This window comes from Marinoscillum sp., assembly GCF_040222955.1.
Taxonomy (GTDB): domain Bacteria; phylum Bacteroidota; class Bacteroidia; order Cytophagales; family Cyclobacteriaceae; genus Marinoscillum.
Genome location: NZ_JAVKCA010000008.1, coordinates 115,344 through 229,095, shown reverse-complemented (window position 1 = coordinate 229,095; position 113,752 = coordinate 115,344). Strand labels below are relative to the sequence as shown.

Here is a 113,752-nt window from a genome sequence, read left to right as displayed (position 1 = left end):
CAAAAGCAAGGTGATGAGCGGGATGAATTTAATCATCGTCATCCGAGGGCTCGTCATCCGAGATATAGTCGCTCATGTAGCTTACATCCGAGTATTTGCTCTCATAGTCATCCTTGATCTCGTCCTTCAGGTTGCCATCGTCATCAAAATCCTCATCGTCTTCAATGATGGCTTTGGCTTCTGCCACGGTCATACGCACCATGTAATACCTGTCGTCGGTTTCAAACGGCAAAGCCGACACCTTCTTACCGTCCTTGTTGTAGAAATGAATCAAAGAGTCATAAAACCCATAAGGGTAGGCAAGCTTGATCTGCTCCTGCAGATTCTCATCTAACTTTTCAAAATCTTTAATTACACGTGGTTTAGAAGGTTGCATTGTTCGAATTTTGGTCGAAAGGTAATAGACGTTTTATAAAATCAAAAGTTCCCTACTTCAACATTTTTGTTTTTTTGTAAAATAGGCCTCCTTCCATCTCAAATAAGCATTTTGTAACCTGCTCCATGCACGGTCAGAATGTGTTTGGGATCATTGGGGTTGAGTTCTGTTTTTTGCCTCAGCTTCAAAATAAAATTATCCACCGTACGCGTAGTGGGCTGGGTGTCATAGCCCCAGACATCCTCCAGAAGCTGGTATCTGCTTACAATCTCATTTTTGTGCTGATAAAGATATAGCAGTACCTCAAATTCCTTATGTGACATTTTCACTTTGCCCTGTGTGCTATGCTGAGCTTCATAGTGGGTGAAGTCCACCGTGAGACAACCGATCTGCAACTGCTCAGGCAATGCTTCTTTCTCCGGGATTGTCGCACCTGGTGCCCGGCGCAAAACCGCTTTTACCCTGGCGATTAATTCCCGGACACTGAAAGGTTTGGTGATGTAATCATCTGCACCCAGTTCCAGACCCAGCACTTTGTCTATTTCTTCACCCTTGGCAGTCAAAAATATGATTGGAGTGGTTACACCGTTTTTTCTGGCGGTCTTGCACACGTCAAAACCAGACATTTTGGGCATCATCACATCCAGCAGGATAAGATCAAACGTGTCTCCATCCAGGTGGTTCAATGCTTCCTGGCCATCCCTGGCCAATGCCACCTCAAATTGTTCATACTCCAGATTGTCCTTCAGGCCAATTCTGAGGTTGGGTTCGTCCTCAACTACTAATATTTTCGCCATGATTTTCAAGATAAAATACTAATCTAAACGTACTGCCTTTGCCGGGTGCACTCTCTACTTCAATGTCTCCCTGGTGCGCATCCATGATGTGGCTGACCAGTGCCAGCCCAAGCCCGGCACCCTGTGTGGTGTACACGTTGCCGTCCGTTACCCGGTAAAACTTCTCAAAGATCTGCTTCACTTTGTCCGCGGCTATTCCAATGCCCCGATCCTCCACCTCTAAATACACCGCCTGTCCCTTTTGTCCGGTTCTGAATACCAGGGTTTTTTCCTGGTCACTGTATTTGATGGCATTGTCCACCAGATTGACCATTGCCTCATAGAGGCCTTCCCGATCCACCAGAGGATGCGGAAGTAGCTCGGTGAGCTCACAACTATACGTAAATCCGTTCTTTTCGATGTGATAGGCATAGTCATGGATGACCTCCCGAAGCAGTTCATTGATGTCGGTACGGGTGGGTGTATAGATGCGTTTGTTGGCTTCTATCTGTGAGAAATTCAGAATCTTATTGACGATGTTGGTGAGGCGGTTGGTCTCCTTCAGGATAATTTCTTCGTATTCTTTACGCTTTTCTGGACTAGGTACCCGATCCAAAAACAATGTTTCGGCAAACATACTGATGAGCGAAAGGGGTGTTCTGAGCTCGTGTGAAACATTTGAGACAAAATCAGATTTGGTCTGAGCCAGATTCATTTCTCTTCTGAAGTTTCTGACCACCAGGGTGAAGCCAAAGATGAGCAGTGTGATGAGCAGGAGAGAGGAGCCCAGGTTATAGTACATGCGCTCCTCCACCAGCTGCTTGACCGTTTTGCTGCTGGAGCTAATTCCCACTTCCAGGTCAGGAAATAACCACATGGTTTTCCTTAAGATCACTTCATTGGAAAGGGAGTCTGTCAGATATACGAGCTGGTTGGTGGCTGCATAGCTCAAGGTAATGACCAACTCGCCCTCTGCTATTTGCTGGAGTTTTGGTGCAAGCACATTATTGGCGAATCCTTCGATGCTCAGCAGGCCAGTGAAGTGGATCTCACCCATTTTGGTATCCAGTATTGCTCTGATGATTTGTAGGTTTTCGCCATCCAGTGTGATGGTACCCCTGGGTTCTATTTTGCGATAGCCTCCGGCCTTGTACCTGAGGAGCTGCTCGCTCAGTTCAGGGTTGGCCGCCAGGAGGGAGTCTTGCAGTGCCAGCCAGTTTCTTCGTTTGAGCCGATCATTTAGTACCACCGCACTGGCCTGAGAGGAATCTGCCGCTTTGAAGAGTAAAACCTTAAAATTGCTGAATGCCAGGAAAGGCTCGGCTGCTGAGAGGGTGAGTGAGTCGCTCAGATTGTCTTCCAGCTTATTGAGAATACTGCTGAGATTGTCGTCAGAAAACTGATTCACAGAGAATATAATGGCATTGAGCTGGTCGTGGTATACTTTTTCAATGACCTCTTCATCTTCGGTGATGGATGAGATTTCATATACGGTGTACATGATGATAGGCAGCAGAATGGTGCCAATGACAGTGATGATGAGCCTGTTTGCAGCGGATTTCATGGGGTCTAAAGTGCCTAAGATATAAATGTATAACTCAATGGTTGGAAATAATTGCCCTTATCTTTAATTTCCTTAACGAACCAGATAACAAACCAATGGCAAACGACACTAAAGGACAAGTAGAGAAAATATTAGCCGAACTCGGCAAAAAGATTGATCAGCTCATTGTGGAAACCAAAAGTGCCAGTGGTGATGTGCGTGAGGATGTGGAGAAAAAAATCAAGGAGCTGAAGAAGAAAAAAGAGAAGTTGGAGGAGGATTTTGAGAGCTACAAAGGGAAGAATGAAGGCAAATGGCAGGATGCCAAGTCTCATTTGTCCAGCGCCGTTCAGGAATTGAAAAAAGCCATTGAGGCGATGTTCAAGGACAACTCCGCCAAGAAGTAGTTCTTAGATAGTTTCCAGCACCTTTTTGATCAGGGAATCCACCACTTTGTTGGGGTCTTTGGAGAACTTGTTTCTGATTCTGTTGGCAATGATGGCATTCATGCTGATCATTTCGTGACCCAGAAGTTTGGCCAGGGCGTAGTAGCCTGCTGTTTCCATTTCAAGGTTGGTTAGCCAGAAATTACCCACATGAAAATAGTTGAGTTTGTCCACCAGGTCAGGGTAACGGATAGGCAATCTGAGCGATCGACCTTGGGGGGCGTAAAACCCATGGCAGGTTACGGTGTTGCCCAGTATGGTTTTATCCCTGAATTGCTCGATCAGTTCGTCCGAACCACGCACACAATAGGGCATATAGGGCAGTCCGATTTCTTTCTGTAGACCCTGACTCACCTCCAATTCCAGGCCCTTCATTTCCAATTGATAGAAATGAACCATTGGATCCATGCCTATGCCATACTCACTCATGACGTGGCTGCCCAGGCGGATGTCATTCTGTATACTGGCCGATGTGCCAATCCGGATGATTTTCAGGCGAGTCGGGTTGGGTTTCGGCTCTCTGGTCTTCAGGTTAATATTGAATACAGCATCCAGCTCATTCATCAGGATCTCCACATTGTCCGTCCCCATTCCGGTACTGATGACGGTGAGTCTTTTGCCTTTATAGGTGCCCGTATGAGTGATGAACTCACGCTTGTTCATTTCAAACTCTATCTTATCGAAATGACGCGATACACGATGAACCCTGCTGGGGTCGCCCACCGTGATGATTTTATCAGAAACGTTCTCAGGCTTTAAGTTGAGGTGATAAATACTCCCATCCGGATTGATGATGAGGTCTGTTTCAGAAAATTTGGCCATAGGGAGTATTTTTCTATGATGTTATGAGCTGGTGTCTTTTTGGCGCTTTAGGCCCCGGTAGGGGTTATATCCATTCATTTCCTTTTGGTAAAACCCTGTGCCGTCATAAGGTCTCACATCCGGGTTTTTAGAACATTCCTCAGAGCAGCAGCCATTGTAAACAAGGGCGCCCTCTTCACTCATCGGTATGTGCTTGTTGCAGTGTGGATTGGCACAGTTGACCATTCGGTCACTCGGTACTCCGGTCACGTAGCATCTGGAAATGACTTTTGGATTCACCTTATTGAGGTCTTTGACGATGCGATTGTCAAAAACATAGCATTTCCCTTCGAAATCCTCCCCCTCAGCTTCGATACCATATTTGATGATGCCGCCATGGAGCTGATGCACGTCTTTAAAGCCCTGCTCCAGCAGGTAGGCACTGGCCTTCTCGCATTTGATACCACCGGTACAGTAGGTGATCACTTTTTTGTCTTTGAGCGATTCCAGTTCCTTGACCTTCTCAGGGAAGTCTCTGAAATTTTCAATGTCCAGCGTAATGGCATTTTTGAACTTGCCCACTTCGTGCTCATAGTTTGAGCGCACATCCAGAATGACTGTGTCCTGGGGCTGTTCTTTCAGGATTTTTCTGAATTCTTCAGGCTCCACATAGGCACCGGTTCGTTTGGTAGGGTCTATGTCCGGTAAGCTGGCATGCACGATCTCTGGTTTGACCCTTACATGAAGTTTGGTGAAAGTGTGGTCAGGCACGACCTCCACTTTGAATTCCACATGGCTAAACCGTGGATCTGATTGCACATCTTTCATGTACTGCTCACAATCCGCACGCAGGCCCGAAACGGTACCATTGAGTCCTTCTTCGGCCACAATGATTCGCCCCTTAAGGTTGAGTTCCAGGCATCTGAGGTGATGTTGCTCTCTGAATGATTCGGGATCCTCGATCCTCGAATAGCAATAGTAAAGTAGGTTTAAGTATTCTGCTTCCATAACTGAGCCTTGTTTCGGCAAGGTGTTTGAAAAAGGAATATTTTTTTAAAACAGCAAATTAAACGAATGAGCCACAAAAAGGCATTAAAAAAGATTATTTTGAGTCGATCACAGTTGCGGGGTTGCCAAAGACGGTTTTACCATCGGCAACATCTGCAATGACTACTGACCCGGCACCTATTCGTGCTTTTTTTCCGATTTTCACTCCGGCAACTATCAATGAGCCACTGCCAATAAAGGCCTCATTGGCGATCTCCACACCAGAGTTGATGGTGGTGCCCGCGCCCACTTGCACAAAATCACCCATTTTCACCTCATGCTCGATGATGGCCCCCGAGTGAATGAGGCAATGCTGGCCAATGACCGCATTGGCGCCAAGGGTAACCCGGGCGTTGATGAAGTTGCCGTGTCCAATGACTGCAGAATTAGAAATGATCGCAGCGTCATGAATGGCATTGGTAGGCATCACCTTGCGGGTGTCCATAAGCATTTTTACCTGACGTTTGCGCAGGGCATTGTCATCTGTGGCCACAAATGCCTCCGTTTTCTGCCCGATCAATTTGATAAAGCCATGATCGTCGGTTTTGCCCAATACGGTCACATCATCTATCTCCAGCCCGTGCATTTCAGCATCATCCTCCAGAAACCCATACACAACCACTCTGTTGCTTTTGAAAATCTCTAATGCGGCCTTGCCGATACCCTTTGCTCCGAAAATGATTACTGGTTTCTCCATAGTCCTGAAAATCAGGCTGCAAAGGTAGCGAAAAGCCTATTCTTAAGAAAGGAATCTCTTGCTGGGAATGATGAGCAAAATAAAAAGCAGAAATGGCTGATACGCCGCCTTGTAGCGTTCCAGTGATCCCAGGTTTGGAGATACCAGTGGTAGAAAGGTAGCCAGGATGGTAATGAAGCCAACTGTGATCAAAACCAATGTGGTGAATCGATAGCGATGGGCATGAAAGAGGCTGTAGAAAAACAGGAGTAGAAAAAAGAGATTTTGGAGGCCCCCCACGATCAACGGCCCATTGACTTCCCAAATGAACGGTCTGAACAGCCCGGCAATAAGTCCTTTGGGTAAATGCATGATCAAACTGGGATAGGTAGGCTCCAGGTCAGGAAAATGAAGTGTCTTGTCGGGTTCCGAATCATTGTAAATCACCTGGTGAGTGTTATACACTGATTCAGGTAATTGGTCAAAATGAAGATTTTTATTGACTTGTGTTACCAGCAACCCCATCAAAATAGCGCCGCCCAAAGTAAAGAGGAGCTTGAAAGTCTTTCGGGGTACCAGTGCATCCAGTACTTTGGCCCATGCCAAAATCCCCATAGCCATGGAGGTAACAGCCACCAGATAGAATTTTAAGTAAAAGAGTATCAACAACCCACCACCGACCAGGAAGTATTCTCTGAGTCTGTTGGCGGTGTGGTGCCAATAGCGGATACAGAACCCCGCCAGCATACACAGGGCTCCATTGATGAGGGGGTCTTTGAGTACACCGGAAGACCAAAACATGGCCGTGGGCAGGAAGAGAAATGAGGCGATGGCTGCTGTAACATATGCGGGATGGTACTGGTGAATGCGGGACACGAGATACCAGCTGCCGTAAAATCCAGCAAACGATAGGTAAAGCCCACTGATCCAGTAGTTCCCTCCGGTGATCAGGTATAAAATGCTGAGGATTTTAATAAAAAACTCATTTCTGGCCTCTCCCATATAGACCGGGTGCTGTGCGGTAAGGAGGGAATGAATGTATTCTGAAAAGGAATCACCGGAGAGCTGGAAAAGGGTGGTAGCCTGTTCGTGGAAATAGGTTGTGTCGCCAGCGCCCAAATGAATGAGATAGTACCACCCAAGTGCTAGTCCACAGAGCATTCTGAAGGCCAGACCACTCCAGTAAAACACCCGGAGCTCAGCGCCGGATCGCAGGAAATAGGCCAGACCAGCCAGAAACAGAAGACTCAGAAGCTGGATCATTTGGGTGGGTTAAGAATAGACATCCCAATATTACACCTTAGGCATTTCTTCTGGACACAAAACGATTGATATTGATAAATCAGCCCCTGAGTCTCGGCTCCATTGCCAGGGGTTACCCCCTTATCTATCCATTTTTTGATGACATGATTGGATTCCGGAGGCAGTTGCTCCAGGATGTGCTGGGCACGCTCCAAATAGACGACTTCATCCAGGTATTTAGAGTAGGCACCCAAAACGGGAGCGAGCGAATTAATGACGATGTTTTCAATGGATTTGGTGCCTATTCTCGGACTTTTGTTGGTGGTTTTTCCAAAGTCAAAATGTGATTTCCAGTAGTCTGGGAGGTTTTTTTGGAGAAAGCCAATTGCCTCTTTCAGCCCTGAAATATTCAGAAGGCTGGCCAGTAGTTGATTTTCCTGAGCGAGAAAGGCTGCAAACTGGCTCAATCTTACAGATGGAAAATTGGCAGGTCGCATTTTGGAATGCTTCCAATGGTGTCTGTCCAGCATTCGGTGGAGTTGAAATTTTTTGGACAGGAATTCAAACTCGTTCCTCAAATTTTCCTGATACTCATCCACAGGATCTTCCAGAAAACCGGCCATTCCAAAAACGAGAGCGTATACCTGCAATTCCTTGCCGGCATGCTTACGAATAATGTGGTAGGGGAGCGAGGACGCTAGTTTCTGAAAGGCATCTGCATTGGTTTTAAATCCAAAATCTCGAGCCAGTGTCTGGTAGGCCGTTTCTTCCCAGTCGCCCCCCTGTTGTTCAAGGGTCTCCAGCACGCGTATACTCTTCTCTTGCAGCCGTGAGGCAACCGCCCGATCGATCATTGCGCTGACTTGGATTTGAGGAATGTCGCTAAGGCCGGGACCACATCGGATCACCTCTGGCTGGTTGATATACCTGCGGTATTCCTGCTCCAGGTTGGCGGACACATACCGAGACATTTCCAGAGTGGGTATCGGTTCTTGGTCGATCAGAATTTCGCCATCGTTGATCCACACCACATGGAGGATGACATTCTCATAGGCTCTGTCAGTTTGATGGTTGTGCCTCTTCCAGTCAGAGGATTTGTAATGTATTTCCACAGAGCCTGACCAGGTGAGGTCATCTATTTTGATTTTGGCTTCCAGAAAATCAGGGCCAGAGTCGTGATTTTGATGGCCTGTCTGGAAAACGGTCAAACTGCTTCCATTGGAGAGAACCAGCTCTTTTGACGCGAATTTTTGAAATTTCCAGAGAAACTGCAGAAAGTATTCATCCATAGGCGGCGGTAATTGATGAACCCTAATATACTGTTATTGTGGTTTTTGTAAGCGCTTTTCAGCCAAAATGCTTCTGAAGTTCAGCGGCCATCTGAACCTGCACTTCTTTGGCGGCTGTAGCTGCCTGCTGCGCAAAATCCGCCCCGTTTCCCGCATAGATAATGCCCCGGGAGGAGTTTACAATCAGCCCGCACTGTCTGTTCATTCCGTACTTACAGACCTGTGAGAGACTGCCACCCTGGGCGCCTACGCCCGGTATCAGGAGGAAGTGATCGGGGACAAGTGCCCGCACGCCCACAAGTGATTCGGGCCTGGTAGCTCCTACTACGTACATCATGTTGTTGGGATTGCTCCAGGTGGCGCTTGTGCGGATGACCCTTTCGTAGAGTTTTTCGCTGGAGTTTTCAATGAGCACTTCCTGGAAGTCGAAAGAGCCACTGTTGGAAGTGGCTGCCAATAAGATGACCCACTTTCTGGAATAGTTGAGATAGGGAGTGACTGAGTCCTCGCCCATGTAGGGGGTTACCGTGACTGAGTCAAAATTCATGTTTTCGAAAAAGGCTTTGGCGTACATGTTGGAGGTATTCCCAATGTCACCACGTTTGGCATCTGCTATGGTAAATACATCCTCAGGCATATATTCCATGGTTTTCTCCAGGGAGGCCAGCCCTCTGCTGCCAAGGGCTTCATAAAACGCGAGGTTGGGCTTGTATGCAATGGCATACGGATAGGTGGCATCTATGATTTGCTTATTGAATTCAAAGATGGGATCTTCCAGGGAGTGTAGGTGTTTGGGGATTTTTTCCAGATCTGTGTCCAGTCCTACACACAGGAAAGATTCTTTTTCCTTGATCTTATCAAATAGTTGTTGCCGGGTCATGCCTTAGGAGAAAATTTAAGGCAATTTAAACATTATTGCGAGGGGTGAAAATGGAAATTGGCATGTATTTATGCCAATTTCCACTTCAGGTTCTTATCGGAAGTCAATGACTTCCACACCTGGATATTTACTTTCGTCGAAAGTGAAAATGGAGTCCTTTACATCATTTTTCACTTGAAATTTCTCAATGGTGTAGATGTATTTGTTTCCGGATCGCTCCATTACCGTGAATTTCTTGAGGTCATCGTTCTTGTCAATCTGCAGGCGGATCTTGTAGTAGCTTTTATCCTTGCTCACAGGGTCCAGTTCCACGATTCTGCTACCATCCTTATTTACAGACATGAGCACGTATTTGAATCCATCTTTGTACAGGTCATAAATATTGCCAAGTGTGATTTCTTCATCTTCGGGTTCGTAGGTATTCACTGTGACTTCCCCGAGCTCGGCACTGTAGCTGTATACATCAGTGCCATTGTTGTAAATTTCCTGACCGGCCACTTTCAGCACATACTTGTCATCTTTCACCAGGATGTTCCCGGATATTTTATCATTGATTTCAGCGCTTTCATTGATGAGCTCTTGCGAAAAGTCGGCAGAGTAAGCGCCTATTTTTTTGTACTTGGCACTCATGGCATTGAGCACGGCCAACGCATCAGGGTCATACTGTGCCTGTGTGTTGTAGGCGAAACAGACTGCCGCTATTAGATAAATCAATTTTCTCATGTCCTTTCTGTCTAATTATGCTTTCGCAATTTGGTTATTTTTAATGCTTTTGGTTGATGTCATTCAATAACTGTTCCAAAGCGTACTCATCCTGCACTAAAACTTCTCTGGCCTTGCTACCTTCAAAGGATCCCACGATCCCCGCAGCTTCCAATTGGTCGATCAGGCGGCCAGCCCTGTTATAGCCTAGTTTCATTTTCCGCTGAATGAGAGAGGTGCTCCCTTGCTGGTGCATGACGATTAGTCGGGCGGCATCATCAAACAGGGAATCACGCTCAGAAAGGTCCACAGAACCAATTTCGGATCCCTCATTGTCACCAACATATTCTGGCAGCAGATACGCATCATCATAGCCACGCTGATCACCCACAAACTCACAAATGCCATCCACTTCGGGGGTATCTACAAAGGCGCATTGCAGACGGATGAGGTCAGAGCCCATGGAAAGTAGCATATCCCCTTGTCCAATCAATTGATCGGCGCCACCTGTGTCCAGAATGGTTCTGGAGTCAATCTTGGAGGTTACTCTAAACGACAGACGTGCCGGGAAGTTGGCCTTGATGATACCGGTAATGACATTGACCGAAGGTCGCTGTGTGGCCACGATCAGGTGTATCCCAATGGCACGGGCCAGCTGCGCCAGGCGGGCAATAGGTGTTTCTATTTCTTTACCGGCAGTCATCATGAGGTCAGCCAGCTCATCGATCACCAGCACAATGTACGGCAGGTATCGGTGTCCTTTTTGCGGATTGAGTCGTCGGCCTACAAATTTCTTATTGTACTCTTTCAGGTTTCTGCAGCCGGCATCTTTCAGCAGGTCGTAACGGTGATCCATTTCCATGCAGAGGGAGTTCAGTGTATTCACCACCTTGGTCGTGTCGGTGATGATGGCCTCTTCACTGTCCGGAAGTTTGGCCAGGAAGTGGCGTTCCAGTTTGTTGAAAAGCGTGAGCTCCACTTTCTTGGGATCCACCATCACAAACTTAAGCTGAGAGGGATGCTTTTTGTAGATCAGCGAGGTAATGATCAGGTTGAGGCCGACAGATTTTCCCTGGCCCGTAGCTCCGGCCATAAGCAGGTGCGGCATTTTTGCCAGGTCAGTCACGAACACCTCGTTGGAAATGGTCTTGCCCAATACGATAGGCAAGTCCATGGAGCTCTTCATAAATTTCTCCGTGGTGATCACAGATTTTACATCCACCATCTCCCGGTTCTTGTTTGGCACCTCTATACCGATGGTTCCACGCCCGGGTATGGGTGCAATGATACGAATGCCAAGGGCCGCAAGGCTCAGAGCGATATCGTCTTCCAGGTTTTTGATCTTGGAGATTTTCACTCCCGCCTCAGGGACGATCTCATAGAGGGTGACGGTAGGCCCAATGGTTGCTTTGATGCTCGAAATCCCAATCTTGAAGTTGATCAGGGTCTCTACGATTTTGTCCTTGTTCTGCTCCAGTTCATCCTTAGACACCTGAACATCGCGCTGGGGATAATCGATGAGTAGCTCCGGTGTAGGGTATCTGTATTTGGGCAAGTCCAGGGTTGGATCATAGTTTTCGGTATGATCTACCCGCACCTCATGATCTTCAGGTATTTCTACTTCTATGCTAAATTCTTCTTCTTTTTTGGGCTTTTCGATGAGGTCTTCAGGAAGCTCAATGTGAAACTCTGGTTCTTCCTTAGGAGCTGTCTTTTTGGGTTTTGGCTTGTCTTCCAGCGTCCAGGTTTCCACTTCAGCCACTTCTTCATCTGCTGTTGCCTCCTCTTCAGGTTGCGGCAGAACTGGCTGTTGCGATTTTTCTTCTTTTTCTACTTCTTCTTTTACCTTTTTCAGGATGAAGTCAAGTGAGTTATCAGTTTCTTCTGATTCTTCATCCTCATCCTCTTCGCTTTCAGAGTCACTAGCATTGGATTCAGGTTTTCTGAAGATGCCAGCGGCTTTTTCTTTCAGGTTGAGCACCAGGTCATCCACTACAGGAATCTGAGTGATGTCGAAGAAGTACATATTGAATACCAGAAAGAGGAAGATCAGAAAAAGGAGCGACCCCCATCCCATGAGCCCGTCGAGAATGATGGCCAGCTCGAAACCGGTGCCCCCACTCAGAAAGCCCCATTCGCTCACCTCGTCTGAACTGAGCATGAAGTAGCCAATAAAGATACTTAACCATAGCAGGTAGAAAAGGGAAAAGGAAAATGCTTTGGTGAGGGAAATAATGCGTTTTCTCCAAATGATTCGATGGCCAACCAAAAACAGGAATGGCGGGATAAGCAGCGCGGATAGCCCAAACCATAAGAAAATGAAGAAATGTGCAGTAATGGCCCCTATGCTACCAAACCAGTTTTGTACTTCCTGACCTGAATCTTTAATGTTGGTATGTAGAAATGCTTCTACCACGCTCTGATCGGCCTTGCCTGTACTCAGGTATGAGATAAAGGAAATGAACAGAAAGAAAGCCGTGAGCAACAAAAAGAAGCCAACTGCAAGATGAAGTTTGCGGTCATTCAAAAAATCCAATTTGAAATTGAATGACTTGGAAGACGACTGGTTTTGTTTTTTATAGGTGTTTTGTGCCATGTGAATCGTACAAAAGTAATGGAGATTCCCCCCTTCATCAAGCATTTGCCAGGATTGCCTGATTGATTTCCTTGATGAGTGCAGGGCCTTTGTATACGAGTCCGCTGTATACCTGCACCAGATTGGCTCCAGCCGCAAGTTTTTCCAGGGCGTCAGCCCCACTTAAAATTCCCCCCACTGCAATGATAGGTATATCACGATTTTGTGCTCGCAGATATTGTATGATTTCTGTGGATCTTTTGAAAACAGGAGCACCACTCAGTCCACCAGCTCCTATGGCTTCCAGGTTCTCAGCAGATTCGCTGAGTCCGCTTCTGTCTATGGTGGTGTTGGTGGCGATGATACCATCGAGGTTGATGTTGCCGGCTATTTCTATAATATCATCCAGTTGTGAGTTGGTCAGGTCAGGGGCAATCTTCAAAAGAATAGGTTTTTGGTTGGGCTTTTTCCTGTTAGCTTTTTGTAATGCCCGCAGCAGTGCCTCCAGTGGCTCCTTGTCCTGGAGTTTGCGCAGGTCGGGGGTATTGGGTGAGCTCACATTCACCACAAAATAATCTACCTCCGGATAGAGTACATCAAAACACTTCAGGTAATCGTCAGTGGCCTGCTCGTTGGGGGTTACTTTATTTTTGCCAATGTTCCCACCAATAATGATGCCTTTCGGTTTGCTCCGGAGATTTTCTTTGGCGGCATACATGCCTTTATTGTTGAAGCCCATGCGGTTGATGAGTGCCTGATCTTCTGGCAGGCGAAAAAGGCGAGGCTCAGGGTTTCCCGCCTGGGCCAGGGGTGTCACTGTGCCGATTTCTATGAACCCAAAGCCCATGGCTGCAAACTCATGAATAAACTCGGCGTTTTTGTCGAATCCGGCTGCCAGTCCCACGGGATTTTTGAAAGTGAGTCCAAAAAGTTTCCGCTCCAGTTTGGGGTGTTCCAGTTGATAGATGGATTTGAAAATGGCTTTGACCAAAGGAATTTTGAAAGATGCCCGCAAGGTATTGGTGGTGAAATGGTGGGCCTTTTCGGCTGGCATGCTGAATAAAAACTTCTTGGCGAGTTGATACATTAGCTTCTCGGATGAAATTCGTTGATGATTTGTTTTAAATAATCCCGGTCCAGGTGGGTATAGATCTCTGTGGTGGTGATGGACTCATGTCCCAGCATCTCCTGCACAGCACGCAGGTCAGCGCCACCTTCTATCAGGTGCGTGGCGAATGAGTGCCTGAAGGTATGCGGACTAATACTTTTTTTGATTCCGGCTTTGAGTGCCAGGTCTTTGATGATGGTGAAAACGCTGATGCGTGAGATGTGTGACCCACGCATATTGAGAAAGAGGAAGTCTTCATGGCCTTTCTTGATGTCCAGATGAACCCGCACGTGGTCTTTATAAAGCCCAATGTGTTTGAGCGCCTCCCTGCCGATCGGTACCAGGCGTTCTTTGCTGCCTTTTCCGATAACCCGCACAAACCCCTCTTCTACGTAAATGTTTGAAATCCGAAGTTCGATCAGCTCCGTGACGCGCAGCCCTGAACTATACAGCGTCTCCAGCATGGCGCGGTTTCTTGTTCCCCCGTCTGTGGAAAGGTCTATTTGAGCAAGCAGAGCCTCTATTTCATGAAACTCCAGCGTGTCTGGCAACTTTCGTCCTATTTTGGGAGATTCCAGCAGCTCTGACGGGTCTTTGTCTATCAGCTGCTCATAGAGTAAAAACCGGAAGAATCCTTTTACCCCTGATAGCATTCTGGCCTGGGTGTAGGGGGACATGCCCAGCTCATTCAGAAACTCGATAAAATCCACCAAATTGGCCTGAGAAACTTTCAATGGGGAGACATCTAAGTTTTTGATTTCGAAAAACTCACGTAATTTCGTGATGTCTCGCACGTATGCATCAATGGAATTGCCGGCAAGCGACCGTTCCAATTTTAGATAATTACGAAATTGCTTGATATAAACGTCCCAACTCACCATGGCGAATTTAGTCTGAGAAACTGTGAACATGAAAATAATCATCATCAACGGACCCAATTTGAACCTACTGGGCAAGCGCGAGCCAGAGATTTATGGTAGCCGGAAGTTTGAAGAATACTTTGCTGACCTTAAATCTGCCTATCAGGAGATTACGCTGGAGTACTTTCAATCAAATCATGAAGGGGCACTGATCGATAAATTGCACGAGGTGGGATTTGACTATGACGGCATTATAGTGAACCTGGGTGGCTACACGCACACTTCTGTAGCTCTGGCAGATGCCATAGCTGCCATCAGCACACCTGTGGTGGAGGTACACATCAGTAATATCCACGCAAGGGAGGCTTTTCGAACGCATACTTACACTGGAGCAAATGCCAAGGGAATTGTTTCCGGGCTGGGCTTGAAAGGATATGACCTGGCGATTAAATATTTTCTGGAGCAATGAAGGTAGCGAATTTTTATCCCGGGCCTTCACGGGTCTACTCCAACATCACGGAATACATTTACGAGGCATACATGGACGGGATCATGTCTGTGAACCACCGAAGTGAAGAATTTATGAACCTGATGGAGCTCACCAAAAAGGAGCTGCGTGAAAAACTTCAGATTCCGGCAGACTACGAAATCGCTTTTATATCCTCAGCCACCGAGAACTGGGAGATCATTGCTCAGTCACTCACACAGAAGGCCAGCCAGCATTTTTACAATGGTGCCTTTGGTGAGAAATGGGCAAGTTATGCCAGTAAACTCACCAATACCATCAATACCCACTTCGGGATCAATGAAGCGCTGCCCACCGGGGACATTGCCAAAAAGGCAGATGTGCTCTGCGTGACGCAAAATGAAACCTCCAATGCCACTCAGGTATCCATGAAAAGCCTGAAAATGCTCCGGGTTGAAAATGAAGGGAAAATCATCGCCGTGGATGTCACCAGTTCTCTCGGTGGGATTAAGCTTGATTTTACACTGGCCGATGTGTGGTATGGCTCCGTGCAGAAATGCCTGGGCCTGCCGGCAGGCATGGGTATGATGATTCTTTCGCCTTTTGCGGTACAAACTGCAGAGAAAATTGGGGAGCGCGATCATTATAATAGCTTATTGAATATTCTGGAGAATAGCAGAAAGAATCAAACACAATATACCCCCAACGTGCTGGGCATTTACCTGCTTTATAAAACACAGCAAGCCACCAAGGGGATGGACTATATCGAAGGCAAGCTGGAAAAGCGGATGGAAGAGTACGTGGCTCTTGTCAATGCGCAGGAGGAGATCAACTTTTTGATCACCAATGAGAAAGTACGCTCCAAAACTGTGCTGGCGCTCGAAACCAGCAGGATGGAGGAGTTAAAATCCGGGGCCAGTGAGCGTAGCATCATCTTAGGAAACGGCTATGGTCCCTGGAAAGCTTCTACTTTCCGGATTGCCAATTTTCCTGCCATCAAAAACAAGGAGGTGGAGAAATTGATGGAGTATCTCAGGAGTTTTACTGGCGTCTCTGCAAGGTAACGGACTCGTTGATCCAGCAGTCCACGGTGATTTTGGAGCCCTCTTCCTTGCTCTCATTGAAAATGTCTTCTATAGACGGGAATTGTTCCCTGCAGGCATTCATTTGCTCGGTGTTGCCCGCTTTCTGGTACATTTCATAGGCAGCCAGGTACACTGCCCGATCCTTCACCTTGCTTTCCCCGCCTCTGCACTCATCAAAGCTGAGAAAATACAGATTGCCGATCAGGTTGAATGCTGCGCTGGCGCCGGGTTTTACACTCAGTGCTTCGTAGGCCACTGATCGTGCTTTTTTCTTATTGCCAAGCTTTACTTCGGTAGAGGCTTGCCCCATGAGGGCATCAAATTTTTGTTCATTGTCCTGTGCCAGGTCTTCCATCTGCTGGTAGTAGTACATGGCCTTGTCATATTTTGGAGCAAAGTAATACTTATCAGCCAGGGCCTTTGCCAGCGAGTAAGAGGGAGCCGATTGGAAGAAGACTTCTCCGGCAGAAATGAAATAGGGCTTATCTGTGCACCTGGCGGAGAGCGAATAGGAGAATATTTTTTTCGCCAGATTCAGGTCTTGAGGACTTGATTTAAACTTAGGAACCAGCTGCTCTTCAATAAACTCACAGCTGATGAGATCACCGAGCGAGCTCAAAAACGCATCGATCTTGTCCTGTTCTTTTTGTAGCTTTTCTCTATTGCCGCCTTGCAGGACCTTTTCATCGATCACCGCTGTGATTTTGCCATGAGTATCCAGAACATCCGTAGCGGAGAATTCTGCTGGCTTTTGCTTGTAGTAGTAAGTAGCCAGGGTCATGTAAGGTGTGAGATTGAAGTCTGAGATGTCTGCGGCATTCATGGTGTAGAGCTCTTTATACATCGCACTCAGCATGGGGTACTTGGTGGCGTTGCGATAATAGAGTTTGAAAGCAGTATAAGCCTTTCGGTCCAGAACGGAAGCCTTGTTATCAAAGTACTTCATTCGCATATCATATGTCCAGAGGAGGGAGTCCTCCAGGGCGGTCTGTCTGCTTTCTGAAAGGCCCGGGAGCTCCAGTAGCTCGTCTATGATCTTGGAGCCATCCTGGTAGATGGATTCATGGAGGTTTGGTGTGTTTTTATATAGCCATGTGACGGTGGCGAGGGCCTCCTGATACTTATCTGTTTGCATCAGTACTTTGTAGTAGGCCTGTTTCTCTTTGGTGGCGGCATTCAGGGTCTCGTCTTCTGGCCAGTTCCATCCGGCTTGTGAGAAGGCTGAAAAGCCGATACTGACATATGCCAGGAGGGTGATTATTTTTCGCATAGGAAGTCCATATTAATTTTTAACCAAATTGATAAAAAAAGTCTGTGTTCGTTGAAATCCAACTTAGCTTTGCCTGAAAATTTTAGTACGGATGTTCAATTTTAAGGAAATTATTTCTGTTTCGCTGATTCTTTTTTCGGTGATAGACATTCTGGGGAGTGTGCCGATCATCATAGACTTACGTAAAAAGGCCGGGCATGTTCAGTCCGAGAAGGCCACCATAGCCTCCGGAGCGTTGATGATTCTTTTCTTATTTCTGGGAGAGGGCATTCTTAACCTATTTGGTATTGACATAGGTTCATTTGCCATAGCAGGTGCGCTGATTATGTTTTTCATAGGACTGGAAATGGTGCTGGGAATTCACTTTTTCCGGTCAGATCACGAAGACTTGTCGTCTTCTTCTATTGTGCCTCTGGCCTTTCCACTTATAGCCGGCGCGGGTACATTGACTACTCTTATTTCACTCAAGGCCGTCTATGCCACTTCCAATATCCTGGTTGGTGTGGTTCTCAACCTCATTTTTGTATACATGGTGCTTAAGTCCTCCAATTGGCTGGAACGAAAGATTGGTGCGGGGGGCTTTAATATCCTCAGAAAGGTTTTTGGAATTATCTTGCTCTCTATTGCGATCAAAATATTCAAAACCCACCTATTGACTCTATGATTAAAATATTCACAGATGGAGCAGCCAAAGGCAATCCCGGACCAGGTGGGTATGGAGCCATACTGGACTTTCGGGGAAAGCGAAAGGAGCTGTCCGAGGGCTTCAGAATGACCACTAACAACCGGATGGAGCTTTTGGCGGTGATAGCTGCACTGGAGTCAATTAAAAAACCCGGCTGGGAAGTACTGATCATTTCTGACTCAAAATATGTGGTAGATGCAGTGGAGAAGGGTTGGGTTTTCGGATGGGAAAAGAAGGGCTATAAAGGAAAGAAGAATCCTGACCTTTGGCAGCGCTTTCTGAAGGTATACAGGCAGCACAAGGTGAAATTTCAGTGGGTAAAAGGCCATGCCGGGCACCCGGAGAATGAACGCTGCGACGAACTGGCGGTACAGGCAGCGGAAGGAGCTGGTCTGAAAGTGGATAAGTTTTTTGAGGACGAACAGAGTGCCTAATTCCTATTTCCAATTCAAACAATTTCGGATTGACCAGACAGCATCAGCTATGAAGGTAACCACCGAGGGCTGTTTGTTTGGTGCCTGGGTGGCTGCTGCATGCAAGGCTCCCCGAGCGGTTTTGGATATAGGTACCGGCACGGGTCTTTTGGCCCTTATGCTGGCTCAGACATTCCCTGCTGCGCTGATAGATGCCGTGGAGGTGGATGGCCCGGCGGCAGGAGAGGCTCGGGGAAACTTTGGCACGAGTCCATGGAGTGAGCGTCTTCGAATGACTCACGGCACTGTTCAGTCTTTTGATCCTCCAACAACATTTGATCTGATTATTTCCAATCCACCTTTTTACAATCAATCGCTGCGTTCTGCGTCTAGGTCCATCAACTGGGCGCGACATGATGGCGAACTATCGCAAGAGGACCTGCTGGATGCTATTTGCAGGCTGTTAGCCGACGATGGGGAGGTGTTTGTGCTATATCCGGTACCGGAGGCTGAGAGATTTGAAGGAATGGCTCAAGGTCGAGGGTTATCTCCACAACGAAAATTGAAGGTGTATGATGTCGCCGGGGCAGCCCCGATTCGGGTGATCGGTCAATATGCTAAAACTGTGACAGACACGGTAGAGGAGGATTTTTACATTAAAACCGGAGATGGTAATTACACCCCCGGTTTTGTGAAGTTGCTAAGAGATTATTATCTCCATTTGTGACTAAGAGACGGTTTCGCGTTCAGAAAACTCAAAGCCCATTTTTTCCAGCTCATCCAGGATAGGTTCGTAGATTTCCTGCTGTGTAGGGATGGATACCCCTGTCGTTTTGATTTTTCCCTGAAGGATCATTTTTGCGGCTATGCCCAGCGGCAACCCCACAGTCTTCGACATGGCTGTGTTTACCGGGTCATCACCCAGCGCGATCATGTGAGCCTGTATTTCTTTGGGCCTGCCATTGTCCAGATAGCTGAACTTGTGCCACATCACTATCATGTCTTTGTCTGTTTCGTCAAGCGTCCATTTCTTCTTGAGAATGTGCTCCAGTATTTGCGCCGGGGTTCCTTTATCCAGCCCCACAGGTTCTTCTGAGAGAATATTCAGCCAGTTGAGCTTATACATCTCGTCAGATTCCAGTCCGATGTTCAGGTAATGGGCCAGCTTCAACTCTACCGAATCATGGGGATTAAACATCAGGAAAGAGTTGATGAACTGTCTGTGGGTCATTTCAGAGACATTTTCCATTTCATAAGTATCGTCTGTAGCTCCCAGCTGCACAAAGATGTCCCAGGCTTTGCAAAATCCGGGTCTTCTCAGAGTGCCTCGGTAGAGGGTCTGAATGCCACGCAGTTTGTACAGGTCGAGGTACTTCAGGGAGTCACGGTTGGCATAGCCTTCGAAGTGGCCATACCCTGGTATATGGATGATCTCAGTTCGCTTAAAAAGTTTGTGATAGGGGATGTACTTAAAGCGGGATTCCTGAAGAAACTTCACGTTGCCGGTTCCGGCTAAAACGACATTTCGGGGGTTCCAGGTAAACTTATAGGCCCATGGGTTTTCCTTGAGTTTGTCCTCGGCAAGGAGCCCTCCCGTGAAGGTCTCAAAGGAGGTAAGGGTGTGTCCGGCAGCTTTGATGCGATCCAGCACCCTCATGGCAGACATGTGATCAATGCCCGGGTCCAGTCCCAGCTCCATGATGCATTGATTGCCGGAAGCTGCAAACTGATCTGAAAGGGCTTTGATCTCAGGAGAGATGTAAGAGGCAGTGAGCATGTCCCGGCCTATTTCTGCACAGATACCAGCCACGATGGGGTGTAGGCTGGCGGGTAACATGCTGATGACCAGATGGGCATTGGTGATTTGCTCTGTGGCCAGTGTTTTGTCATAAATATCAAATTCTATGACATCTGCTTCCTTAAATTTCTTTCTGGCAATGGAGGTATCTTTTTCGCCAATCACCACTTTCCAGTTGTTTTCTTTGGCGTTTTCCAGGAGGTAATTGATCAGTGAGGTAGAGGAGCGCCCGGCTCCCAGAACCAAAATATGCTTCATAAAAAATCAGGGTTTTAGGGTAATGTTGTTACCGCAAACCTAATGGAAGCGTGAGCCATTGCAAGGCGCTTTTAGTTTTTCTTATGCACCATAGTAGCCGAGGCCTGAGCACCGGCCAGTACAAGCATATCAGCAATATTTACGTGTGCAGGTCGTGATAATATGAAGGCCACGGTTTCGGCAATGTCCTGTGCCTGTAAGGGGTCAAATCCAAGGTATACTTTCTCTGCGCGTTCCTGGTCACCTTTGAACCTGACCGCTGAAAATTCAGTTTGAACCAGGCCGGGTTTGATCTCCGATACTTTGATGCCTTCTGTGATCAGGTCTTGCCGCATTCCCTTGGAAATGGCATCTACGGCAAATTTTGAAGCATTATAAACATTGCCTTTGGGGTACACCTCCACACCCGCCACGGACCCTATGTTGATAATATGTCCTTTTTGTCGGCTCACCATGCCGGGTATGATCGCATTGCTTACATACAGAAGGCCTTTCACGTTGATGTCTATCATGGCGTCCCAGTCGGCTACTTCACCCTCCTGAATGGCACTGAGTCCATGGGCATTCCCGGCATTATTGATTAGGACGTCTACCGATTGCCATTTGGCTGGTAAACTGTTGATTGCAGCCTCGGCGGCTAGCCTGTCCCGCACGTCAAATGAAAGTGTAGTGACTTCTGTCTTTTCCGAAAGCTCTTTTTCCAGCTTAGTTAACCGGTCCTGGCGCCTGCCACAAATGATCAATTGGTAGTCTTTGACCAGACACCTGGCGGTAGCTTCACCAATGCCGCTGGTGGCGCCGGTGATCAATGCAATAGGTTTGCTCATCGTCGACGTTTTTTAGCATCTCGCAGGTACGTTGGGCCCCCTTCGAAGGTGACGTAGAACGCGATGTTTTGGTAACTAAGTCTTTTCAAAGCTACGTCATAGGTATTGGTGCCGTCTGTAAGCATGTCCCTCAGGCCCCATGAATAGCGTACTTCCGGGGAAAATTTAAATAAAGGGAAAAATAAATCAAAACCCACGCCGGCATCTACCGAAACATTCCAGTCTCGCAGTTCCAGTCGCTCACGGGTGTCCAGTTGGTCACCTTTGCCGGCAGCTTCAAAGGCAGGACTCAGGCCCCCCACCACATACATGGCAGCATTGCCCCTTCGGGCAGATTTGTATTTGAGCAACATGGGCAGCTCCACCATGGTTGCTGGTTTCAGTTCCCGCAGTTCCCGCCCATCCGTATATCGGTAGGTAAGGTCATACTCATAAAATCCTACGGTGGGCAATATTCTAAAACTCAGGTACTTGTGCAGGTTCATATCCACTACGAAGCCTACTTTCCAGCCGGGTAGATTGCCGGGGACGATCGAGTGAAGCGAGTCCAGCGCATCCGTGGCGTAGGCATCGGAGTAGCGAATTTTGTATTTGGAGCTGTGCAGGCCTATCTGAAAACCGTAGTGGATCCACTGGGCATCATAGTCAATAAGGTTTTCGCTGGCTTCATTCTGAGCATACCCGGGTAGGGCCATCATCAAAACAAGTGCGAAAACAACTATTTTGTGCCTATGTATATGGAGCTGATGCCCAGGGTTAGTGGTTTGCATTGAGTGTTTTTAAAGCCGACTTTTTCTAAAATCTCTAAAAAATTCTGGCCATCAGGAAATGCTCTTACAGACTCTGGTAAGTAAGTGTAAGCAGCCTGATCTTTGGAAATAGTATTGCCTATTTTAGGTAAAATCCACTTAAAATAAAAATGATACAATTGCTTGAAGGGGAAGGATTTTGGTTTTGAAAACTCTAATATAACTGTCCTTCCTCCGGGCTTTAATACCCGATACATATCCGCCAGGCCTTTTTCCAGATGTTCGAAATTCCGTACGCCAAATGAAACGATCACTGCGTCGAACTTATTGTCTTCAAACTGCAAAGCTTCAGAATCTCCGGATAGTAACTCTATCTTTTGATCCAGGCCTTTTTTCTTCATTTTTTGCCTGCCCACAGCCAGCATGCCTTCTGAGATGTCTACACCCGTTACTTTGTCGGGTTTCAGGGCCAATGCCTCAATGGCAAAATCACCTGTGCCAGTGGCAATGTCCAGTATTTGCTTAGGCCGGAGGTCTTTTAGCTGCCTGATGGCTTTCTTTCTCCAGGCTATGTCTATGCCCAGACTGAGAAAGTGATTGAGGAAGTCATAATTGCCACTAATGTTATCAAACATAGTGGCAACCTGTTCTTTCTTACTCCCCTGCTTATCTTTGTACGGTACTACGCTCATATTCGCTTGCAATATTAACCATAAACAGTGCGTTTGCCCCTATTGTTAAAAATTATTCCATGAAGCCAATCAAATCAGCCGAGTTTATCAAAAGTAGTGCAGAAGTAGGAGAGTGCCCGGCAGGAGATCGTCCGGAGTATGCTTTCATTGGTCGATCCAATGTGGGGAAATCATCTCTGATCAACCTGCTGACCAATCATAGTAAACTCGCCAAGGTTTCCTCTAAACCCGGAAAAACGCAACTCATCAATCACTTTTTGATTGATGATAGCTGGTATTTGGTGGATTTGCCAGGATACGGATGGGCTAAGGTGAGTAAGTCTCAGAAGGCCAGTTGGAAGAAAATGATTGCCGGCTATTTCGAGACCAGAGAAAACCTCACCAATGTGTTTGTGCTGATCGATTCCCGGCTGGAGCCGCAGCGAATCGACCTGGAATTCGTGACTTCTCTGGGGCAGGCAGGCATGCCCATTACCCTTGTTTTCACCAAAGTGGATAAAAAGGGTGCCAATAAGGCCCAGTCAAACATTGCCGCTTTTCGCAAAATTCTAAAGAAAGAGTGGGAAGAGCTTCCGCTCCATTTCATAACCTCCACTGTGACAGGACAGGGCAAGGACGACATAATCGGTTATATCCGAGAAATAAATGAAGGGATAAAAGAGTAATCCATTTTGGTATTGTGTGGCAATACCTATTTTTGCATGCTCTAACCACAAATAACAGATATGGATTTCAATGAAGTAGCCGCAGTATCGGGAAAAGGAGGACTGTTCAAAGTTGTTTCTCCTACGCGAACCGGCGTAATATTAGAAGCGCTGGACGGCTCAGGAAAAAAGATCATTGCCAACATTCAGGCTAAGGTCTCCATTTTATCGGATATCTCTATTTACACCACTGATGAAGAAGGTGCAGTGCCTCTTCAGGATGTTCTGAGAAAAATCCATGTCGAATTTAAAGGCGATACTGGCCTGACCTCATCTTCGGACCCTGACGAACTGAAATCATTTCTGAAATTTATACTTCCGGAGTATGATGAGTCCAGGGTATATGTTTCTGACATCAAGAAGCTGGTAACCTGGTATAACACCATGGTCAAAACCCTGCCTGAGCTGCTGGAAAAGGAGGAAGAAAAAGCGCAGGAAGAGGAAAAGCCAGAAGCAAAAGAAAAGAAAGCAGCGGAGCCTAAAGCCAAAAAAGCGGCAGCTAAAACCAAATCCGGAAAATAATTTGGAGCCTTTTAAGCAGCAGTTTCAGGTCATATGGGCAGATCTTGACCCCAATGCGCACATGCGCCACACTGCATACAATGACTATGCGGCCCAGGTACGTGTTGGGCTTTTTGATGAGTTGAGCCTGCCTCTGGCGGAGTTAGTAGCCTCGGGCTATGGCCCCGTACTTTTCCATGAGGACACCAGCTTTAAAAAGGAGGTTTTCATGAACGAGCGAATCACTGTGGACTGTGCCGCCCTGGCTTTCCGGAAAGATTTGAAAATCTGGAAATTTCGTCAGCAGGTATGGAAGCAAAATGGTGACCTGGCTTGTGTGATTATTGCTACCGGAGCTTTCATGAGCCTGAAGGAGCGAAAAGTAGTAGTCCCCCCTCAGAAAATCGTGGACATGTTGGAGAGCATTCCTAAAACTGAAGATTTTGGCTGGATAGACTAGCCGCCTCAAGGAGCATTTGGTCATGTATTCTCAGCACTTTGACCTGGTTAAGTTTAGAAGTTTTGTGATGCCTCGGGTCGGAATGGATTTGAGTCACCCGCAAGAATGTTAAATTTACCGGATGGAGCTATTCTTAAATGACAGTCTGGGGACAATCACCCTGGAAGTGGACGAAGCAGCTGAGTCCAGGGCGATTGTGATTATTGCTCACGGGGCAGGCGCAGGGATGCATCATCCATTTATGACCAGTATTTCTCGATTATTTACTGCTCAGGGCTTTCATGTGGCCAGATTTAATTTTCCATATATGGAGAATGGTAAGAAATTCCCGGGAGCGCCCAAGCCTAATATAGAGACCTGGGGACTGGTGATCGACCATCTGTCCACTACTTACCCATCCCTTCCGGTTTTTGTTTCAGGAAAATCCTATGGAGGGCGAATGGCCTCACACCTGCTAGCAGATGGAGCGCCCGCCGGAGTGAAGGGAGTCTTTTATCTGGGTTTCCCGCTGCATGCGCCAGGTAAGGATGCTAAGACACGCGCTGCTCACCTGGATAGGATTCAAGTACCGCAGTTTTTTCTGCAGGGAGTAAATGATCAGTTGGCCAATATCGTTTTGATGCGCGAGGTACTCTCCTCCCTGCCTGCTGCACGGATGCTGGAGGTGGAGTTTGCAGATCATTCCTTCAAAGTACCAAAAGCGAGCGGGCGTACGGGTGAAGAAGTCATGCATCAGCTGGTAGAAGAAACCACAAAGTGGATAGACACAGTACTCAAATGAAGGCCTCCGAAGGGGACGATAAGCAAATAAACGAGATGAAGCTGGCTAGTGGTAGTTATGACCTCATTCAAAAGGATCTGGGAATAGCTGATGAGTTGGATTTCGGTACCGGGGAAGATCCTTTTGGGCAACTGCATGCCTTTCTTACGCCCCGGATTCAGTACCTGTTAGACCATGATTTTGGTTATTTGATCAATGCGATGTACCGAATTGATATTTCTGAGGGAGCTTTGAAGGAAATTTTAGAACTGTCAAAACCCGGAAATATAGCGGCTGATATCGCAGAAAGAGTGATAATTAGAGAGAAAATGAAAATGGAAACCCGCATGAAGTATTCAGATAATAAAAAAATATGAAAAAACTTATACCCAGAATTGGGTATTTTCATTATCGGATATTACATTTGAGTCATTAGTTAATCATTATGGCGGTGAATGCCCCGTAGCTCACAAGGTTGCGGGGTTTCTTTTTTTCTAGGCCTCTGCTTTTTCCGCTACAAACTCCACCACTTTTTCCACCATATTTTTAGATCCTATGTAGAAGGGTGTGCGCTGATGAAAGGTTGTTGGGGCTATTTCCAATATCCTTTTGGTACCATCTGTTGCCATACCGCCTGCTTGCTCAGCGATGAAGGCCAGGGCATTGCACTCATAGAGCAAACGCAGCTTACCCTCACGCGCCTTTTTGGTGTTAGGGTAGAGGTAAACTCCTCCTTTGAGCATATTCCTGTGGTAATCTGCTACCAGTGAGCCAATGTATCTTGCAGTCATTCCCTGATCCTTGCACCAGTTGGTGTAGTTCTGGATACTCTTATCAAACTGGTGAAAGCTGCCTTCGTTGATAGAATAGATTTCACCGTCCTCAGGGCATGTCATGTTGGTGTGTGAGAGTACAAACTCACCCAAAGATGGTTCCAGGGTAAAGCCATTCACTCCATGGCCGGTGGTGTACACCAGCATGGTGGAGGAGCCATAGAGTATATACCCTGCGGCCACTTGTTCAGTGCCGGGTTGTAGAATGTCTTTTTCCGTTACAGGCCCACCTATAGGTGAGGTACGCCGGTAGATGGAGAATATCGTACCAATAGAGACATTCACATCGATATTGGAAGAGCCGTCCAATGGATCAATGGCCACTATATATCTGCAATGCGGGTTGAGGTGAACGATCTCCTCATCTTCTTCACTGACCACCGCGCACACCTGACCGCCATTTCTCAGGGCTCTGATGAATCGAATGTTGGCGATTACGTCCAGTTTTTGCTGATCTTCTCCCTGCACATTTTTGGAGCCATAGGCACCAGTGATATCCAGCAGTCCGGATTTGTTTACTTCACGGTTAATAATCTTCCCGGCAAGGGCGATATCCCGCAGTAATTGGGAGAGTTCTCCAGTGGCAAATTCAAATTCATCCTGCTTTTTTTTGATAAAGCGGTCAAGTGTAGTGCCGATAGGAAGACCTAAACTATTTTTGTTCATCTTTTGGTACAATTCGTTTTGAGCGATTTGGCAAAAATAGGCTTTTTTATTCATTTAAATCGTTTGCAAGGATGCGAATCTTCAAATTTGGTGGTGCTTCAGTACGGGATGGTCAGGGTGTTAAAAACCTGGTGGAGATTGTGAAAAAATACCTGGATCAGCCTCTTGTGGTCGTCGTTTCGGCCATTGGAAAATCCACTAATCAACTGGAGGAGATTGCCAGACAGGCTTTCTCCGGAGGATCTTATGAAGGAGCGCTTAAGGAATTTATTTTTGCTCATCAGGCCCTTACCCAGGAGCTATTCGGCGCAGTGCCCGATGAGGTAAATAATTGGCTGATACAACTCGAAAAATCACTGGAAAATCGTGCCTCGTCCTGGGGGCAGTTTTATGACAGTGTGATTCCCTATGGGGAGTTGCTGTCCACTTCTATTGTTTACCACTACATGTTGAGTGAGCTGGAATGTACCTGGGTAGATGCCCGAAAATATGTAAAAACGAATAGTATTTTCACTGAAGCTAATGTGGAGTGGCAACTCACCGAGCATTTTATTGAGCGGGAGATCCCTGAGTTATTGAAAAAAGGCCCTGTGATCACGCAAGGGTTTATAGGTTCCGACCTTACCGGGAAATCCACCACGCTGGGTAGGGAGGGCTCTGACTATACCGGAGCTATTTTCGCTTATTGTCTAAGGGCAGAAAGCCTCACTGTCTGGAAAGATGTGCCCGGACTGCTCAATGCTGATCCTAAAAGATTCCCCACTGCAGAACTTTTCGATGAGTTGTCATTTCAGGAGGTGACTGAGCTCACTTACTATGGAGCCAAGGTGATTCACCCTAAGACCATCAGACCGCTGGCTCAGCGAAATATACCTCTTTTTGTGCGCTCATTTCTGGAGCCAACAGGTAAAGGCACTAAGATTTCCGAACAGGAAAAGACCACCACTAAACATTGTTTTGTCTTTAAAGAAAATCAGTTGCTGGTCACTCTTCGTGTGAAAGACAACAGTTTCATGGATGAAAAGAAACTGGTCAAGATCTTTCAGGCGATGGATCACTCGAACATCAAGATTAATCTGATGCACAGCTCAGCACTTACCTTTACTTTTTGCATGGACTATCAGAAGGATAAGCTGGATGCTTTGAGGGATTTTCTGCAGCGGGACTTTCAGCTCCTATACAATGAGGGCCTTCAACTGGCGACGATTAAAAATTATCAGGAGGGTTCTTTTGGCTTTTTACCCGAGACCACAGAGGTAATTCTGGAGCAAAAGACCAGAAATAATTACCAGGTACTTTACCGTCCTATAGAAAAAGTTTAAGTGTCCGCCGGATGCCTGTGAGGTAGGAGGGACCAAAAAGATTCACGTGCACCAACATAGGATACAGATTGTACAGGTCTGCCCGTTCCTCAAATCCCGGCTCTAATGGATACTGCTGATGATACGCTTCATAAAACGGTTGCTCAAAACCACCAAAAAGACGAGTGAATGCCAGGTCCATTTCACGGTGACCATAGTAGACTGCCGGATCGTAGATGTAGGGCGCTCCGCCCGGTCCTGACATGAAATTTCCGCCCCATAAGTCCCCATGCAGCAGGGAGGCGGGCTCGTGGGGGATCAGTTTTTCCAGTTGTCCATATAGTTTTTCAAAACTTCCGACGAGATCCGCGGTGATTAATCCTTTTTCGTGGGCCAGCCGGATCTGTACTTCCAGCCGGTTTTCAATAAAAAAATCGATCCAATGTGGAGTGGGTTGATTCTTCTGAGAAAGCCGCCCGATGTGATTGTCATGATCCAGGCCATAATAATCCGCCGTATGTTGGTGAAGGCTGGCGATGGATTGACCAAAGTCCTCCCAGAAGTCAGGCTTCTGCGGTTCTGATTTCAGGTACTCCAATACCAGATACCTCCGATCACCAATTTGGCCATGCTTGAATGCCTGCGGCACGCCCACGCATTCACACTCCCTAAGCAGGGATAAACCGTGCATTTCTCTTTCAAATAGATTTTCTGAATAAGTATTCCATTTGACAAAATAGGTGTGTTGGTCTGTGGTGACTTTCAGGGCTTCGTTGATGTCTCCACCGGAGATCGGTCTCATTTCTCTGATCAGATGGTTTTTTCCAGTGGATTGAAAGAGGACTTCAGCCAGAAAAAGATTTTCAGACCCTGACATATTTAGAGATGGTGTTTTTCCACAAGGAAGTCTAAAAAAGCATCTATTGAACGGTTGAGGATCTGAAAGACCTGCTCAAATCCATCTTCACCACCATAGTAGGGGTCGGGTACGTCCCCACCCTGGCCTTTTAGGTCAAAGTCACGCATCAGAAACAGACCCTCCGGACGATCTGACGTAGCATGAATAATGTCACGATGGTTGGAAGCATCCATGGCCAGAATATAATCAAAAGTCGCTGCGTCTTTGAAGTGGTATTGTCGCCCTTTGTGTGAGATGGGCACTCCATGCTTCACGGCCACTTGTATGCTGCGAGAGTCGGGGTCTTCACCGATGTGATAGCTGGCAGTACCCGCAGAATCAGCTTTGATGGCATGATCCAGCTTACGCTCTTTCACTTTCTGGTTGAAAATAGCCTCCGCCAATGGAGACCTGCAGATGTTACCTAAACAGACAAAAAGAATATTTAACATTTTTTTATTGGGACTGGTTACCTTTTATAAAGATAAAGTATATACGAATGCATAACACAAATTTTATATTCATACACCTGTTTGACATCTTTGAAGAGTCCCGATTTTATCGGGACTTTTCTTTTTACCGGTAGGGAATTAACGCCGGCTTGTATTTAAAGATGTTATCAAACGAGATGGGGATGGATGTAGACAGTGAAAAGATCGTTTTCCGGGCCCCGGGCGCACTTTTGGGGAAATGGGTAACTCTCACTTCCAATGTACTAAACACCAAACTTTCATTTCTGATCCTGATCCCCCCGCCAGCACCCTGGTAGCCATAGCTTGTTTTGTGTGCCGGCCTGTTGTCCCAGGCCTCTCCCACATTGTAATAAAAGAAGGGGGCAAACCGAAATCCATAGAAATACCAGGGAGTGAAGAGGATGGATTCCACACCCAGCGAAAGAATGGTGTTTCCAGAAATGTTCGTTCCTTCAAGGTCTCTTATTCTGCTCTCCAGAGAGATGGTTTCCTGCTGAGGTTGATCAATTCCTTTGGTAAGTGATACTTTCATGAAATTGCGGACATGGTACCGGCCGGAGGAGAGCAGAGGACTGAAGTAACTGGCCCTTACTTTTACCACCCCTTCATTGATGCCCGTCTGGTCAAAGGCGCCAATCTCCTGATTGAGTAATAGATATCCAAAATTCTTGATGTAAGCACTCCAGAAAAGCTGGAACCCAAGATAATTCTGCTGGTAAAATTCATTGAAATCCCTACCGGTAATGAATGAGATCCGGTAGCCCAGGGGAATATCCTCCGAGATTCCGAAAGCCGCTATGTAGTTGCTTTTAAGAAACTTCCGACTGGAAAGACTGATTTCACCAATCAACAGTTTTCGGTTGTAGTAGATCGAGTTACTGTCCTCGGTAACAAATGGGCGCCTGTCAAAGGAGTTGTTGAGCAACCTGGCTGCGACGATTAGGTTTTTTCGTTCGTAGCTCGAGGGCAGAGCGAATGACCTTCCTGCCCAGAGGTCCTGATAGTGCAAATGGTAATATTGACCATTAGATTCTTCACCATCCAGGGTCATGGTGGAGTCTCTAATGGTTCGGATGTCCAATCCTCCGCCATATTTAATCCCGGGAGCTACAAACTCCTTCTGCAGGTCTATACCCCAGGCCTTCCTATCCCCGATGTTGGTATGGTTGAGCTCCCAGTTGGTGATGGCCTTATCGATGTTTTGCCCACCGGTTCGTATTTCATAACCCGATGCAGGGATGCTCTGGGTATCAAAAAACCAGGTGGTTGATGCGTACTTACCCCAGCCTGCAATGTTCCTGTTGAACAGTGCTACATTGAATTCATTGAGATCAGTGATATTGAGGGCTGTTCCCCAGGAGAAACGGTCTTTCACGGCCACAATCACTTCGGCATAGCCGTCAGAAAGGGGCTTCACATATATTCTCACGTCTTCTATGAACCGCAGGCGTCGGAGGATGCGCTCATTATCAGCAAGCATATAGGGGTCTATTTTCTCATTTTTATCGATCAGGAGGTTATTTCTGATCACGGTATTCCAGGTGTTAATGTGGACTTTATTGACCATGATGCTTAGAGGGGAGGAAGCCTGCCTCAGGGTGTCATTCACACTACCTTCCAGGAGGTCAATGTGTTTTATCCGTATATTTCGAATGCGCATGCCCTCGTAAGGCATAAATGGCGTGTTCGATGTGCGACTGTTTTTGGAGGGTGCGCGTTCCGACCTTGCATTCGGGCTCACATAGAGCAGATCAAATAGCTGTGCAGTGACTCTGTTTTGCCCCGTCTTCTCTCGCATTTTTTGATAGAAGTCCTGAGATGACTTATAGGGATTGCTCCTCACCCGGTATTTCTCTTCATCTACAAAGTATATGGTATCTTTATCGGGTGCGAAAATGGTATCTCTCAGGATGAGGATCTCGTTTTTTGAAACCCGCACAGTGTCCGTGATGGCCAGAGCCCGCACAGCGGGGAGAAGCATGATGAGGAGTAAGAGAGATCTCATGGAGTGGGTAAACATAAAAAAAGCGGACTTAAGCCCGCTTTTTCTAATAAGAAGTTTTCTGAATATTATCTGATGCTGATTCCAAATCCGGCAGTAAGCGTGTTGTACTTCTGCACAGCATATTCTGCGTGGAAGGTGAAGATTAACAGCTTCAAACGCGCTCCCACATTGGCTCTCAAGCCACCATTTTTATACTCAATGTCGATTGGATCTACTTCTGGTACACCGTCGTAAGTTCCCTTCATCTTAAAGTTCACCTTGCTGGTGGAGAACCCTAAGCCACCGTATACAGTAAGGACTGACAGCTTCTTGGAGATGATCCCCTGCAGCGTGGTGCCGGATACATTGAACTCACCAATTTGATCTGGTACATCTGGGTTGATTTCAATCGAGTTTTTCATGGTGTTGAATGCGAAGAAACCAGAAAGGTCGAAGGGAAGGTTTTTGATCCCGGGAATCCACTGTTTCACATCGTGTAGCACGCCGAGTCCAAACATTTTGGTGGTAAACTCTTCTCCCGGATCCCCGAAAGTCTGCTCTGGGAGCAACCTGAGTTTTAGTTCGGTATTTTTGATCAGGCCAATGCCAATCTGTACAGAGGGTGCCGGAACAAAATTACTACCAATGGACTCTTCCATACCCAGACCCGTTGGTGCTGTGATTCGAATTTCATCTTCTGTGCCTTCGTCGAAAACCAAATAAGGAATGTCATCAGCTTCCAGGTTTGGTCCCATTAAAGTAGGATAGCTTGTCTGACCATTCTCAGCAGGTGCAGTGGTCATATTGGTGTAGTCCGCAGGGTTGATCTTGAAAAATTGCGCATCCTGTGGTACATAAGCCAGGTTGGCGTTGATTGTGAGGTCAAACCCGGCCACCTTGTGAGGCTTTCCGGTGTTGTACCAGCCGCTGTTCAGTGCATATCCGAAACCAACGAAAGCCGGTTCCAGGTAACTTTCCAAAAGCTTTTCACCATTTGCAGCTCCACCTTCAAGGAATTTATCCAAATCCTGAGCATTGGAGGATGTAATGAATGCTCCAAGTATAAATATTAGTATAATTTTTTTCATGATTCTAAAGTTATCAGTTAGGCGGATTATAGGTCTCTTACTTTGGCTATTACATCAAAGTACAGCACGAATTCAAAATTCACATCTTCGTTAGGTACTTCACCAAAGTCGAAAGAAACATTGGCTGTAATGTCTTCCTGATTAGCAAGTGCTGCTTCCAGCGCAGCCAGCCCCGCAGGATCTGAGATTGACGTCTTGGTCACATTGGACAACTGAGGTGTGGTCACTGAGATCTGTGCGATGTTGGAACCTGATTGAGCCACAAGGTCGATTTCAATGGCATCCAGGTCAAATTGCTCAAAAGCATCCACTCCGGTGATTTCAAAAGCCAGGCCAACTACCTCAACGGCATCCAGGGCATCCAGGTCGTCATAACCAGCTCCTGCAAGAGAGTACTCTTCAGATCTTGTTACCGGAGGCGGATCTCCAGGAATAGTCCCGATTAATTCGGGAGTACCATTCGGTAGGTCCACAGGAATAGATATAGGAAATTCCTTTCCGATATTGAAACCAACTCCGGCTTCTCCACAAGAGAAAGCCAGGAAGGCCAAAGCAGCGATAGAAATATAATTTCTCATTGTAATTGTTTGTTTGAGTTTAAAACAAAAATAGGGATAAATACCAGTTATTTTCATTCGTATCAAAGGTAATTAACTCGGACATCTCACCATATACCGTATTCTCGGTATTCTTTTCGGATATTTTTGGGCAGTTCGGGAGGTTGTTATATCTTCGCACTCAAATAGGAATAATTCTCATTTAAAAGTGATTAACAATTCATATCAGCGAATAAAGGAACTTCTGGTGGAGTCTGGCTTAAAAGCCACACATCCCAGGATCGCTGTGTTGCATGAGCTGACAAAGGATGAGCATCCCAGTGCTGAGCAGCTCCATGAGAAAATCAGGGAGCAGAACCCCAGTATCTCATTGGGCAGTGTATACAGGATATTGGAAAAGCTGGTGGAGGCCAATCTGGCATACCGGGTGGCCACGCGAAGTGGAACCAAGCGATATGATGCTAACCTGGAGCCTCATAGCCACATTTATAGTGTGAATACAGAGGAAATACAGGACTATCATGACCCTGAGTTGAATGAGCTAATCCGGGATTATTTCGAAAAAAAGAAGGTTGGCAACTTTAAAATTACGGACATCAAACTCCAGATCAATGGAGAAAAGGCTGACCCTGATCAACAAGTAACAATTTTATAAATCATAAAAGACAAATCACAATTATGTCATTAGTAGGTAAAAAAGCGCCTTTATTTAATGCTCCGGCAGTAATCAACGGAGAGGAAATCGTAGAAAATTTCTCATTGGAAGAGTTTGTGGGTAAGAAAGACGTAATGTTCTTTTTCTATCCTAAAGATTTCACTTTTGTGTGCCCTACGGAGATCCATGCTTTTCAGGAAAAACTCGCGGAGTTTGAGAAACGAGGCGTGCAGGTAGTGGGTGCATCATGTGACACGGAAGAGACTCACCTGGCGTGGTTGATGACAGACCGGGACAAAGGGGGAATTGCAGGTGTGACTTATCCTTTGGTAGCTGATAGTTCAAAAACAGTGGCTAATAACTACGGTGTATTGGCCGGCGACTGGAACTACAACGATGAAGGTCAGTTGGTTTTTGAAGGAGCTCCTGTGGCTTACCGCGGTACGTTCTTCATAGACAAGACCGGTGTGGTAAGACATGAAACCATCAATGATCTTCCTTTGGGTAGAAATATTGACGAAATGCTCCGAATCGTGGATGCATGGCAGCATGTGGAGAAGCACGGAGAAGTGTGCCCTGCAAACTGGGAAGAAGGAAAAGATGCGATGCAGGCTACAAGAGACGGAGTGTCTTCTTACCTGGCGTCACACTAAAATTTAGTTAAATATCCAGTACTGAGAAAAGGCCACCATGAGGTGGTCTTTTTTCTTATATTCACATTTTAAATGAAAATATTCATATTTGCGGCAGTAAACTTTATAGCCTAAAATATGAAACTACTCACTACTTTATTGCTTTTGACCTTTGCAACGGTCAATTACGCCTTTGCCCAAATCCAACTCAAGGAGAAATTATCTAAAAAGGCCAATCAGGAGATTGATAAATTCCTTTTTGGCAACAAAAACAAGAACCAATCAGACGATACCAATGATCGTGCGGATGATGAAGTGTTGGATACTTATGAATCTACTGACAGCTCTGATCCACTGGGAGGGTACCGGAGAGAACCGGTGAATTACGGTACCATGAGCCCCTCAGAGGTGGTGGGTTTTCGTGATTTAATCAATTTTCTGCCGGATGACCTGGGAGCTTACCGCATTGCTGAAAAACCCGAGGGCTCTACTACCCGGTATGGCGAGTATCGATATAGTTTCGCCAGCAAATCTTACCGCAACGGTGATGAAGAACTTAGAGCGAGCATTTTTGATTATGCCCAGACGGCTTCTCTGCTCGGGCTCTATGCCAACCAGTACGAACATGAGTCTACCGACGGTGTGATGAGATCAATAGAAGTAAATGGTCAGCCAGGCTGGTATTCAGCTAACTATGAGAGCAACGACACCAATCTTGCGTTGGTGGTGAATGGCCGTTTTCTGATCACCATAGCGGGATACGGGCTGGAGGAGGCCACCCTGAAGGGCTATGTGGTGGGTATGGAGCTGGATCAACTACCAGAGGCACCACCCACTCCCGAACAAGAGGACTGAGCATTTAGAGGATTGATTGCCTACATTCGCTTATGCTGTTGTTGTACAGAACGAGCGTTTGGCTTTATGCCCTGATTGTAAGACTGATCTCCCCATTCCATGGTCGGGCAAGGCAATTTATTGGCCACCGCAGGGGTATTTTTGAGCGCCTGGAATCGGACTTTAAGAATCATGAAGGCAAGCTGATCTGGATACATTGTGCTTCGCTGGGAGAATATGAGCAGGCCAGACCGATCCTGAGTCAGCTACAGGAGCGAAGGCCAACGGTGAAAGTGCTACTCACTTTTTTCTCCCCTTCGGGCCTTTTGGCATTCAAAGACCATGAACTGGTTGACTTTCTGCATTACCTGCCTTTAGATTCTCGCCGTAATGCTTCCAGATTTTTGGAAACAGTCCGTCCCGGCTTAGCCATTTTTATCAAATATGAGTTGTGGTATTATTACTTAATGACCCTAAAGGCAAAAGAAATACCTCTTCTGTTGGTTTCGGGTATTTTCAGACCCTCGCAGATTTTTTTCCACCCTATGGGAAAGTTCTATCTGAGGGCACTGAGCACTGTCAATCACTTCTTTTTGCAGGATGATTACTCGGCTGTATTGTTGCGTTCCAGAAGAATTCGGGCTTATACGGTGGCTGGTGACACCCGGTTTGACCGTGTGCTTGAGGTGGCCAATGGCGTAAGGGAAGTGGCGTTTATTGATGTTTTTAAGGGCGATGAAAAGCTGATAGTGCTTGGCAGTGTCTGGCCTTCCGATATGGGTCATTTGCTGCCCATTTTGGAGGCCAATGTGGCGGATTTCAAATTCATCATAGCCCCACATCAGATTGATGATCTGGGACTCTATGAAAAAATTCCGACTTCTGTAAAGTACTCCGAACTGAATGAAGAGAATGCTCCTACTGCCCGGGTGGTGATTGTAGATAACTACGGTAGCCTGTCTAAACTCTATGGCTATGCAGACTTTGCTATAGTGGGGGGAGCCTTTCGAGGAGCTTTGCACAATGTGCTGGAGCCAGCTGTTTATGGCATTCCGGTGTTTTTTGGGGCGGATGCTTCCAATGAGAAATTTGTAGAAGCCATGGAGTTGGTGAAGTATGGTGGTGGGTTTACCTTTAGCAGCGCTACAGACCTGCAATCAAAATTGGATGAAATGAACGAGGATCCCGAACTTTATCAGGAAGTTTGCGGGAAATCGCGTGCGTATGTTACTGGACGAACAGGAGCTTCCGGGCATGTGATGAAGAAAATAGAAGAACTGATATGAAAGGATTGGTGATAAAATCCACCGGGTCGTGGTACAGAGTGAAAGCTGCCAATGGAGAGGAAGTAAATGCCCGTCTGCGCGGAAAATTTAAGCTGGACAATAAGAAAATCACGAACCCCATAGCGGTGGGTGATGAGGTGGTGATGGAGGCGCAGCAGGATGAGTGGGTGATCAATGAAATAGAGGAGCGCAAGAACTACATCATCCGAAAATCTCCCAAGAAAAAGCACTTTGATCACCTGATAGCGGCCAATGTAGACCAGGCGTTGATGATAGCCACACTCAAAGAGCCGAGGACTTCTCTGGGGTTCATTGACCGTTTTCTGGTTACGCTGGAGGCTTACAGGATTCCGGGTGTGATAGTCTTCAATAAGGTGGATTTGCTGGATGCTGATGGGCTGGAGGAAGCCGATTATCTCAGTTTTATTTATGAAAAAAAGGTGGGCTACCCCTGTGTGAAAACCTCCTTTATAGAAGGGAAGGTACCTGAAACACTCTCTGCACTCCTACAGGGCAAAAGAACCCTGCTGTCGGGACACTCAGGGTCAGGGAAATCCACCCTGATCAACCTGCTCCTACCCGAAATCAGTCAAAAGACCTCAGAGATTTCTTCATTCAGCGAGAAGGGAACCCATACTACCACATTTGCGGAGATGTTCTTTTTGGATGACACCACGGCCATCATTGATACCCCCGGCATTAAGGAGCTGGGCCTTTCGGAGATAGAAGGAAGCGAGCTGGGTCACTACTTTCCTGAAATCAGGACAGTCATGAATGATTGCCGGTTTCATAATTGTTTGCACGTGAATGAGCCGGGGTGTGCGGTGAAAAAAGCCCTTGAGGATGGCGGAATCACCCATGAACGCTACTATAGCTACCTCTCCATGCTGGAGAGTGATGACAACCGACGCTGAGTCTTCCCAATGATTTTGCCATATTTCAGGATCAATTCAAAGTTGAAGGTTTTCACACACTGACGGATTTCGTACCTGCATCTGCGGATGAGGGCCTGGTCTTCTGAAACTTTCTGATTGAGCTCAAATATTTTCTCACAAACCCGATAAGTAGAAGCGAGGTGTCGGCTTCTGAATCCAAACTGTCGGGTGGAGAGTGAGTTTTTCACCACTCTTTTTTTCACCAGCGGGGCAGGGTTGAACAGGTATTCATAGGTTCGGCCGGACCTGATCCAAAAGTCAAAGTCTTCGTAGCTCAGGCTTTCATCATATCCTTCCAGATCGTCAAAGACCCTTCGTCTGATCATCATGGTGGGTGGACAGATGAAGTACTTACGAATGAGGTTTTCATAGATATTACCTGCGGGAATTTCGGCCCGCATTTGCCCATCCTGATTTCTGGGGTAATGTGTTTTGAGGACACTGCCGGACTCATCGGTGATGAAGGCATCAGAAAAATGTACGCCTGCCTGGTCAGGTCCGTTGGCAAAGTCATTGATGCCCAGCTCCACTCTGGTGGGCAGGAGCAGGTCATCCGCGGCCAGGTCTATAAGGTACTCACCGGTGCTTGCCCGGTACCCCGCATTGAAGGCCGCGCAGTTTCCAATGTTTTTTGGGAGGTCAATGAATCGAATGGCGGTGCCTTTGATGCTTGCTGAAATTTCTTCTTTGCTGCCATCAGCGCTGCCATCATCCACCACGATGATCTCGATATTTTGATAGGTTTGAGCCAATGCAGATCTTATTGCAGCTCCCACGAAAGCTTTTTGGTTATAACAGAGGCAGATTATTGAAACTAAAGGCAGAGAATCCATAAATTTCCGTTCTGATCACAAATATGAGAAGAATAAAACTAGCCAGAACACTTCAGCGCATTTCGGATTTCCTACCCAGGAAATATCCGGTCAAAAGTAAAACAGGCCTGGCAGAGCAGCCTTTCTTCGTCCTGGGGTCGGGAAGAAATGGGAGCACGCTGCTCAACAGAATGCTGAACCAGCACAGCGGGCTTTTTCTGCCGTCTGAGCAGTATTTTTTGGGAAATAGCATCATTAAGTACAAGCTTTATAATTTCCTGATCTGGCGCGATCTGATGAAGGTGATTACGGGAGAGCTGATGCCCGTCACGGGCAGTCATACCTGGGATTTCGGTGCTGAGGAGATCTTCGGGGAGCTCAATGGGACTAATGACAAGAGTTTACAAAATGTTCTGGATGCCATTTTCAGAACATATGGGTTAAAGAACAAGGTGGCATTTAGTCAATGGGGGGACACCACACCCCTCAATACTTACTACATCCCCGAGCTAGTCAGCGTGTTTCCTAAGGCCAGATTCATTTTTCTTCTCAGAGACGGCAGAGATGTGGTGGCCTCTTACAAGCGTGGTGGTGAGGCTTATCTGGGTAAGCTGGCTGAGCCACAGCAAGCTGCCATTCACTGGGTGCATGCCGTGAAGGAGTATCAAAAGCTTCAAAAGCAGACTGAGGTTTTGCTCATTCGCTATGAAGATCTGGTCACTCAGCCTGAGGTGGAATTGATGAAGGTTTGCGATCACCTGGGGGTGGCCTACGAGCCAAACATGCTGTCTTATCATCATACGGCACCCACGGCACCCATGTATCAGGAGCCGCAACATGCCAAAATTCTGAAGCCTGTGGATGCATCATCTATTGGTAGCTGGAAGGACGACCTCAGTACGCATGATTTGCAGGGGTGCACAATCATGAATTCCCTGCTCTCTAAATTTGATTATCAATGAACGTTTTTGTAATTCCCTCCTGGTACCCGTCGGAGCATTTTCCCTCCACAGGCATATTCTTTCGGGAGCAATCCAGGCTTCTGGCGACTCACCGGCCTGCCTGGAATGTAGGGATCAGTCTTTGGGGCTCTCATGAGCCGAAGCTGTGGCTGAAAGCCTATGCACCCTTGAATGGTTTCATAAAGTACAACTCCAGACCACCTATCCGTAAGTATGAAAATCAGCTCGAATACAATTGTGTAGAGTTTTTTACGCCTGCTTTCACATGGACCAGAAAGTTTCGTTCCGGTAATATTGAGGGGATCATTGCTGCGAATCAACGAAACTTTGAACGATTTACCAGCCATTTTGGGAAACCCGACGTGATCCACGCCCATGTATCCTATCCTGGGGGGGCCATCGCCAGGGCATTGTCTGAGGCCTATGAGGTGCCATTTGTGATCACCGAGCATATGAGCCCGTTTCCGATGAACTCTTTCAAAAGAGATTATAAGAAAACACTGCTCTCTCCTCTGCGTGCGGCCGGGCAGGTACTTGCTGTGAGCCAGGCATTGACCGCAAGACTTGGTGAGTTTGGGGTAAGGGCTGATCGTATTTCCAACTTTATAGATGATCACTTTTTTACTCCGGGAAGTACTCAAAACGACCGATTTACACTCGTGGCCATTGGTCGACTGGAAAGACAAAAAAATTATGATGTCCTGTTAGAATCTGTGGCACACTTGAAGAGTGTGGGTGTGGATTTTGCGCTGAAGGTCATTGGAACAGGCACGCTGGAAAGACATCTGCGAAATCAGTGTAGTAAGCTTCACCTTGACGGAAATGTCCAGTGGATGGGAGAACGTGATCAGAATGAAGTGAGGCATGCCCTTTGGGCGGCTGATTTGATGATCAACACCAGTCGACACGAAAATCAGCCGGTAGCTATTCTGGAGGCGCTGGCCTGTGGGGTGCCTGTGCTTACTTTTCGCTGGGATGGTGCGGAGGAGCTGGTGGTAGCAGGTGCCGGAGAGGTAGTGGCTTCTGATCCCTCACTGCTGGCCGAACGGGCAGCTTTCATCAGTCAGCATCCATATAATTCTCAGCAGGTCAGAGCCACTTTCGAAGATCACTTTGGCACTGCTGACCAGGTGGCTATGCTGGAGCAGTACTTTCAAAGGCTATTGGAGTGATTTGATAAAAGTGCTTCTGGTGGTTTGGATGCCGCCCATTCTTTCTTTGAAGGTGATCAGACTCTTCTGTGGCACGGCATTCACCGAGGAAATGCCAAGGTCGATGTACTGGAATCCACGCTGCTGATAGTACTGATACAGGTAGGCAACGAGGTGTACCATCGGGCTTTCCGTTTTGTGGGCTGGCGAGGTGGCTGGCAGGAAATAATAGACAATTCCTTCAACGGGAATCACCATAATGGCTGCGGCAAGCAGGGTTTCATTTCTTTTTGCGGTAAAAATCTGATAGCGATCCGGGAATGTTTGAAACAGCTGTTCCAGAATTTCAAAATTCATGTTAATCTCAAGGCCCTGATTTTTTCTGCATTGCGCGATGAAGTCGTAAACAGATTGTAGCTGTGTAGCACTCGCCAGAGTCAGATCAAAAGTGGGCGTTTGCTTCAGCTTTCTTTGCTGCATGGTGTGGATTTTTTCCTGCAGCACCCCCTTGAGGGGAATGTAATGAGAGATTTCTCTGACGCGCTCAGAAAATCCGAGGGACTCCATCAAGCTTTTGTCAGGGACCCCCATATAATAGTGCGGTGGAAGGGTGATTTCCAATGAGGATATACCGTTTTGGACAAGTGACTTTTCTGATTCTTTGTAAAATTGCAAGAAATCTGATTTTGGGGCGTTAATGCAGGAAAGTCCGCCTATGGGACTTCTGGGAAGACAGACTGCTTTTTTATCGTTACACTCAACACAAAAAACACTATGGTCAGAATGAAATCGGTGATAACTTTGAAAACCCTGAACCTTCGCGTAATCTTCATGACAATAAAGCATAAACCCCAAATCCTCATTCATAGACCATCTATTCTTTCATTCATTGTGTCCCTAAAGTTAGTCAGGTGATCGTTTCCAGTTCTACCATGCTTGGTTTAAATTACCCTTCATTTTGTACAATTAAATCTACTTTTAGCACAAATTGAAAACAGTAATCATCGCCGCATTACTTTTTATTTGTCAGGGAGCTTATGCCCAGTTGTTTGACAATCCCGTCAATATGCAGCTTGTACAGAAGGGGGTATACTTTATATACAATGTAGAGGAGGACTCGGCCGACCTCTATATCGAAAAAGTAGAGGCCAGACTTCCCAAACACCCCACTGTGCCCATGATGCGTGCCCTCAAGGTGCTCTGGGCTAATATTCCACTCGTGACGGTAGACTCGGTATTTAAGGTGTTCAGTGGGCATCTCAGGGAGACTGTCCGGTTGGCGGCCTATCTCGATGGCGGACGACAAACCCATCCGGAAGCCATATTTTTCGAAATGGCGGCCAGGGGGTTACTGGCGGAATATTACGCCGATGATGGGCACTATATGAAAGCGTTGAGTGAGGCAAGCAAGGCTTATGACCTTATTAAAAAGGGTTTTGACCTCTCCGAGGAGATTCCCGAATTCCTTCTCACCACCGGGGTTTACAATTACTTTCGTGAAAAATATCCCGAAAAATATCCGGTTTATAAACCGCTTCTCTGGTTTTTCAGGAGTGGAGATGTGCAGTTGGGCATACAGCAGATCCATGAAGCCACCCAAAAGGCTGTGCTCACCAGAGTGGAGGCCTATGTTTACATGTCCTACATTTATCTTAGATATGAATATGAACCCCAGAAAGCCCAGTCATATTTGTGGGAGCTGACCAAGGACTATCCCAATAACCTCTACATTAAGTCCAAACTCCTGGAGTCTCTCACGCCAAAGAATGATTTTGTGCATGCACCTGTGGCCATTATGAAGGAGCTGTCCAATTCCGACCGGCCCTACTATCAGATGGCTGGGGCTTCCTTTATGGGGATCTATTATGAGAAGGTGAAGGGGCAGCCTGATAAAGCTTTGGGTTTTTATAAAAAGTCTTTGACAGTGGGCCAAAACATACCCGGACACGGTACTTATTATCGCACGCTGGCTTATCTGGGTTTAGGTCGGGTGTATGCCAAAAAGGGTATGAGCGGACAGGCAGAGTATAACCTCAGGAAGGTGCTGGAATCGGGTGAATCGGAAGACCTGCTGTCTGAAGCCCGGGACTTGTTGGACCAGCTTTGATGGTTTACCCAATCTGACTTTCTTTGCACCGTGATCAATGAGTTTCAAACGATTGTCCAGTCCACGGAAGGTTTCTACAAGGAGAAGGGAAGTAAGTTTTTGTCATTTGCCTACCACGTGAAAACGGAGGAAGAGATCAAAGCACACCTGGAAGCTTTGCGGAAGCAATACTATGATGCCCGTCATCACTGCTATGCATACATCATCGGGCTCAAGGATCAGACATATCGTGCCAATGATGATGGGGAACCCAATCACTCAGCCGGAGATCCCATCCTGGGACAAATCAGGTCGAAAGGACTAACCAACTGTCTGGTAGTGGTAGTGCGGTATTTTGGTGGCACCAAGCTGGGAGTGGGCGGGCTGATTAGTGCGTATAAAATTGCTGCTGAAGATGCTCTGGATAAGGTGGAGGTGATAAAGATTTACGCTCAGACACGTTTTTCCATCAGTTTTGGCTATGAGCAGACCACAGAGGTAGAGCGCGCACTTGCTGAATTTGAGGTGGATTATGAGGATAAAATGTACACATCCGCCTGCCGGTTTGTGGGGTTGCTCCGGGATGAGGACGTATCTGTGCTGGCGGAGAAGGTGAGCTTGTTAAAAGCCGTAGATTTTCAGGTACTTCAGGAGCCTATATGACGCCTTTGTCCAACAGCATTTGGTAAATTTTGATACACACCCAGGCATCGGTGGCGGCGTACGAAAGCTGGCCCGGGCTGAGCTCTTTGGTTTCCCAATTGGATGTCTGCTGGCTTTTGGAAATCCGGGCTTTCAGAAATATGCCTGTCAGACTTTTCATTCCTATCTGAGTGATTCCTAATTCTTTGGCGATCTCATTGAGGTCCAGAAAACCTCCGGGTTTGAATGCTTTCATCGCTTTCAATTCTTTGATGTCATCCCGAATGCTGATACCCACCTTAAGAATTCCCTGATCCTCAAGGATATTTCTTAACTGATCAGGTATGCCTATTTCGCTGATCCGGATGATGTAGGCATCGGTGAGGGTAGAGAGTTGGATGATCGCAGTGTGGTTGTAGTCCCCTTTTGTGAAAGTAGGTTTAGTCTCAGTGTCAAACCCCATGATTTCCTGGGTGCGGATGATATTCAGGGCTTCATCCAGGGCTTCCACGGTCTCCACCGTGTGGATAGTTCCCTCAAATTTTATAAGGGGTAGGTGCTTGATGTCTTCTTTGGGTATCGAACTTGCAAACATTAGGTTTATTTAGCGGGATTAAGTTTTTTGATTTTATACCCCAGGTATCCAACCAGAATGGACATGAAGGGGCTGATGATATTGAAAAAGCAAAAAGGCGCATAGACCAGTGTGGACACGCCGAGCACACTTGAGTGATAAGCCCCACAGGTATTCCATGGGATGAGTACGGAAGTTACAGTGCCGGAATCTTCGAGTGTTCTACTCAGGTTTTCGGGGGCAAGTCCTTTTCTTTTGTAGATGTCTGCATACATACGCCCCGGCACCACTATGGCCAGGTATTGGTCTGATGCGGTGACATTAAAAAACACACAGGTGCCTACAGTAGCGGTGATCAATGCTCCTGTAGAGTTGACCAGGCTGATCAACGCTTTGGCGATTCTTTTGAGCATTCCGGAGCTTTCCATCACGCCACCGAAAATCATAGCCGAAAGGATCAGCCAGATGGTGCCCAGCATGCCGGCCATACCTCCGGAGCTCAGCAATTCGTTGACCATGTCGTTGCTGGTGGCGATGGAAATGTCACCATAAAGAGACTTCATGGTCCCTATGAACATTCCTGATGCCGTAAAGCCTTCGCCTACTTCAGCCACCAGATCTGGCTGGAAGAAAAGTGCAAATGCGGAGCCTAGTAAAGTACCAATAAGCAACGCCGGGATGGCCGGCATTCTTCGTACGATGAGTACCACTACCACCACAGGAACGATAAACAGCCAACCGGAAATGTAAAATTTATCATCTATGGCTGTGAGTATGGCCTGGGTGTCCACTACAGAGGCACTGGTTTCGTTGGTGAAGCCCAGTACCAGAAAAATAGTGAGTGCGATACTAATGGAAGGGACGGTGGTAATGGCCATGTACCTGATGTGTGTGAAAAGGTCCGTGCCCGCCATGGCCGGAGCCAGGTTGGTAGTGTCGGACAGTGGAGACATCTTGTCTCCAAAATAAGCGCCTGAAAGAATGGCCCCGGCGACCATCCCCTCTGAGATCCCAAGGGCCTTACCAATACCGATGAGGGCGATACCCACGGTGGCTGCTGTGGTCCATGAACTCCCAGTAGCCACTGAAACTATGGCGCATACCACACATGCAGCAAAAAGAAAGATGGTAGGGTTGAGAATCTGAAGTCCATAATAAATCATGGCAGGTACGATGCCACTGAGCAGCCAGGTGCCCGCCAGTGAGCCAATGAGCAGGAGGATAAGCAGAGAGGTCATGGCGGAGCTAATGCTTCTGACGATTCCATCCTGAATTTCGTCCCAACGGTAACCCAGCCGGATAGCCACAATGGCACCAACCCCGGCAGACAGAATGAGTACAATCTGATTAGACCCGTCCAGTGCAGCATCACCAAAGATGCCCACATTAAAAGAAAGAAGAATTATGAGAAAAAGTACAGGTATAAAGGACTCTAAAAGTGTAGGGTCTCGCTTGATCGCCATCAGTTGTTTTTTTGCCAAAACGAAAAGATAATACAATTTTCAAAAAACATCCCTAACTATCCGCTCTGCCAGTTCGTCCCCCAGAAGACTACCAAGCGCCACACCCATGCCTCCAAGTCTCACCCCCAGATATATTCCGGGTTGTACCTTTTGCAGAATAGGCTCTTTTGTTTGACCAAAGGCCATTATTCCGGACCATTTGATGTCCACCGTGTAGCTGTTGTCAGGCAATATGATTTCTTTCAGAATTTGATGCAGCTTCCGCTCAATTTTTTCATTGAAGCCAAACTCAGTGGTAGTTTCTTCTTCAAAGGCCAGGTTTCGACCACCTCCAAAAATGATTTTATCTTCAAAATCGCGGAAGTAATAGTACCCTTCGTCATAGTGGAAAGTCCCGGAAATATGGGTTGGACGTGTGGGAGTAACGACCATGACCATGCCACGTCCCGGGGTGATGTCCAGTGGGGTTTGGATCAGTGATTTGGTGAAGGCATTGGTACATACAGCCACTGAGTGGGCCTTGAAAGTGTAGCCCTTCGTTTGAACAATGACCTGATCACCCTCGGCATAGAGCGCGGACACCTCTGTACCGGTAATAATCTGGATGCCGGATTGTGCGCAATAATGCCAGAGTGACCGGATGAGCTTGCCGGTATGAAGCTGACCTTCAAATTGATTGAAAATGAGGTGCTTTGTGCCTGCAAAACCAAAGGTGCCGATGGCCGCATCTGCCTGGGAAAAGACCGGCTGGTCAAAAACAGGGTGGAGTAATTCATTCAACGACTCGATATCTCCCAGATAATGGCTGTTGGCTGCTGTCAGGAGTTCGTAGCCTCCTTTTTGGAGAAAGCCGATTTGATCTTTCCCTAGTCGGTTGATGGTTTTTTGGAGGCCATCCCAGCGTCGTTTGACCAGTTTGGTCATGCCCTCATCTCCCAGCGCCTTCCGATCCTGGGCCAGTTCTGAAATGCTGCCGAAACAGGCAAAACCTGCGTTTTTGGTGCTGGCACCGGTGGGGAGTGATCCACGCTCGATCACCAGTATGTTCAGATTTGGGGATTTTTCTTTTAGGGAAGCTGCCGTGGATAAACCGGTGATCCCCGCCCCAATCACGATCACATCATAGGATAATAAAGATTGCTGCTCCCAAAAACTTACCATGCCGTATCGTTGTTATCTTTTACAAAACCCCAAAAGTAATGAGGAAAATAGATCAGCTGCTGACAGAGTATGGTGAAAGTCATCAAAATCAGACCAATAAGCTTATTCATTGGATTTGCGTTCCTTTGATTTTTTTGAGCATTGTGGGACTGCTCTGGTCTGTCCCGTCCAATAACTTACGGTTTGTACTGGGTACTGGACCTTTTAACAACTGGGCCACCATTGCGCTTTTCGTTACGGTATTGTATTACATGAGCATTTCTTTTCCGCTATCTATCGGGATGGCTGCTTTCTCGGTATTTTGCCTCTGGTCTGTCAGACTAATCGAAATGAATGTGGCCCTACCCGTATGGCAGGTCAGCCTGATCATCTTTGCATTGGCATGGGTGGGGCAATTTTACGGTCATAAAGTGGAAGGTAAAAAGCCGTCTTTCTTCAAAGATCTTCAGTTTCTGCTCGTGGGGCCTGCCTGGCTGATGCACTTTATCTATAAAAAATTAGGTCTGAGGTATTGAAAAGTCATGTTTCAGGTCTTTTGATATACTTTTTCTATCCGCCTCACGGTGTTTTCCCAGGTGAGTTTAGAAGCCTCCCTGAGGCAGCTTTCTGTGATCTCCCGTCTGTAGGAATCATCCGTCATCAGTCGCACAATCAGCTTGTTGTAGCTGTAGTGATCCCACCGGTCTACCTGGGGCATGCTGGGGATAAACTCACCCACTCCCGATCCTTTAGCCGCAGCTACCGGAATTTTTTTCATGATGGCCTCCAGCGCCACTAACCCAAAGGGCTCAGAAGCAGAAGGCATTACCAATAGGTCCATTTCATTGAGTTTTTGCAGCAGACGAGTTCTTTCCAGAAAACCCGTGAAAGTGACCCGGTCAGAGAAATTGGACGTTTTTACATTTTCTTCCAACTCCGAACGGAGATAACCATCGCCCATGATGAAGTAGTGAAAGTCATATCCCAGAGATGTCAGCTCTCGGGCAATATCCAGAAAAGTAGCCGGGCTCTTTTGAGGCGTGAGTCTGCCCACAAATGCAATATTTACCGGGGGTCTTTTGATGGGATGTTCCGGCGCACTCAGTGTGAGGGCATTGGGAGCTACTGTAATTTTTTTGGCCGCAATGCCGTAGTGAGAGACAATTGTGTTTTTTAATTTTTCGCTTACGCAAAAAATGTGGTCACAGGCCTCAAAACCCAACTGCTCTTCTTCCAGAATAAAGGGCTGCGCATAGGATCCGTTGCGGTCATATTCCGTGCTGTGCACATGCAGGCACAGTTTCTTTTTGAGAAGTGATTTGATCATTCTGCCGGCACGAAACGTGATCCAGTCGTGGGCGTGGATCATTTTTGGCTTTTCTTTGATGGCCACCTGCACGGCCAGCATGGCATATTTGATCAGCTCGTCATTTAGCTGACCTTCATACTCACCGGTGAGCCGGATGCGCTCCAGCAGTTCCGATTCTTCGGTTGGCTCCAGAACCACTTTCCTGATTTTGGTTTCTTTTATGTTCTGGAAGCTTTGTGCTGGCAGGTAGGGGAGCACCCTTTCTCCCATTTCTACATCTTTGATGATTTGCTCATAAGTTTTCTTGTCTTTCCAGTAGTCCAGGTCTGGAGTGAGCGCTGAAGCGTCAACCAGCTTCACGAGTTTGCTTACCTGATTTTTGGTTTTTTTGGGTAGAAGAAAGGTGACCTTATGTCCTGCTTTGGCCATGGCCTCTGAAAGTCCCTGACTGGCCACGCCCAGCCCTCCTGATATCTTGGGAGGAAATTCCCAGCCCAACATGAGTATTGTCATAGTTGATTTCTTTTGGAGCAATAATTTAGGAATAAAATCAGGTTTCTGATGACCTATGGGAAGCTATTATTGGTGTGTTGTCAAAACTTTTTCAACGGGACCAAAGTGACAAAAAAAATACCGGAACAGGATTTAGTGATACTTTACCCGGAGGATATCTGCTTTGATGTTCTGAGCATTGAAGAAGTCGATCCAAAAGAGCTGCTGGGCAGACAGGTGATCATTGGGTGATTTGATTTCATAGAAGTGATAATCCTCCTGGGTCCATATAAAGAGATCCGGGAATCCTGAGCTGTTGTCTTTTACATTTTTGGCCATTTCCATGAGGATACTGAAAAGACTCCTGAGTGGGAGGTGATGAACACAGGCAGTCACTGTTGGGAGGAGGCTCTCATGCCAGCCCACCAGCGAATTATTGATGTCTTGTTTTTGCCTGTGAATATCCTCTAAGTAGGATTGTAACTTTTTCTTGGTTTTGAAAGCGTTCACTTTTTCCTGCAAAAGACCAGCTCTGCTCTCATAGAAGGTGTCACTATGAAGGTCACTCGGCATGCGCTGTAGTGGGTGGTGAAATGAGGCGTGCTCAGCAGCGAAAAGCTCATCCCAGAAAAACAGCCCAAACAGCCCGCGCCAGAGGTAGTTTTCGGTGTGCATGCCCTCATAGCCCTGATTGGCAAAGTAAGCCAGGGCGTGAGCTTCCACCCGTGGTCCTTCGGGATTTTCAATGATGATCTCCGGACTCAGGTTGGCTTTGGCTGTGGTGCTGCGGTAGTTTCGCTTACTTTTTTTAGACAGATAATCCTGCGCGAAAATCTTCTCTGAGGCATTATACGGACTGTCAAAAGCCACTTCAGCAATTTCCCGGGCAGCATTCAGCTCATCCATTTTCTCCAGAATTCGGATTCTTCGCTCCCGGGCAGGGTGCTTCCGTGCCAGGCTGTAGTAATCCAGCGCCTCGGTGAGGAGGCCACATTTCTCAAAATATTCTCCAAGGTGGAGCATGAATTTATCCCCTATTTTTCGGGCTTTGGGGTGCTGCAGAAAATTGCTCCAATTGACCGGGGAGATGAGCTCCAGAATCTCCTCAGGCAGCAATACATGCATGGCTTTTTTGACCAGTCGGTTCCACCCATAGAGTTCGAATACGGCCCGTGCTTCTGCCTGGGTCTCAAACCAGGGGGTAAACTCATGGCCATCCAGATTTTCGAGCTTTACGTTGCCAATGTCCCTGATTACAAACTCCGTCATCATGCCATGTGTATGGCCAAAGAAGAGCATTTTCAGATACTCCACCTGCTCTTGTGCCAGGAAGTGCAGGATGGTATAGGCTGACCTCAGGGTTTGAAAATCTTCGAGACGATTTTCTTCTGCCAACTCTTCCAGCACCTCTTCTTTGCGTTTTTTGTTAAACGCCCTGTCCGGGTATAGCTTATGGAGCTCTGCCTTTGTAAACAATCCGAAGAGCAGAAAGTCATCTGGTGCATCCAGGGAAGCCAGGCCGGACGCTACCAGCTCCTCAGCGGCCTGAGGAATGTTTTCGATTTCCTCGTAGGCGAGCTTGTCCAGTCGGAAGTAAGCACCTTTTCGATTCATCATGCGCACCATCAGGCATTGCGCATCTTCGGAGAGTGCTTCGAATAGCTGGATGAAAATGACATCATCTGCACTGAGGAGATGCGATGAACCCTTTTGGATAAACGCCAGCAGGTCCCTGAAGTAGTCCAGGTAGTATTTTGGGGGAAGTATGATTTTTTCGGATTCTGGCATTCCTTCACAAGCGGGTTTCCGGGGCAAATGAAAACATTTTTTAGGTTTATCAGATTCGCCGGTTGTATTTTGCTACTTTCATTTTGATCGACTCACTTAATAACCTCAACACGTTGTCCAGGGTTTCCATTATTGTCACAGTTTATAACAGGGTGGCCTTCCTCAAAGCCGCGCTGACATCCGCTTGTGCGCAGGTGCTGGCTCCCTATGAAATATTGGTGATAGACGATGGATCTGACAAGGCGAAAGCCGCTGAGATAGCAGCGATTGTGGCGGGGTTTGATTACACGAAACTCATAAGGTTGGATAAAAACGGAGGGGTTTCTGCGGCTAGAAATCGAGGGGTTGAGGTTGCTACTGGTGATTACCTGCTCTTTTTGGATGACGATGACTGGCTGGACGAGCATTTGCTATCAACGGCTGTTTTGTACCTGGAGCAGCAGACGACAGTCGATGTGTTCATTACCAAAACCAGTCTGTTTTCGGAGCATGTGTCTGATCGTTTCGCGAGGCTACACCGCTACTATGTACACCTTCAGGAGCGTTACCACTTGCAATCGGCCAATCTTCCGGCCTATTTTCTCATCTACTGCCCTGCCATTCATTCCATGGTTTTTCGAAAGGGACTTTTTCAGCAGCATAGGTTTCCGGAGGACCTCAGCTATGGAGAAGATCGGTATTTGTTGATGAATATGCGGAAGAATGGCGTGATTTTCCACTCAGCAGATGTGGTGGGTGGCTCCTATCGGATACATCAGCAGGAGTCTGTGCCGGTGGTTCGCCAGCTCGATTTCATTGAAAAGCTGAATCGGTCGGGCTGGCTCAGAAGTCCTTATGAAAAAGCATATCTGCACTTACTCAAGGGGTATTTTTTGATCAGGGCAGACCACTGGCTGAAAGCCCTGGGGTCCATTTTTTTCACTTTGCAAAGTCCGAGGGTGATTGGGGAGGCGTTGATCGCTTTTGTCCGATCCAGATTTTAAGGTGTATCAGAAAAGGACAGTAATGACCGTATTCGGTCACTCTTCGTGATAAGGAATCTTCTCATACAGCCCGTAAGGGCATTTTTTTGGTTGCGGCACAGAATTGGTATATAGTGCACCTACCACAAAACAATAACCTATGAAATTTTTAGCTATCCTTATTTTTGTCATGTTTGGGTTCGGAAATCTCGGCGCTCAGACAGTGACCATCGGTGACGTGAATCCTGAAGATCTGCAGATCAAAGCATTTAACCTATCCAGCAGTGCCACTGTGAAAGTAAGTGGAGTGGGGGGTGTGTTCAGAGATGATTACAGACTGCTGATGTACTACGGTTGGATTTTGGATGCCGACACCCGCGAGGTGGTTTGGCATTTGTTTGACGAGATGAAGGATCGTGAGTTTCGCAAAAGCGACGGATTATACGACTTCTCAGCTGAGGTACCCCTAAAAGCAGGCAACTACGAGCTCTATTTTACGGGTGCATATGACACTCGGGGATGGGGTAATAACTTCACCATGAGCGACTGGACCATCGATAGTTTTGATGACCTGGTAGATGAGATTTTTGATTCCAGAGACAAGGAGAAGTTCAGGAGAAGTTTGCAGGAGGACCTGCTGATTTCTGTGAGTGGTGCCGGGCTGTCACCAGCGAGCGTGGATGCGCTCTTTGATGCCAAGGTGAAAAAGGCTCCTGTTTACTTCGTAAAGGCCGAAAACGGAGAGCGTTTTGAGCAGGGTTTTACACTCACAGCACCCACAGATATTCGTATCTATGCCATAGGCGAAGGCCGCAAGGACGAGATTTTTGATTATGTCTGGATCTACAATGCAGCTTCCAGAGAGCGGGTCTTCGAGATGAATTATAAAAACACCGACTTTGCCGGAGGGGCTGATAAAAACCTAAAGGTAGATGAGCAGATCACTTTGCCAGCCGGTAGCTACATGTTGAGTTATCGTACGGATGATTCACACTCTTTTGAGCAGTGGAACGCCCTGCCTCCAGATGATCCTCAGTTCTGGGGAGTGTCCCTTTTTCCAGCCACAGAGACGGATCGTAAAAACTTTTCAGAATTTAAGGCACCCAAATCGATGCAGCCTGTGGCCGAGTTGGTGGAAGTGGGCAATAATGAATTGGTCTCCAAAGGGTTTTCCCTGAGTAAGGAAATGGACGTGCGGATCCTTTGTTTGGGTGAGAGCACGAGCTATGATGAAATGGCTGACTATGGGTGGATAGTGGATGCCAATACCCGAAAGACCGTATGGAAAATGCGTGGGTACAAAACAGAACACGCCGGTGGTGCCAGCAAAAACCGAAGATTCGAGGATGTACTCACCCTTGATAAGGGCGATTACATTGCTTATTATGTTACAGACGGATCTCATGCCTACAACTCATGGAATGCTGCCAGTCCACATGAGGAGGACCGTTGGGGAATTACCCTATGGGCGACTAAAGATAATGAGGTGGGACAAGTGAAGACTTTTGAGGTGGAGGACTATGTCGTCAAAAACCTTATTGCTGAGCTGGTAATGCCGGGCGATCATGTCTACCTGAAAAAGATTTTTGTACTGGATGAAGACACTAATGTAACCATCATGGCCATGGGAGAAGGCTCCGATAACAGGATGTATGACTATGGCTGGATAAAGAATATGAATACCGGGGAGGTGGTTTGGGAAATGGACTACTACGATACGGATCATGCGGGCGGCGCCCGCAAAAACCGAATGGTGGTGGAGGACATCAGATTGCCCAAAGGTGAATACCGCCTGAATTATGAGACCGACGGATCTCATTCTTTCAATGACTGGAATGCAGATCCCCCTAATGACCCTCAGAGCTACGGTATCAGAGTATTAATAGCTGAGTAGTAGAATAACAAAAGCTGTTTTGTGTTAAGGGCACGGAGTAATCTGTGCCCTTTTTTTATGCCTTCCGCCAGGGAGTTCTCAGCCGATCTCCTCCAGCACAGATTCACCCTTTTCTCCACCATCATTCCACTGCCATGCCTCGCGGAGCTGGATGCGGCCATCCTCCAGTATTTCAGGGGTGGAGATGCACTTCCCGCTGCGGATGTCACCTTCTGTGTTCACGTGCTGGTAGGCAAACTCCAATGTGCCGTCATTTTTTACCAGACCTGTAATGGTACCCAGCTTGATGCTGCTGCCCTGATAGACCGCCCACAGCACATCACCTTCCTGTGAGTAATGAAAGATGGTTTGTGGGTCTACTTCGCCGTGTTCGCTGTTCGTCACGGCCTTAAAACGTTTCTTGTGGTAATTAATCTTCAATGATTCTCAATTTTGCAAAACTCAATAATAATGTCTTCTCTCCCGCGGTATCAAATTCCACTTTTGCTTTTTTATTGGCGCCTTCGGCATCTATGACAGTGACTTTGCCAAAGCCAAATTTGGCGTGTTCCACGCGCATTCCCTCCTGCAGCCCGCTGGTGTCGCTGGGCTGAAAATCAGGGCTGGGTTTATGCTGAGGGGCAGAGGCAAACTTTCGGTTGCTCTGGTCTTTTTTCAGATTATTCACGAAGTTCTTGGTGACATAACTCTCCGCGCTGGACAGTGCCGCCCTGCTTCCAAACTTTTTGTTGACCTTAATGTATTGGGGGTCGATTTCTTCCAGAAACCTGCTGGGTTCACAGTTTTTCAACCTCCCAAATCGGTACCTGTTGAGGGCGTAGCTCAGGGTAAGTTTCTTTTTGGCTCGGGTGATGGCCACATAAAACAGTCGGCGCTCTTCTTCCAGATCGGCGCGGCTGCTCAGCATCATCTGCGAGGGAAAGAGGTCTTCTTCCATACCCACGATGTACACATGGTTAAATTCCAAACCCTTCGCCATATGGATGGTCATGAGGGTGACGGCTTCTTCATTGGTATCACTTCGGTCCTCGTCTGTGAGTAGCGTTACCTCCTGCAGGAAGGCACTCAGGCTTTTGTCTTCGCGCTCTTTGTCATCGGTAAATTCCTTGATGGCATTCAGGAGTTCCTGTACGTTTTCGTACCGGCTCATGCCTTCTATGGTTTTATCTGCATAGAGCTCCTTGAGCAGGCCTGAGTTTTTGGCTACCAGTGCGGCTGTGTCGTATGCGTCTTTTTTCTCAGAGGTGAGTCGGAAACTTTTGATTAGCGTTACATACTCATCTACCTGATTGCCACCTCTTCCCCCCAGGTAGCTTTTGGCATTTTCCATCACATTCCAGAGTGGTTGATTCTCCTCTGAGGCTATGACCACCAGCTTTTCGATGGTGCCTGGGCCTATCCCACGTTTGGGAAGATTGATGCTCCGGCGCATGGCCTGCTCGTCATTAGGATTCACGATGAATCGCAGGTAGGCGATCAGGTCCTTGATTTCTTTTCTTTGGTAAAATGACAGCCCGCCGACCACCCGATATTTCAGGTTATTTCTGCGCAGGGCTTCTTCCATGGCCCTGGACTGGCTGTTGGTTCGGTACAAAATGGCAAACTCTGCGTTACTCGACTGGGTTTGCATCTTGGTTTCAAAAATGGCCGAAGCGATCAGCTTGCCCTCTTCATTATCGGAGGTGGCTTTGATCAATTCTATCAGGTCACCCTCATCGTTGTCCGTCCACACGTTCTTCTGAAGCTGGGCCGTGTTTTTATTGATGACAGAATTGGCCGCATTCACAATGGTTTTGGTGGAGCGATAGTTTTGCTCCAGTTTGATCACCTGCAGGTCCGGGTAGTCGCGCTCAAAGTTGAGGATGTTTTGAATGTCCGCTCCCCGAAAAGCATAGATGCTCTGAGCATCATCTCCCACCACAGCAATATTTTGGCGTACCGCTGCCAGTCTTTTGGCAATGAGGTACTGCGAAATGTTCGTATCCTGAAACTCGTCGATGAGCAGGTATTTAAATCGTTGCTGGTATTTGTTCAGTACGTCCGGATGTTCCTGAAAAAGCACATTGGTATTGAAAAGCAAGTCATCAAAATCCATGGCATCTGCACTAAAGCAGCGCATCACATAGGTTTGATAGAGTTTGCCCATTTCGGGCCGCATGTTGTCGGCATCATCCTGTGCGTAGATGGGATTACTGAGGTAATCCTGCCACGAGACCAGCCTGTTTTTGGCAGCTGAGATCCTGTTGAGTACCACGTTGGCTTTGTAGAGCTTATCGTCCAGGTTCATCTGCTTTACAATCTGGCGGATGAGTGTCTTGGAGTCGTCGGTATCGTAAATGGTGAAGTTGCTGGGGAAACCAAGTCTGGAGGCTTCGGACCTGAGAATACGGGCGAACACCGAGTGAAAAGTGCCCATATAAAGGTTCCTCGCTTCATTGCCCACTATTTTTTCAATACGCTCGCGCATTTCCTTTGCGGCCTTGTTGGTAAACGTGAGGGCCATGATGCTGAACGGCTCCACGTTGTGATGCTGAATAAGGTGCGCAATGCGGTAGGTGAGCACACGCGTTTTGCCCGATCCTGCACCCGCAATCAGCATGGTGGGTCCTTCTGTGTTTACTACGCCTTCTCTTTGGGGGGGATTGAGCTCGTTGAGATAGTCTGCCTGCACTTCACTTGCCATGGCGCAAATCTAATTTAAACCCTTCAACTTAGGGGTTGGAAAGCGAAAAATGACAGCTCCTTTTTGGTGATTAACTGTATAAACAGCTCAGAGCAGAAACCGATAGAAGTAGTTGAGGACCACAAGGGCCAAAAATCCGAGAACCAGACTGATCTCCATGATCAGAATGACATTTTTCCAGTTGACTTTATCCTTTTTCACAAGGTTTTTGGTAGTAGAATCCAAATTTTTAAAATGGTTGGGCACCCGCATGGAGTGATCGGCTAAAATAATAAAACATTACTCAAATATTAATGCAACATTACTCAAAGAGTATTTTGCCCTGATAAAACACAGTTGGTGTCAAACCCTTACTTTCGCTGTATGGGAGCTAAGCAGGAAGTTTATTTTCATGTGGGACTGGGTAAGGTGGCTTCTACCTACCTGCAAAAGGCCGTTTTCCCCAGAATGGAGGGTGTGCATTATATTTCTACCCACAGCTATCGAAAGTGTAAGACCATCATACCGAAGTTAAGCGCAAAGAAGATTTTGGTGTCCCGTGAGTTTGATCGCCAGCTGGAAGAAGAAGTGCGGTGGTTTACCAGTACCTATCCGCAGGCCCGGGTGATCATTCTTTTGCGGCGACATGGTGACTGGATCGCTTCCCAATATAAGCGACATGTGAAGAACGGGTGGTTCGGAAGCTTTGAAGCGTTTTTGGATTTGGAAAATGATGCCGGATACTGGCGGCAAAAAGACCTGTACTATGCCCCAATGCTCCGGGTGATATCGGAATGCTGCACGCATCCACCTTTGGTGCTGTTTTATGAGGATTTGAAAAAGAATCGTAAGGCTTTTTTGAAATCACTGGCGGGTTATCTGGGCGTGCCTACGCCTCAGGTAACAGACAAGGTCATTCATCCTTCCTTCAGTGAGAAGCAGCTCAAAGTCCTGCGAACATTTTGTCGCAAAGTTGTGCGCAGGGTTCCGGTCAATTATCAGAATAATAAGTGGAAACACTGGCTGCTGTACCGGCCGGTTTGGGCATTTTATCATTTGATTCTCTATGGGGCGTCATTCCTTCCGGACAGATGGGTGGGTGAAGAGCCGCTGATTGACCCTGTTTCGCTGAGGAGGGTGAATAAGAAGTTTGCAGCGGATTGGAAGGTGGTTAAAGAATGGTGACTTATTTTGTTTTGAGTACGTTATCCAGTTATGTTTGAAAAAGGATGTTGAGGCCAAACCCACCCCTCGTGGAACTGGTTTCTGTGATGTGACAATCTCAGGTCCCTCAGATTTTCCGCTTGATCTAAAACATCTGGCAAAGCCCACCCGAATCGCTGTAAAATACCGGAGATGAAAGAGGCTAATTATTTCGCTTAGAATAGCTATATTTCTCCATCAACTAACCTTATGAATCATGGATATTTCATCATTAAACTGGCTGGCGGTGATCGCCTCTGCCGTTATGACTTTTGTAGTGGGCGGCATCTGGTATGGTCCTCTTTTCGGGCAGACCTGGATGGACGAGATGGGCTTCACCGAAGAAGAGCTCAAAAACGCCAATATGGTTAAAATCTACGGGATCGCCTTTGTGCTCGAGTTCATCATGGCGGTGAACCTGGCCATGTTCATTGGAGAAGCCAGCGTGAGTGAAGGAGCCCTGTACGGTTTTCTGACCGGCTTTGGTTGGGTGGCCCTGGCCATGGGGGTGAACGCCCTGTTTTCCAGAAGCTCCTTCAAGCTGTGGTTTATCAACTCCTTCTATTTCGTGATCACCTTTACTTTGATGGGTGTGATTCTCACGGCCTGGAGGTAGTTATTCCTGTATCAGTTCCACAAACACCGGTCCTTGTTGATAAGTAGAGTCTGAGGTCAGTTGTCTGATGTGGCCTGTTTCATACTCCATTAGGTAAATATCAAAATCCCTGTCACCTTCATGCGGCCGGGGGTACCCGTCGAAGGTGATCCATTTGCCGTCTGATGACCAGGTGTGCCATGCTGCATAGAGCGAATCTGGTGTGATTCGTTCCGGGGTTTTCCCTGTAGGGTCTGTGAGAAAAAGACTACTGTAGCCGTTTTGCACGGAATTATAAGTAATCACATTCCTGTCGGGCTCCCAAAAGGGCGGGCCGGCATGGTATTGATACCACGCTGATAAGGTGTCATTTTCGGGATAGGTTGTGAGTTTTCTCAGGCCTGTTCCATCCGCACCAATGATGTAGAGTTCGTCCAGGTAGCCACTTTCCTTTTTGAATTTTTGGGTAGCACCCCGAAAGACCACCTCAGTGCCATCCGGAGAAAAATAGGGATCATTGTAATAGGCCAGGTTGGTATACAGCTTTGAAATCAGCTGGCCGTCACTGCTAATAATGTGAAACGCACTATCACCGCTCACCCTGGGATCTACTATCAGCTCCGAACCTTTGTTTCTGGAGCTGAGCCAGCTGTCGTTAAGCCTTTGATCTGAAACCTTGCGAATGTTCTGACCGAAAGCATCCATTTCATAAAGGAAATACATCCTGTGGGTGGTGTCACGATCCGAGATAAAATAGATTTTGTCCTGATAGGCATAGTATACCCAGTCTACGCCCTCCCAATTGCTGATGTTGATAATGTCGGTGCCATCAGGTTTCATACTGAACACTTCGTAATCATCTTTTTCCTGATCATACCACACATTATAGGCAATGCGATATTCTTTTCTTGTCTCGTTGGTGTTTTGTGTGGACTGACAGCCCATCAGTACAGCTAAAACAATGATGGTTAGTTTTCTCATCTCCATATGCCCAGGATAAATCCGATTAAAGTGAAATAAATAGTAATATAACCTCCGTTGATTAATATGTATCTCCAGGACTTCAGCTCGTACATGGCAATGATGGCAAAGATGATGGATGCCCACCCAAAGCCTGCCAGGAAGCCGGCAGTAGTGCCCCAAACCCAATCTGTTTTTGCATCTCCCAGAAAGAAGGCCAGATTATAGCAAATAATCAGTGAAAGCAAAGTGGAGATCCCATACAGTTTGATCGGGCTGACCTGTTGGATTTGGTCGTCGGTAAGGTTGTTTTCTCTTTTCCATGCCTTATAAAAAAGTAGCGGTGAATACCAGATGGCACCTACTAATAAATTGGCCAAAGCAGCCACGACTACTGCCCAGTGATTGATTGCGACGTTTTCCATTTTTTTTGGATCAAATATAGAATGGCCGATTGGGGGAGTATTGTAAAAAATTTACCTGACCGGAATGTAGTTCACATATTCTCCTTTTTGAGTGAGGTACTGCTCAGGACTGAAGCCAGAGAAATTCCTGAATTCCTTGATGAAATGTGCCTGATCGTAGTATCCACAGTCCAGTGCCAGTCGGGCCCAGTCAATCCGCCCCTGGTTTTCTATTTCCTGAAGAACCCTCTGAAATCGCATCACCTTCATAAATTCCTTAGGTGACATGCCCGCATGCTTCCTGAACAGGGCGATGAAATGTTTGTGGCTAAAACCGGTCTGATCTGCAAGAAGCTTGATCGAAGTACTGGAAGGGGAGTGCACGAGTTGGTCAAAAGCGAAAGACACCACTGGCGGGAGATCAATTTTACCGCTACATTGGTCAAGGACGAATTTCTCCATGACCTGAATTTTGGTCTCCACAAAGTGTGCCTCCATGATTCTGGTTCGCAGGTCGTCGAAGGAGTGCCCAAGGATGAGGTCCGCTTCGTACACTTTATCAGTGAGCTCCTCCTGCGGGATTTTGAAGATATTGTAAGCAGCCCCGAGTTTGAGGCGAACGATCATCATACTGTCATTTCTGCCGCCGGCATCTATTGACAATAATTTTTTTCTTACTCCTGAAAGCCACCCTTTTTTGAAAGTCTCATTGACCTGAAGGGTCGCATTGTCAAAGGTATGTTTGGGTGCTTCTGTGAGGTTTACGATAAAGTCCGCATGGCCATCTGGCAAGAGTCGCTCAGCAAAATGCTCCACCGAATAATTGGAATAGTAAGTGATGCTTTCTACCAGCTGATTAATGGGATATAAGGGAAGATGTACCGTGAGAAGCATTGGCGGTTATTTGGTCATTAACCTGATCAGCTCCTCCGGGTCTTCCGAAACGATGAGCTCATTGCGCTGTTTGTCAGACAGGAATCCTTCTTCCACCATGTGATCAATGAATCCGAACAGCTTGTCGTAGTAGCCATTGGTGTTCAGGAAGCCACAGCGTTTGTTGTGATACCCTATCTGGTGCCAGGTAAATACCTCGATGATTTCCTCGATAGTGCCAATACCCCCGGGGAGGGCAATAAATCCATCGGATAACTCTGCCATGAGTGCCTTGCGTTCGTGCATGGTGGCTACCACGTGCAGCTTAGTAAGGCCGGAATGCCCTACCTCTTTCGTCATCAGCTTTTCGGGGATCACACCGATCACTTCTCCGCCATGGTTCAGGGCCGCATCTGCCACCACTCCCATCAGCCCTACTTTTCCACCGCCATAGACCACTCCTATAGCCTGCTCGCTCATGATCCTCCCCACTGTACTGGCTGCCTGGGTGTAGTCTGGTTTTTTTCCTTTGCTGGAACCACAAAATATGGCGAGTCGTTTGGTCATGGGATGAGGGTTTTCTGTGTGGGCTAAAAATAGACAAACTATCATTGAACCTCGAAATCTTTACCCGGCAAACCTTTCATTTTTCGAAGGGAGGGGGGAAATTGCCGACGAACATTTTCAGAGTCATTTATTCAGTAAGTTAAATACATAGCGGATCATGGAGTATCGAATTTTAGGAAAGACCGGTCTCAGAATTTCAGAAATCTCTCTGGGCACCTGGCAGGTAGGTGGAGGCTGGGGTGGTCAGTTTGATGAAAAAGCTGCCGAACGCATCATCACCACGGCCATAGAAAATGGCGTAAACTTTTTGGATACTGCAGATGTGTACGACGACCAGCAAAGTGAGCGGGCGGTGGCAGGCTTTGTCAAAGCAAACCGGGATAAGCTGATCATAGCCACCAAAATTGGTCGCAGGTTGAGCCCCCATGTGGCCGATGCCTATACGCCAGAGGCGATGGAAGCTTTTGTGGACGATGCCCTGAAAAATACCGGACTTGAATACCTGGACCTGGTACAGTTGCATTGTCCGCCTACACCGGTTTATCAATTTGATGACGTATTCGCCCGGCTGGAGAAAATCAAGGCTTCGGGTCGGGTGCGGCATTTTGGTGTGAGTGTGGAGAAAGTGGAGGAAGCCAGGATGGCTGCCGACTATGATGTAGTAGGAAGTGTTCAGATCATTTTCAATATGTTCCGTCAGAAACCGGCAGAGGCTTGTTTTAAATTGTTGCATGAGCGCAATATTGGCATCATTGCCAGGGTGCCGCTGGCCAGTGGATTGTTGAGTGGAAAGATGTCTGCCGATCGGGAATTTGATAAAAATGATCACCGGGCTTTCAATAGAAATGGTGAAGTGTTTGATAAAGGCGAGACTTTTTCAGGAGTGCCATTAGACAAGGGACTTCAGGCTGTCAGCGAGTTGAAATCTGTTTTTGGACAGGAGGCCCTGTATCAGTATGCGCTGAGGTGGATTTTACAGTTTCCAGAGGTGAGCACGGTGATCCCCGGTGCCAGCAGCCCTGAGCAAGTGCTCTCCAACCTGAAGGTGTGTGATTTGCCAGCGCTGGATGATGAGCAGATGAAAGCAGTGAAGGCTGTATATGATGCTTATATTGGGCCGGAGGTGCATCACTTGTGGTAGATAAAAAAAATTACGCACCCAGGGGTGCGTAATCTGAAGAGGATTGATGAAGTATGTACGCTACTCAATCGTTTTACTAAGTTCGGCAAAAGCTGGGCCAATCACAATACCATTAATGAGGTATTTACCCTCCCTACTTTTTGAGTTTGATATTGTAAAGATCAAGCCTTCTGTCTTTTAGGTTTCTCACACTGCCAAACTCGTGGAGTTCCTTGAGCAGCTCCAGGTCCAGGTCGCCTATCACAGTCATCTCGGTGTTTGGGGTGGCTTCTGCTTTGATGGCATTGGTAGGGAAAGCAAAGTCAGAAGGAGTGAAGATGGCACTTTGGGCATACTGAATGTCCATGTTATTCACCTTGGGCAGGTTACCCACGCAGCCTGCTATGGCTACATAGCACTCGTTTTCTATGGCCCTGGCCTGCGCACAGTAGCGCACCCTGTTGTACCCATTCTGAGTATCCGTGAGGAAAGGGACAAACAAAATCTGCATGCCCTGCTCCGCATAGAGCCTGGAGATTTCAGGGAATTCTGAATCGTAACAGATGGTGATTCCGATCTTTCCGGCATCTGTGTCAAATACTTTTACCTTGTCACCGCCGGTCATTCCCCAGGAGTTTTGCTCGGAAGGTGTGATGTGGATTTTTTTGTAGCTATCCCACGAGCCATCCCGGCGGCAGAGGTATGATACGTTATAGAGCTTTTCATTTTCTATCTCGGGCATAGAGCCTGTGATGATGTTCACGTTGTAGGAGATGGCAAACTCTGTAAACTTTTCGCGCAAAGCGTGAGTATACTTGGCCAGCCCTCTGATGGCTTCCGGCTCGCCCAGGTGGTTAAACTCCGCCATAAGGGGCGCATTGAAAAGTTCAGGAAAAAGGATAAAGTCTGACTGATAATCCCCAAAGGCATCAATGAAGTATTCCATCTGCTCCACGAGCGATTCCAGGTCCTTGAAGGGGCGCATTTGCCACTGTACCAGCCCTATTCGCACATAGGTTCTTGGTGCGTTGATCAGCTTTTCCGTCTCAGCGTAATAGATATTATTCCACTCCAGCAGTGTCGCATAGTCTTTGGATTTACTGTCTCCGGGGAGATAGTTTTTGAGGATTTTTTTTACGTGAAAGTCGTTCCCAATCTGGAAATTCAAAATCGGGTCGTTGATTTCACGGTTCTTCACCGCCTCAATGTATTGACGGGGTGTCATTTCCTTGGCATACTTTTCATAGTTAGGTATGCGCCCGCCCGCCACTATGGATTTGAGGTTCAGGTTTTCGCAGAGTTCCTTGCGGCTGTCATACAGCCGGCGACCAAGGCGTAAGCCGCGATAGTCGGGGTGTACGAATACATCAATTCCGTAAAGCACGTTTCCGGCATCATCGTGGGTGCTGAAGGAGTCATTGCCCACGATTTGTTTGTAGGTGTGGTTGTCACCAAATTTTTTGTAATCCACGATGATGGCCAGGGCTGCCGCCACCATTTTCCCGTCCACTTCCACGCAGAGCTGTCCTTCCGGGAAAATCTTGAGCAGCCGCTTAATGTCCATTCTTTCCCAATAGGGCTCATCTATTCCCTTATAAGCCAGCTCCATGATTTCGCGCAGCTCCGGGTAGTCCGAAAGTTGTAAATGTCTGAGTTGTACATTGAGTTCTCCTGAGAGAACGGGTTCTTTTTTATTTGTCATATCTAAATGAATTAACCAGCATACGACAGTTTTGATTGAAAGTTCTTGAAAAAGAATCTTTTACTTCAGGCTGCGCGTTTCCTTATTCCATAAATTTGCGCAAAATAAACAACAGACACACATGCGATACTACAATACGCTGATAGAAACCATTGGGAACACGCCCCTTGTGAAGCTCAATAGGGTGAATAAGGGCATCAAGGGGACTATCCTGGTGAAGGTAGAATATTTTAATCCCGGTAATTCTGTGAAGGACAGGATAGCGCTCAAGATGATAGAGGATGCGGAGAAATCCGGTCAGCTAAAGCCGGGGGGGACTATCATAGAGGGCACCTCGGGCAATACAGGGATGGGGCTGGCCCTGGTGGCTCAGGCCAAAGGCTATAAGTGTATTTTTACTTTGGCCGATAAACAGTCACAGGAGAAAATGGACATCCTGCGGGCTGTGGGTGCTGAGGTGATCGTTTGCCCCACGAACGTCTCGCCGGAGGATCCAAGATCTTATTATTCTGTGGCCAAAAAACTCAATGAGGACATACCGAACTCGATTTACCCCAATCAGTACGACAATCCTTCCAATACACTAGCTCATTATGAGTCTACCGGACCTGAAATATGGGAAGATACTGACGGAAAAATCACGCATTATGCGGCGGGAATAGGCACTGGCGGAACCATTTGCGGGACTTCCAAATACCTGAAAGAGCAGAAAAAAGGTGTGGTATCTATTGCTATTGATTCTTATGGCTCAGTATTTAAGAAATATAAAGAGACAGGCATTTTTGATGAAAAGGAGATCTACCCTTACCTCACTGAGGGAATAGGTGAGGACATCCTTCCAAAAAATGTGGATTTCGATATGATCGATCACATTGTGAAAGTGACAGATAAAGATGGAGCTGTGATGGCCCGAAGACTGGCCAGAGAGGAAGGCTTGTTTTGTGGCTGGTCCTGTGGGTCAGCTGTGCATGGGGCGCTGGAGTTTGCCAGGGATCATCTGAAGGAAGATGATGTGATGGTCATTCTGCTGCCGGATCATGGAACTCGCTACCTGGGTAAGGTTTATAATGACAATTGGATGAAAGATCATGGTTTTCTGGAGACCAGAAAGTTTGCCACTGCCAAGGACATCATTGCCAACCGCAATGGAAGTTCGGAGCTGAAGACCATCGACAAGAGCCTGAAAGTAGGGGAGGCCATCCTCACAATGAATCAATACGGGATAGATCAGGTGCCGGTGGTGGATGGTGAAGACTTTGTGGGTAGCCTGAATGACACTCATGTGCTCAAGAGCCTCCTGCAAAATCCGGACATCAAAAACCAACCGGTCAGTGAAATTATGGATTCCCCATTCCAGTTTGTGGGGATGGACAATACCATTGATGTGTTGTCGTCATTGATTCAGAAAGAGAACAAAGCTTTGCTGGTCAGGGACCATCAGAATGTCGTCCACATAGTTACTCAGAGTGATTTGCTGATGGCCATCAGCGAATAGGCGAGCATTCACTTTTGAATCACTAAAGGATTTTCTACCTTTAGGTTATTATAAAATAAATACTAACTCTTTGCTTGCAGTCCCTCATCGTCATTCGGTGAGGGATTTTTTATGGGTGGATTCTTTAGTGTCCCATCACCTCTTTGATGGCCGCCTCCAGCATCACGGCAGACTGTACCTCTGACTTGCTGATATACCGGCTAATAGGAATCGCTGTATTTCGGGGTTCATTCAGGTGCCCTGAGATCACAATCACCTTTGGTGGCACGTCCAGGGTCTCTAACGCCTCGAAACCATCCAGGTAAGGCATTTCCAAATCGAGCAGAAGTACGTCGGGTTTTGACTTCACAGTAGCCATCATGCCTTCCACGGGATTGTTATGGGTGGCAATAAGTTCCGCAGACTTGATGTCGTTGAAGAGCACCATGAGCATTTTCAGGAAAAGCGGATCGTCATCAATAGCCAGGCATTTGATCATCTTGATGTTTTTTCTTCAATATTAGAGAATTTATGCCAATGTGCCGGGGAAACCAGTAAGTCAATTTCGCGAGCTTCCTCCCACCGTTTTATGCACCGGGCATTTCAAATCCCATGAGCGCCATTATTCGGCAAAATTCTTCGGGAAAATCGGCTTTTAGGGTGACGGGTATATTGGTTTGCGGGTGGATAAATGTGAGTTCACGGGCATGTAGCATCATTTCCATGAGGTTCCATTTTTCCTTGAAAAGTTTGTTTTGTTTGTTGCATCCATGCGGCCGATCTCCGATGATGGGGTGGAGGATGTGGGCAAAGTGTTTACGGATCTGATGCATGCGGCCGGTTTCAGGCCGGATTTTCACCAGTGAATAGCGTGAAGTGGCGTGCTTGCCAAAAGGAACATCCAGTTCTGCTTTCGCAACACATTCAAAATGGGTCACCGCATCCTGTTCCTTTCCATCTTCCCGCCTTAATGGATAGTCTATGGTCCCAGCATCCGGTGTGAAGCCTCGCACGATGGCATAGTAGGTTTTGCTGACGGTCTTCTCGGCAAACTGGAGGTTCAGGGCCCTGTGGATGTCTTTTTCCAAAGCAAATAGTAGTACGCCGGAGGTTTTTCTATCCAGCCTGTGAGCCGGATAAACGTGCATTTCCAACTGATCACGGAGGAGCTGCACGGCAAACTCTTCAGCATCTTTGGCGATGGGTGACCTGTGAACTAATAATCCGGGAGGTTTGTTGATCCCGACCAGATGATCATCTTGATAAAGTATCTCTAACACGATCTAAAAGCTATATGAATTGCAAATCTTCAAATATATTTTGTGGTAATGCGCTTCCGGCTTTAGTTTTCACTCTTCTTAGTTAACTTTGCGCTTTAAATAAACAATGACTCACTCAGCTAACATATCTCTTTATCAGCCTCTGCTACAGTCTATCGCCTACAAAATGCTGGGCTGTATGCATGATGCGGAAGATATCGTGCAGGATACTTTTCTGAAGTATCTGGCTGTGGACCCTAAAAAAATAGAGAATACCAAAGCCTATCTGATCCGCTCGGTGACCAACAACTGCCTGAATCACCTCAATAGCCTCAAGCAAAAGAAAAAGGAGTACCTGGAATCTGTTAAGCTGCCTGAGCTTTTTGAGAAGATAGACTTCTCCAGTCTGGATTTCAGACAGGAGATGGACGCCATGCTGAGTGTGCTACATAAAAAACTGGGCCCTCTGGAGCGTGGTTTGTTTTTGCTCAGAGAAGGCTTTGATTTTGAGTATGATGAGCTGCAGCAGATCTTTAATAAAAAGAAAGATCATTGCAGACAGATGGTGTGCCGTGCCAAAGAAAAACTGGCCCGTGAGACCGAAAAGTTTACCTATTCTTTCGACTCGGAGAAATATTTTTCTGCTTTCCAAAAAGCCTGTTCTGATGGAAATTTCGATGATTTGATTAATCATCTGAATGACGAACAGAAAGAGGTCAAATAAATTTTAAAAGTTTTTCCGGATTTCTGTCACAAACCAGCCACGACTTTGTCTTACTTATGATTGAGGGAAAGAATCCCTACACAAAACAGAAGTAAAACAAATTAAATGGCAGTAATTATCACCTTTTTCATAGCGCACTGGTATTTGTCGCTATTCTTTCAGACGTTTTTCCTGCATCGATATGCAGCCCACAAAGCGTTCACCATGAGTCCTTTCATGGAAAAAGTATTCTTCGTATTGACCTGGTTATTTCAGGGCTCCAATTACCTGAGCCCCTACGGGTATGGTGTGATGCACAGAATGCACCACGCTTTTGCAGATACGGAAAATGACCCACACTCACCGAAATATGATGAGACCATCTTTAAGATGATGTGGAAGACCAAAAGTATTTATTCAGACATCACCAATAAAAAGGTAGAAGTAGACAAGCGATTCACAGAGGGTGTACCTCAGTGGCACGCATTCGATAAATTCGCCCGTTCATGGGTATCCAGATTGTTCTGGGCCACGTCATACTTTATGGTTTATTGGTTTTATGCCGATGTATGGTGGTTGTGGTTATTGTTGCCAGCACAGTGGTTGCTGTCGCCTATCCACGGAGCGATCATCAACTGGTTTGCCCATATCTATGGCTACAGAAACTTTGAAGTGGGGGATACCTCCAAAAACTTCCTTCCGGTAGACTTCCTGATGATGGGAGAAAGCTATCACAACAATCACCACAAGCATGGATCAAGACCTAACTTTGGTGGTGTAAGATGGCACGAAGTTGACCCTACTTATCAGGTGATCAAGGTGCTGAACGCCGTGGGAGTGATCCAGGTAGCTAAGCAAAAAACCATTAAAATGGAGAAAACAGAAAAGAAAGCTGCAGCGTAGAGCCTCAGATTTAAATATTTTAAAGCCTGACTTGATTGTTCAAGTCAGGCTTTTGTATAAATAACCGCTATGATCAACTTACTCCTGACGGTTCTTTTACTCTTCACACCCAATGAAGTAAAGCTGGAAATAAGCGGGATCAAAAAGCCCATCGGAAACCTGCGCATTGCAGCTTACAACACACCCGAGAATTATCTTGATGAGTCTCAGATGGCCCATAGTTATGTCGTCAGGGTAACCGAGACGGGTACTATGACTTTTACGATTGATCTACCCGCGGGAGAATACGCACTTGCCGTCTTTCACGACGTGAATGAAGATGGGAAACTCAACAAAAACCTAATAGGCATTCCTACAGAGCATTATGGCTTTTCCAACAACACCCGGGGTGCCTTTGGTCCACCCTCGTATGACCAGGCCAAAATCCCTTTGATCCATGGAGACACCCTTCGGATCGAACTGCAGTAGTGTTTAGTTGGCGTCTTCAGGGTGTTCTATGAAGGCACGCAGATGCTCCAGTTGTTGGTCAGACATTTTCTCCTGTGTGTAATGCGGCATGTACTCCTTATGACCGTATTCTGCATAAGTACCCTTTCTGATGATTTCATAAATGGATAGCTCGGAGTTATCTGGGATATGTCTTTTCAGCCATTTATAGGTCAAATTACTATTGTCAAAGACCACATCACTCTCTCCCTCAGGTCTGTGGCAATGTTGGCATCCAAGCTCATAGATTCCTTTTCCCAGCTTGGGGTCGCCTTCATAAGGATACCCCTTTCGCTTATTGTCAGGGGGATCTACAAAGGTGGCCGGTGATTTTTGAAGGTATTCAGACTTGATCAGGGCTATTTTTTCTGCATCCGTGAGGGTTGTTCCTGCCAGTTGTTTCTTTTCCGAATCAGAGAGGTTCAAATCTCCGATTTTCATCTGCAACGACCAGAAATAGGCCAGCACACTTTGCATTTCCCAGTCTTCGAGGGGTCTTCCCTGTGCGCAGACCGTGGCGCAAAGGTGTACTGATTCCTCCAGGCTTTTTTCCGCTTTGCGCACCAGATCACCGTATTTCAGCACATAGTCGTCATTGTACCAGGTTTCACGGTTCACCATGCCCCAGAAGGTAGATCCCTGGAGATATGCGATGTTATTGGTCATGGCATAATCCAGTCGCGCATCCTGATCCACCACAGTGAGATCCGGGTCTTCACGCACTACATTGTGGCAACTGGTGCAGGTGTAGTATTTACTCACATAGCTGCTCTGTGAGCCATCGGGAGCCATGGTTCGGCCGAGTTTCACGATTTCTTCTCCCCGCAGGATCTCTTCGGCTGATGGGTTTTCTATGAGGTGCTCCGGCTTTGGCTCCCCCAGATCAAAAAGGAGTGTGGCAATGGGAGTAGTAGCATCCAGTGTTGTCTGGAAGCCTGCTGGTATCATGGCCATGCTCAAAATGAGTAGCGTTCCGAAAATAATTAAGTGCTTTTTCATCTGACTCTCCTCCCTTTTACTGTGAAGTCACGGGTGATGTTGAAGCCAAAATGGATGTCTCCATCCTGCCATTTACCACTTGTTTCTGCTACAAAGAACTTCTCAATCATGCCGCGGCTGTTGCCAAAGTGCAACTGAAAAACGTGCCCTTTGGTGTCGATCTGCACCCCTAATGCCATGGACTGAGAGTACTCGGGGCTGGGGCCGGATCCATCGGGAAGATCACTCCCGGGGGTGGCATAGTATTCCATGGAGAGGCTCCAGTTTTTAGACAGCTGGTATTGCCCGGCAAACCCCAGAGAAAAAATATCATTTTGTTCGTCATCCTCCACCAGGTTGCGATGCAGGTAGGTGGGCATGATTTGCGCACTAAACCTTGGGCTGAATTTTCTGCTAATAAGCACCTGGGAAGTGTAGGAGAGCTTTTGCTGAAGGGTTAGATCAATTCCATCAAATCTTCTGAGGGTTTTCAACGCCGTGGTGCCCAGCAAGGTGAGGGTGACGGGTACTGTGCGGTCACCACTCGATTGGGCCAGCAATCGATATTTGAGGTAACCGTCGGCAGTTTTCTCAAAGGTACTGCGGCCGATGCCCACCATCAGGTTTCCGGTGATGCCGTAATCCAGCCCCATGCGCATGGTGGCATTGTCCAGTCCCCAAACTTCATAGGCACCCAGGTTCAGTGTACCAAATCTGTGGGAGATGATAAAAGTAAGAACGCCTTCCATGTTGGTCTCTACCGAGTGGCCATTGACGATGCGCGTGTCATCGAAAGTTTCGTAGGCATATTCCGTTTGGGAGTAGGCAGTGGTGGTCAGCAGAAGAATGGCAATGAGTAGGATTGGTCTCATGATTAAGTGTTTGTACATGAATAAATATAGGAATTATTCGAAAGAACAACCTCCGGGGCTTGCGGATATCGTTTGGTCAGGGACTTACGACCGATCATTGTCATATGGATGCGCTTGTAAAAGAATAATGCCATTTGAATCACTGATCCCCGTATATTTAAAGAACCACCAAATCCTGACGAGTATGTTCTGGAACTACCTAAAAGTTACTTATCGGACTTTTCTCCGACAGAAGGTTTACTCTCTGATCAATATCACCGGGCTCGCCATTGGCCTGGCATGCTTTATTCTCATTTTCCTTTACATCAGAGATGAGATGAGCTATGACCGGTTTCATGCCAAATCTGAACGAACCTATCGGGTAATCGAGCACTTTGAGAGTGAGGGCATAGGGGAGCACTCGGCTTCTCAGCCTTTTCCCACCGGCCCCACGCTGATCAATGATTTTGGGCGGCAGATTGTGCATCAGGTAAGACTTTTCAACTTTCAAAGTCCCAGCCTGGCCCTGGCAAACAGGGAAAAAGATAAGGCATTCAATGAGTCCGGGATCTTCTTTGCTGATTCCACTTTCTTTGATGTATTTGATTTTGAGCTAAAAACAGGAGATAAGCAAACTGCCCTGGACGAACCCAACGCTATTCTACTCACGGAGGAGATGGCACGGAAATACTTTGACGATGAAGATCCGATGGGAAAGGTGCTGGAGTTTCAGGGTAATCAGCATTTGCAGGTCACAGGTGTATTGGCCAATGCCCCAAAAAATGCGCATTTTCAGTTTGACTTTATTGGTTCTTTTTCAACACTGAAGCAATCTTTCGGTGGCAACTATCCCCGCACCTGGTACTGGAACCCCTGCTGGACCTACGTAGTGCTGGAGGAGGGGGTAGGGAAAGAAGAAATGGAGGCCTTTTTCCCGGATTTTGTTCAAAAGTATTTTCCCAAGTTCGTGGTGGATGACATCACCCTTGAGCTACAGCCTCTTGAGGATATTCACCTTCACTCCAGGCTGGATTACGAAATACAGGCCAACGGTACCGCTGAAAACCTCAAAATATTTGGGCTGGTGGCTATTTTTGTGTTGTTGATAGCAGCCATCAACTTTATCAACCTATCCACCGCCCGTGCCAGCAAGAGAGCCAAGGAAGTGGGGGTGCGAAAGTCATTAGGGAGTGAGAAGAGGCAGCTTGTTCGGCAGTTTGTTTTTGAATCGGTGCTGCTAACATTCTTTGCGGTCATCATTGCATTGATCTTTGTCTGGCTGGCCATTCCTGGGTTCAATGGGCTCACCGAAAAATCAATTTCCATTGCCAGTTTGGTCAATCTTGCGGATGTGGGTGGGCTTCTGGCACTGACCCTTCTGGTGGGGGTACTTTCCGGCTTTTATCCTGCGTTTGTTCTTTCTTCATTCAATACCGTCCTGGTACTCAAAAATGCTTATCAGAAAGTCAGTGGGTTTAATTTCAGAAGGGTACTTGTGACCATTCAGTTTGCCATATCCATTATGCTGATCATTGGTACCATCGTGGCGGTGAGTCAGCTGAGGCTCCTTCAAAATGATGATCTGGGCTTTGATAAAGAGCAGGTGATCATGATTCCCGTCATCCGGTCGCCCATGGGGCAGCACTATGAAAATTTTAAAAATATTGCTCTTCAGAGTACTTTGATCAGGTCTGTTACTGCTGTGGAGGAGATTGTGGGCAGTAAACATCAGGTCAATAATTATCAATTTGAAGGGATGGATCAGTCCAAACCCTTTCCTCATTTTCATGTACGTCACGACTTCAGCGAGACCATGGAGCTGGAGATGGTAGCGGGCAGGGACTTTAGCTATGAGGTACAGACGGACGACTCATTGGCATTGATCGTGAACGAAACACTGGTTCGTAGTATGCAGTGGGGCACTCCGGAGGAGGCACTCAACAAGCGATACTACTTTGGTGGGGAGCTTCGTGGAAAGGTGATAGGCGTGGTGAGGGATTATAACTTTGTGTCCAAGCACCACCCCATTGCTCCTCTGGTGATTACCCTCAATACTTTCCCGGGGGCATTCAATTTGTTTATCAAATATGTGGCTGTGAAAGTCAATGGCAACAACACTGAGCAAGCCATAGCAGATTTGGAGGCTGCGTGGAGGGGCGTGATGCCCACCCGGCCGTTTGACTATTTCTTTTTGGACGATCGGCTGAATGATTCTTACAAAGCAGAAAGAAAGCTGAGCACAGTCACGCTTATTTTTTCCGGTCTGGCCATTGTCGTTGCCTGTCTTGGGTTGTTTGGGCTGGCTACTTATTCGGTGGAGCAGCGCAAAAAAGAAATAGGGGTACGTAAAGTCCTTGGAATCTCTCCGATGCAAATTCTGATGCTTTTGTCCCGTGAGTTCGTGCTTCTGATCGGGGTGGCATTCGTAGTGGCCATTCCACTTGCCTATTTGCTACTGGAGGCCTGGCTCAATGGTTTTGCGTTCAGGGTGAGCATCGCGGCATGGCCGTTCATTTTGTCCGGCGTGGTGGTTTTTGTGGTGGCCATGCTCACCATTGGCTTTCATGCGTATAGAGCTACCCTCATCAATCCTTCCGATACGCTGAAATACGAATGATTTGGCTCAGACAATCAGAAACCTGGTTGTCTGAATTTTTCTTTGGAAAACTCCCCAATCGTTAGGTATGGTCGATCGTGCGTTTTACCTTGAAATCACGAGCCTGTTGTGTTTCTGCATTGGTTCGACGAAAAAAAGGATGTATTAATTCGGAAATCGACTATTTTAAACTTTTATTACTGACCAAACCTAACTATAGCATGATTACTACCCTGAGGAGAATTGTATATTTTGGTGGCCTCTTCATTACCCTGATGGCTATCATCCTGATAATGATTAAGAATGACATTGGCTACATCCCTGAATATTTAAGCGTTTTTATGCTGAGCCTGATTTTTGTGATGGGCGGGTTGCTCATCTTTTTGATCGCTAAACGAGGCTTGGGAGGTTAAAAGCGTTGGAGCGAGATGTCAGAACTGATAAAAATCCTTTATGTAGATGATGAGCGGGGCAATATTGACTACTTCAGGTCTGTTTTCAGACGGGAGTATGAGATTGTTACGGCCAATTCAGGTGAGGAGGGGCTGGATTTACTTTTTGAAAATCAGGACATTCCGGTCATTCTCACGGATCAGCGCATGCCACGAATGAGTGGAGTGGAGTTTCTCCGCCGGTCCATTAATATTTCACGTGACAGCATTCGGATCCTGGTGACCGGATATGCTGACATGGAGACGGTGATCAACGCTGTGAACCTGGGCCACATCTACTATTACATTTCGAAACCCTGGACCTACGATGAGATGAAAATCATCATCAAGCGGGCCATAGAAACCTACCGCCTCCGGCTCATCAATAAGGAATTGCTGATCAAATCTGAGCGCGTGGAAAAGGAGCGAGTGGTCGCTCAGTTGGAGAACCTTCGCAATCAGGTAAATCCGCATTTTTTATTTAACTGTCTGAATACCCTCCATGCACTGGTTCATGATAACAGTCAGGCGCGTGATTTTGTAAAGAACCTGGCCAATACATACCGGTACCTGCTGGAGCACAACGATAACCTGGTGTCTCTGGACTCTGAAATGAACTTTGTGGAGAATTATATCTATCTCCAGAAGGTACGGTTCAAGGATGCGCTGATGTTTACCCACAGTGTAGGGGATCACCATAAGTACTTTAAGTTGCCCAGTGCGTCCCTCCAGTTGCTGGTGGAAAATACCCTTAAGCACAACATTGTCACGCGGGAGAACCCACTGAAAGTTGAGGTTTTTGTGGAAGGAGAGTGGTTGATCGTGAGGAATAACTATCAGCCGAAAGATGCCAGGCAGGAGTCTACCGGCATTGGCCAGGACAACCTGAAGAAACGATTGTCCTATTTGTCATTGAGCAGTCCGGAGTTTTACCAGGAAGGAGAATTTTACATTGCTAAAATTCCATTATTGCTGGATAAGTCTTAACTTTTAAAAAATGGATACTATGTTAAGCGTCGCGATCATTGAAGATGAACCTCTAGCTGCTGAAGATTTAGAGAAAACACTCATGGAGGTTTATAACGATGCCAGGGTGGTGGTGAAGTTGGACAGTGTGCATACTGCCGTGCAATGGCTGGATATAAATGAGGTGGACCTGATTCTGTCCGATATTGAGCTGGGAGATGGATTGAGCTTTGATATTTTTGATAAGGTGCGTAACAATACACCGATCATCATCACCACGGCCTATGATCAGTACGCTATTCGGGCATTTAAAGAAAACAGCATAGACTATCTGCTCAAACCGATAGACAAAACTGAGCTGGAGACAGCCATCAAGAAATACCGAAACTGGAAGCAAAAAGGGCAGGAATTTGACGTGGACAACCTCCTGGAGGCTCTTCGCCCGTATTCAGACCAAAAGTACCAGGAGCGTTTTCTGGTCACCCTGGGAGAAAAGATTAACTCCATCCCGTCTGCAGATGTTGCCTATTTTTTCAGTGAAGACCGTTATACTTTTTTAGTAACCAAGAAGGGCACGCAGCACATCATCAACATGAATCTTGGAGATCTGGAAGGAAGTCTGGACCCTAAGAAGTTTTATCGAATCAATAGAAAATTTATTATTTCCTATCAGAGCATACAGAACATGGTGGCGTACTCTAAAAGCAGGGTCAAAATAGACCTGATACCGCCACCCCCTAATGCCATGGATGTGATTGTAAGTGTTGAGCGCTCAGGGCCTTTCAAGAAATGGCTGAATGATTAAGCGCTGAAGTTGAACTTTTTTAAAGCCGATGACGGTTATATTCTTACTTCAGTAAGGTTAAGTTTTTTTGAGTTTTTGATGAAGCCCTGATCAGTTTGGTCAGGGCTTTTTCTTTGATTTAGCCAAACCCCCGGGCGTTTTTACAGTTAACTAAAATGAAAAAACAATCTGTATGTCACAATCGCAATCCACGTTAGCAGATCCTGCTCTGGACTACCTGGAAAGGTTCAAAAGTGTACGAAAGCAAACCCTGAACCTGGTAGAGCCTTTGGAGACAGAGGATTTTGTGGTCCAGCCAGTTTCAGATGTGAGCCCTCCAAAGTGGCATTTGGCACACACCACCTGGTTTTTTGAGGTGTTCTTACTCGTGCCTCACCTCCCCGATTACCAGCTTTTCAATCAAGATTTCCCCTTTCTTTTCAATAGTTACTATGTGGCAGCAGGTGATCGATGGGCCAGGGCCTCCCGCGGATACCTGACCCGACCGACTGTACAGGAGGTGCTGACGTATCGCGCTTATGTGGAGGAGCACATGGAGCGCCTGCTTCAGCAGTCCCTGCCTCCGGAACTGGCGCATGTAATGGAGATAGGGTTACAGCATGAGCAGCAGCACCAGGAACTGCTGCTCTATGACATCAAATACATTCTGGGGCACAATCCGCTTTTCCCACCTTATCAAAATCGGGAGCGGGAGAGCCATGATACGAGCGCTCCGATGGGGTGGCTGACAGTGGATAAGGGCAACTACCATGTGGGCCATCAGGGTGATGGTTTCTGTTTTGATAATGAACAGGGGCGTCATGAAGTGCATCTGGAGGCTTATGAGATTGCCAGTCGTACCGTTACCAATGGGGAGTATTTGGAGTTTATGCAGGATGGCGGTTATTCCAGTCATCAATATTGGCTTTCGGATGGCTGGGACTGGCTGGGTAACCAGGCCGTGAAGGCCCCGATGTATTGGATCAATGAAGATGGCCATTGGCTGCATTACACGCTGCTCGGCCTGAAGCCCCTTGATCTCAATGCCCCGGTGGCGCACTTGTCCTACTATGAGGCCAATGCATACGCCTCATGGAAAGGTTGCCGGTTGCCTACCGAGCTGGAGTGGGAGGTGGCAGTAGGGATCCATCAGCCTAATATTCCTGAGGATGGAAATTTCGTGGAAAGTGGTTCTCTGATCCCAAAAGGGCAATCGGGCCCTGGCTTCTTCGGCAACCTGTGGGAGTGGACGTCCAGTGCCTATTTGCCTTATCCGTTTTACAAGGCTCCGGATGGGGCACTGGGTGAGTACAATGGTAAGTTTATGATCAACCAGATGGTTCTGAGGGGCGGCTCATTCGCTACCCCAAAATCGCACATCCGGGCCACCTATCGCAATTTCTTTGCACCTCAATGTCAATGGCTTTTTTCGGGCGTAAGACTGGCAAGGCATATTAAATAATAAGAATCTTTCACATACTAAAACAATCACAGTGCCATTGAATCAATTTGCCAGGGATGTAAAAGAAGGCCTCTCATCCAGTCCGAAACGCCTGTCGTCAAAGTACTTTTATGACGCCCGCGGGGATAAGCTGTTTCAGCAGATCATGCATTTGGATGAGTACTATCTCTCCAGGGCGGAGCTGGAGATTTTCCAAACTCATAAGGAGGCTCTGTTGGCGATTATGGATCATGGAGCGCCGTTCAGACTCGTAGAGCTTGGCGCGGGTGATGGCCTGAAGACCAAAGTGCTTTTGAAACACTTTCTCGAACAGGGGGTAGACTTTTCCTATGCACCGGTAGACATTTCTCCCGATGTGCTGGAGCATCTGCAGTCCAATCTGCTGAAGGAGATTCCGCACCTGAAAATCGAGCCGTTGGCCGGAGATTACTTCAGGGTTTTGGCAGACCTGAAGTTTAAAAACCACACCCATTCAGTGGCATTCTTTTTAGGATCCAATATTGGCAATTTCCTGAGTGATACAGCCATTAATTTTCTGTCAAGTATTCATGACAACCTGCAGCAAGGTGATTACCTGATGATAGGATTTGATCTCAAGAAAGACCCCAAAAGGATATTGAATGCCTACAATGATGCTGCTGGCGTGACACGGGCATTTAATATGAACCTGCTGGATAGGATCAATCGGGAGCTAGACGCTAATTTTGATACGTCCATGTTTGACCACAATCCTATCTATGACCCCATGACCGGGCAGTGCAGGAGCTATCTCATTAGCAAGCAGCCACTGGAAGTGCATGTGGGAGCACTCAATGAGACTTTTTCTTTCAGGGAATGGGAACCTATTTTCATGGAAGTATCCAAAAAATATGACCTGGAGGAGATCGAAGAGCTGGCGGTGAAAACCGGATTCAGGCTTGTTCAAAACTTTTTTGATCAGGAACATTTGTTCTGTGATTCGGTCTGGGAAGTAATCTGATAAATTCTAAAGATTGGTGCTTCCATTTTAAATTATCCGGCTAAATTTGCCGTCGCATCTGCCCAGGTGCTGAAATTGGTAGACAGGCATGGTTGAGGGCCATGTGTTCGTTAGGACGTGGGGGTTCGACTCCCCCTCTGGGCACTTTGAGTGAAACGATGACCATATTTAGATAGCCTGTGGTAAAAAACAGGTCTTTCGATGAGGTCATTTTCAGGTATAAAATCTTTGAAGTCCGGTTGATACAGCCGGACTTTTTTTGTTAAATTCCATATTATGAAGGTAGACGTAAAATTGTTGAAAGCCATTTGTGAGGCGCCCGGAGCTCCGGGGTTCGAGCATCCTGTTCGCCAGCTGATCATCAGGGAAATACAGGGCCATGTGGATGAATATAGCATTGATAATATGGGGAATCTCATTGCCATCAAGAAAGGGGTAAAAAACCCTGAAGGCAAGAAAGTGATGGTGGCCGCCCATATGGACGAGATTGGTTTTTTGGTTTCGCACATAGATGACAATGGCTTTATCAGGTTTCAGACCCTGGGTGGCTTTGATCCCAAGACCCTCACTGCTCAGCGTGTGATCATCCATGGTCATGAGGAGGTCATAGGAGTGATGGGTAGCAAGCCTATTCACGTGATGAAGGCTGAAGAACGCAACAAGCCTGCAAAGATTGAGGAGTATTTCATTGACTGTGGGATGTCCAAAGAGGAGGTAGAAAAACTGGTGACCATTGGTGATCCGATCACCCGCCAGCGGGAGCTGATAGAAATGGGCAACTGTGTAAACTGCAAGTCCATCGACAACCGGGTGTCTGTGTATATTTTGATAGAGGCCCTCAAACAGATTAAAAACCCGGCTTATGATTTCTACGGGGTGTTTACTGTTCAGGAAGAGGTGGGCATACGAGGAGCGAATGTCGCTTCGCATACGCTCAATCCCGATTTTGGGATTGCTTTGGACACCACCATCGCCTATGACCTTCCTGGTGCCCAGGCACACGAAAAGGTCACAGAGTTGGGCAAGGGCACAGCCATCAAAATAATGGACGCTATGACCATTTGCGATAGCCGAATGGTGAAGTTCTTAAAGAAAACGGCAGACAGTCACCAGATCGATTGGCAGCCGGAAATCCTGGCAGCAGGGGGTACTGATACCGCAGGTGTGCAGCGCATGGGAAAAAATGGCTCTATTGCCGGAGCAATTTCCATTCCTACCCGCCATTTGCACCAGGTGATAGAGATGGCACACAAAGATGACATCATTGCGTCAATTAATTTGCTCGTTTATGCGTTAGAAGAGATAGACACTGCCAGTTGGGAATATTGAAAACTAAATAAAGAAGTCATGAAGACGCTGCTGCTGTTTTTTGGGTTGATTTTATCCAACGTGCTGTTCGCACAGGATTTCCTCAGATTTTCAGGAGTGGTGCTGGATAGGGAGCAGATCAAGCCGATTGATGGGACCTATGTTTTCAATCTTTCCAAAAACAAGGAAGCTGTGACCGATAGCCTTGGCTTGTTTAGTATCGAAGCACAGTCCGGGGATACCCTTGTCTTTCGCGATTTGAGGTATCTATCCTCCACGTTGGTGGTGCCATCAGTCCTGGAAGTGTCGGATTATGGCATCATTCAGCTTTTGCAACCCTCAGCGGTATTGCTCAATGAAGTCCAGGTCTTTTCTTTTCCCAGCGAAGAGGAATTCAGAGAAGCTTTCCTGAAGGTGTCACCAAAAACGGACATGGAAAGCCGTGCCCTGGAGGCGAAACGTGACCTGATGAAGATTCTCAAGGATTCGTACAAAAATGACATTTACTACTATGATATGTGGGCTGATCGCCGGTTATATGAGCTGACAGGAGTTGTTCAGCCCAACCATTTTCTGGATCCATTCCGATGGACAGAGCTCATTCGGTCAGTGGTAGGAAAAGAGAAACAGGATTGATCAGGCCGTCCTGTAAAAAAGTAAAGCCGCCGCGATATTCATCGCGGCGGCTTTACTTTTTGGTTTGACTTATGTTTTAATGCTCCTCATCACCAAACTTCACTGCGGCAGCATGACCATGCTTGTAGCTGTGAGTGATTTTCTCTGTCTGCGCCAGTAGGAGGGCAGAGATGATGAATACCATGTGAATGACGATTTCAATAATGATACCTTCAGCACCGGCTTTCTGCTCAGCTTCACGATAATCAATGAAAGTCTTTAGCAACTGAACCCCGGAGATAGAGGCGAGCGAGGTGGCCAGCTTAATTTTCAGCTGTCCTGCATCCAGGTCTTCCAGCCAAAGGGGCTTATCCTCGTGTGAGTCCACGTCTATTCTACTGGTGAAAATAGAGTAGCCACCTATCGTTACCATGACCACAAGGTTCATTACCATGGAGATATCCACCAGGCCCAGAATGCGAAGCATCATCTCAGTTTCATGAAGAGATGTGGTTTGCTGAAAAGTATGATAGAGCTCCTGAAAGAATTTAACCAGATAAAGAAAGGCTCCTATTGTAAGTCCTGTATAAAGTGGAGCTTGTACCCACCTACTCCAGAACATGAACCCCTCGAAGAAATTTTCAAATCTTTTGATACCAGAATCTTGTGCCATTTTGAATTGCTAATAGTTACAAAGGCGAAAGATACGATATTCTATAGTTTCCATTCGAATGAATAAATGAAAAATCAGGCAGGGGGAGAAAAAATAACAGAAGTTTTCATCGCCAGATCATGGAGGCTTTTTTTCTGAGGGTGGAGAATAATCGTGAGGTAACCGATGAAAAGCGTGAGTACGGAGAATGCTTTTACCAGGGCCCTCAGACCGGATTTCCAGGGAGAGAGGGTTGTCAGGTCATCGTTGGTCACTTTTATCTTCATCATCCGCTTGCCCAGCGTGCCGCCCCAGGGACTGGCTATGGCAATGACTTCATATAGATAAGTGACCACCAGGCATAGCCAAATGAGCACCTGATTTGAATGGATAAAAAAGCTCATCAGATAATAGACCGGTAGCATAACTATTAGGTCTATATTGTGTGCCATCAATCTGGTCCAAAATCCAACAGGATGCATCGTGCTTCTCTTAATTTTCCGCTATATTGAAAAAACTCAACCACAATCTCAAAGATGAAAGCAATTAAAATCGTAGGAATCATTCTGATGATTCTTGCCTCGGTAGTGCTCATAGCCATTTATTTGCTACCGGACAATGCCCATATGGAGCGTAAGATATTGATTGAGAGGCAACCTGAGGTAGTGTATACAGAGTTGATATCATTCAGAACATTCAACGAATGGTCACCCTGGGCCACCAAGGATCCCGCTGCAGCGTATCAGTGGGACGGACCGGTGATGGGCGTGGGGGCCAGGATTTCCTGGAAAAGTGCGGAGGTAGGCAATGGGTCCATGCAGGTCATTGAGGTAATGGAAAACCGCAAGGTGGTGAACCTGATGAAATTTGATGAATACGAAAGCGACCCCACGGCAGCCTTCATCCTGAATCCCGTGGACGGGGGCACTGAGGTGGTATGGACCTATGATGAATCCAATGTGAAGGGACTGGCTAAAATCTTCATGCTGGGTATTGATGGGTTTCTGGGGGAAGACTATGAGCAGGGGCTACTGGCGCTGAAAGATCGGGTGGAGTCAGCACCAGATTTTGAGTTTTCGATGAGCCTTAAGACCGTAGAACCCTTTCGGTACCTGGGCATCAGAGATTCCACTGTGAGTGATCCGGCGCTGGTGTCTACCATGATGGCACAGAATTATGGAGAACTCGTCACCTATATGTCCATACGCGGTGTAGAGGCCACAGGCAATCCCCTGGCTGTTTATTCAGATTACGGTGATGGTGACCTGTCCTTCATTTGCGGATATCCCATAGCGGCTCAGGAGATTGGTACCGGTCGAATTCAGCTGTTTCGGCAGGAAGGCGGGCCGGTCATTCTACTCAATTGCCAGGGGAGTTATGAAAATCTGGAAAAAGGATATGACGAAATCATGGAGTTTGCTGCTTTTTACGACTATGATCTGGTGGGTAATCCATGGGAAGAATACACCACAGACCCGGAGACCAATCCGGATACAGCTAGTTGGGCCACCAATATTTACTATCCGATACAATAAAATTTGGCTTTCTTTAAATGACCCGAGAGAATGTGTGGTAAAACTACTAAAAACCAATTTTAAGGCATTTTTCCCTGTGATTGTTGGAATATTTACAAGAATGATAAAAATAATACAATGCAATCGGAGATCATTGGGGGTAAATGATAGAATTTTCAATGAAAACCTTTTCGCTTTAATGAAAGTGTAAATATTTATTAATTAACCATTAATTCATTTAATAAAAGCATCATTTACTTGCGAATGACATCAGAATCTATTCAACTTTGTCATGTAATTCATAACGAAAAATGAATAGAACTATGAAACATTCAATCAAACACGTACTTGCACTATTAACAGTTTTTAGTGCATCAGTAGCCTACTCAGCAGACTCTGCTTACATGGCTACCATCTGTAAGGTTGTGGCCGAAGAGGATAAGTTATACAAAGTAATTTATCAGGCTGCAAATGAAGAGAATGTGACCATCCAGCTTTTCGACGAGAAACAACACTTAGTTTATAAAGAAAATATAAAGTCAGCAGGTTTCTCCAAAAAGTTTGATCTCACGAACCTCCCCGACGGGGATTACCAGATCCAGGTAAAATCAAGCGGATACGTTTTCAGCGAAGACCTGAAGATTGGAGACATTTCCAACTTTGTGTTTTCATTTGATCAGAAAGCTGACCGTAAGATTGCCATGGTAGGGTCTAAGGAGCAGGGTAAGTCCATGACCCTGTACATCCTGGATGAAGCCAAAGATGTGGTTTACAAAGAATCATTTGATCAGGACAATCAGGTGCACAAAAGCTTCAACTTCCAGAGTCTGAAGAGCGGAGATGTGACTTTCCTCCTGTATCACGACAGCAAATTAATCAAAGAAGAAAAGTTTGCTTTTTAAAAATCTCAAACTCAAAAGAACTAATAACGGGGATGTCAGTTTTGACATCCCTTTTTTGTTGTATTAATTAAATCATTTAAATACTTTTGCCATCCGTTTGTCGGCAGGGTCTGTGAAAGCCCTGATGGAATCCGTATGGAATCCGTTCCAACTTAAAGAAGCCTGAGTGGCGATCCCGATAGCTATCGGGAGGTAGACGCTCAGATTCGCCGGATTGATTGTATGCGTTCGGTGAGTATTTAAGAAGCCTGAGTGGCGGAACTGGTAGACGCGCACGACTCAAACTCGTGTTCCGCAAGGAGTGCCGGTTCGATTCCGGCCTCAGGTACAAAGGCCCCTGTTAACCATTTGGTTTTCAGGGGTTTTTTGTTTTTGGGTGACAAAACTATTTTCAGGGTTTATGCAGATCCGGGTGGGATCGGATCCATCTGGAAAGTTGGGTGAAAGGATGAGTTGATGTTTCTGTGCGATTAAAATGTAAATCGCCTCGATCTTTGCTTTGCTTTAAATTATTCCCGATATTTATACTCAGAGTATGAGTATTGAGAATAAAATAAAGATTCTGCTGGATCAGCACACTCCGGGTACGGTTTTTCTGGCCTCCTGGTTAGAGAAACTGGGCATCTCCCGAGCGCTACAGCAACGCTACAAAAGTAGCGGATGGCTGGAGCCTATTGGGCATGGGGCCTACATAAGACCCAAAGATAACATCACATGGCAGAGTGCGCTGGCTTCTATCAGCAAACAAACAGAAGCACCCGTGCATGTAGGAGCCATCACTGCACTGGCCGTTCAGGGATTTTCACACTACCTCAAGACTGAGGGTGAGACCGTGCATTTATTCAGCCATGGCAAGTATCGACTGCCCAAATGGTTCTTAGATTTCAATTGGAATGTACCTATTAAGCTACATCAAATCACTTCCATACCACGTGCTATTGGCGTAACTGAGCGAGAGTATGAGAAGCAAAGGATGACGATTTCAAATCCTGAGCGTGCCATAATCGAATGCCTGCTACTCACACCGCAAACCATAGACATGGTAGAATGCTATCACCTAATGGAAAGCCTGGTAAACCTTAGACCCCCTATGCTTCAAGAGCTGCTGGAAGGCTGTACCTCAGTGAAGGCCAAGCGCATGTTTCTCTTCTTAGCAGAAAATATCAATCATCAGTGGTTTGAATATTTAGATGTATCAGGAATCACATTAGGTTCTGGAGATAGGCACATTGTAGCATCGGGAGCTTTTGATTCCAAGTATCGAATTACCGTACCCAAAGAGCTTCATCTATGATTGATCCAAGGTATCGATCTCAAGTAGATTTATTGCTGTCCATTATTCCACTTGTGGCCAGAGAGAAGCAGTTGGCACTAAAGGGCGGTACCGCCATTAACCTGTTCGTTCGGGATTTGCCTCGATTATCCGTAGATCTTGATTTGCATTATATTGGATTTGAGGATCGTGAAACAGCCTTATCCAACATTCACCAGATTGTGGAACGGCTGTCGGTAAAGATCACCCAGGCCATTCCTGGCATAAGGGTGCAGCCCGTAGCGGGAGGAGATGGTCTGGATGTAAAGCTCAACTGTCAGTTGGCGGGTGCACAAGTAAAAGTGGAGATCAATATGACCACAAGAGGCGTGCTATATCCAGTTAAGACACTTACTGTGACTGATCGGGTTCAGGAAGAGTTTAGCAAGTTTGCGGCCATGCCAGTGGTTTCATTCGCAGAGCTCTACGGTGGCAAAATTTGTGCGGCACTCGACAGACAGCATCCTAGAGATTTGTTTGATGTCTATTTATTACTGAAGAATGGAGGTATTACTGATGAAATGAAGAATGCTGTGTTGGCGTTTACTTTGAGTCATAGGCGCACCATTCACGACGTTTTATTTCCAAACTATCTCGATCAAAGGCAGGCTTATGATCAGCAATTCCAAGGGATGTCCACCATTCCCTTTTCTTATGCTGATTATGAGCAAACCAGAATTGAACTGATAAGCACAATGCACCAATTGATCACTGATCAGGATAAAACATTCTTGCTGTCGTTCAAAAACTGTGAGCCAGAGTGGAATCTGTTTCCGGAGGAGAACATTCGGAATCTCCCTGCCCTAAAATGGAAGCTTCAAAACTTGCAGAACTTGAAAGCGTCCAATCCAGTCAAGCATAGGGCCATGTTGAAGGAGCTGGCGGAAAAACTTGAATCGATAGGATAAGTGGATGGTACGTTAAACATCGACAACCTTTCTATATTGAATTTTCATATTTCCATCCCTGAGATTGTCCTGTGATTGAGCAGCAATAGGATAACGGGTCTAAAAAGATTTTCTAAAAGAGAAAGGCTTTTTTGTTTTTGCAATGTTCCGCAAGGAGTGCCGGTTCGACCGAACATCGACCGGGCCTCTCTATTGAATCCATTATGAATACTATTTCTTCCAGTTCTCCTCGAATACATGGAACCTTGTATCAATCGAATTAATAGTCGTAATTTCTAAGATCCATCTTTTAAGATCCATCTTTATTAAAGGACGGACTCATGTTCTAGTCTTATTGTCTAGAATACTACGAGCGGGATGCCATAGCCATGTGATTCTCTGAAAAGATGAGGGCTGATTAAACCAATTTGTTCCCGGTTAATATTTTCTTTCCCTAAATGCAAGGTAGAGGCTTTCTAACTAAGCGTTGCACAAATATGTTTTTAACTGTGATATGGTGAAAAGGGGAATATGTGATTTTGCCCTGAAGTCGGCGTGGTTGTTATTTCTTTTGGGTTTATGGAACTAGTAATTCAATTTAAAATCCGAAAAGAAAGCCTTGAGATACTCTTGAAAGTTACCCTGCGCATATTGGTACTTTTGTGAGCTCAAGGAGTTTGTGAAATTTTGAGACGAGGCTAAACTTTTGCTTCGATTAAGTCTGTGAAGTCAACAAAAAAAAGCCCGGAATTTTCCAGGGCTTTTTTGTGCTATTTCTGAATCACCAAAATAGGTATTTCAGATTTAAGAAAGTTTTCAAAAAATGAGTGACATAGGGTTGTCACTTCACGTCATTTCTTTGAGTCATTATTCATTTTAATCATCACAACTATGACAACACAAGAAGTAGCCAACCAATTAGTGAAACTTTGCAGGGAAGGTAAATTTGAGCAAGTACTCACTGAGCTTTATGCACCAGACATTATGAGCGTGGAGCCAGAGGGGAGCACATGGCCTACGGTGCAGGGGATGGCCCAAATCATGAAAAAGGGTGAAATATGGACAAAGATGGTCGAGGAGGTTTTGGAAAGTGAAATTTCCGAACCGATCGTGGCGGACACCTTTTTTTCTATCACCATGAAGTCCAGGGTGAAGATCAAAGACGTGTCAGAGCCTATCCGAATGGATGAGGTATGTGTCTATCAGGTTCGCGACGGTAAAGTGGTATTGGAACAATTCTTTTACCAGCCTGTGATGCAAGAGGCCTGATCAGTGATTCATAAGGGCAATCAAAAACCAAAAAAGCCCCGGAAGTTCTCTAGGGCTTTTTTGTGCTATTTCTGAATCACCAAAACAGGTATTCAGGCTTATAGAATGCTTTTCAATGTTACTTGCTGGCTACGATGTTCACGGTCAGTTCAAAATCATCATAGATGGTTTTATCTCCCAGATTATCAAAAAAGCTGCCTGATCCGAATCTCACATCAAATTTTGATCGATCAATAGTCAGAGAAGCTGTGCCAGTCACCTGACCATCTTTTTCTTCCAATGAAGCAGGGAATTGAATCTCTTCGGTTTTGCCTTTAATGGTGATGTTTCCAACTACTTTGTACTTACCAGGACCTTGTGGTACGGCTTTGGTGATGACGAAAACAGAAGTAGGGTATTTGTCTACACCAAAGAAATCGTCAGATTTCAAGTGGCCTTCCAGCTTGCCTTTGTACTCTCCTGTCATGTCAGAGTCCTCTATAGTGGTCATGTCCACGGTGAAAGTACCCCCGGTCAGTACACCATCTGTGAATTCAAATGAGCCCGACTTCAGGCTAACCACCCCATTGTGCTGTCCGGTTACTTTTTTGCCCAACCACTCCACGGTACTGGCTTTGGTGTCTACTTTGTAATTGGCCTCTGTTCCTTCACCTGAAGAAAACAATAGGGCTAATGATAAAACGATTGATTGTAACATGTCTGTTTTGTGTTTCTATTGTTAAATTAAATGTACATACATATATGTAAGTACAAGGATAACGAAATGCGGGGTAAAAGAGTTTGGTTTTTTTAGAAAAAAAATATTCTTTATCGATTAAAGTGCATTCCAATACCTTTGTGCTGGTTAATAAGAAGGCATGATACAGATAGATCAAACACTCATTTCGGACGACATCAAAGAACAATTTTTTGTTTGTGACCTAGACAAGTGCAAAGGAGCCTGCTGCGTAGAGGGCGACCTGGGTGCACCGCTGGAGAAAGACGAGTTGGCAGATATGGAGGAGGTGATGGAGGTGGTAAAGCCCTACCTGTCTGCTGAGGCAGTCGCCGCATTGGAGTCCAATGGTGCCTATTTGTTGGATGAAGAAGGTGATTTTAGTACCACCACCATCGATAACAAGGAATGCGCCTTTGCCTTTTATGATGATAAGAAAATATTGAAATGCAGCATAGAACAGGCCTGGCGTGATGGGAAGACTTCTATTCAGAAACCCATTTCTTGCCACCTCTATCCCATACGGGTGGCCAAACTTCACGAATTCTTAGCCCTTAACTATGACCGCTGGCACATCTGCGCTCCCGCTTGCGAGCTGGGCGAAAAACTCTCGGTGCCGGTATACAAGTTTCTAAAGGATCCACTGATCAGACGATTTGGCCAGGAGTGGTACCAGCGTCTGTGTAAGGAGATTGAAGGGACTCAGGCCTGATCATGGGTGGGAGAGGCCCATTGAACGATATAGGAGCTCAAGAGGATTTGTTAATAAATCAGCCTGAATGTTATTATTTTATTATTGAAAATGATCAAACGATTCTGATTTGATAATCATTCGTCCCCTACTTTGTCCAGTTCATAATGAAATTATTCTGGATAGGTCTAATTGTCGTGAAATTGTCAGCTAAAATGTCTTCTTTTATAATGAGCAACCAGCAATTGCTCCATGTGCAAATACAAGCCTTTTAGTTATGAACTTTAATTTGACGATCAGGAGGAAGATGATGATTTTTATAGTGGGGGTTACGGTCCTTGTCTATATCATATCATTGGGGTACATAAGTTTTCAATTGAGAGCCAATGCCATAGACGAAGCAGAGAAACTCGCCGATTCTTACGCCCGGCAGAAGGCCAATGAAATCAAGGCGATCTTGGATGAAGACATGGCAGTGGCCCGCAGCATGGCGGACATCATCAAAGACTACACTTACATGAAGCGCCCGCTTCGCGATACCCTCCGAAAGAACCTGATGGTGAATATCCTGAAGCAATATCCGAAATATGATGCCACCTGGATGAGTTGGCAGCTTTGGGCCATTGAAGAAGGGTATGACAAGTCATACGGTCGGGAGCGGATGAACTTTTACATGCGTGACGGAAAGGTCAACTCGTCCTCAGAGTGGGCCAATCTGGATGGAGACCCCACTACAGGGGTTTACTGGTTTCTTAAATACAACCGCGATCACAGTGAAAAACTTTCGGAACCCTACTGGTACCTGGACTATGACTATTCCTCTGGTGCTACGGATTCACTGTTGGGAATATCTCCTACCGTCACCATAGAAATCGATGGCAAATTTGCTGGCGTGATCGGTACTGATATGACGGTTGATGATTTTGCGGGGGTATCAGAGGTAGATTATTATGACAATGGTTTTGCCTTTCTGCTGTCCAATCAGGGGGTGATCATTTCCCATAAGAATGAGAGTTTGTTCAGCCAATCCATGGACACCCTAAGTATTGTCAAAAAGAGCCCATACAATGTAAGAGAAAGGATTAAGAATGGAGATTCGTTCTCCTATCAGGTGTATGATGAAGACCTGGGTGAGCAGGTGTATGTTTCCTTTGCGGCCATTCCCATTGGCAGGTCATCCTTCCCGTGGTCTGCGGGTTTCGTGGTGCCGGTTTCAGAAATTACTGCCCAGTTCAATGCCGTGTTCATGGTTACCCTGATCGTCGGGTTGATTGGTCTCGTTGTGCTGATCCTTATCACTTATAAGATCTCTGCAGCCATTGCTCAATCTCTCGAGAAGTCCAGCTTCCTGCTTACTAAGTTGGCGGAGGGAGATTTATCCACCGAAAACCGACTGAATATTAAATCAAAGGATGAACTTGGCGTATTGGCGTCTGCTGCCAATGAACTCATGGATGACCTGATTCGCAAGGCGGAGTTTTCTCACTTGATAGGCAAGGGTAATCTGAATACCGAATTTACCAGTTCGGGTAAAAACGATATGTTGGGAATTTCTCTTTTGCGCATGCGCGAAAATCTGCGTACGGTAAGCCGGGAAACTCGGGAGGTAATTCAAAGTGCTGGTGAGAACGGTGAGCTAAAGACCGCCAGGATGAAGACGGATTGGGAAGATGGTGCATGGAAAGAGTTGAGTGATTCTGTCAATAACCTGCTGGATTCCATCTCCCTGCCATTTAATAAAATCAACACCATGGTGGATGCCATGGCTGCAGGTGACCTCACCGTAAGGTATGACGAGGACGCCAGAGGGGATGTGCAGGTAATGGCTTCTAGTTTCAATAAGGCGTTGGATAATATCAATGAACTGATCGAAAATATCGCCGGAATGGCCACCATTGTGAATGAGTCTTCCGTGGAAATGCGAACAGTGAGTGAGGAGATGACTTACAATACCAGAGAGATCGCCTCATCCATCTCTGAAATGAGCAATGGCGCACAGAATCAGGTGGTAAAAGTGGATGAATCCTCAGGTTTGGTAGAAGGGATTTTGCGATCTTCCAATGAAATGGGCGAGCAGGCAGAAAACATCAACGAAGCGGCACAGGGCGGCGTGGAGAATAGTGAAAAAGGTCAGAGCCTTGTGAAAAAGGTAGGTTTCAGCATGCGTGACATTGCGGCATTTTCCTCCGATACTCATGATTCGATTCAGGTATTAACCAGGCGTTCCAATGAGATATCACTGGCACTGGGTGTGATTACCGAAATAGCCTCTCAAACCAACCTGCTGGCCCTGAATGCCGCCATCGAAGCGGCTCAGGCAGGAGATGCCGGCAGAGGGTTTGCAGTGGTGGCTGAGGAAATCAGAAAACTGGCCGAGGATTCCAAAAAATCAGCGCGGGAAATTGAGCAGTTGGTAAATGATGTGCAGAGTGATGTAAGCACTGCAGCATCCGCCATAGAAATGATGAAAGCCAGTGTGAAGAGTGGTGAAGATGCCACCAACTTTGCGTCCGAAGCTTTCAATGAAATCACCAGTTCTTCTAATCATACACTCCTCATGTCAGAGGAGATTCGCAAGCGGGTGAAACAGCAGATTGAGGCCATTAAGAACGTGGTGACCATTACCGAATCTGTGGTGGTAATTGCTGAAGAAACAGCCGCTGGTACAGAGCAAATAGCCAGTTCTGCTACAGAACTGTCGGCAGGAATGGAGAGCTATGTACAGAAATCGCAGAGTTTATCAGACGTGGCGGCTGAGCTTACTGATCGGGTGAGTAAGTTTCGGTTGAGAGGATAAGTTTTTCTTTAAATATTTATGCTTTTTAGTAGGTGAAATTTTTCATTTTACTATTTTACAAATGTTTGAGTAAGGAGGTTTTAGCCGAATATTATTTCTCCGGGTGATGGAATCTGAGAATAATAGGACACTCTGAATCGTAAGTTTTTCGGAGGCTGAGCCATTGAGGAGTTTGATTTTTATTTGATTCCTGGTGGTTACATTCCCTTAGACAATATTTTAACGCAGCGAAAATGGTGGACGGAGACTCTACAAAGTCACATGGCATAGCTCAGTCAGAAAAGAGCTGGGTAGAAGCAGCCGCTTTAGGCAGGCTCAATCAGGAAATTTCAGAGACTGGGGAGGTAGAAAAAAACGAAGTACTCGTTGTCTTTCCGGTAGGGCGTGAGCGCTATGCGCTTCCCATAGAAAAAGTGCGCGAGGTGGTGAAAGTGCCCAAAATAGCCCCTGTACCTCAGGCTCCCGACTATATACTCGGTGTAGGCAATGTAAGGGGTAACGTACTGGCCGTTATTGACCTTGAAAAGAGGATCAATCCCAAGGCCCGGCTGATGGAGGATTTGGAAGAGGCGTTTATCATCGTGATCAAAGATGATACCTACCAGGCCGGTCTCATAGTGCGGCAGGTGCCTGACACCTTACTGGTTAAATCTTCACAGATCAATACCAGTTCAGCGGTGATCAATAACCTCGCACCCGAAGATCACTTTATCAAAGGCATTGTCAAAAAGGATAAGTCCATGATCATATTGGTCGATATTTTAGAGATGATCGAAGTGAAGGTGGAATAGTGCGATCAGGCCGACAAGATAAGTTTCCCCATATTTTTTGAATCCAACGCAACCCAATAGATGATAGAATTATTAAAGATTACCGGCTTTGTAAGCGCTATTTTGCTAGCGAGCACTTTAGCTATTTACTTCAACTTCAAAGGATCTTTCCTCTTTAGGATATGCCTTTTTTTTGTAGCCCTTTCTGCCGAGCTGTGCATCGTCGCCTATGCATCCGGCATGTACGGGATCGTCTATTTTATGTATGCCTCGCCGGTTATCATCCTTCAGTTTTACCTGGGCATGCGGTTTATCTTCAGGTATGTTCATTATCCGCTTTATCGGATTATCAAGCGAATCAATATGATGTCTGATGGCAATCTCGATGTTGATTTTCAGGAGCTGAAAACAGCCGGCAGAAAGGATGAAATTGGTCATATCTCCAAAGCGCTGGACAGCCACCTGGTGTTTCTGAAAAATACCGCTGGCCTGGCCAATGAGATTCGGGAGGGAAACCTGAATTCAGAGTTTAGCCTGAAAAGTGAAAACGATCTGTTGGGACAGTCCTTGCTGGATATGAGGGATAACCTGCGCACTATGCTCGGTGGGGTGGACGAAGTAGTGAGCCTGGCCGGAGATGAGGGTAAACTGGATGTGCGAATAGATAACCAAAACAAATCCGGAATTTGGCTCCAGTTGGGAGATTCAATTAATCAGCTTCTGGAGAACGTTTCCAGACCATTTTACTCCATCAACAAGATCGTCAATGCCATGGCTTCCGGTGACCTCACCCATCGGTACAAGGAGGAAGCCAAAGGAGATATTCTGAAAATGGCCAATAACCTCAACCTGGCACTGGACAACCTCGATGGGCTGCTTCATCAAATCTCTCAGAATGTGCTCACCATTGAGGAGTCTACCAGCGAGATGCGGGTCACTGGTGAGGAAATGAATTCCAACACCAACGAAATTGCTTCTGCCATTGCTCAGATGAGTAGTGGAGCCCAAAATCAGTTGGCCAAGGTGGATGAGTCATCCAGCCTGGTAGAGGAAATCCTTCAGGCTTCCCGGCGAATGGTGCTGAAGGCTGAGGCCATCAACAATGCTGCAAAGATTGGTGCTGAAAGCAGTGAAAAAGGGATCGGCATTGTAAATGGAGTGGTGAGCAGCATGGTGGAGATTTCTGAGTACTCTACCAAGACTAATCAATCGATTCAGGTACTCACTCAGAGGTCTCAGGAGATCTCAAGGACGCTGAGCGTGATCACGGAGATTGCCTCTCAGACGAACCTGCTGGCACTGAATGCCGCAATAGAGGCCGCCCAGGCAGGGGATGCCGGTCGCGGTTTTGCCGTAGTGGCAGAGGAAATCCGCAAACTCGCTGAGGATTCCCGGAAGTCGGCCAAGGAGATAGAAATATTGGTGGGAGACGTGCAAGCAGATACCCAGGTGGCAGCCAAAGTGATGTCCAATATGAATATGGTGGTGAAAAGCGGAGAGGAAACCTCCAGGTTTGCCGCTGAGTCCTTCAAGGAAATTCTTGATTCTTCCACAGAGACGCTTCGGTTCTCTGAGGAGATTCTCAATGCTGCCCAAAATCAAATCCAGAGTATTAACAATGTGGTTTCCATCACCGAAAGCATCGTGGTGATAGCAGAGCAGACCGCAGCAGGCACCGAAGAGGTGGCCAGTTCGGCTACCGAGCTTTCGTCGGGTATGGGCAGCTACAATGATAAAACCCAAAACCTTGCCCAGATCGCCATGGAATTTAAGGAGGGCATCAGCATGGTTCGACTATCGGGGCAGGCCAAAGAGAACAATGCACTCTTCCAAATGCGTGAGGCCTATGAAAAGGAGAAGAGCCTGTTGGATGCACTGCTCTCTAACATCCCGGATTATATCTATTTTAAAGACAGAGAAAGCAAATTCATTCGAAATAGCCTGGCTCACGTCAAGAGGTTTGGAATGGAAGATCCAAAACAATTGATAGGGAAGAGTGATTTTGACTTCCATGGAGAGCATGCCAGGGTATCTTATGAGGATGAACAAAATATCATACGGACTGGTGTCCCTATGATCAACAACATTCAAAAGGCGGATCTCAAAAATGGGGAATCCAGGTATATGTCTACCACCAAGATGCCGTTGAAGGATGTGGATGGAAACATCATAGGCACTTTTGGAATCTCCAGAGATATTACTGAAATGAGGCTGGCCCAGCTCAAATTTGAAGAGGAGAACAGGCTCTTGGCGGCATTACTGGATAATATGCCTGATTTTATCTACTTCAAAGATACCCAGGGACACTTCATGAGGGTGAGTGAGTCAATGGCGCCTAATTTTGGTGTAAAAGATGTGAGTGAAATCACCGGGAAGACAGATTTTGACTTTTTTGGAGAACATGCCAAAAAGGCCTTCAACGATGAGCAGAACATCATTAAGACCGGAGTCCCTTTGCTTAATCAGATAGAGAGAGAGGACAAAAAGGATGGGACTACCAGCTTTGTATCCACTACCAAGTTGCCATTGAAAGACCAGGAGGGGAAAATCGTCGGCACCTTTGGGATATCCAGAGACATCACAGACCTGAAGCTGGCTCAGATAAAATCTGAAGAACAGGAGGTGGAGCTTGAAAACCTTCAGAGGTTGGTGAAGTCCGGGAAGGATACGTCCAGGTTATTCAAAGAGCAGAAGGAATTTTTTGGAGAGGTGCTGAAGCACATCAACGACGCAGTGCTGGTGAAAACCCAAAGTGGTAAAAAGTATCTGACCAGTTCGAATGGCACTCAGGTATCCGGTGATGACTGGGCGGATGAAGGCCAGATCATCAAGAACAGAAAGCCCGTACAGCGGCTTGTGAAAGTAAAAACAGCGATGGGGGACACCTACCAGTTGGCCAGAAAAGCACCAATTTATTTGCCCGATTTGGAAGACTGGGGAATCCTGGATGTGCAAAGCGACATGGGAAATAATGTTGCAGATGAGAACAAATTCCTTGAGAGGATAAAAAAGAAGTACCCTGAGATTTTGGCAGATATCGACTAATTTCTTTGTAGATTAAAAATGGTGAGCAATCCGAATATAATATGACAGCAGGACGCAATCTTAAGAAAAAAAGCGCCCATCCTTCCAGTGCAGACAAGGGGAAGGAAGCCAAAGCCAAAAAGGTCTCCAAAAAAGAGGAACCAGCAGATAAGTCCTGGTTCCTGACTCAGGAAGAGCTGACCAGAAGATCTGAGCTTCACCGGCGGTTCAAAGAGGAGATTGATTCTCTCAAGGGTCAGCATGTACACCTCATCGTTTTTCAGTTGGGGCAGGAGTCATTTGCCATGGAAATCTCCAAAGTCAATGAAGTGGTGCCCACCGTACCCATTACCAAAATGCCGCAAACACCCCGATACATCAAAGGGATTGCCACCATTAGAGGAAAGGGCATTATCATTTTGGATCTGGCCGATAAGCTCGGTCTGGTAGATGCCAGTGAAGACATCAAAGCTCGCTCCGCCTATACCATGGTGGTGAGCACGGAGCGGTTTACCGTTGGTATATTGGTGCCTGATGTTCCATTCAATCAGAAAATTTCCGGGGACACCATTCAGTCCACCATTGATAACCTGTCCGAAACCTCTTTGGACGAAACTTACATTAAGGGACTTGTGAAGGTTCAGGGACAGATGGTCTATTTCATCGACATAGATGAGCTGATCGAGGGAGATAGACTGAAGGCCAGAATGATAACCAGCTAAGCATTTGACAGGCAAGATAAAAATATTAGTAGTAGACGATTCGGCATTCATGAGATTGCTGATCACAGATTTGTTGTCCAAAGACAAAGAGCTGGAAGTGATAGGATCGGCCTCCAATGGTAAGGAGGCGGTTGAGAAGGCCCTGGAACTGAAACCTGAGGTTATTCTGATGGACATTAACATGGATCAGTATGATGGGTTGTATGCTGTGGAGCATATCATGAAGGCCAATCCCATTCCTATAGTGATTTTGAGTTCGGTGGGAAACAGTAACCTCGATGTGGTTTTTGATGCGCTTCGGCTGGGAGCAGTGGATTACATCAACAAACCACAAAAAGGAGGCTCGAAAATCCGGGAGATCAATGCTGAGATTTTGGCCATGGTCAAGCGGGTGGCCCGTGCCAAGCCCCGGCCGACACCCATTGAAAATGATGGACTAAGCAAGTTGCCCCATACATTTGATAGCGTGGCCAGGTTCAATGTGATTGTGATTGGAGCGTCTACCGGTGGGCCGTCCGCCCTGGAGAAGGTCATTACATCCCTACCTGCCAACCTGAACGTTCCGGTGCTTATTTGTCAGCACATGCCTCCCAATTTCATTTTGTCTTTCGCAGACCGGCTGGATGCACTCAGTTCACTCAAAGTGGTGGTGGGGAAGCGTGGCATGATTCCCCAGCCGGGGATGGTCATTATCGCGCCGGGCAATGCCAACATGATCATGGTGAAGGGAGGAAAGGGAGAAAAAGTGAAAGTGGGTTTCTCCAAAGAGGAATACAAAGAGTATAACAACCCCTCCATAAATGCGCTGATGGAATCTGTGGCTGAGTGCTATGGCGAAAAAGCGATAGGGGTACTCCTCACCGGTATGGGACGTGATGGGGTGAAGGGGATGAAAATGATTAGAAATAGCGGGGGTATTACCATAGCACAGGATGAGTCATCCAGTATTATCTATGGCATGCCTAAAATAGCATTCGAAACCGGAGCGGCCGAAAAGGTCATGCATATAAAAGAAATTGGTGGATACTTGGTTAACTGTTTATAACATTGAAATCTAAGGAATCAGAATATAAGGAACTCTTTCTCATAGAAGCGAAAGACCAGATAGAAGAGCTGGACAAGCTCTTCGTGGAGCTGGAAAAAGATCAGTCCAATCAGGATGCCATTGATGGCATTTTTCGGATTACCCATACCCTGAAAGGTAATGCCATGGGTCTGGGCCTGGATGGCGTATCTGAGCTTTCACACGCTATGGAGGATGTGATGATCGCCATTCGAAATAAGCAAATCACACTAAGTAAAAAGCTTTTTGAAATCCTTTTCAGGGCCAACGACAAACTCACGCAGGTGGTGCGAGCCCTGGAGACCAATCAGAAGGTGAGTTACCTCGGGATCAAAACCAGTCTTTCGATCTTTCTTAAGAACGAGCTGGATAAAGGAGCACCGGCAGCCGCGCCCGGTGAAGAAGAATTAGAGCCTGCAGAAGAAGAAACAACCAAACAGGAAGGGCCGGCCCAGGTGATGTTTTCAGATGTCATCCAGATTCCTGTGAAGAAAATGGATGATTTGCTCAATGAGGTGGGGCAGCTCATCATCGAGCGCGACAGACTGATTGCCTTTAGCCAGGACATAGGGTTGGCCACTGCAGAGTTTGAGCGACTGAAGCGAATCAGCTCCAACCTACAGTATAGCATTATGAATGCCCGCATGATTCAGGTTGGATTTTTGTTCAATAAATTCCATCGGGTAGTGCGGGATGCCGCAGCTATTGAGGTGAAAAATGTTGCGCTGGTACTCAAAGGCACGGAGATAGAAATAGACCGCAACGTGCTCAAGGTGATCAGTGATTCGCTGGTTCATCTCGTGCGAAATGCTGTGAGTCACGGAATAGAGCCGGAGGCCAAAAGGGTAGAAAGCGGTAAACCTCCTGAGGGAGCTATTACCCTGGATGCACGCTATGAACGGGATCGGGTGATTATCGTGGTGAAGGATGATGGTGCGGGTATCGATCATGAAGTGATCCGTAAGAAAATCGTTCAGAAGGGAATGGTGGCCGATGCTGTGGCCAAAGACCTGAGTAAGGACGAAGTGCTGCGGTACATATTTGAGTCGGGCTTTTCCAATTCCGACAAGGTGAATGAAATTTCCGGACGTGGTGTGGGCATGGATGTGGTGAAGAAGGCCGTTGAGTCCATCGGTGGTCAGGTGCGTATAGAGACAGAAGTGGGCGCAGGTACCACGGTTAACCTCCATGTGCCATCGTCATTGGCGCTTAAGGGCACCTTGCTCTTCGATGTAGGGGGGCAGGAGTACGCCATGGCACTTTCATACACAGAAGCCGTGGTGACCATTGCCAGAAGTGAAATCAATAAACTCAGTGGGGGACTGATGGCCAAATATCAGGACGAAGCGATCTCTATTGTTTTCCTGAAGGATATTTTGGAAATGAGAAGTTTGGACGAAATAAGTCGCCGTGGCAGTCTGCAGAAGAGTTTCGAACTGAGTGAGGAGGAGGATGTTTTTAACGTGATCATCGTATCCTACATGGGCCAGACCACAGGGGTGATTGTAGATAAAGTCCTTCAGCAGAAAGAGATCATCGAAAAACCTCTGGCCAAACCAATTAACAAAACTAAATTACTAAGCGGCACCACGATACTGGGAAGTGGAAATGTATGCCCGGTAATAGATATAGCAGCTCTCACCGACCTGATTCATCTAAAAGTCCTCCAAACCAAATAATTCTAAATGAAGGAATCAGTAAGTATCTTTTCCGGTGAAGCAAAGCCTCTCGAGTTGATTACCGACGAAGAAATGAGTGCCTTGATGGTGGCGATCAAAAACCGATATGGACTTGATTTTACCAATTATGAGAAGGCATCTTTGAAGCGAGGGGTGAACCGGCTCATGATGAAGCATCGCATGGATTCTTCACTTGACCTCTGGGGACGAATCCTTAAGGATCATGATTTCTTCATGAGTGCCATCGATGATCTGCTGGTGAACCTTACAGAGCTTTTCAGAAACCCCGACGTATGGATTAAACTTCGCGACGAGATTCTTGAGCGATTCAAAGGAGAATCACTCAAAATATGGCACGCTGGCTGCTCCACGGGGGAGGAGGTCTACACCATGGCCATTGTCTTAGAAGAAAAAGGGCTCCTGGGCCGGACAAAAATCGCGGCCTCTGACCTCAGCACAAAAGCGCTGAAAAAAGCTAGAGATGGAGAATACTCTCTGGAGGTCATCAAACCTTATTTGACTCCTTTTTTGAAATTCTTTCCTGACCGCAAGCTGGAAGACTACTTTGAGTTTCACGACAGGCATGCGGCCATTAAATCTCACTATAAGCGGAACGTTACCTTCGAAAGGCACAACCTTGTCCATGATCCGGTAACTGGTGAGTACGACATCATTTTTTGCAGAAATGTGATGATCTATTTCGATGAGCAGCTGAAGCTGAAGGTTCTCAACCTGTTTTATAAAAGTCTGAAGCCCAATGGCTACCTGATCATCGGATACTATGACATAATGCCGGATTCGGGAAAATTATTGTTTCAGGTAGAGGACATTCGCACCAGAGTCTATCGGAAAAAAGAAGTGAAAGGGAGTATACAAAAACCAAAATTTGAGAAAAGATGAGCAAGACCATACTCATAGTTGACGATTCTGGATACTCCAGATCTACCATTAAGGGAATTTTAGTGAGCGCTGGCTATCAGGTGATTGGAGAGGCAAAAGACGGGGTTGAGGCCCTGGATAAAATAGTAGAGTTGGATCCGGATTTGATAACCCTGGATAACATATTGCCGGATATGACCGGATTGGAGATCTTACGGGCGCTCAAGGAGCAGGGCATTTCACGTACCGTTATTATGGTGAGTGCGGTGGGACAACAATCTGCGATTCAGGAGGGCCTGGATCTTGGTATTAAAGCTTATATTACCAAACCGTTTGATCCGAAGGAATTATTGGAGGAGGTGAGAAAATCTTTGACCGCATAGGATTAAAATAGGTACGGATGGGTTAGATTGTTGGCGATTGAGAAGATTACTGCATCAATCAACTGATTCAACGACTAATTAAGCCGTTCGGTCAAAGAGACTTTGACCAATAGGAATAAATTAAACAGATTGCTATAGATAATTTTAATTTTTGATGTTGGATAAACTGAACGAAAACGAACTGGAAATAGCCTCAAAGCTGGTCTTTGATGGACTATCGATGGCCAAAAAATCGATGGAGCAGATTTTGCAGAGCCCCATTTCCATAGAGAAGATCGACTACAGCAGTAGTGTAGATGTTCCCCTTCCCAAATTTGAAGATTTGGATGGCCAAAGCGTGCATGTGATCAAAACCAAGTTGATTGGTGAGCTCAAAGGTACCAGTCACCTTATTTTCAGAGAAGATGAGGTGGCCAAGGTCTTTAAAGCCTGCCTGCCTGCCAAACTGATCGATAGTGATACCCCTGAAAGCAGGATGATGAAAATTGGTTTTCTCACCGAAATCGATAATATGATGGCGGCTGCGGTGATCACAGAATTTTCAAATTTTTTGGGCTTGGAAATATACGGTCATGTACCTTCGCTGAATGTTGTGAAATCTACTGAGGTCAATAGCTATTTGGAAAAGGAAGCAGGCGAGTTTGATGCTATTATTCGTTTCAAGGCTATTTTCCACGGCGTTGAATTAGACATTGCACCTGATTTCGTTTGGATTTTTCAGGAGGAGTTTGTGGATAAAATCAGAGATTTAGTTTGATAAACAGGGTAAAATATCATGAGTAAGAGAGTACTAATAGTAGACGATTCAATTTATATGCGGTCATTGATCCGCACAGCGTTGGAAGAGGCCGGAATGGAGATTGTGGGCGAAGCAAAAGATGGAGAAGGAGCTATAGACATAGCCCTGGAGCAGCAGCCGGACCTGATTACCCTGGATAACATCCTCCCTGATATGATGGGCTTTGAGATATTGAAAGTCCTCCGGGATGAGGGATTGGAATCAAAAGTGATAATGATCAGTGCTGTTGGTCAGCAAACAGTTGTAAACAAAGGTAAAGAATTGGGAGCGGCTGACTATATTGTTAAACCATTTACGTCAGAAGAGCTGATTGCAGTGGTTAACAGAATAATGTAAAAAGTATGAGAATACTTTATGATCTTCCAATCAGGACCAAGTTTGCAGTGGTTTTGGTCCCTCTTATCGTCATCATCATTTGCTTTGATTATATCCAGATCAAGCACAACTATCTGGACTATGACGATTCGCAGAGGCTGAACAAAACCATATTGCTGGGCGTGGAAATCAACCATGCCGTACATGAACTGCAGAAGGAGCGAAGCATTTCGGTTGGTTATTTGACCAACGATGGCCAGGACTTTTCACAGGCTCTCCTACACCAGAGGCATGTGACAGACAGTACCCTGGAGCGCTTCTATGAGGAGTTGGAGCGGTTGGATCTTAAAGGGATTTTTTCCATCCATGCCAATGATGTAGAGCTCCTGAATTCGAATTTTTCTACCATCACCAGTATCCGGCAGAAAGTAGACCGCCAGGTATTGGAACCCATTCAGATTCTTGAATATTTCTCGGATATCGATGAGGTAGCCTTGAATACGGTGGATCAACTGATCAATGAAACACGGGATAAGGATATAGCACAGCAGGTGCATGCCCTGATTTACTTTTTGAAGGCCAAAGAGCGGGCCAGTATAGAGCGGGCCATAGGTACCCACGCTTTCTCCATTAGTGAGATTGATGATGAGACCTACAGCTCATTCACTGCATTGGTTGCCGAGCAGGAAGCTTATACAGACGCGTTTCTGATCATTGCAGATGAGGCGTCAAGAGGTGTGTATAATAATCTGGTCACCGGGCACGATGTGAACGAAGTAGATCGACTCAGGTCTGTTTTGCATCTTAGGGACAATTTCAATCAGGATCCTGGTTACTGGTACGAAATGACTACCAGCAAAATCAATGCCCTCAAAAAAGTAGAAGATAGCATCTCTCAGAGGCTGCTTGGGCGCACAGAGCACCTCGCCCGCACAGCATTTCAGAAATTTTGGACGTTCATCGTACTCGATATTATCATAGGGATACTAGCCATGTGGTTGATGTCTATTATCGTCACCAACCTGCTGGCCAATGTGAAAATACTGGAGCGCTTCACGGTAAGGATTTCCAAAGGAGATCTGTCCAAGAAAGTGTTCATCGCTACCAAGGATGAAATCGGGCAGTACGCCAAAACCTTCAATGTCATGGTGGACGAGATTGTGAAGTCCCACAACATTCTGCGAAAAGAGCGCGACAAGGCCAAGTTCCTGTATAACAATATCTATCGCGTATCCCTTGTTGTGTTTCAGAATATCCATCAGGGGATTTTCCTTTTGGATAGAAACTTCAAGATGAGCAAGCTCTACTCCAAATCCATGGAGAAGATCTTTGGCCTTTCTAAAATTTCAGGAGAAAACTTTGCCAATTTCATGAGGCCATTGATTATTCCGCGGGATCTGGAGGCGCTGGAGATGTTTATGCGTCACCTGTTCAACGAGGACATGGACGAGGATGTGGTCAATCAGCTCAATCCCATCGAGCAGGTTAAAATATACAGCGAGACGGACGGTATTGTGACGACCAAATACATTCGGGTGAATTTCACCAGAATCTGGAGAAGAGACCGAATCGCCAATATCATGGTGACTGTCTCCGACGAAACTGAATCAGTACTGCTCCAGAAGCACCTGGAAGATGCTGAGAAGAAAAAGAAACAAGAGACCGAGCAGGTACTGAGCATCCTGAAAATAGACCCATCACTGATCAGAGGCTTCCTGTATAATGCCAAGCGCACACTCAAGGGAATCTCCGAGCGCTATGAGGCCAACAAGGACCGGGATTTGAAGGCATTACTTGATTTCACCTTTGAAACGATCCATAACCTCAAGGGAAATGCCGTGGTTATAGGGCTCGATATCATGAGTGAAAAGTTTCATGAGGTAGAGGAAGCAATTGAGGGACTGAAGCTCAAGGAAGTGACTGGTAAGGATTTCCTCACCATCCTTTATGAGATCGATGATGCCGATAAGATGATCGATGAAATGAGTTCTATGCTCCGAAAGGTGGCAGATATTTACCGCAAGTACCCATCTGGTGGGCATGTGGTTTCCAATATCATGCTCATTGATAACCTGGAGCGGTCAGTTAAGTTACTGTCTGATAAAATGGACAAACCGGTGGACTTTTTCTTTAAAAATGAAAGCAATCTGGTACTTCCAAATGAACACATTGATGCCTTTAGAGACATCATGATTCAGCTGATTAGAAATTCTGTCAAACATGGTATAGAAGATCGCGAAACCCGAACATCACTTGGAAAACTGATCAGAGGTACCATTTCGATTGAGCTGGACCAGCCAAAGGATCAGCGGTTTGAGATCTGCTACATGGATGATGGCCGTGGACTGGATGTGATCAGAGTGAAGCAAAGGGCGGTTCAAAGTGGCATTCTTACTGAATTTGAGGCGGAGAAACTTACACATGATCAGGTGATCAATCTCATATATGAGAAAGGATTTTCTACTGCCACAGAGGTGGACGAAAACGCAGGTCGTGGAAGAGGAATGAATTTAGTGAAGACACTGATAGAGGAGATGAATGGTACATTTACCACCAGTTTTGAGGAAGGTAAGTATTTCAAACTAATCATAAATTTACCAATCAGTGGTATTGTAGAAGACCAATCAAAAGAGCATGAGACTACTGATAGTTGATGATTCATCAATTATGCGCCGCATAATTGAGAAAAATCTGAAAGATTACGATATAGAGATCATAGGTATGGCTCCTGATGGGGCAAGTGCTGTGAAGATTGTTAAGGAAGAAAAACCAGACGTGGTAACGCTGGATATTACCATGCCGGGAATGGACGGTTTGGCTTGTCTTGATGAAATCATGTTAATGCACCCAAAATGCAAGGTCATGATCATCACAGCCCTATCGGATAAATTAACCGGACTGAGAGCATTGGATAAAGGCGCACGTGGTTTTCTTTATAAGCCTGTGAATGCTGATGATCTCGCAAAAGCTTTTGACCGATTACTAAAGAGAAATGAAAACAAGCAAAGCGGAGTTTGATGCCACCTGTAGTCTGTTTATTAACTCAGTTAACAATTACTTCAGGCACCTGACTGAAATTGATTCCGAACTGAACGTCCCTTATATTAAGCAATCCGAAGGTCTGATGTTAAAAGACTATACCGGAATGATTGGGATATCTGGAAATAGGAAGGGATTTGTTTATATTTCAGCTAACCGAATTATGTATGAGGATCTGATTAAGATTTTCATTGGGATAGATGACCCCTCAGAAGAGGATATTCTGGATATGGCTGGCGAAATCTCCAACGTAGTGGCGGGAAACGTTCGTGCCAACCTGGGTGCCAACTTCATGATTTCAGTGCCTGTGGTGTTTCAGGGGATGCCTTCTAAGTTGAAAATACCCGAGGATGTGTCCATCTACGTAATTCCGATAGTTTGGAACAACCACGAAGCATTCGTGGTTATTGGTTTGCAGTAAAATTTCAGCATGCTTGATCAGGAACGCACGTATTATAACCTTGGGGTTTCGTCTTTAGAGGATGTAACAAAGAAAAACTATTTTTCTTTGTTTCCCGAGGAAGTCGTGGCGAGTTTTCTGGATGCTTTCATTATCAACCTCCCCATGAGTGGCAAGGTAGGGGGGGATGGTTTCTGGATCTTCAAAGATGGCGAGGATCTTTTTATTGCCCTTTTTGACTGCATGGGGCATGGTCACCTGGCCAGCATGATGACGCGTGTGTACAAGCAGTCACTTCAGCGGGTGATGGAGTCTTACGAGACCCGTGATCCCGGAACTATTCTTAGATACCTTCATCATAAAATTGCTACCAAGTTTAGCGACAGAGAGAAACTCCAGGTAGGTACTGGTGCTGATATAGGTCTTCTTAAGATTAACCTGGCCATCAGACATGTAGAATTTGCAGGGGCCAAAGTGGATTTGATGCATGTGAAGAATGGTCAGATGGAGATCATCAAGGCTGATAGAATGCAGATCGGTGAAATGTTCGAAATGCAGCATACCTATCAGACAAGTACCATTGTTCTGGAAGAAGGAGTGAAGTCCAACCTTTACCTATCCAGCGATGGCTTTCGTGACCTGATGGGCGGCGATAAGAACAAGAAGCTGGGCAAGAAAATGGTGGCAGATGTCATATTGGAGCATGCTCATAAGCCAATTTTGGATCAGAAGACTTTGCTTACCACCTTCATTGATGAATGGAAAGGCTCTAACGATCAGCCTGATGATGTTTTGATTATGGGATTTGCACTGTAACGAACTTTGAGCCAGCTCCGGATGGCTCAGGTCTCAGAAGTATTCAGCTTTAATATGCGCAAAAAGTTGTCGTCCAGTATCCAGATAAAAAAGGGCGCAACATTAACAGCAACTCCCTCCAAAACGGATTTGACATGGAAGGCTGTTTTGTGGACCTTATTTTCTTTTTCAAAAAACTCATTGATCAGATTTCCAGACATAATTTGAATCTGAGGTACTCTGAGCTCCAATTGTACCCCCAGATACTCAGATATTTCCTTCATGGACAGTGCGGCTATTACATTTTCAATTTCAGACATGAATCCATGCTTCATGAGCTTGGTTTCAGTACGTTTGTCTGATTTGAACTCTGGTGGCAGGCAGACAGTGTTGATCAGGTCTACTTCATGATCCAGAATGACAAAATAGAAAGCCCCACGAATATCCCCACTAAAGACCAGCTTGACCAGATGAGCTTTGAATCTACCTAACAGGTCTAGCTCGGGGATAGGAGTGAGCGGGCCTACTCCATAGGTGATATGACTGGCATTGACCCTTATTTTGAGCATTTGCTCCATAGACTGTACCGCTTTCTTGATCGCGTTGCCTATAAGCTCCGAAATAAGTTCCTTCTGTTCTTCTGTGAGGCGATTGTTTGGATGAGTAGCTGACAAAGTATGTTTGTTTGCCCAGTTAACGGCTTATATCAAAGATAGTATAAAACCTATGGTCTTTGGAACCTTTGTAAGGCATTATTGCAAGCTTATCTTGGATATTTTTCAGATGAAAGTGGCTGTTATAAAGCGCTCTAACGTCCAATCCATTACCACATTCACCCGCGGTAAAGGACTTCCGGTCTGTATTACAGACCGGAAAAGTCAAAGTCTTCCAGGAATTTGGTGGTAAATTTCCCGGACTTGAACGTAGGGTCATCCATCAATCTGATGTGGAAAGGTATGGTGGTTTTCACTCCCTCAATGACCATTTCCTGAAGGGCTCTCTTCATACGAACGATGGCCTCTTCTCTGGTCTGTCCGGAGACAATCAGCTTGCCTATCATCGAGTCATAAAATGGAGGAATTACATATCCTGCATATACATGGCTGTCTACGCGCACACCATGACCACCAGGGAAATGCAAATTGGTGATCTTTCCCGGGCTAGGCCTGAAGCCATTGGCCGGATCCTCCGCATTGATGCGGCATTCTATAGAGTGCAACTGAGGATAGTAGTTTCTACCTGAAACTTCAACTCCAGCGGCCACTTTGATTTGTTCTTTAATGAGGTCAAAGTCAGTAACTTCTTCTGTGATAGGATGCTCTACCTGGATTCGGGTATTCATCTCCATGAAGAAAAAGTCACCATGCTTGTCCACCAGGAATTCCACGGTACCGGCTCCTTCATATCCAATGGCTTCAGCACCTTTGATGGCAGCCTGGCCCATTTTCTCACGAAGTTCCTGCGTTACAATAGGGGAGGGTGTCTCTTCCACAAGCTTTTGATGTCTCCTTTGAATAGAGCAATCTCTTTCAGACAGGTGGCAGGCTCTTCCTCGGCTGTCACCTACTATTTGTATTTCGATGTGTCTGGGCTCTTCTACGAATTTTTCCAGATACAGGCCAGCATTTCCAAAAGATGCACCAGCTTCCTGTCGGGCATCATCCCACGCTTTTTTGAAGCCACTTTTGTCCTTGACGTAGCGCATGCCTTTACCCCCTCCACCGGCGGTGGCTTTGAGCATGACTGGGTAGCCAGCTTCTTCAGCTAGTTTCATGCCCTGCTCAATGGACTCCAGCAATCCTTCAGATCCGGGAATGGTAGGTACACCGGCAGCTTTCATCGTAGCTTTGGCCGTGGCCTTGTCACCCATGGCATTAATCATGTCTGCAGACGCACCTATGAATTTGATGCCATACTCTTCACAAACTTTTGAGAACTCAGCATTCTCAGCCAGGAAACCATAACCAGGATGTATCGCATCTGCATTCGTGATCTCCGCCGCTGAGATAATTTGTGGTATTTTCAAATAAGAATCTTTACTGGCCGGAGGGCCAATACAGACTGCTTCATCTGCAAATCTCACATGTAGACTGTCGGCATCTGCAGTAGAATAGACGGCCACAGTTTTGATGCCCATCTCTTTACAAGTACGTATAATACGAAGAGCGATCTCTCCGCGATTAGCTATGAGAATCTTATCAAACACGATTTTTTAATTTTTGGATTAAGAGGGATCTACAAGGAATAAAGGCTGATCGTACTCCACTGGCTGAGCATCTTCCACAAGCACCTTCACGACTTTGCCAGATATTTCGGATTCTATTTCATTGAAAAGCTTCATCGCTTCAATGATACATACCGGATCTCCTTGCTTGACAGAGTCACCCACATTCACAAAAGCGGGTGATTCAGGATTGGCTGATCTGTAAAAGGTGCCGATCATTGGAGATTTGATGGTGATGAGGTGTGCATCCGTGGCAGGTGCCGGAGCGGGTGCAGCAGGCTTAGGCGCTTCACTGGCGGCAGGTGCCGGGGCATGTGCTGCAGCCGGTGGTGCAGGAGCGGCTGGGGCTGCAGCTACGGTGACCTGAGGAGAAGATCTCTTCACATTGATCTTGAATTCCTCTGTTTCTATGTTTACCTCTTCAAGGCCGGAGCCTGAAATAAAATCTATTAAATCACGAATTTCTTTTGCTTTCATTATTTAGCATTTTTGGTTGTCTATCAAAATGGGCACAAATAAGCACTCTTTAGATCTATTCTACTCTGGTGGTAAATAAAGGTAATTATTTTATTTTACTCGTTCCACGTAGGAATTTGTTTGTGTATTGACCTTGATGACTTCATCCTGATCCACAAACAAAGGCACCTGAATGGTAGCTCCTGTCTCCAATTCGGCAGGTTTGGTGGTGTTGGTAGCGGTATCCCCTTTTAGTCCGGGCTCGGTATACACGACTTTGAGAATCACATGTTGTGGCAACTCTACACCCAGTACTCTTTCTTCCTCAGCATGGAAAAGCACATCCACTTCCTGTCCGTCTTTCAGGAGTGCAGGCGCGTTGATCAATGATTCAGAAATGGGAATCTGCTCAAAGCTGGTACTATCCATGAAGTGGAAGCCCATGTCATCTTTGTATAAGAACTGGTATGCTCTTCTTTCCACACGGGCGGTAGTCACCTTGTGTCCTGAAGTGAAAGTGTTATCGATCACACGGCCGGTTGAAAGGCTTTTTAGCTTGGTTCGCACAAAAGCGGGACCTTTCCCGGGTTTTACATGCTGAAATTCAATGATGGTAAAAAGGTCGTGGTTAAACTCTATAACAAGACCATTACGAAAATCTGCAGTTGTTGCCATGGTAAGTTTTTTGTAAAATTATTTTGGATCGTAGGCCCATTTAAGCCAGGTTGCTCCCCAGGTAAATCCACCACCGAAAGCCGCAAGAATAATATTGTCTCCTTTTTTGAGCTGAGGCTCATAATCCCAAAGGCACAATGGTAGGGTGCCGGCCGTGGTGTTGCCGTAGCGCTGAATGTTCAGCATCACTTTGTCATCACCCACGCCCATTCTACGGGCCGTAGCGTCAATAATTCGCTTATTCGCCTGATGGGGTACCAGCCAGCTAATATCATTGCTGGTGAGGTTATTTTTTTCCATGACCTCTGCTGCCACATCTGCCATATTGGTGACGGCAAATTTGAAAACCGTAGAGCCCTCCTGAAATGCAAAGTGCTCACGTTGTGCCACTGTTTCTACCGTAGCAGGCTTACGACTTCCGCCCGCTTTCATGTGTAGGTACGGAGCTCCGGAGCCATCAGACTTTAAAATGGAATCCATCACACCCAGGTCTTCTTCAGTTGGCTCCAGCATCACGGCTCCACCACCATCACCAAAAATGATACAGGTAGCCCGGTCGGTGTAATCTATAATAGACGACATCTTGTCGGCCCCAATGATCACCACCTTTTTGTAAGTTCCGGACTGTATAAACTGTGCCCCTGTGGCAAGTGCGTAGAGAAATCCTGAACATGCGGCGCTAAGGTCATAGCCAAAAGCATTTTTAGCGCCTACCATATCCGCTATTATATTGGCTGTTGCCGGGAAAGGCATATCAGGAGTCACAGTGGCACAAATAATCAAGTCGACTTCTTCTGCTTTTGTATTTGTCTTGGCCAAAAGGCCCTTAACTGCTTCAGCACCGATTACAGAGGTTCCCTGACCTTCGCCTTTGAGAATTCTACGTTCTTCGATGCCCGTTCTGCTCCTGATCCATTCGTCGTTGGTGTCGACCATGGTTTCCAACTCATGGTTGGTAAGTACATAGTCTGGAACGTACCCATGAACCCCGGTAATTGCCGCGCGGATTTTTGTCATGCTATATTGTTTGTTTGGCTAGATTAAGCCAGAACTTCTTTTTCCATAACCACTTTACCTTTGTAGTAAAGCTTACCCTCATGCCAGAATGCTCTGTGCGGGAGGTGTGGTTCACCAGTGGTTTGGCATATTACGTAGCTCTTAGGAGTAGCTTTCACATGCGTTCTTCTCTTGTCCCTTCTGGTTCTGGAAATTTTTCTCTTAGGGTGTGCCATTTTATTTTTCTATTTTTTTCCTTTTAGTTTTTTCAATGCTTCCCATCGTGGATCCACTTCACCGTTTTGTTGGTCCGTATCTTCATCTTCGGAAGTATATATCAAATCTGGCTCGTCATCTTCGGTCTCCTCATAACGTGGATGAAGTTTCTTCAGTGGCACAGCCAGGGTGATAAATTCATAAATAAACTCACTTACATCAATGGTGGCCGTGTCATCTTTGATCACAATCACATCATCGCTGAGTGAGTAATTGTCCTCACCAAATTTGATGATGAGGGATTCTTCAAGCTTAATCGGATAGTCAAAACTATCCAGGCTGCGGTCGCAGATGAGCTCCACTTTCACATCAATATGAAAATGAAGATTCATCATGGTCTCGGATTTCTCCAGGCTCAGCTTACAAACGCCACTGCCTTTTTCCACCAAACTGTGCTCATACATCCTCAAAAGACGGTTATCAATCTGAAACTCAAACTCGTGGAGCTTGTAGCCTAAATTGAAAATATCTATCTGAAATTCCCTGAGCCCTTTCATGCGCTTTCCTTCTGTCCGCTTAAAGAACCGCAAATTTAGGAATAAACCACATATAAAAAAACAAATTTCGTGGGTGATTGTCTATTGATGCTCCGTTCGGTTTTTGAATATATCTGCAGCCATGTAGATAGCGTTTCTCATAGAGGTCTCACTGGCCTCACCTTTGCCAGCTATGGGGAAGCCCGTGCCATGGTCAGGGGATGTCCTGATGAAGGAAAGCCCCGCGGTGAAATTCACTCCGGTATCGAAGGCCATGTTTTTGAAAGGGATCAATCCCTGATCGTGATACATGGCCAATATCCCGTCAAAACTTCTGAATTGATTGGTGCCAAAGAAGCCATCGGCAGGGTAGGGGCCAAATACGAGATGACCCTTGTCTTTGAAGGATTTGATGGTTGGGCTAATGATTTTTTCTTCTTCCTCACCCAGAAGGCCATTTTCACCCGCGTGAGGGTTGAGCCCAAGTACGGCAATCCTGGGTTTCTTAATCCCGAAATCTTTCTTCAAAGACTTAATCATCAAATTCAGTTTGGTGTCGATGCGCTCCTGGGTGACCGCCTGGGCCACATCTTTCAATGGAATGTGGCCGGTAACCACACCCACCCTCAGGCCTTCTGCCACTAAAAACATGAGACTATCTGTGGCTCCGTCCTCTTGCGTGAGGAATTCTGTATGTCCCGGAAATTTGAAATCGTCAGATTGCACCATCTCCTTGCTCAAGGGGGCAGTAGCCAGAGCATCTAGTCTTCCGGCTTTTAGGTCTTGGAGTGCTCTTCGGAGGGAGGCAATGGCATAATCTCCCCCGGACTTCTGAGCCTCACCAGGTGTGATTTCAATTTCCTGTTCGTTCAGGTTCAAAACGTTTACCTTCCGCTGGTGAATGTTTTCGACACTTTTGGTTTGATTGTAAGTGAAATTTTGGAGGTCCAGCTGTTTTCTGTAAAAAGAAATGACCCGTCCATCGGCATAGATCACAGGAGTCAGATGTCTCAGCATCCTGTTGTCATTGAGGGCTTTGATGACCACCTCTGGCCCTATACCATTAAAATCTCCAATAGAAATACCTATTATTGGTTTATTCTCTCTGTTTTGAGAAGTATCACTCATATTTTGTCAAATTTACAGCGCCGAAAAGTTAATTCATTTTAAAATAATCAGACCCTTTGAAACAGGTAACTCCCAAAAAGCATTTAGGTCAGCACTTTCTGAAAGATGAAAACATCGCCAGGAAAATTGTGAACGGACTGGACCTTGGTAAGATGTCAACTTTGATAGAAGTGGGGCCAGGGACTGGTGTGTTGACCAAGTATTTACTGGATGAGTTCCCCAATTTCATGGCGTTTGATGTGGATACTGAATCGGTGGCGTATTTGAAGGATCATTTCCCTGAACACGCTTCTAAATTTTTGTATCAGGATTTTCTGAAGTATAATCTGAAAGATTTGAATGGACCAATAGGAGTCATTGGCAACTTCCCATATAATATATCCTCACAGCTCTTTTTTAAAATATGGGACCATAGAGACCAGGTGAACGAAGTAGTTTGCATGATTCAAAAGGAAGTAGCGGACCGCATCGTTTCGAAAGAAGGCAATAAGACCTACGGAATACTGAGCGTGTTGCTTCAGGCTTTTTATGACATTGAATACCTCTTCACAGTACCTCCTCAGGTATTTAATCCTCCGCCCAAGGTGCAGTCTGCAGTGATCAGGCTCTCCAGAAACGCAACTACCCGGCTGGAGTGCGACGAAGCCTTATTCAAACGGGTGGTGAAAGCGGGATTTGGAAAAAGAAGGAAGACGTTGCGCAACGCCCTAAAAGACTTAAATTTGGATTTTGCTACTGATACCGAAGTTTTTGGACAGCGAGCTGAACAATTATCGGTGAGTGAGTTTATACAGTTGACAAAATACATTTCCGCATGACCACCGAAACCATCATGGAATTTGCGCTGAGCAAAGAGTTTTTGGAGCGCTTCCAGCAGGCACTGGATGAGAAAGATGAGGCTTTCATCAGGCAGTCGCTTGAAGGAGTCAATCCGGCCGATATTACCGCGCTGCTCTATGAGTTTGACTCGGAAGAGTGCCACTATGTCTTTAGCCTGCTGCCCAGAGAGGTGGATGCAGCCATTCTGAACGATCTGGAGGAGGATGTAAGGGTTGACTTTATTGCGGAGTTCACGCCTGAAGAACTGGCTAAATATATTGAATACCTTGACTCTGATGATGGAGCGGATATTCTTTACCAGATGTCCCTCAAGAAGCGGGAAGAGGTCATCCGTTTTATAGACAATGAAGAAAAGGCCAGTTACATTCTGGATCTGCTCAGGTATGATGAGGATGTAGCTGGAGGATTGATGGCCAAGGAGCTGATCAAGGCCAATATCAACTGGACGATCAAGCAGTGCATAGAGGAGATTCGAAAGCAGGCAGAGAATGTCCAGAAGATTTACTCTGTATATGTGGTGGATGACCTGGGTAAGCTGGTGGGGAAGGTGTCACTTAAGCGTATCATTCTGGCAGAAGACACTGCTAAAATCGCTGATATTTACGATGATAATGTGGTTTCTGTGGAGACTTATATGGACGAGGAAGAGGTGGCCATCATCATGAGAAAATACGATCTGGAAGCGGCTCCGGTGGTAAATGCACGTGGAAAGCTGGTAGGTAGAATTACCATTGATGACATTGTGGATGTGATCACAGAGATGGCCGAGGAAGAGCGCCAGATGATGGCTGGTATCAGTGCGGATGTGGAAGAAGATGATACTGTATGGATGCTTTCCAAGGCCCGGTTGCCGTGGCTTATTGTTGGCATGGTGGGAGGATTGTTAGGGGCTCAGTTTATGGGGCTTTTCCGCGGCGATATTGTGCTCATCCCGGCTCTTGCATTTTTTATACCGCTTATTACCGCTACAGGTGGTAATGTGGGTATACAGTCCTCTTCAATAGTCGTACAAAGTCTGGCCAACCCTAACGTATTTGCTGGAGGAATCGTGCAGCGATTGATGAAAGTACTTTTTGTGGCGGTGGTCAATGGGGTGATTCTCGCGCTGATGGTGTTTGGGGTGGTCATGATGGTGAATAGAAATGAACCTTTGGCGGCCACAGTTTCCATCGCTTTATTTAGTGTGGTGCTGCTGGCTTCTTTCATGGGCACCATTACTCCGCTGGTGTTGGATAAGTTTGGCATTAACCCGGCCCTTGCATCCGGCCCTTTCATCACCACAGCGAACGATTTGCTTGGATTAGCCGTTTATTTTTCTGTCGCCCATTTGCTCTATAATTTATGAATGAAGAAGGTTTAAAGGTGCTCATCGTGGATGACATGCACGAGAGTATTACATCGCTGTTTGAAGAGGCCGGGTTTATCCCGGACTATCGGCCCCTTATCCGGCCTGAGGAAGTGCATGAGATTATCCATGAGTACCACGGTCTGGTGATTCGCAGCAAGATGAGCGTGGACCGTGAATTGATTGACCGGGCGGTGAATTTGAAGTTTGTGGCGCGAGCCGGGGCAGGACTGGATAAGGTAGATTACACTTATGTCTCATCAAAAGGGATCAAATTGATAAATGCCCCTGAGGGCAACAGAGATGCCCTGGCGGAGCACACCGTCGGGATGCTGCTCACCATCTTTAATAAACTCAATACTGCCACTGATGAGGTGAAAAGTGGAGTATGGAACAGGGAAGCCAATCGCGGATGGGAGCTGATGGGGCGAACAGTGGGAGTTTACGGCTGTGGCTACATGGGTGCGGCTTTTGCCCAGCGGTTGATGGGCTTTTCGTGCAGAGTAGTGGCTTATGATAAGTATAAAACCGGGTTTTCCAATGATTACCTGGAAGAGGTGAGCCTGCAGGAGTTTTTTGATGAAGTAGAGATTTTGAGTATCCATGTGCCACTTACTTCTGAGACCAGGTTTCTTTTTGATGAGAAATATTTTTCTCGTTTCAAAAACCTGAAATTTTTGTTGAATACGAGCAGGGGTGAAGTGGTGAAGTTGTCCGCAGTGAATGACCTGCTGAAAAGGGGGGGGTTGCTAGGTGCAGGTCTGGATGTTTTGGAAAATGAAAAACTGGATAAACTAACTGAGAATCAACAGGCAGATTTTAAGGAATTGACGACTTATCCCAATGTGATTCTGACGCCTCATGTGGCCGGATGGACGTTTGAATCTTACCGTAAAATCAATGAGGTATTAATTCGGAAGCTTCAGGCAGGGGACCTGGCACAGTTAAGTTGAAATTGTAAATCATCCTCAAAAAAATTATATTTGCCTCTTTAGTAAGAAGAAATAAAGAAACTATCGATACGAAGGCGGTCCTACTGGGGCCGTTCTTTTTTGTTTTAGTAGGTTAAAGAATAAAGGTATGTCAGCATTAAATTATTACACAAAAGAAGGTTTGGATCGTCTCAAAAATGAGTTGAACGAGCTTAAGACCAAAGGAAGAGCGGCCATGTCTAAGCAGATTGCTGAGGCACGTGATAAGGGAGATTTGAGTGAAAATGCCGAGTATGATGCTGCTAAGGACGCTCAGGGCTTACTGGAATTGAAGATTTCCAAGCTTGAAGCGGTTGTAGGAAATGCACGTGTGATTGATGAGTCAAGTTTGGATGCCTCCAAAGTAGGTATTTTGTCTTTCGTGAAGATTAAGAATAAGAAGACGGGTATGGAGATGAAGTATCAGCTGGTGGCCGAGGAGGAAGCCGACCTGAAGCAGAATAAGATTTCCATCAAATCTCCAATAGGTAGTGGCCTGCTTGGTAAAAAGCCAGGGGATACAGCCAAAATCAACGTACCCGCTGGTGAGATTGAATTTGAAATCATCGATATCTCTATCTAATGCCGAGTATTTTCTCCAGGATCGTAGCAAAAGAGCTTCCTGCTCACATCGTGGCGGAGGATGAGAATTTTCTGGCTTTTCTGGATATCAATCCACTGGTGGAAGGGCATACATTGGTAATACCCAAGCAGGAGGTGGATTATATATTTGATCTGGATGACGAGGTGCTGGCCGGGCTTCATGTTTTTGCTAAAAAAGTGGCTAAAGCCATAGAGTCTGTGGTGACTTGCGAGCGAATAGGCGTGACGGTCATAGGTTTGGAGGTTCCACATGCGCATGTCCACCTGATCCCGATCAATGCCGTGAATGATATGAACTTTGGGAAGGAAAAACTTTCTCCAGGTAAAGAAAACTTGATGGAAGTGGCTGAGAAAATCAAGGCATCTTTTAGTGCTGGTTAGTAACCAGCTACCTGATTATAAAAAAAACGCCCCGGGAGATTCAATCTCCCGGGGCGTTTTTTTATCGCTTACTGATCTTGAATTGATACCTGAAGTCTCCGGTATTGTCCAGAAGGATCAAAAAGTAAGTACCTGTTTCCAAATGAGACAGATCCAAATTCAGCTGATGTGCACCCATTTCATCCTCCAGTTCCTGACTAAGCAGGGTAGCTCCTGACATGGAAATCAGCTCAAGCCGAAGTTGCTCAACAGATCGGTTGACCAAATATTCTGCAGTGAGTTGGTGGTCGCTTGGGTTGGGGTAAATTTTCACATTGCGCAAATAGGGTTGAGGAGCTCCCAGGATTTCAGTGGACTCCACGAATATTCCATCTTCGGTGATCAGTGCAAATACTTCAAATTTCTGACTACTACCATCATCTCTGATAATGAACTCTATTTCAGCGCTGGGGTCCATTGGTACGCCGGGATACTCTATATTGAGTCT

119 protein-coding genes and 2 tRNA genes (2 of these 121 only partly in view) are annotated in these 113,752 nt (G+C 46.4%); 66 read left to right on the top strand and 55 right to left on the bottom strand.

What is annotated here, in order from left to right; genetic code table 11:
• The 4 genes from RIH33_RS06885 to RIH33_RS06870 form a co-directional block, all read right to left on the bottom strand.
• On the bottom strand, positions 1–36 hold the start of the coding sequence (locus tag RIH33_RS06885; protein WP_406654337.1) for a superoxide dismutase family protein. Its footprint begins 552 nt before the window's first position; only the first 36 of its 588 coding nucleotides appear in the window; it begins with the start codon at positions 34–36; the stop codon falls past the left edge of the window.
• Complete coding sequence (locus tag RIH33_RS06880) at positions 29–376, bottom strand: hypothetical protein (RefSeq protein WP_406654336.1); 348 nt, start codon at positions 374–376, stop codon at positions 29–31. The genes RIH33_RS06885 and RIH33_RS06880 overlap by 8 nt, the downstream gene beginning before the upstream one ends.
• A 98-nt stretch (positions 377–474) precedes the next feature.
• The gene (locus RIH33_RS06875) at positions 475–1,173 is read right to left on the bottom strand and encodes a response regulator transcription factor (RefSeq protein WP_406654334.1); all 699 of its coding nucleotides are present in this window, start codon (positions 1,171–1,173) and stop codon (positions 475–477) included.
• Entirely contained in the window at positions 1,151–2,716 is a 1,566-nt protein-coding gene (locus RIH33_RS06870; RefSeq protein WP_406654333.1) for a sensor histidine kinase, read from the bottom strand. Before RIH33_RS06870 ends, RIH33_RS06875 begins: the two co-directional genes overlap by 23 nt.
• A gap of 95 nt (positions 2,717–2,811) precedes the next feature.
• Here RIH33_RS06870 and RIH33_RS06865 point away from each other — a divergent pair, with 95 nt between their 5' ends.
• Positions 2,812–3,102, top strand: a complete 291-nt coding sequence (locus tag RIH33_RS06865; protein ID WP_406654331.1) for a hypothetical protein — start codon at positions 2,812–2,814, stop codon at positions 3,100–3,102.
• Between the two features lie 3 nt (positions 3,103–3,105).
• Here RIH33_RS06865 and RIH33_RS06860 read toward each other — a convergent pair whose 3' ends face one another.
• The 10 genes from RIH33_RS06860 to xerD all read right to left on the bottom strand — a co-directional run bounded on the left by RIH33_RS06860 (position 3,106) and on the right by xerD (position 14,387).
• A complete protein-coding gene (locus RIH33_RS06860; RefSeq protein ID WP_406654329.1) occupies positions 3,106–3,963 on the bottom strand; it encodes a nucleoside phosphorylase in 858 nt (285 codons plus the stop codon).
• A 21-nt stretch (positions 3,964–3,984) separates the two neighbouring features.
• Complete coding sequence (locus RIH33_RS06855) at positions 3,985–4,950, bottom strand: rhodanese-related sulfurtransferase (RefSeq protein ID WP_406654327.1); 966 nt, start codon at positions 4,948–4,950, stop codon at positions 3,985–3,987.
• Between the two features lie 94 nt (positions 4,951–5,044).
• Positions 5,045–5,686, bottom strand: coding sequence for an acetyltransferase (locus tag RIH33_RS06850; RefSeq protein ID WP_406654326.1), 642 nt, complete (start codon positions 5,684–5,686; stop codon positions 5,045–5,047).
• 42 nt (positions 5,687–5,728) lie between these two features.
• Complete coding sequence (locus tag RIH33_RS06845) at positions 5,729–6,928, bottom strand: hypothetical protein (protein WP_406654325.1); 1,200 nt, start codon at positions 6,926–6,928, stop codon at positions 5,729–5,731.
• Positions 6,925–8,196: a DUF2851 family protein gene (locus RIH33_RS06840; protein WP_406654324.1), complete on the bottom strand. Its 1,272-nt coding sequence runs from the start codon at positions 8,194–8,196 to the stop codon at positions 6,925–6,927. Before RIH33_RS06840 ends, RIH33_RS06845 begins: the two co-directional genes overlap by 4 nt.
• Before the next feature lie 58 nt (positions 8,197–8,254).
• A complete protein-coding gene (pyrF, locus tag RIH33_RS06835; protein ID WP_406654323.1) occupies positions 8,255–9,076 on the bottom strand; it encodes an orotidine-5'-phosphate decarboxylase in 822 nt (273 codons plus the stop codon).
• A 93-nt stretch (positions 9,077–9,169) separates the two neighbouring features.
• Complete coding sequence (locus tag RIH33_RS06830; protein WP_406654321.1) at positions 9,170–9,799, bottom strand: LolA family protein; 630 nt, start codon at positions 9,797–9,799, stop codon at positions 9,170–9,172.
• A gap of 40 nt (positions 9,800–9,839) precedes the next feature.
• The gene (locus RIH33_RS06825; RefSeq protein ID WP_406654320.1) at positions 9,840–12,374 is read right to left on the bottom strand and encodes a DNA translocase FtsK 4TM domain-containing protein; all 2,535 of its coding nucleotides are present in this window, start codon (positions 12,372–12,374) and stop codon (positions 9,840–9,842) included.
• Positions 12,375–12,411: 37 nt separating this feature from the next.
• Positions 12,412–13,440 (bottom strand): quinone-dependent dihydroorotate dehydrogenase, encoded by a 1,029-nt coding sequence (locus tag RIH33_RS06820; RefSeq protein ID WP_406654319.1) that lies wholly within the window; start codon positions 13,438–13,440, stop codon positions 12,412–12,414.
• The gene (gene xerD, locus RIH33_RS06815) at positions 13,440–14,387 is read right to left on the bottom strand and encodes a site-specific tyrosine recombinase XerD (RefSeq protein WP_406654317.1); all 948 of its coding nucleotides are present in this window, start codon (positions 14,385–14,387) and stop codon (positions 13,440–13,442) included. Before xerD ends, RIH33_RS06820 begins: the two co-directional genes overlap by 1 nt.
• Here xerD and aroQ point away from each other — a divergent pair.
• Together aroQ and RIH33_RS06805 are read left to right on the top strand one after the other, a co-directional pair.
• Positions 14,371–14,790: a type II 3-dehydroquinate dehydratase gene (gene aroQ, locus RIH33_RS06810; RefSeq protein ID WP_406654315.1), complete on the top strand. Its 420-nt coding sequence runs from the start codon at positions 14,371–14,373 to the stop codon at positions 14,788–14,790. The genes xerD and aroQ overlap by 17 nt on opposite strands.
• Entirely contained in the window at positions 14,787–15,851 is a 1,065-nt protein-coding gene (locus tag RIH33_RS06805; protein ID WP_406654314.1) for an aminotransferase class V-fold PLP-dependent enzyme, read from the top strand. The genes aroQ and RIH33_RS06805 overlap by 4 nt, the downstream gene beginning before the upstream one ends.
• On the opposite strand, the gene RIH33_RS06800 is transcribed toward RIH33_RS06805, so the two are convergent.
• A complete protein-coding gene (locus RIH33_RS06800) occupies positions 15,829–17,142 on the bottom strand; it encodes a tetratricopeptide repeat protein (RefSeq protein ID WP_406654313.1) in 1,314 nt (437 codons plus the stop codon). The genes RIH33_RS06805 and RIH33_RS06800 overlap by 23 nt on opposite strands.
• A 91-nt stretch (positions 17,143–17,233) precedes the next feature.
• Here RIH33_RS06800 and RIH33_RS06795 point away from each other — a divergent pair, with 91 nt between their 5' ends.
• Genes RIH33_RS06795 through RIH33_RS06785 form a run of 3 tightly spaced genes read left to right on the top strand, consistent with a single transcriptional unit; the run spans position 17,234 to position 18,967 of the window.
• Positions 17,234–17,806 (top strand): MarC family protein, encoded by a 573-nt coding sequence (locus RIH33_RS06795; RefSeq protein WP_406654312.1) that lies wholly within the window; start codon positions 17,234–17,236, stop codon positions 17,804–17,806.
• A complete protein-coding gene (rnhA, locus tag RIH33_RS06790) occupies positions 17,803–18,261 on the top strand; it encodes a ribonuclease HI (protein WP_406654310.1) in 459 nt (152 codons plus the stop codon). Before RIH33_RS06795 ends, rnhA begins: the two co-directional genes overlap by 4 nt.
• Positions 18,262–18,310: 49 nt before the next feature.
• The gene (locus tag RIH33_RS06785; protein WP_406654309.1) at positions 18,311–18,967 is read left to right on the top strand and encodes a tRNA1(Val) (adenine(37)-N6)-methyltransferase; all 657 of its coding nucleotides are present in this window, start codon (positions 18,311–18,313) and stop codon (positions 18,965–18,967) included.
• Here RIH33_RS06785 and RIH33_RS06780 read toward each other — a convergent pair whose 3' ends face one another.
• The 4 genes from RIH33_RS06780 to ubiE all read right to left on the bottom strand — a co-directional run bounded on the left by RIH33_RS06780 (position 18,968) and on the right by ubiE (position 22,564).
• Complete coding sequence (locus RIH33_RS06780; protein ID WP_406654307.1) at positions 18,968–20,296, bottom strand: saccharopine dehydrogenase family protein; 1,329 nt, start codon at positions 20,294–20,296, stop codon at positions 18,968–18,970.
• A 71-nt stretch (positions 20,297–20,367) separates the two neighbouring features.
• Entirely contained in the window at positions 20,368–21,123 is a 756-nt protein-coding gene (locus tag RIH33_RS06775; RefSeq protein ID WP_406654305.1) for an SDR family NAD(P)-dependent oxidoreductase, read from the bottom strand.
• Entirely contained in the window at positions 21,120–21,893 is a 774-nt protein-coding gene (locus tag RIH33_RS06770; protein ID WP_406654303.1) for a porin family protein, read from the bottom strand. The genes RIH33_RS06775 and RIH33_RS06770 overlap by 4 nt, the downstream gene beginning before the upstream one ends.
• Positions 21,842–22,564, bottom strand: coding sequence for a bifunctional demethylmenaquinone methyltransferase/2-methoxy-6-polyprenyl-1,4-benzoquinol methylase UbiE (gene ubiE, locus RIH33_RS06765; RefSeq protein ID WP_406654302.1), 723 nt, complete (start codon positions 22,562–22,564; stop codon positions 21,842–21,844). Before ubiE ends, RIH33_RS06770 begins: the two co-directional genes overlap by 52 nt.
• Positions 22,565–22,623: 59 nt before the next feature.
• Here ubiE and yihA point away from each other — a divergent pair, with 59 nt between their 5' ends.
• The 5 genes from yihA (at position 22,624) to RIH33_RS06740 (ending at position 25,366) form a co-directional block, all read left to right on the top strand.
• A complete protein-coding gene (yihA, locus tag RIH33_RS06760) occupies positions 22,624–23,229 on the top strand; it encodes a ribosome biogenesis GTP-binding protein YihA/YsxC (protein WP_406654301.1) in 606 nt (201 codons plus the stop codon).
• Between the two features lie 60 nt (positions 23,230–23,289).
• Positions 23,290–23,790 (top strand): DUF5606 domain-containing protein, encoded by a 501-nt coding sequence (locus tag RIH33_RS06755; RefSeq protein WP_406654300.1) that lies wholly within the window; start codon positions 23,290–23,292, stop codon positions 23,788–23,790.
• A gap of 1 nt (position 23,791) precedes the next feature.
• The gene (locus RIH33_RS06750) at positions 23,792–24,229 is read left to right on the top strand and encodes an acyl-CoA thioesterase (protein WP_406654298.1); all 438 of its coding nucleotides are present in this window, start codon (positions 23,792–23,794) and stop codon (positions 24,227–24,229) included.
• 121 nt (positions 24,230–24,350) lie between these two features.
• A complete protein-coding gene (locus tag RIH33_RS06745) occupies positions 24,351–25,010 on the top strand; it encodes an alpha/beta family hydrolase (RefSeq protein ID WP_406654296.1) in 660 nt (219 codons plus the stop codon).
• Positions 25,007–25,366, top strand: coding sequence for a hypothetical protein (locus tag RIH33_RS06740; RefSeq protein WP_406654295.1), 360 nt, complete (start codon positions 25,007–25,009; stop codon positions 25,364–25,366). Before RIH33_RS06745 ends, RIH33_RS06740 begins: the two co-directional genes overlap by 4 nt.
• Positions 25,367–25,483: 117 nt before the next feature.
• On the opposite strand, the gene fbp is transcribed toward RIH33_RS06740, so the two are convergent.
• Positions 25,484–26,488: a class 1 fructose-bisphosphatase gene (fbp, locus tag RIH33_RS06735; RefSeq protein WP_406654294.1), complete on the bottom strand. Its 1,005-nt coding sequence runs from the start codon at positions 26,486–26,488 to the stop codon at positions 25,484–25,486.
• A gap of 71 nt (positions 26,489–26,559) precedes the next feature.
• Here fbp and RIH33_RS06730 point away from each other — a divergent pair, with 71 nt between their 5' ends.
• Positions 26,560–27,810: an aspartate kinase gene (locus RIH33_RS06730; RefSeq protein WP_406654292.1), complete on the top strand. Its 1,251-nt coding sequence runs from the start codon at positions 26,560–26,562 to the stop codon at positions 27,808–27,810.
• Here the strand turns inward: RIH33_RS06730 and RIH33_RS06725 are convergent.
• The 5 genes from RIH33_RS06725 to RIH33_RS06705 form a co-directional block, all read right to left on the bottom strand.
• Complete coding sequence (locus tag RIH33_RS06725; RefSeq protein WP_406658552.1) at positions 27,794–28,666, bottom strand: fructosamine kinase family protein; 873 nt, start codon at positions 28,664–28,666, stop codon at positions 27,794–27,796. The two genes, RIH33_RS06730 and RIH33_RS06725, sit on opposite strands and share 17 nt — an antisense overlap.
• 2 nt (positions 28,667–28,668) lie before the next feature.
• Positions 28,669–29,139 (bottom strand): low molecular weight protein-tyrosine-phosphatase, encoded by a 471-nt coding sequence (locus RIH33_RS06720; protein WP_406654290.1) that lies wholly within the window; start codon positions 29,137–29,139, stop codon positions 28,669–28,671.
• Positions 29,140–29,263: 124 nt separating this feature from the next.
• Positions 29,264–31,165 carry a hypothetical protein gene (locus RIH33_RS06715; RefSeq protein WP_406654289.1) on the bottom strand — a complete coding sequence of 634 codons (1,902 nt, stop codon included), beginning with the start codon at positions 31,163–31,165 and terminating at the stop codon, positions 29,264–29,266.
• 65 nt (positions 31,166–31,230) lie between these two features.
• Positions 31,231–32,232, bottom strand: a complete 1,002-nt coding sequence (locus tag RIH33_RS06710; RefSeq protein WP_406654287.1) for a DUF6588 family protein — start codon at positions 32,230–32,232, stop codon at positions 31,231–31,233.
• Positions 32,233–32,258: 26 nt separating this feature from the next.
• On the bottom strand, positions 32,259–32,810 hold the full coding sequence (locus RIH33_RS06705; RefSeq protein WP_406654286.1) for a hypothetical protein: 552 nt from the start codon (positions 32,808–32,810) through the stop codon (positions 32,259–32,261).
• A gap of 187 nt (positions 32,811–32,997) precedes the next feature.
• On the opposite strand from RIH33_RS06705, the gene RIH33_RS06700 reads away from it, so the two are divergent.
• From RIH33_RS06700 to rsgA, 5 genes are all read left to right on the top strand, one after another.
• Complete coding sequence (locus RIH33_RS06700; protein WP_406654285.1) at positions 32,998–33,444, top strand: Fur family transcriptional regulator; 447 nt, start codon at positions 32,998–33,000, stop codon at positions 33,442–33,444.
• Positions 33,445–33,467: 23 nt separating this feature from the next.
• On the top strand, positions 33,468–34,097 hold the full coding sequence (locus RIH33_RS06695; protein WP_406654283.1) for a peroxiredoxin: 630 nt from the start codon (positions 33,468–33,470) through the stop codon (positions 34,095–34,097).
• Positions 34,098–34,214: 117 nt separating this feature from the next.
• Positions 34,215–34,931 (top strand): hypothetical protein, encoded by a 717-nt coding sequence (locus RIH33_RS06690; RefSeq protein ID WP_406654282.1) that lies wholly within the window; start codon positions 34,215–34,217, stop codon positions 34,929–34,931.
• 32 nt (positions 34,932–34,963) lie between these two features.
• Complete coding sequence (locus RIH33_RS06685; protein ID WP_406654281.1) at positions 34,964–36,196, top strand: 3-deoxy-D-manno-octulosonic acid transferase; 1,233 nt, start codon at positions 34,964–34,966, stop codon at positions 36,194–36,196.
• Positions 36,193–37,110 (top strand): ribosome small subunit-dependent GTPase A, encoded by a 918-nt coding sequence (rsgA, locus tag RIH33_RS06680; protein ID WP_406654279.1) that lies wholly within the window; start codon positions 36,193–36,195, stop codon positions 37,108–37,110. The genes RIH33_RS06685 and rsgA overlap by 4 nt, the downstream gene beginning before the upstream one ends.
• Here the strand turns inward: rsgA and RIH33_RS06675 are convergent.
• The gene (locus RIH33_RS06675; RefSeq protein WP_406654277.1) at positions 37,071–37,964 is read right to left on the bottom strand and encodes a glycosyltransferase family 2 protein; all 894 of its coding nucleotides are present in this window, start codon (positions 37,962–37,964) and stop codon (positions 37,071–37,073) included. The two genes, rsgA and RIH33_RS06675, sit on opposite strands and share 40 nt — an antisense overlap.
• A gap of 23 nt (positions 37,965–37,987) precedes the next feature.
• Between RIH33_RS06675 and RIH33_RS06670 the strand changes: the two genes are divergently transcribed.
• Complete coding sequence (locus RIH33_RS06670; RefSeq protein ID WP_406654276.1) at positions 37,988–38,905, top strand: sulfotransferase family protein; 918 nt, start codon at positions 37,988–37,990, stop codon at positions 38,903–38,905.
• Entirely contained in the window at positions 38,902–40,077 is a 1,176-nt protein-coding gene (locus RIH33_RS06665) for a glycosyltransferase (RefSeq protein WP_406654274.1), read from the top strand. The genes RIH33_RS06670 and RIH33_RS06665 overlap by 4 nt, the downstream gene beginning before the upstream one ends.
• Here RIH33_RS06665 and RIH33_RS06660 read toward each other — a convergent pair.
• On the bottom strand, positions 40,066–40,731 hold the full coding sequence (locus RIH33_RS06660) for a GNAT family N-acetyltransferase (protein WP_406654272.1): 666 nt from the start codon (positions 40,729–40,731) through the stop codon (positions 40,066–40,068). The genes RIH33_RS06665 and RIH33_RS06660 overlap by 12 nt on opposite strands.
• Before the next feature lie 313 nt (positions 40,732–41,044).
• Here RIH33_RS06660 and RIH33_RS06655 point away from each other — a divergent pair, with 313 nt between their 5' ends.
• Positions 41,045–42,163 (top strand): tetratricopeptide repeat protein, encoded by a 1,119-nt coding sequence (locus RIH33_RS06655; RefSeq protein WP_406654270.1) that lies wholly within the window; start codon positions 41,045–41,047, stop codon positions 42,161–42,163.
• Between the two features lie 30 nt (positions 42,164–42,193).
• The gene (locus tag RIH33_RS06650; protein WP_406654269.1) at positions 42,194–42,805 is read left to right on the top strand and encodes an IMPACT family protein; all 612 of its coding nucleotides are present in this window, start codon (positions 42,194–42,196) and stop codon (positions 42,803–42,805) included.
• Here the strand turns inward: RIH33_RS06650 and RIH33_RS06645 are convergent.
• From RIH33_RS06645 to RIH33_RS06635, 3 genes are read right to left on the bottom strand one after another with little or no spacing between them, the layout of a single operon-like run.
• Positions 42,798–43,379 (bottom strand): 3'-5' exonuclease, encoded by a 582-nt coding sequence (locus RIH33_RS06645; protein WP_406654268.1) that lies wholly within the window; start codon positions 43,377–43,379, stop codon positions 42,798–42,800. The two genes, RIH33_RS06650 and RIH33_RS06645, sit on opposite strands and share 8 nt — an antisense overlap.
• A gap of 5 nt (positions 43,380–43,384) precedes the next feature.
• Entirely contained in the window at positions 43,385–44,821 is a 1,437-nt protein-coding gene (gene nhaC, locus RIH33_RS06640) for a Na+/H+ antiporter NhaC (RefSeq protein WP_406654266.1), read from the bottom strand.
• Positions 44,822–44,860: 39 nt separating this feature from the next.
• On the bottom strand, positions 44,861–45,982 hold the full coding sequence (locus RIH33_RS06635) for an NAD(P)/FAD-dependent oxidoreductase (protein WP_406654265.1): 1,122 nt from the start codon (positions 45,980–45,982) through the stop codon (positions 44,861–44,863).
• A gap of 38 nt (positions 45,983–46,020) precedes the next feature.
• Between RIH33_RS06635 and RIH33_RS06630 the strand changes: the two genes are divergently transcribed.
• Positions 46,021–46,497 (top strand): DUF962 domain-containing protein, encoded by a 477-nt coding sequence (locus tag RIH33_RS06630; protein ID WP_406654263.1) that lies wholly within the window; start codon positions 46,021–46,023, stop codon positions 46,495–46,497.
• A gap of 11 nt (positions 46,498–46,508) precedes the next feature.
• Here RIH33_RS06630 and RIH33_RS06625 read toward each other — a convergent pair whose 3' ends face one another.
• Entirely contained in the window at positions 46,509–47,783 is a 1,275-nt protein-coding gene (locus RIH33_RS06625) for a glycosyltransferase family 4 protein (protein ID WP_406654262.1), read from the bottom strand.
• A 132-nt stretch (positions 47,784–47,915) separates the two neighbouring features.
• Positions 47,916–49,550, bottom strand: coding sequence for a VRR-NUC domain-containing protein (locus tag RIH33_RS06620; protein ID WP_406654261.1), 1,635 nt, complete (start codon positions 49,548–49,550; stop codon positions 47,916–47,918).
• 83 nt (positions 49,551–49,633) lie between these two features.
• On the opposite strand from RIH33_RS06620, the gene RIH33_RS06615 reads away from it, so the two are divergent.
• Together RIH33_RS06615 and RIH33_RS06610 are read left to right on the top strand one after the other, a co-directional pair.
• The gene (locus tag RIH33_RS06615; protein WP_406654259.1) at positions 49,634–50,533 is read left to right on the top strand and encodes a glycosyltransferase family 2 protein; all 900 of its coding nucleotides are present in this window, start codon (positions 49,634–49,636) and stop codon (positions 50,531–50,533) included.
• A 139-nt stretch (positions 50,534–50,672) separates the two neighbouring features.
• Entirely contained in the window at positions 50,673–52,406 is a 1,734-nt protein-coding gene (locus RIH33_RS06610; RefSeq protein WP_406654258.1) for a hypothetical protein, read from the top strand.
• A 78-nt stretch (positions 52,407–52,484) separates the two neighbouring features.
• On the opposite strand, the gene RIH33_RS06605 is transcribed toward RIH33_RS06610, so the two are convergent.
• The gene (locus RIH33_RS06605) at positions 52,485–52,826 is read right to left on the bottom strand and encodes a n-acetylglutamate synthase (RefSeq protein ID WP_406654256.1); all 342 of its coding nucleotides are present in this window, start codon (positions 52,824–52,826) and stop codon (positions 52,485–52,487) included.
• Entirely contained in the window at positions 52,816–55,089 is a 2,274-nt protein-coding gene (locus tag RIH33_RS06600; RefSeq protein WP_406654255.1) for an ATP-dependent helicase, read from the bottom strand. The genes RIH33_RS06605 and RIH33_RS06600 overlap by 11 nt, the downstream gene beginning before the upstream one ends.
• Before the next feature lie 363 nt (positions 55,090–55,452).
• On the opposite strand from RIH33_RS06600, the gene RIH33_RS06595 reads away from it, so the two are divergent.
• Both RIH33_RS06595 and RIH33_RS06590 read left to right on the top strand, forming a co-directional pair.
• The gene (locus tag RIH33_RS06595) at positions 55,453–56,253 is read left to right on the top strand and encodes a hypothetical protein (RefSeq protein WP_406654253.1); all 801 of its coding nucleotides are present in this window, start codon (positions 55,453–55,455) and stop codon (positions 56,251–56,253) included.
• A 235-nt stretch (positions 56,254–56,488) separates the two neighbouring features.
• Complete coding sequence (locus RIH33_RS06590; RefSeq protein ID WP_406654252.1) at positions 56,489–56,887, top strand: DUF1761 domain-containing protein; 399 nt, start codon at positions 56,489–56,491, stop codon at positions 56,885–56,887.
• Here RIH33_RS06590 and RIH33_RS06585 read toward each other — a convergent pair whose 3' ends face one another.
• The 4 genes from RIH33_RS06585 to RIH33_RS06570 are packed head-to-tail and all read right to left on the bottom strand — an operon-like array spanning position 56,888 to position 59,670.
• Entirely contained in the window at positions 56,888–57,847 is a 960-nt protein-coding gene (locus tag RIH33_RS06585; protein ID WP_406654251.1) for a TolB family protein, read from the bottom strand.
• Positions 57,844–58,251, bottom strand: coding sequence for a DUF1761 domain-containing protein (locus RIH33_RS06580; protein ID WP_406654250.1), 408 nt, complete (start codon positions 58,249–58,251; stop codon positions 57,844–57,846). The genes RIH33_RS06585 and RIH33_RS06580 overlap by 4 nt, the downstream gene beginning before the upstream one ends.
• Before the next feature lie 51 nt (positions 58,252–58,302).
• Positions 58,303–59,124, bottom strand: a complete 822-nt coding sequence (locus RIH33_RS06575) for a helix-turn-helix domain-containing protein (RefSeq protein ID WP_406654248.1) — start codon at positions 59,122–59,124, stop codon at positions 58,303–58,305.
• 6 nt (positions 59,125–59,130) lie between these two features.
• Positions 59,131–59,670, bottom strand: a complete 540-nt coding sequence (locus tag RIH33_RS06570) for a TIGR00730 family Rossman fold protein (RefSeq protein WP_406654247.1) — start codon at positions 59,668–59,670, stop codon at positions 59,131–59,133.
• A 157-nt stretch (positions 59,671–59,827) separates the two neighbouring features.
• Here RIH33_RS06570 and RIH33_RS06565 point away from each other — a divergent pair, with 157 nt between their 5' ends.
• Positions 59,828–60,811: an aldo/keto reductase gene (locus RIH33_RS06565; RefSeq protein WP_406654246.1), complete on the top strand. Its 984-nt coding sequence runs from the start codon at positions 59,828–59,830 to the stop codon at positions 60,809–60,811.
• A 133-nt stretch (positions 60,812–60,944) separates the two neighbouring features.
• Here RIH33_RS06565 and RIH33_RS06560 read toward each other — a convergent pair whose 3' ends face one another.
• The gene (locus RIH33_RS06560) at positions 60,945–62,492 is read right to left on the bottom strand and encodes a GNAT family N-acetyltransferase (protein ID WP_406654245.1); all 1,548 of its coding nucleotides are present in this window, start codon (positions 62,490–62,492) and stop codon (positions 60,945–60,947) included.
• Between the two features lie 121 nt (positions 62,493–62,613).
• On the opposite strand from RIH33_RS06560, the gene RIH33_RS06555 reads away from it, so the two are divergent.
• Positions 62,614–63,987 (top strand): cystathionine beta-synthase, encoded by a 1,374-nt coding sequence (locus RIH33_RS06555; RefSeq protein WP_406654244.1) that lies wholly within the window; start codon positions 62,614–62,616, stop codon positions 63,985–63,987.
• Positions 63,988–64,111: 124 nt separating this feature from the next.
• Here RIH33_RS06555 and RIH33_RS06550 read toward each other — a convergent pair whose 3' ends face one another.
• Together RIH33_RS06550 and RIH33_RS06545 are read right to left on the bottom strand one after the other, a co-directional pair.
• Complete coding sequence (locus RIH33_RS06550) at positions 64,112–64,465, bottom strand: LytR/AlgR family response regulator transcription factor (RefSeq protein WP_406654243.1); 354 nt, start codon at positions 64,463–64,465, stop codon at positions 64,112–64,114.
• 88 nt (positions 64,466–64,553) lie between these two features.
• A complete protein-coding gene (locus RIH33_RS06545; protein ID WP_406654590.1) occupies positions 64,554–65,249 on the bottom strand; it encodes a pseudouridine synthase in 696 nt (231 codons plus the stop codon).
• Positions 65,250–65,352: 103 nt separating this feature from the next.
• Here RIH33_RS06545 and RIH33_RS06540 point away from each other — a divergent pair, with 103 nt between their 5' ends.
• The 3 genes from RIH33_RS06540 (at position 65,353) to RIH33_RS06530 (ending at position 67,299) form a co-directional block, all read left to right on the top strand.
• Positions 65,353–65,949: a sigma-70 family RNA polymerase sigma factor gene (locus tag RIH33_RS06540; protein ID WP_406654242.1), complete on the top strand. Its 597-nt coding sequence runs from the start codon at positions 65,353–65,355 to the stop codon at positions 65,947–65,949.
• Positions 65,950–66,054: 105 nt separating this feature from the next.
• Entirely contained in the window at positions 66,055–66,831 is a 777-nt protein-coding gene (locus tag RIH33_RS06535; RefSeq protein ID WP_406654240.1) for an acyl-CoA desaturase, read from the top strand.
• 69 nt (positions 66,832–66,900) lie between these two features.
• Complete coding sequence (locus RIH33_RS06530; RefSeq protein ID WP_406654237.1) at positions 66,901–67,299, top strand: DUF2141 domain-containing protein; 399 nt, start codon at positions 66,901–66,903, stop codon at positions 67,297–67,299.
• 3 nt (positions 67,300–67,302) lie between these two features.
• Here RIH33_RS06530 and RIH33_RS06525 read toward each other — a convergent pair whose 3' ends face one another.
• Complete coding sequence (locus RIH33_RS06525; RefSeq protein ID WP_406654235.1) at positions 67,303–68,316, bottom strand: c-type cytochrome; 1,014 nt, start codon at positions 68,314–68,316, stop codon at positions 67,303–67,305.
• A complete protein-coding gene (locus tag RIH33_RS06520; protein ID WP_406654233.1) occupies positions 68,313–69,167 on the bottom strand; it encodes a DUF5777 family beta-barrel protein in 855 nt (284 codons plus the stop codon). The genes RIH33_RS06525 and RIH33_RS06520 overlap by 4 nt, the downstream gene beginning before the upstream one ends.
• A 184-nt stretch (positions 69,168–69,351) precedes the next feature.
• On the opposite strand from RIH33_RS06520, the gene RIH33_RS06515 reads away from it, so the two are divergent.
• From RIH33_RS06515 to RIH33_RS06475, 9 genes are all read left to right on the top strand, one after another.
• Positions 69,352–71,763 (top strand): FtsX-like permease family protein, encoded by a 2,412-nt coding sequence (locus RIH33_RS06515; RefSeq protein WP_406654231.1) that lies wholly within the window; start codon positions 69,352–69,354, stop codon positions 71,761–71,763.
• Positions 71,764–71,963: 200 nt separating this feature from the next.
• Positions 71,964–72,155, top strand: a complete 192-nt coding sequence (locus tag RIH33_RS06510; protein WP_406654230.1) for a hypothetical protein — start codon at positions 71,964–71,966, stop codon at positions 72,153–72,155.
• Between the two features lie 15 nt (positions 72,156–72,170).
• The gene (locus RIH33_RS06505) at positions 72,171–73,160 is read left to right on the top strand and encodes a histidine kinase (protein ID WP_406654228.1); all 990 of its coding nucleotides are present in this window, start codon (positions 72,171–72,173) and stop codon (positions 73,158–73,160) included.
• Positions 73,161–73,170: 10 nt separating this feature from the next.
• Positions 73,171–73,944: a LytR/AlgR family response regulator transcription factor gene (locus RIH33_RS06500; protein ID WP_406654227.1), complete on the top strand. Its 774-nt coding sequence runs from the start codon at positions 73,171–73,173 to the stop codon at positions 73,942–73,944.
• A 172-nt stretch (positions 73,945–74,116) separates the two neighbouring features.
• The gene (gene egtB, locus RIH33_RS06495) at positions 74,117–75,385 is read left to right on the top strand and encodes an ergothioneine biosynthesis protein EgtB (RefSeq protein WP_406654226.1); all 1,269 of its coding nucleotides are present in this window, start codon (positions 74,117–74,119) and stop codon (positions 75,383–75,385) included.
• Between the two features lie 31 nt (positions 75,386–75,416).
• Complete coding sequence (gene egtD, locus RIH33_RS06490; RefSeq protein ID WP_406654224.1) at positions 75,417–76,364, top strand: L-histidine N(alpha)-methyltransferase; 948 nt, start codon at positions 75,417–75,419, stop codon at positions 76,362–76,364.
• Positions 76,365–76,424: 60 nt separating this feature from the next.
• A tRNA-Leu gene (locus RIH33_RS06485) sits at positions 76,425–76,508 on the top strand.
• A gap of 132 nt (positions 76,509–76,640) precedes the next feature.
• Positions 76,641–77,693, top strand: coding sequence for a M42 family metallopeptidase (locus RIH33_RS06480; RefSeq protein ID WP_406654223.1), 1,053 nt, complete (start codon positions 76,641–76,643; stop codon positions 77,691–77,693).
• An 18-nt stretch (positions 77,694–77,711) separates the two neighbouring features.
• Complete coding sequence (locus tag RIH33_RS06475; protein ID WP_406654222.1) at positions 77,712–78,308, top strand: hypothetical protein; 597 nt, start codon at positions 77,712–77,714, stop codon at positions 78,306–78,308.
• 76 nt (positions 78,309–78,384) lie between these two features.
• Here the strand turns inward: RIH33_RS06475 and RIH33_RS06470 are convergent, their stop codons facing one another.
• Positions 78,385–78,960: a TIGR00645 family protein gene (locus RIH33_RS06470; protein WP_406654220.1), complete on the bottom strand. Its 576-nt coding sequence runs from the start codon at positions 78,958–78,960 to the stop codon at positions 78,385–78,387.
• A 74-nt stretch (positions 78,961–79,034) separates the two neighbouring features.
• The gene (locus RIH33_RS06465) at positions 79,035–79,421 is read right to left on the bottom strand and encodes an RDD family protein (protein WP_406654219.1); all 387 of its coding nucleotides are present in this window, start codon (positions 79,419–79,421) and stop codon (positions 79,035–79,037) included.
• A gap of 54 nt (positions 79,422–79,475) precedes the next feature.
• On the opposite strand from RIH33_RS06465, the gene RIH33_RS06460 reads away from it, so the two are divergent.
• From RIH33_RS06460 to RIH33_RS06435, 6 genes are all read left to right on the top strand, one after another.
• Positions 79,476–80,474 (top strand): GyrI-like domain-containing protein, encoded by a 999-nt coding sequence (locus RIH33_RS06460; RefSeq protein ID WP_406654217.1) that lies wholly within the window; start codon positions 79,476–79,478, stop codon positions 80,472–80,474.
• Between the two features lie 302 nt (positions 80,475–80,776).
• Positions 80,777–81,355, top strand: coding sequence for a hypothetical protein (locus tag RIH33_RS06455; protein ID WP_406654216.1), 579 nt, complete (start codon positions 80,777–80,779; stop codon positions 81,353–81,355).
• Between the two features lie 246 nt (positions 81,356–81,601).
• A tRNA-Leu gene (locus RIH33_RS06450) sits at positions 81,602–81,683 on the top strand.
• A gap of 207 nt (positions 81,684–81,890) precedes the next feature.
• On the top strand, positions 81,891–82,649 hold the full coding sequence (locus tag RIH33_RS06445) for a type IV toxin-antitoxin system AbiEi family antitoxin (RefSeq protein ID WP_406654214.1): 759 nt from the start codon (positions 81,891–81,893) through the stop codon (positions 82,647–82,649).
• Positions 82,646–83,575: a nucleotidyl transferase AbiEii/AbiGii toxin family protein gene (locus RIH33_RS06440; protein WP_406654212.1), complete on the top strand. Its 930-nt coding sequence runs from the start codon at positions 82,646–82,648 to the stop codon at positions 83,573–83,575. The genes RIH33_RS06445 and RIH33_RS06440 overlap by 4 nt, the downstream gene beginning before the upstream one ends.
• 870 nt (positions 83,576–84,445) lie before the next feature.
• Positions 84,446–84,823: a SnoaL-like domain-containing protein gene (locus RIH33_RS06435; protein WP_406654211.1), complete on the top strand. Its 378-nt coding sequence runs from the start codon at positions 84,446–84,448 to the stop codon at positions 84,821–84,823.
• Between the two features lie 118 nt (positions 84,824–84,941).
• On the opposite strand, the gene RIH33_RS06430 is transcribed toward RIH33_RS06435, so the two are convergent.
• On the bottom strand, positions 84,942–85,520 hold the full coding sequence (locus tag RIH33_RS06430) for a YceI family protein (protein WP_406654209.1): 579 nt from the start codon (positions 85,518–85,520) through the stop codon (positions 84,942–84,944).
• A gap of 160 nt (positions 85,521–85,680) precedes the next feature.
• Between RIH33_RS06430 and RIH33_RS06425 the strand changes: the two genes are divergently transcribed.
• The 15 genes from RIH33_RS06425 (at position 85,681) to RIH33_RS06355 (ending at position 102,915) form a co-directional block, all read left to right on the top strand.
• On the top strand, positions 85,681–86,250 hold the full coding sequence (locus RIH33_RS06425; protein ID WP_406654208.1) for a DUF3109 family protein: 570 nt from the start codon (positions 85,681–85,683) through the stop codon (positions 86,248–86,250).
• Between the two features lie 256 nt (positions 86,251–86,506).
• Positions 86,507–89,026, top strand: coding sequence for a methyl-accepting chemotaxis protein (locus RIH33_RS06420; RefSeq protein ID WP_406654207.1), 2,520 nt, complete (start codon positions 86,507–86,509; stop codon positions 89,024–89,026).
• Between the two features lie 233 nt (positions 89,027–89,259).
• Positions 89,260–89,817, top strand: coding sequence for a chemotaxis protein CheW (locus RIH33_RS06415; RefSeq protein ID WP_406654206.1), 558 nt, complete (start codon positions 89,260–89,262; stop codon positions 89,815–89,817).
• Between the two features lie 60 nt (positions 89,818–89,877).
• Positions 89,878–92,841 (top strand): methyl-accepting chemotaxis protein, encoded by a 2,964-nt coding sequence (locus tag RIH33_RS06410; RefSeq protein WP_406654205.1) that lies wholly within the window; start codon positions 89,878–89,880, stop codon positions 92,839–92,841.
• A gap of 41 nt (positions 92,842–92,882) precedes the next feature.
• Positions 92,883–93,542 carry a chemotaxis protein CheW gene (locus RIH33_RS06405; protein ID WP_406654204.1) on the top strand — a complete coding sequence of 220 codons (660 nt, stop codon included), beginning with the start codon at positions 92,883–92,885 and terminating at the stop codon, positions 93,540–93,542.
• A gap of 4 nt (positions 93,543–93,546) precedes the next feature.
• Positions 93,547–94,587 (top strand): chemotaxis-specific protein-glutamate methyltransferase CheB, encoded by a 1,041-nt coding sequence (gene cheB, locus RIH33_RS06400; RefSeq protein ID WP_406654202.1) that lies wholly within the window; start codon positions 93,547–93,549, stop codon positions 94,585–94,587.
• Between the two features lie 2 nt (positions 94,588–94,589).
• Entirely contained in the window at positions 94,590–96,284 is a 1,695-nt protein-coding gene (locus RIH33_RS06395) for a chemotaxis protein CheA (RefSeq protein WP_406654200.1), read from the top strand.
• Positions 96,285–96,290: 6 nt separating this feature from the next.
• Positions 96,291–97,184 carry a CheR family methyltransferase gene (locus RIH33_RS06390; RefSeq protein ID WP_406654199.1) on the top strand — a complete coding sequence of 298 codons (894 nt, stop codon included), beginning with the start codon at positions 96,291–96,293 and terminating at the stop codon, positions 97,182–97,184.
• A complete protein-coding gene (locus tag RIH33_RS06385; protein ID WP_406654197.1) occupies positions 97,181–97,546 on the top strand; it encodes a response regulator in 366 nt (121 codons plus the stop codon). The genes RIH33_RS06390 and RIH33_RS06385 overlap by 4 nt, the downstream gene beginning before the upstream one ends.
• 154 nt (positions 97,547–97,700) lie before the next feature.
• Positions 97,701–98,303 (top strand): hypothetical protein, encoded by a 603-nt coding sequence (locus RIH33_RS06380; RefSeq protein WP_406654196.1) that lies wholly within the window; start codon positions 97,701–97,703, stop codon positions 98,301–98,303.
• An 18-nt stretch (positions 98,304–98,321) separates the two neighbouring features.
• Positions 98,322–98,681: a response regulator gene (locus RIH33_RS06375; protein WP_159584951.1), complete on the top strand. Its 360-nt coding sequence runs from the start codon at positions 98,322–98,324 to the stop codon at positions 98,679–98,681.
• A gap of 5 nt (positions 98,682–98,686) precedes the next feature.
• Positions 98,687–101,314 (top strand): nitrate- and nitrite sensing domain-containing protein, encoded by a 2,628-nt coding sequence (locus RIH33_RS06370; protein ID WP_406654194.1) that lies wholly within the window; start codon positions 98,687–98,689, stop codon positions 101,312–101,314.
• Positions 101,295–101,678, top strand: a complete 384-nt coding sequence (locus RIH33_RS06365) for a response regulator (protein WP_159584949.1) — start codon at positions 101,295–101,297, stop codon at positions 101,676–101,678. Before RIH33_RS06370 ends, RIH33_RS06365 begins: the two co-directional genes overlap by 20 nt.
• The gene (locus RIH33_RS06360; protein ID WP_159584948.1) at positions 101,653–102,120 is read left to right on the top strand and encodes a chemotaxis protein CheX; all 468 of its coding nucleotides are present in this window, start codon (positions 101,653–101,655) and stop codon (positions 102,118–102,120) included. The genes RIH33_RS06365 and RIH33_RS06360 overlap by 26 nt, the downstream gene beginning before the upstream one ends.
• Before the next feature lie 9 nt (positions 102,121–102,129).
• Entirely contained in the window at positions 102,130–102,915 is a 786-nt protein-coding gene (locus tag RIH33_RS06355; RefSeq protein ID WP_406654193.1) for a PP2C family protein-serine/threonine phosphatase, read from the top strand.
• Positions 102,916–102,941: 26 nt separating this feature from the next.
• Here the strand turns inward: RIH33_RS06355 and RIH33_RS06350 are convergent, their stop codons facing one another.
• From RIH33_RS06350 to pdxA, 8 genes are all read right to left on the bottom strand, one after another.
• Positions 102,942–103,568, bottom strand: a complete 627-nt coding sequence (locus tag RIH33_RS06350; protein WP_406654191.1) for a hypothetical protein — start codon at positions 103,566–103,568, stop codon at positions 102,942–102,944.
• Positions 103,569–103,756: 188 nt separating this feature from the next.
• Positions 103,757–105,100, bottom strand: coding sequence for an acetyl-CoA carboxylase biotin carboxylase subunit (accC, locus tag RIH33_RS06345; RefSeq protein ID WP_406654190.1), 1,344 nt, complete (start codon positions 105,098–105,100; stop codon positions 103,757–103,759).
• Positions 105,101–105,118: 18 nt separating this feature from the next.
• Positions 105,119–105,595, bottom strand: coding sequence for an acetyl-CoA carboxylase biotin carboxyl carrier protein (gene accB / locus RIH33_RS06340; RefSeq protein WP_406654188.1), 477 nt, complete (start codon positions 105,593–105,595; stop codon positions 105,119–105,121).
• Positions 105,596–105,685: 90 nt separating this feature from the next.
• Positions 105,686–106,249, bottom strand: a complete 564-nt coding sequence (gene efp, locus RIH33_RS06335) for an elongation factor P (protein WP_406654185.1) — start codon at positions 106,247–106,249, stop codon at positions 105,686–105,688.
• An 18-nt stretch (positions 106,250–106,267) separates the two neighbouring features.
• A complete protein-coding gene (locus RIH33_RS06330) occupies positions 106,268–107,266 on the bottom strand; it encodes a beta-ketoacyl-ACP synthase III (protein WP_406654184.1) in 999 nt (332 codons plus the stop codon).
• Positions 107,267–107,289: 23 nt separating this feature from the next.
• Positions 107,290–107,481 (bottom strand): 50S ribosomal protein L32, encoded by a 192-nt coding sequence (rpmF, locus tag RIH33_RS06325; RefSeq protein ID WP_159584941.1) that lies wholly within the window; start codon positions 107,479–107,481, stop codon positions 107,290–107,292.
• Between the two features lie 9 nt (positions 107,482–107,490).
• Positions 107,491–108,018, bottom strand: a complete 528-nt coding sequence (locus RIH33_RS06320; protein WP_406654183.1) for a YceD family protein — start codon at positions 108,016–108,018, stop codon at positions 107,491–107,493.
• 81 nt (positions 108,019–108,099) lie between these two features.
• The gene (gene pdxA / locus RIH33_RS06315) at positions 108,100–109,125 is read right to left on the bottom strand and encodes a 4-hydroxythreonine-4-phosphate dehydrogenase PdxA (RefSeq protein ID WP_406654182.1); all 1,026 of its coding nucleotides are present in this window, start codon (positions 109,123–109,125) and stop codon (positions 108,100–108,102) included.
• Positions 109,126–109,181: 56 nt separating this feature from the next.
• Between pdxA and rsmA the strand changes: the two genes are divergently transcribed.
• From rsmA to RIH33_RS06290, 5 genes are all read left to right on the top strand, one after another.
• Positions 109,182–109,943, top strand: coding sequence for a 16S rRNA (adenine(1518)-N(6)/adenine(1519)-N(6))-dimethyltransferase RsmA (gene rsmA, locus RIH33_RS06310; protein WP_406654181.1), 762 nt, complete (start codon positions 109,182–109,184; stop codon positions 109,941–109,943).
• Complete coding sequence (gene mgtE / locus RIH33_RS06305) at positions 109,940–111,310, top strand: magnesium transporter (RefSeq protein ID WP_406654180.1); 1,371 nt, start codon at positions 109,940–109,942, stop codon at positions 111,308–111,310. Before rsmA ends, mgtE begins: the two co-directional genes overlap by 4 nt.
• Complete coding sequence (locus RIH33_RS06300; RefSeq protein WP_406654178.1) at positions 111,307–112,263, top strand: NAD(P)-dependent oxidoreductase; 957 nt, start codon at positions 111,307–111,309, stop codon at positions 112,261–112,263. Before mgtE ends, RIH33_RS06300 begins: the two co-directional genes overlap by 4 nt.
• A gap of 127 nt (positions 112,264–112,390) precedes the next feature.
• Entirely contained in the window at positions 112,391–112,864 is a 474-nt protein-coding gene (gene greA, locus RIH33_RS06295) for a transcription elongation factor GreA (RefSeq protein WP_159584936.1), read from the top strand.
• Positions 112,864–113,265 carry an HIT family protein gene (locus RIH33_RS06290; protein WP_406654176.1) on the top strand — a complete coding sequence of 134 codons (402 nt, stop codon included), beginning with the start codon at positions 112,864–112,866 and terminating at the stop codon, positions 113,263–113,265. The genes greA and RIH33_RS06290 overlap by 1 nt, the downstream gene beginning before the upstream one ends.
• 61 nt (positions 113,266–113,326) lie before the next feature.
• Here RIH33_RS06290 and RIH33_RS06285 read toward each other — a convergent pair whose 3' ends face one another.
• On the bottom strand, positions 113,327–113,752 hold the final stretch of the coding sequence (locus tag RIH33_RS06285; protein ID WP_406654174.1) for an FG-GAP-like repeat-containing protein. It continues 5,103 nt past the right edge of the window; only the last 426 of its 5,529 coding nucleotides appear in the window; the start codon falls outside the window, past its right edge; the stop codon is at positions 113,327–113,329.

Bases quoted from the DNA above. Each gene is read 5' to 3' on its own strand.
- RIH33_RS06880 (WP_406654336.1), bottom strand. From the start codon at position 376: ATGCAACCTTCTAAACCACGTGTAATTAAAGATTTTGAAAAGTTAGAT.
- RIH33_RS06875 (WP_406654334.1), bottom strand. From the start codon at position 1,173: ATGGCGAAAATATTAGTAGTTGAGGACGAACCCAACCTCAGAATTGGC.
- RIH33_RS06870 (WP_406654333.1), bottom strand. From the start codon at position 2,716: ATGAAATCCGCTGCAAACAGGCTCATCATCACTGTCATTGGCACCATT.
- RIH33_RS06865 (WP_406654331.1), top strand. From the start codon at position 2,812: ATGGCAAACGACACTAAAGGACAAGTAGAGAAAATATTAGCCGAACTC.
- RIH33_RS06860 (WP_406654329.1), bottom strand. From the start codon at position 3,963: ATGGCCAAATTTTCTGAAACAGACCTCATCATCAATCCGGATGGGAGT.
- RIH33_RS06855 (WP_406654327.1), bottom strand. From the start codon at position 4,950: ATGGAAGCAGAATACTTAAACCTACTTTACTATTGCTATTCGAGGATC.
- RIH33_RS06850 (WP_406654326.1), bottom strand. From the start codon at position 5,686: ATGGAGAAACCAGTAATCATTTTCGGAGCAAAGGGTATCGGCAAGGCC.
- RIH33_RS06845 (WP_406654325.1), bottom strand. From the start codon at position 6,928: ATGATCCAGCTTCTGAGTCTTCTGTTTCTGGCTGGTCTGGCCTATTTC.
- RIH33_RS06840 (WP_406654324.1), bottom strand. From the start codon at position 8,196: ATGGATGAATACTTTCTGCAGTTTCTCTGGAAATTTCAAAAATTCGCG.
- pyrF (WP_406654323.1), bottom strand. From the start codon at position 9,076: ATGACCCGGCAACAACTATTTGATAAGATCAAGGAAAAAGAATCTTTC.
- RIH33_RS06830 (WP_406654321.1), bottom strand. From the start codon at position 9,799: ATGAGAAAATTGATTTATCTAATAGCGGCAGTCTGTTTCGCCTACAAC.
- RIH33_RS06825 (WP_406654320.1), bottom strand. From the start codon at position 12,374: ATGGCACAAAACACCTATAAAAAACAAAACCAGTCGTCTTCCAAGTCA.
- RIH33_RS06820 (WP_406654319.1), bottom strand. From the start codon at position 13,440: ATGTATCAACTCGCCAAGAAGTTTTTATTCAGCATGCCAGCCGAAAAG.
- aroQ (WP_406654315.1), top strand. From the start codon at position 14,371: ATGAAAATAATCATCATCAACGGACCCAATTTGAACCTACTGGGCAAG.
- xerD (WP_406654317.1), bottom strand. From the start codon at position 14,387: ATGATGATTATTTTCATGTTCACAGTTTCTCAGACTAAATTCGCCATG.
- RIH33_RS06805 (WP_406654314.1), top strand. From the start codon at position 14,787: ATGAAGGTAGCGAATTTTTATCCCGGGCCTTCACGGGTCTACTCCAAC.
- RIH33_RS06800 (WP_406654313.1), bottom strand. From the start codon at position 17,142: ATGCGAAAAATAATCACCCTCCTGGCATATGTCAGTATCGGCTTTTCA.
- RIH33_RS06795 (WP_406654312.1), top strand. From the start codon at position 17,234: ATGTTCAATTTTAAGGAAATTATTTCTGTTTCGCTGATTCTTTTTTCG.
- rnhA (WP_406654310.1), top strand. From the start codon at position 17,803: ATGATTAAAATATTCACAGATGGAGCAGCCAAAGGCAATCCCGGACCA.
- RIH33_RS06785 (WP_406654309.1), top strand. From the start codon at position 18,311: ATGAAGGTAACCACCGAGGGCTGTTTGTTTGGTGCCTGGGTGGCTGCT.
- RIH33_RS06780 (WP_406654307.1), bottom strand. From the start codon at position 20,296: ATGAAGCATATTTTGGTTCTGGGAGCCGGGCGCTCCTCTACCTCACTG.
- RIH33_RS06775 (WP_406654305.1), bottom strand. From the start codon at position 21,123: ATGAGCAAACCTATTGCATTGATCACCGGCGCCACCAGCGGCATTGGT.
- RIH33_RS06770 (WP_406654303.1), bottom strand. From the start codon at position 21,893: ATGCAAACCACTAACCCTGGGCATCAGCTCCATATACATAGGCACAAA.
- ubiE (WP_406654302.1), bottom strand. From the start codon at position 22,564: ATGAGCGTAGTACCGTACAAAGATAAGCAGGGGAGTAAGAAAGAACAG.
- yihA (WP_406654301.1), top strand. From the start codon at position 22,624: ATGAAGCCAATCAAATCAGCCGAGTTTATCAAAAGTAGTGCAGAAGTA.
- RIH33_RS06755 (WP_406654300.1), top strand. From the start codon at position 23,290: ATGGATTTCAATGAAGTAGCCGCAGTATCGGGAAAAGGAGGACTGTTC.
- RIH33_RS06745 (WP_406654296.1), top strand. From the start codon at position 24,351: ATGGAGCTATTCTTAAATGACAGTCTGGGGACAATCACCCTGGAAGTG.
- RIH33_RS06740 (WP_406654295.1), top strand. From the start codon at position 25,007: ATGAAGGCCTCCGAAGGGGACGATAAGCAAATAAACGAGATGAAGCTG.
- fbp (WP_406654294.1), bottom strand. From the start codon at position 26,488: ATGAACAAAAATAGTTTAGGTCTTCCTATCGGCACTACACTTGACCGC.
- RIH33_RS06730 (WP_406654292.1), top strand. From the start codon at position 26,560: ATGCGAATCTTCAAATTTGGTGGTGCTTCAGTACGGGATGGTCAGGGT.
- RIH33_RS06725 (WP_406658552.1), bottom strand. From the start codon at position 28,666: ATGTCAGGGTCTGAAAATCTTTTTCTGGCTGAAGTCCTCTTTCAATCC.
- RIH33_RS06720 (WP_406654290.1), bottom strand. From the start codon at position 29,139: ATGTTAAATATTCTTTTTGTCTGTTTAGGTAACATCTGCAGGTCTCCA.
- RIH33_RS06715 (WP_406654289.1), bottom strand. From the start codon at position 31,165: ATGAGATCTCTCTTACTCCTCATCATGCTTCTCCCCGCTGTGCGGGCT.
- RIH33_RS06710 (WP_406654287.1), bottom strand. From the start codon at position 32,232: ATGAAAAAAATTATACTAATATTTATACTTGGAGCATTCATTACATCC.
- RIH33_RS06705 (WP_406654286.1), bottom strand. From the start codon at position 32,810: ATGAGAAATTATATTTCTATCGCTGCTTTGGCCTTCCTGGCTTTCTCT.
- RIH33_RS06695 (WP_406654283.1), top strand. From the start codon at position 33,468: ATGTCATTAGTAGGTAAAAAAGCGCCTTTATTTAATGCTCCGGCAGTA.
- RIH33_RS06690 (WP_406654282.1), top strand. From the start codon at position 34,215: ATGAAACTACTCACTACTTTATTGCTTTTGACCTTTGCAACGGTCAAT.
- RIH33_RS06685 (WP_406654281.1), top strand. From the start codon at position 34,964: ATGCTGTTGTTGTACAGAACGAGCGTTTGGCTTTATGCCCTGATTGTA.
- rsgA (WP_406654279.1), top strand. From the start codon at position 36,193: ATGAAAGGATTGGTGATAAAATCCACCGGGTCGTGGTACAGAGTGAAA.
- RIH33_RS06675 (WP_406654277.1), bottom strand. From the start codon at position 37,964: ATGGATTCTCTGCCTTTAGTTTCAATAATCTGCCTCTGTTATAACCAA.
- RIH33_RS06670 (WP_406654276.1), top strand. From the start codon at position 37,988: ATGAGAAGAATAAAACTAGCCAGAACACTTCAGCGCATTTCGGATTTC.
- RIH33_RS06665 (WP_406654274.1), top strand. From the start codon at position 38,902: ATGAACGTTTTTGTAATTCCCTCCTGGTACCCGTCGGAGCATTTTCCC.
- RIH33_RS06645 (WP_406654268.1), bottom strand. From the start codon at position 43,379: ATGTTTGCAAGTTCGATACCCAAAGAAGACATCAAGCACCTACCCCTT.
- nhaC (WP_406654266.1), bottom strand. From the start codon at position 44,821: ATGGCGATCAAGCGAGACCCTACACTTTTAGAGTCCTTTATACCTGTA.
- RIH33_RS06635 (WP_406654265.1), bottom strand. From the start codon at position 45,982: ATGGTAAGTTTTTGGGAGCAGCAATCTTTATTATCCTATGATGTGATC.
- RIH33_RS06630 (WP_406654263.1), top strand. From the start codon at position 46,021: ATGAGGAAAATAGATCAGCTGCTGACAGAGTATGGTGAAAGTCATCAA.
- RIH33_RS06625 (WP_406654262.1), bottom strand. From the start codon at position 47,783: ATGACAATACTCATGTTGGGCTGGGAATTTCCTCCCAAGATATCAGGA.
- RIH33_RS06620 (WP_406654261.1), bottom strand. From the start codon at position 49,550: ATGCCAGAATCCGAAAAAATCATACTTCCCCCAAAATACTACCTGGAC.
- RIH33_RS06610 (WP_406654258.1), top strand. From the start codon at position 50,673: ATGAAATTTTTAGCTATCCTTATTTTTGTCATGTTTGGGTTCGGAAAT.
- RIH33_RS06600 (WP_406654255.1), bottom strand. From the start codon at position 55,089: ATGGCAAGTGAAGTGCAGGCAGACTATCTCAACGAGCTCAATCCCCCC.
- RIH33_RS06595 (WP_406654253.1), top strand. From the start codon at position 55,453: ATGGGAGCTAAGCAGGAAGTTTATTTTCATGTGGGACTGGGTAAGGTG.
- RIH33_RS06590 (WP_406654252.1), top strand. From the start codon at position 56,489: ATGGATATTTCATCATTAAACTGGCTGGCGGTGATCGCCTCTGCCGTT.
- RIH33_RS06585 (WP_406654251.1), bottom strand. From the start codon at position 57,847: ATGAGAAAACTAACCATCATTGTTTTAGCTGTACTGATGGGCTGTCAG.
- RIH33_RS06580 (WP_406654250.1), bottom strand. From the start codon at position 58,251: ATGGAAAACGTCGCAATCAATCACTGGGCAGTAGTCGTGGCTGCTTTG.
- RIH33_RS06575 (WP_406654248.1), bottom strand. From the start codon at position 59,124: ATGCTTCTCACGGTACATCTTCCCTTATATCCCATTAATCAGCTGGTA.
- RIH33_RS06570 (WP_406654247.1), bottom strand. From the start codon at position 59,670: ATGACCAAACGACTCGCCATATTTTGTGGTTCCAGCAAAGGAAAAAAA.
- RIH33_RS06565 (WP_406654246.1), top strand. From the start codon at position 59,828: ATGGAGTATCGAATTTTAGGAAAGACCGGTCTCAGAATTTCAGAAATC.
- RIH33_RS06560 (WP_406654245.1), bottom strand. From the start codon at position 62,492: ATGACAAATAAAAAAGAACCCGTTCTCTCAGGAGAACTCAATGTACAA.
- RIH33_RS06555 (WP_406654244.1), top strand. From the start codon at position 62,614: ATGCGATACTACAATACGCTGATAGAAACCATTGGGAACACGCCCCTT.
- RIH33_RS06550 (WP_406654243.1), bottom strand. From the start codon at position 64,465: ATGATCAAATGCCTGGCTATTGATGACGATCCGCTTTTCCTGAAAATG.
- RIH33_RS06540 (WP_406654242.1), top strand. From the start codon at position 65,353: ATGACTCACTCAGCTAACATATCTCTTTATCAGCCTCTGCTACAGTCT.
- RIH33_RS06535 (WP_406654240.1), top strand. From the start codon at position 66,055: ATGGCAGTAATTATCACCTTTTTCATAGCGCACTGGTATTTGTCGCTA.
- RIH33_RS06530 (WP_406654237.1), top strand. From the start codon at position 66,901: ATGATCAACTTACTCCTGACGGTTCTTTTACTCTTCACACCCAATGAA.
- RIH33_RS06525 (WP_406654235.1), bottom strand. From the start codon at position 68,316: ATGAAAAAGCACTTAATTATTTTCGGAACGCTACTCATTTTGAGCATG.
- RIH33_RS06520 (WP_406654233.1), bottom strand. From the start codon at position 69,167: ATGAGACCAATCCTACTCATTGCCATTCTTCTGCTGACCACCACTGCC.
- RIH33_RS06515 (WP_406654231.1), top strand. From the start codon at position 69,352: ATGTTCTGGAACTACCTAAAAGTTACTTATCGGACTTTTCTCCGACAG.
- RIH33_RS06510 (WP_406654230.1), top strand. From the start codon at position 71,964: ATGATTACTACCCTGAGGAGAATTGTATATTTTGGTGGCCTCTTCATT.
- RIH33_RS06505 (WP_406654228.1), top strand. From the start codon at position 72,171: ATGTCAGAACTGATAAAAATCCTTTATGTAGATGATGAGCGGGGCAAT.
- RIH33_RS06500 (WP_406654227.1), top strand. From the start codon at position 73,171: ATGGATACTATGTTAAGCGTCGCGATCATTGAAGATGAACCTCTAGCT.
- egtB (WP_406654226.1), top strand. From the start codon at position 74,117: ATGTCACAATCGCAATCCACGTTAGCAGATCCTGCTCTGGACTACCTG.
- RIH33_RS06480 (WP_406654223.1), top strand. From the start codon at position 76,641: ATGAAGGTAGACGTAAAATTGTTGAAAGCCATTTGTGAGGCGCCCGGA.
- RIH33_RS06475 (WP_406654222.1), top strand. From the start codon at position 77,712: ATGAAGACGCTGCTGCTGTTTTTTGGGTTGATTTTATCCAACGTGCTG.
- RIH33_RS06470 (WP_406654220.1), bottom strand. From the start codon at position 78,960: ATGGCACAAGATTCTGGTATCAAAAGATTTGAAAATTTCTTCGAGGGG.
- RIH33_RS06465 (WP_406654219.1), bottom strand. From the start codon at position 79,421: ATGCATCCTGTTGGATTTTGGACCAGATTGATGGCACACAATATAGAC.
- RIH33_RS06460 (WP_406654217.1), top strand. From the start codon at position 79,476: ATGAAAGCAATTAAAATCGTAGGAATCATTCTGATGATTCTTGCCTCG.
- RIH33_RS06455 (WP_406654216.1), top strand. From the start codon at position 80,777: ATGAAACATTCAATCAAACACGTACTTGCACTATTAACAGTTTTTAGT.
- RIH33_RS06445 (WP_406654214.1), top strand. From the start codon at position 81,891: ATGAGTATTGAGAATAAAATAAAGATTCTGCTGGATCAGCACACTCCG.
- RIH33_RS06440 (WP_406654212.1), top strand. From the start codon at position 82,646: ATGATTGATCCAAGGTATCGATCTCAAGTAGATTTATTGCTGTCCATT.
- RIH33_RS06435 (WP_406654211.1), top strand. From the start codon at position 84,446: ATGACAACACAAGAAGTAGCCAACCAATTAGTGAAACTTTGCAGGGAA.
- RIH33_RS06430 (WP_406654209.1), bottom strand. From the start codon at position 85,520: ATGTTACAATCAATCGTTTTATCATTAGCCCTATTGTTTTCTTCAGGT.
- RIH33_RS06425 (WP_406654208.1), top strand. From the start codon at position 85,681: ATGATACAGATAGATCAAACACTCATTTCGGACGACATCAAAGAACAA.
- RIH33_RS06420 (WP_406654207.1), top strand. From the start codon at position 86,507: ATGAACTTTAATTTGACGATCAGGAGGAAGATGATGATTTTTATAGTG.
- RIH33_RS06415 (WP_406654206.1), top strand. From the start codon at position 89,260: ATGGTGGACGGAGACTCTACAAAGTCACATGGCATAGCTCAGTCAGAA.
- RIH33_RS06410 (WP_406654205.1), top strand. From the start codon at position 89,878: ATGATAGAATTATTAAAGATTACCGGCTTTGTAAGCGCTATTTTGCTA.
- RIH33_RS06405 (WP_406654204.1), top strand. From the start codon at position 92,883: ATGACAGCAGGACGCAATCTTAAGAAAAAAAGCGCCCATCCTTCCAGT.
- RIH33_RS06390 (WP_406654199.1), top strand. From the start codon at position 96,291: ATGAAGGAATCAGTAAGTATCTTTTCCGGTGAAGCAAAGCCTCTCGAG.
- RIH33_RS06385 (WP_406654197.1), top strand. From the start codon at position 97,181: ATGAGCAAGACCATACTCATAGTTGACGATTCTGGATACTCCAGATCT.
- RIH33_RS06380 (WP_406654196.1), top strand. From the start codon at position 97,701: ATGTTGGATAAACTGAACGAAAACGAACTGGAAATAGCCTCAAAGCTG.
- RIH33_RS06375 (WP_159584951.1), top strand. From the start codon at position 98,322: ATGAGTAAGAGAGTACTAATAGTAGACGATTCAATTTATATGCGGTCA.
- RIH33_RS06370 (WP_406654194.1), top strand. From the start codon at position 98,687: ATGAGAATACTTTATGATCTTCCAATCAGGACCAAGTTTGCAGTGGTT.
- RIH33_RS06365 (WP_159584949.1), top strand. From the start codon at position 101,295: ATGAGACTACTGATAGTTGATGATTCATCAATTATGCGCCGCATAATT.
- RIH33_RS06360 (WP_159584948.1), top strand. From the start codon at position 101,653: ATGAAAACAAGCAAAGCGGAGTTTGATGCCACCTGTAGTCTGTTTATT.
- RIH33_RS06355 (WP_406654193.1), top strand. From the start codon at position 102,130: ATGCTTGATCAGGAACGCACGTATTATAACCTTGGGGTTTCGTCTTTA.
- accB (WP_406654188.1), bottom strand. From the start codon at position 105,595: ATGAAAGCAAAAGAAATTCGTGATTTAATAGATTTTATTTCAGGCTCC.
- efp (WP_406654185.1), bottom strand. From the start codon at position 106,249: ATGGCAACAACTGCAGATTTTCGTAATGGTCTTGTTATAGAGTTTAAC.
- RIH33_RS06330 (WP_406654184.1), bottom strand. From the start codon at position 107,266: ATGACAAAAATCCGCGCGGCAATTACCGGGGTTCATGGGTACGTTCCA.
- rpmF (WP_159584941.1), bottom strand. From the start codon at position 107,481: ATGGCACACCCTAAGAGAAAAATTTCCAGAACCAGAAGGGACAAGAGA.
- RIH33_RS06320 (WP_406654183.1), bottom strand. From the start codon at position 108,018: ATGAAAGGGCTCAGGGAATTTCAGATAGATATTTTCAATTTAGGCTAC.
- pdxA (WP_406654182.1), bottom strand. From the start codon at position 109,125: ATGAGTGATACTTCTCAAAACAGAGAGAATAAACCAATAATAGGTATT.
- mgtE (WP_406654180.1), top strand. From the start codon at position 109,940: ATGACCACCGAAACCATCATGGAATTTGCGCTGAGCAAAGAGTTTTTG.
- RIH33_RS06300 (WP_406654178.1), top strand. From the start codon at position 111,307: ATGAATGAAGAAGGTTTAAAGGTGCTCATCGTGGATGACATGCACGAG.
- greA (WP_159584936.1), top strand. From the start codon at position 112,391: ATGTCAGCATTAAATTATTACACAAAAGAAGGTTTGGATCGTCTCAAA.
- RIH33_RS06290 (WP_406654176.1), top strand. From the start codon at position 112,864: ATGCCGAGTATTTTCTCCAGGATCGTAGCAAAAGAGCTTCCTGCTCAC.